This window comes from Alteripontixanthobacter maritimus (assembly GCF_003340475.1).
Classification (GTDB): Bacteria; Pseudomonadota; Alphaproteobacteria; order Sphingomonadales; family Sphingomonadaceae; genus Alteripontixanthobacter; species Alteripontixanthobacter maritimus.
This window is the reverse complement of the sequence record NZ_QBKA01000002.1, coordinates 313,536-428,878: the sequence shown is the minus strand read 5'-3', so window position 1 is coordinate 428,878 and position 115,343 is coordinate 313,536. Positions and strand designations below refer to the sequence as shown.

At 62.6% G+C, this 115,343-nt stretch carries 100 protein-coding genes, 2 tRNA genes and 1 other RNA gene (2 of these 103 cut by a window edge); 46 read left to right on the top strand and 57 right to left on the bottom strand.

What is annotated here, in order from left to right:
• Positions 1-638 carry the 5' portion of an ABC transporter ATP-binding protein gene (locus HME9302_RS02195; protein ID WP_115365650.1) on the bottom strand. The gene continues 316 nt to the left of window position 1, outside the view, so the window shows 638 of its 954 coding nt (coding positions 1-638); its start codon is at positions 636-638; the stop codon falls past the left edge of the window.
• Positions 639-643: 5 nt separating this feature from the next.
• Complete coding sequence (locus HME9302_RS02190) at positions 644-1,768, bottom strand: MlaE family ABC transporter permease (protein WP_115365649.1); 1,125 nt, start codon at positions 1,766-1,768, stop codon at positions 644-646.
• A gap of 141 nt (positions 1,769-1,909) precedes the next feature.
• Here HME9302_RS02190 and HME9302_RS02185 point away from each other — a divergent pair, with 141 nt between their 5' ends.
• Positions 1,910-4,666 carry a valine--tRNA ligase gene (locus tag HME9302_RS02185; RefSeq protein WP_115365648.1) on the top strand — a complete coding sequence of 919 codons (2,757 nt, stop codon included), beginning with the start codon at positions 1,910-1,912 and terminating at the stop codon, positions 4,664-4,666.
• Between the two features lie 7 nt (positions 4,667-4,673).
• Positions 4,674-5,420: a 7-carboxy-7-deazaguanine synthase QueE gene (locus HME9302_RS02180; RefSeq protein WP_115367407.1), complete on the top strand. Its 747-nt coding sequence runs from the start codon at positions 4,674-4,676 to the stop codon at positions 5,418-5,420.
• Between the two features lie 6 nt (positions 5,421-5,426).
• Here the strand turns inward: HME9302_RS02180 and HME9302_RS02175 are convergent, their stop codons facing one another.
• The 5 genes from HME9302_RS02175 to HME9302_RS02155 all read right to left on the bottom strand — a co-directional run bounded on the left by HME9302_RS02175 (position 5,427) and on the right by HME9302_RS02155 (position 11,759).
• Complete coding sequence (locus tag HME9302_RS02175) at positions 5,427-7,160, bottom strand: ATP-binding protein (RefSeq protein WP_181815654.1); 1,734 nt, start codon at positions 7,158-7,160, stop codon at positions 5,427-5,429.
• Between the two features lie 135 nt (positions 7,161-7,295).
• A complete protein-coding gene (locus tag HME9302_RS02170) occupies positions 7,296-8,042 on the bottom strand; it encodes a TIGR02186 family protein (protein ID WP_230080026.1) in 747 nt (248 codons plus the stop codon).
• Positions 8,043-8,077: 35 nt separating this feature from the next.
• The gene (locus tag HME9302_RS02165) at positions 8,078-8,992 is read right to left on the bottom strand and encodes a sulfite exporter TauE/SafE family protein (RefSeq protein ID WP_115365646.1); all 915 of its coding nucleotides are present in this window, start codon (positions 8,990-8,992) and stop codon (positions 8,078-8,080) included.
• 80 nt (positions 8,993-9,072) lie between these two features.
• Complete coding sequence (locus HME9302_RS02160; protein ID WP_181815653.1) at positions 9,073-9,903, bottom strand: hypothetical protein; 831 nt, start codon at positions 9,901-9,903, stop codon at positions 9,073-9,075.
• Between the two features lie 371 nt (positions 9,904-10,274).
• Entirely contained in the window at positions 10,275-11,759 is a 1,485-nt protein-coding gene (locus HME9302_RS02155) for a glycosyl transferase family protein (RefSeq protein ID WP_115365644.1), read from the bottom strand.
• 114 nt (positions 11,760-11,873) lie between these two features.
• On the opposite strand from HME9302_RS02155, the gene nhaA reads away from it, so the two are divergent.
• Positions 11,874-13,073, top strand: coding sequence for a Na+/H+ antiporter NhaA (gene nhaA, locus HME9302_RS02150; protein WP_115365643.1), 1,200 nt, complete (start codon positions 11,874-11,876; stop codon positions 13,071-13,073).
• Positions 13,074-13,132: 59 nt separating this feature from the next.
• Here the strand turns inward: nhaA and HME9302_RS02145 are convergent, their stop codons facing one another.
• Positions 13,133-13,570 carry a VOC family protein gene (locus HME9302_RS02145; protein WP_115365642.1) on the bottom strand — a complete coding sequence of 146 codons (438 nt, stop codon included), beginning with the start codon at positions 13,568-13,570 and terminating at the stop codon, positions 13,133-13,135.
• An 89-nt stretch (positions 13,571-13,659) separates the two neighbouring features.
• Entirely contained in the window at positions 13,660-14,454 is a 795-nt protein-coding gene (locus HME9302_RS02140) for a TorF family putative porin (RefSeq protein ID WP_115365641.1), read from the bottom strand.
• Positions 14,455-14,741: 287 nt separating this feature from the next.
• On the opposite strand from HME9302_RS02140, the gene HME9302_RS02135 reads away from it, so the two are divergent.
• Both HME9302_RS02135 and HME9302_RS02130 read left to right on the top strand, forming a co-directional pair.
• Positions 14,742-15,557: a metallophosphoesterase family protein gene (locus HME9302_RS02135; RefSeq protein ID WP_115365640.1), complete on the top strand. Its 816-nt coding sequence runs from the start codon at positions 14,742-14,744 to the stop codon at positions 15,555-15,557.
• A gap of 48 nt (positions 15,558-15,605) precedes the next feature.
• Positions 15,606-16,916, top strand: a complete 1,311-nt coding sequence (locus HME9302_RS02130) for a UDP-glucose dehydrogenase family protein (protein ID WP_115365639.1) — start codon at positions 15,606-15,608, stop codon at positions 16,914-16,916.
• A gap of 12 nt (positions 16,917-16,928) precedes the next feature.
• On the opposite strand, the gene HME9302_RS02125 is transcribed toward HME9302_RS02130, so the two are convergent.
• Together HME9302_RS02125 and HME9302_RS02120 are read right to left on the bottom strand one after the other, a co-directional pair.
• A complete protein-coding gene (locus HME9302_RS02125; RefSeq protein ID WP_115367405.1) occupies positions 16,929-17,717 on the bottom strand; it encodes a hypothetical protein in 789 nt (262 codons plus the stop codon).
• A gap of 74 nt (positions 17,718-17,791) precedes the next feature.
• Positions 17,792-18,175: an energy transducer TonB gene (locus HME9302_RS02120; RefSeq protein WP_115365638.1), complete on the bottom strand. Its 384-nt coding sequence runs from the start codon at positions 18,173-18,175 to the stop codon at positions 17,792-17,794.
• A gap of 95 nt (positions 18,176-18,270) precedes the next feature.
• Here HME9302_RS02120 and HME9302_RS02115 point away from each other — a divergent pair, with 95 nt between their 5' ends.
• Positions 18,271-19,701, top strand: a complete 1,431-nt coding sequence (locus HME9302_RS02115; RefSeq protein ID WP_115365637.1) for an MFS transporter — start codon at positions 18,271-18,273, stop codon at positions 19,699-19,701.
• Between the two features lie 56 nt (positions 19,702-19,757).
• Here the strand turns inward: HME9302_RS02115 and rnpB are convergent.
• From rnpB to HME9302_RS02095, 4 genes are all read right to left on the bottom strand, one after another.
• Positions 19,758-20,186, bottom strand: an RNA gene (rnpB, locus tag HME9302_RS02110) — RNase P RNA component class A.
• 9 nt (positions 20,187-20,195) lie between these two features.
• Entirely contained in the window at positions 20,196-20,978 is a 783-nt protein-coding gene (locus HME9302_RS02105; protein WP_115365636.1) for an N-acetylmuramoyl-L-alanine amidase, read from the bottom strand.
• Complete coding sequence (locus tag HME9302_RS02100; RefSeq protein WP_115365635.1) at positions 20,978-21,649, bottom strand: histidine phosphotransferase family protein; 672 nt, start codon at positions 21,647-21,649, stop codon at positions 20,978-20,980. The genes HME9302_RS02105 and HME9302_RS02100 overlap by 1 nt, the downstream gene beginning before the upstream one ends.
• Before the next feature lie 178 nt (positions 21,650-21,827).
• A complete protein-coding gene (locus HME9302_RS02095; protein ID WP_181815652.1) occupies positions 21,828-22,220 on the bottom strand; it encodes a M67 family metallopeptidase in 393 nt (130 codons plus the stop codon).
• A 63-nt stretch (positions 22,221-22,283) separates the two neighbouring features.
• Here HME9302_RS02095 and HME9302_RS02090 point away from each other — a divergent pair, with 63 nt between their 5' ends.
• The 4 genes from HME9302_RS02090 to HME9302_RS02075 all read left to right on the top strand — a co-directional run bounded on the left by HME9302_RS02090 (position 22,284) and on the right by HME9302_RS02075 (position 26,313).
• Positions 22,284-23,567, top strand: a complete 1,284-nt coding sequence (locus HME9302_RS02090; RefSeq protein ID WP_115365633.1) for an RluA family pseudouridine synthase — start codon at positions 22,284-22,286, stop codon at positions 23,565-23,567.
• 68 nt (positions 23,568-23,635) lie between these two features.
• Complete coding sequence (rpoH, locus tag HME9302_RS02085) at positions 23,636-24,592, top strand: RNA polymerase sigma factor RpoH (RefSeq protein WP_268243470.1); 957 nt, start codon at positions 23,636-23,638, stop codon at positions 24,590-24,592.
• Between the two features lie 93 nt (positions 24,593-24,685).
• The gene (mtgA, locus tag HME9302_RS02080; RefSeq protein ID WP_115365632.1) at positions 24,686-25,354 is read left to right on the top strand and encodes a monofunctional biosynthetic peptidoglycan transglycosylase; all 669 of its coding nucleotides are present in this window, start codon (positions 24,686-24,688) and stop codon (positions 25,352-25,354) included.
• A 5-nt stretch (positions 25,355-25,359) separates the two neighbouring features.
• Entirely contained in the window at positions 25,360-26,313 is a 954-nt protein-coding gene (locus HME9302_RS02075; protein WP_115365631.1) for a cation diffusion facilitator family transporter, read from the top strand.
• A 185-nt stretch (positions 26,314-26,498) separates the two neighbouring features.
• On the opposite strand, the gene clpX is transcribed toward HME9302_RS02075, so the two are convergent.
• From clpX to HME9302_RS02060, 3 genes are all read right to left on the bottom strand, one after another.
• Positions 26,499-27,776 (bottom strand): ATP-dependent Clp protease ATP-binding subunit ClpX, encoded by a 1,278-nt coding sequence (clpX, locus tag HME9302_RS02070; protein WP_115365630.1) that lies wholly within the window; start codon positions 27,774-27,776, stop codon positions 26,499-26,501.
• 208 nt (positions 27,777-27,984) lie between these two features.
• Positions 27,985-28,704, bottom strand: coding sequence for an ATP-dependent Clp protease proteolytic subunit (locus tag HME9302_RS02065; RefSeq protein WP_115365629.1), 720 nt, complete (start codon positions 28,702-28,704; stop codon positions 27,985-27,987).
• Positions 28,701-28,994: a hypothetical protein gene (locus HME9302_RS02060; RefSeq protein ID WP_147270745.1), complete on the bottom strand. Its 294-nt coding sequence runs from the start codon at positions 28,992-28,994 to the stop codon at positions 28,701-28,703. The genes HME9302_RS02065 and HME9302_RS02060 overlap by 4 nt, the downstream gene beginning before the upstream one ends.
• On the opposite strand from HME9302_RS02060, the gene HME9302_RS02055 reads away from it, so the two are divergent.
• The 3 genes from HME9302_RS02055 (at position 28,987) to HME9302_RS02045 (ending at position 34,144) form a co-directional block, all read left to right on the top strand.
• The gene (locus HME9302_RS02055; protein ID WP_230079841.1) at positions 28,987-31,140 is read left to right on the top strand and encodes a TonB-dependent receptor plug domain-containing protein; all 2,154 of its coding nucleotides are present in this window, start codon (positions 28,987-28,989) and stop codon (positions 31,138-31,140) included. The two genes, HME9302_RS02060 and HME9302_RS02055, sit on opposite strands and share 8 nt — an antisense overlap.
• A 62-nt stretch (positions 31,141-31,202) precedes the next feature.
• The gene (locus tag HME9302_RS02050; protein ID WP_230079840.1) at positions 31,203-32,807 is read left to right on the top strand and encodes an amidase; all 1,605 of its coding nucleotides are present in this window, start codon (positions 31,203-31,205) and stop codon (positions 32,805-32,807) included.
• Positions 32,807-34,144, top strand: coding sequence for a cation:proton antiporter (locus tag HME9302_RS02045; protein WP_115365627.1), 1,338 nt, complete (start codon positions 32,807-32,809; stop codon positions 34,142-34,144). The genes HME9302_RS02050 and HME9302_RS02045 overlap by 1 nt, the downstream gene beginning before the upstream one ends.
• A 164-nt stretch (positions 34,145-34,308) precedes the next feature.
• On the opposite strand, the gene tig is transcribed toward HME9302_RS02045, so the two are convergent.
• Complete coding sequence (gene tig / locus HME9302_RS02040) at positions 34,309-35,895, bottom strand: trigger factor (RefSeq protein WP_115365626.1); 1,587 nt, start codon at positions 35,893-35,895, stop codon at positions 34,309-34,311.
• A gap of 104 nt (positions 35,896-35,999) precedes the next feature.
• A tRNA-Leu gene (locus HME9302_RS02035) sits at positions 36,000-36,084 on the bottom strand.
• Positions 36,085-36,234: 150 nt separating this feature from the next.
• Between HME9302_RS02035 and HME9302_RS02030 the strand changes: the two genes are divergently transcribed.
• Positions 36,235-36,570, top strand: a complete 336-nt coding sequence (locus HME9302_RS02030) for a DUF3297 family protein (RefSeq protein WP_115365625.1) — start codon at positions 36,235-36,237, stop codon at positions 36,568-36,570.
• Between the two features lie 28 nt (positions 36,571-36,598).
• Here HME9302_RS02030 and HME9302_RS02025 read toward each other — a convergent pair whose 3' ends face one another.
• The gene (locus HME9302_RS02025; protein ID WP_115365624.1) at positions 36,599-37,417 is read right to left on the bottom strand and encodes a CHAP domain-containing protein; all 819 of its coding nucleotides are present in this window, start codon (positions 37,415-37,417) and stop codon (positions 36,599-36,601) included.
• A gap of 163 nt (positions 37,418-37,580) precedes the next feature.
• Between HME9302_RS02025 and der the strand changes: the two genes are divergently transcribed.
• Both der and HME9302_RS02015 read left to right on the top strand, forming a co-directional pair.
• The gene (gene der, locus HME9302_RS02020; protein WP_115365623.1) at positions 37,581-38,969 is read left to right on the top strand and encodes a ribosome biogenesis GTPase Der; all 1,389 of its coding nucleotides are present in this window, start codon (positions 37,581-37,583) and stop codon (positions 38,967-38,969) included.
• 12 nt (positions 38,970-38,981) lie between these two features.
• Positions 38,982-39,527: a DUF2721 domain-containing protein gene (locus HME9302_RS02015; protein WP_115365622.1), complete on the top strand. Its 546-nt coding sequence runs from the start codon at positions 38,982-38,984 to the stop codon at positions 39,525-39,527.
• Here the strand turns inward: HME9302_RS02015 and HME9302_RS02010 are convergent.
• Positions 39,524-40,720: a DUF418 domain-containing protein gene (locus tag HME9302_RS02010; RefSeq protein ID WP_230079839.1), complete on the bottom strand. Its 1,197-nt coding sequence runs from the start codon at positions 40,718-40,720 to the stop codon at positions 39,524-39,526. The genes HME9302_RS02015 and HME9302_RS02010 overlap by 4 nt on opposite strands.
• 272 nt (positions 40,721-40,992) lie before the next feature.
• On the bottom strand, positions 40,993-42,246 hold the full coding sequence (locus HME9302_RS02005) for an SPOR domain-containing protein (protein WP_115365620.1): 1,254 nt from the start codon (positions 42,244-42,246) through the stop codon (positions 40,993-40,995).
• A 305-nt stretch (positions 42,247-42,551) separates the two neighbouring features.
• Here HME9302_RS02005 and HME9302_RS02000 point away from each other — a divergent pair, with 305 nt between their 5' ends.
• The 3 genes from HME9302_RS02000 to HME9302_RS01990 are packed head-to-tail and all read left to right on the top strand — an operon-like array spanning position 42,552 to position 45,525.
• Positions 42,552-43,256 (top strand): ParA family protein, encoded by a 705-nt coding sequence (locus HME9302_RS02000; protein ID WP_456061805.1) that lies wholly within the window; start codon positions 42,552-42,554, stop codon positions 43,254-43,256.
• 24 nt (positions 43,257-43,280) lie between these two features.
• Positions 43,281-44,102, top strand: coding sequence for a hypothetical protein (locus tag HME9302_RS01995; RefSeq protein ID WP_115365618.1), 822 nt, complete (start codon positions 43,281-43,283; stop codon positions 44,100-44,102).
• A 22-nt stretch (positions 44,103-44,124) separates the two neighbouring features.
• Positions 44,125-45,525 carry an SPOR domain-containing protein gene (locus HME9302_RS01990; RefSeq protein ID WP_115365617.1) on the top strand — a complete coding sequence of 467 codons (1,401 nt, stop codon included), beginning with the start codon at positions 44,125-44,127 and terminating at the stop codon, positions 45,523-45,525.
• Between the two features lie 128 nt (positions 45,526-45,653).
• Here HME9302_RS01990 and HME9302_RS01985 read toward each other — a convergent pair whose 3' ends face one another.
• Positions 45,654-46,886 (bottom strand): dihydroorotase, encoded by a 1,233-nt coding sequence (locus HME9302_RS01985; RefSeq protein ID WP_115365616.1) that lies wholly within the window; start codon positions 46,884-46,886, stop codon positions 45,654-45,656.
• Positions 46,883-47,920, bottom strand: a complete 1,038-nt coding sequence (locus HME9302_RS01980) for an aspartate carbamoyltransferase catalytic subunit (RefSeq protein WP_230079838.1) — start codon at positions 47,918-47,920, stop codon at positions 46,883-46,885. Before HME9302_RS01980 ends, HME9302_RS01985 begins: the two co-directional genes overlap by 4 nt.
• 144 nt (positions 47,921-48,064) lie before the next feature.
• Here HME9302_RS01980 and sppA point away from each other — a divergent pair, with 144 nt between their 5' ends.
• Together sppA and HME9302_RS01970 are read left to right on the top strand one after the other, a co-directional pair.
• The gene (gene sppA / locus HME9302_RS01975) at positions 48,065-49,978 is read left to right on the top strand and encodes a signal peptide peptidase SppA (protein WP_115365614.1); all 1,914 of its coding nucleotides are present in this window, start codon (positions 48,065-48,067) and stop codon (positions 49,976-49,978) included.
• A 136-nt stretch (positions 49,979-50,114) separates the two neighbouring features.
• Positions 50,115-50,189, top strand: a tRNA-Val gene (locus HME9302_RS01970).
• A 146-nt stretch (positions 50,190-50,335) separates the two neighbouring features.
• On the opposite strand, the gene HME9302_RS01965 is transcribed toward HME9302_RS01970, so the two are convergent.
• The 3 genes from HME9302_RS01965 to HME9302_RS01955 all read right to left on the bottom strand — a co-directional run bounded on the left by HME9302_RS01965 (position 50,336) and on the right by HME9302_RS01955 (position 52,283).
• On the bottom strand, positions 50,336-50,572 hold the full coding sequence (locus tag HME9302_RS01965; protein WP_115365613.1) for a hypothetical protein: 237 nt from the start codon (positions 50,570-50,572) through the stop codon (positions 50,336-50,338).
• A 78-nt stretch (positions 50,573-50,650) separates the two neighbouring features.
• Entirely contained in the window at positions 50,651-50,908 is a 258-nt protein-coding gene (locus tag HME9302_RS01960) for a hypothetical protein (protein ID WP_230079837.1), read from the bottom strand.
• Complete coding sequence (locus HME9302_RS01955; RefSeq protein ID WP_115367401.1) at positions 50,892-52,283, bottom strand: sulfotransferase family protein; 1,392 nt, start codon at positions 52,281-52,283, stop codon at positions 50,892-50,894. Before HME9302_RS01955 ends, HME9302_RS01960 begins: the two co-directional genes overlap by 17 nt.
• Positions 52,284-52,390: 107 nt before the next feature.
• Between HME9302_RS01955 and serS the strand changes: the two genes are divergently transcribed.
• The 12 genes from serS to HME9302_RS01895 all read left to right on the top strand — a co-directional run bounded on the left by serS (position 52,391) and on the right by HME9302_RS01895 (position 67,621).
• Positions 52,391-53,671: a serine--tRNA ligase gene (gene serS / locus HME9302_RS01950; RefSeq protein WP_115365612.1), complete on the top strand. Its 1,281-nt coding sequence runs from the start codon at positions 52,391-52,393 to the stop codon at positions 53,669-53,671.
• Between the two features lie 16 nt (positions 53,672-53,687).
• Complete coding sequence (gene surE, locus HME9302_RS01945) at positions 53,688-54,464, top strand: 5'/3'-nucleotidase SurE (RefSeq protein ID WP_115365611.1); 777 nt, start codon at positions 53,688-53,690, stop codon at positions 54,462-54,464.
• Positions 54,465-54,490: 26 nt separating this feature from the next.
• The gene (locus HME9302_RS01940; RefSeq protein WP_181815651.1) at positions 54,491-55,258 is read left to right on the top strand and encodes a M23 family metallopeptidase; all 768 of its coding nucleotides are present in this window, start codon (positions 54,491-54,493) and stop codon (positions 55,256-55,258) included.
• A 15-nt stretch (positions 55,259-55,273) separates the two neighbouring features.
• Positions 55,274-56,383, top strand: a complete 1,110-nt coding sequence (locus HME9302_RS01935; RefSeq protein WP_407641329.1) for a potassium channel family protein — start codon at positions 55,274-55,276, stop codon at positions 56,381-56,383.
• A 95-nt stretch (positions 56,384-56,478) separates the two neighbouring features.
• Positions 56,479-57,876 carry a 30S ribosomal protein S12 methylthiotransferase RimO gene (gene rimO / locus HME9302_RS01930; protein ID WP_115365609.1) on the top strand — a complete coding sequence of 466 codons (1,398 nt, stop codon included), beginning with the start codon at positions 56,479-56,481 and terminating at the stop codon, positions 57,874-57,876.
• A gap of 372 nt (positions 57,877-58,248) precedes the next feature.
• The gene (locus HME9302_RS01925; RefSeq protein WP_115365608.1) at positions 58,249-59,046 is read left to right on the top strand and encodes a transglutaminase-like domain-containing protein; all 798 of its coding nucleotides are present in this window, start codon (positions 58,249-58,251) and stop codon (positions 59,044-59,046) included.
• Positions 59,047-59,142: 96 nt separating this feature from the next.
• Positions 59,143-60,582 (top strand): glucose-6-phosphate dehydrogenase, encoded by a 1,440-nt coding sequence (gene zwf / locus HME9302_RS01920; protein ID WP_115365607.1) that lies wholly within the window; start codon positions 59,143-59,145, stop codon positions 60,580-60,582.
• Positions 60,575-62,392, top strand: coding sequence for a phosphogluconate dehydratase (gene edd / locus HME9302_RS01915; RefSeq protein ID WP_115365606.1), 1,818 nt, complete (start codon positions 60,575-60,577; stop codon positions 62,390-62,392). The genes zwf and edd overlap by 8 nt, the downstream gene beginning before the upstream one ends.
• Positions 62,389-63,375, top strand: coding sequence for a glucokinase (gene glk, locus HME9302_RS01910; protein WP_115365605.1), 987 nt, complete (start codon positions 62,389-62,391; stop codon positions 63,373-63,375). The genes edd and glk overlap by 4 nt, the downstream gene beginning before the upstream one ends.
• A complete protein-coding gene (gene eda / locus HME9302_RS01905; RefSeq protein ID WP_268243469.1) occupies positions 63,372-64,001 on the top strand; it encodes a bifunctional 4-hydroxy-2-oxoglutarate aldolase/2-dehydro-3-deoxy-phosphogluconate aldolase in 630 nt (209 codons plus the stop codon). Before glk ends, eda begins: the two co-directional genes overlap by 4 nt.
• The gene (locus HME9302_RS01900; RefSeq protein WP_115365603.1) at positions 63,998-66,778 is read left to right on the top strand and encodes a phosphoenolpyruvate carboxylase; all 2,781 of its coding nucleotides are present in this window, start codon (positions 63,998-64,000) and stop codon (positions 66,776-66,778) included. The genes eda and HME9302_RS01900 overlap by 4 nt, the downstream gene beginning before the upstream one ends.
• Positions 66,779-66,868: 90 nt before the next feature.
• Positions 66,869-67,621, top strand: a complete 753-nt coding sequence (locus tag HME9302_RS01895) for a L,D-transpeptidase family protein (protein WP_115365602.1) — start codon at positions 66,869-66,871, stop codon at positions 67,619-67,621.
• 25 nt (positions 67,622-67,646) lie between these two features.
• On the opposite strand, the gene tilS is transcribed toward HME9302_RS01895, so the two are convergent.
• The 5 genes from tilS to HME9302_RS01870 form a co-directional block, all read right to left on the bottom strand.
• Complete coding sequence (tilS, locus tag HME9302_RS01890; protein WP_407641304.1) at positions 67,647-68,531, bottom strand: tRNA lysidine(34) synthetase TilS; 885 nt, start codon at positions 68,529-68,531, stop codon at positions 67,647-67,649.
• Positions 68,532-68,631: 100 nt separating this feature from the next.
• The gene (locus HME9302_RS01885; protein WP_230079835.1) at positions 68,632-69,573 is read right to left on the bottom strand and encodes a tetratricopeptide repeat protein; all 942 of its coding nucleotides are present in this window, start codon (positions 69,571-69,573) and stop codon (positions 68,632-68,634) included.
• Between the two features lie 232 nt (positions 69,574-69,805).
• Positions 69,806-70,747, bottom strand: a complete 942-nt coding sequence (locus HME9302_RS01880; protein ID WP_230079834.1) for a helix-turn-helix domain-containing protein — start codon at positions 70,745-70,747, stop codon at positions 69,806-69,808.
• A gap of 131 nt (positions 70,748-70,878) precedes the next feature.
• Positions 70,879-73,146, bottom strand: a complete 2,268-nt coding sequence (gene ptsP, locus HME9302_RS01875) for a phosphoenolpyruvate--protein phosphotransferase (RefSeq protein ID WP_115365601.1) — start codon at positions 73,144-73,146, stop codon at positions 70,879-70,881.
• Between the two features lie 132 nt (positions 73,147-73,278).
• Positions 73,279-73,458, bottom strand: coding sequence for a DUF465 domain-containing protein (locus tag HME9302_RS01870; protein WP_115365600.1), 180 nt, complete (start codon positions 73,456-73,458; stop codon positions 73,279-73,281).
• A 229-nt stretch (positions 73,459-73,687) separates the two neighbouring features.
• Here HME9302_RS01870 and HME9302_RS01865 point away from each other — a divergent pair, with 229 nt between their 5' ends.
• Together HME9302_RS01865 and HME9302_RS01860 are read left to right on the top strand one after the other, a co-directional pair.
• On the top strand, positions 73,688-73,885 hold the full coding sequence (locus HME9302_RS01865) for a YdcH family protein (protein ID WP_115365599.1): 198 nt from the start codon (positions 73,688-73,690) through the stop codon (positions 73,883-73,885).
• 172 nt (positions 73,886-74,057) lie between these two features.
• Positions 74,058-74,531 (top strand): DUF1465 family protein, encoded by a 474-nt coding sequence (locus HME9302_RS01860; protein ID WP_115365598.1) that lies wholly within the window; start codon positions 74,058-74,060, stop codon positions 74,529-74,531.
• A 30-nt stretch (positions 74,532-74,561) separates the two neighbouring features.
• Here HME9302_RS01860 and HME9302_RS01855 read toward each other — a convergent pair whose 3' ends face one another.
• On the bottom strand, positions 74,562-76,034 hold the full coding sequence (locus HME9302_RS01855; protein WP_115365597.1) for a glycerol kinase: 1,473 nt from the start codon (positions 76,032-76,034) through the stop codon (positions 74,562-74,564).
• Between the two features lie 96 nt (positions 76,035-76,130).
• Between HME9302_RS01855 and HME9302_RS01850 the strand changes: the two genes are divergently transcribed.
• From HME9302_RS01850 to HME9302_RS01830, 5 genes are all read left to right on the top strand, one after another.
• On the top strand, positions 76,131-77,015 hold the full coding sequence (locus tag HME9302_RS01850; protein ID WP_115365596.1) for an MBL fold metallo-hydrolase: 885 nt from the start codon (positions 76,131-76,133) through the stop codon (positions 77,013-77,015).
• On the top strand, positions 76,997-77,695 hold the full coding sequence (locus HME9302_RS01845; protein ID WP_115365595.1) for a DUF4230 domain-containing protein: 699 nt from the start codon (positions 76,997-76,999) through the stop codon (positions 77,693-77,695). The genes HME9302_RS01850 and HME9302_RS01845 overlap by 19 nt, the downstream gene beginning before the upstream one ends.
• A complete protein-coding gene (nadA, locus tag HME9302_RS01840; RefSeq protein ID WP_115365594.1) occupies positions 77,692-78,678 on the top strand; it encodes a quinolinate synthase NadA in 987 nt (328 codons plus the stop codon). Before HME9302_RS01845 ends, nadA begins: the two co-directional genes overlap by 4 nt.
• A 95-nt stretch (positions 78,679-78,773) precedes the next feature.
• Complete coding sequence (locus HME9302_RS01835) at positions 78,774-80,081, top strand: DUF2254 family protein (protein WP_181815650.1); 1,308 nt, start codon at positions 78,774-78,776, stop codon at positions 80,079-80,081.
• A complete protein-coding gene (locus tag HME9302_RS01830; protein WP_115365592.1) occupies positions 80,078-81,400 on the top strand; it encodes a DUF2254 domain-containing protein in 1,323 nt (440 codons plus the stop codon). The genes HME9302_RS01835 and HME9302_RS01830 overlap by 4 nt, the downstream gene beginning before the upstream one ends.
• Here the strand turns inward: HME9302_RS01830 and HME9302_RS01825 are convergent.
• Positions 81,397-82,368 (bottom strand): DMT family transporter, encoded by a 972-nt coding sequence (locus HME9302_RS01825; RefSeq protein ID WP_115365591.1) that lies wholly within the window; start codon positions 82,366-82,368, stop codon positions 81,397-81,399. The genes HME9302_RS01830 and HME9302_RS01825 overlap by 4 nt on opposite strands.
• Positions 82,369-82,435: 67 nt before the next feature.
• Between HME9302_RS01825 and HME9302_RS01820 the strand changes: the two genes are divergently transcribed.
• The gene (locus HME9302_RS01820) at positions 82,436-83,560 is read left to right on the top strand and encodes an alkene reductase (protein ID WP_115365590.1); all 1,125 of its coding nucleotides are present in this window, start codon (positions 82,436-82,438) and stop codon (positions 83,558-83,560) included.
• A gap of 57 nt (positions 83,561-83,617) precedes the next feature.
• On the opposite strand, the gene HME9302_RS01815 is transcribed toward HME9302_RS01820, so the two are convergent.
• Positions 83,618-83,908, bottom strand: a complete 291-nt coding sequence (locus HME9302_RS01815) for a hypothetical protein (RefSeq protein ID WP_115365589.1) — start codon at positions 83,906-83,908, stop codon at positions 83,618-83,620.
• Positions 83,905-84,579, bottom strand: coding sequence for a lipoyl(octanoyl) transferase LipB (gene lipB / locus HME9302_RS01810; RefSeq protein WP_115367396.1), 675 nt, complete (start codon positions 84,577-84,579; stop codon positions 83,905-83,907). Before lipB ends, HME9302_RS01815 begins: the two co-directional genes overlap by 4 nt.
• Before the next feature lie 116 nt (positions 84,580-84,695).
• Here lipB and HME9302_RS01805 point away from each other — a divergent pair, with 116 nt between their 5' ends.
• Positions 84,696-85,511, top strand: coding sequence for a glycerophosphoryl diester phosphodiesterase membrane domain-containing protein (locus tag HME9302_RS01805; protein ID WP_181815649.1), 816 nt, complete (start codon positions 84,696-84,698; stop codon positions 85,509-85,511).
• A gap of 58 nt (positions 85,512-85,569) precedes the next feature.
• On the opposite strand, the gene HME9302_RS01800 is transcribed toward HME9302_RS01805, so the two are convergent.
• Entirely contained in the window at positions 85,570-86,205 is a 636-nt protein-coding gene (locus HME9302_RS01800) for a class I SAM-dependent methyltransferase (protein WP_115365587.1), read from the bottom strand.
• A gap of 326 nt (positions 86,206-86,531) precedes the next feature.
• On the opposite strand from HME9302_RS01800, the gene HME9302_RS01795 reads away from it, so the two are divergent.
• The gene (locus tag HME9302_RS01795) at positions 86,532-87,914 is read left to right on the top strand and encodes an MFS transporter (protein ID WP_230080021.1); all 1,383 of its coding nucleotides are present in this window, start codon (positions 86,532-86,534) and stop codon (positions 87,912-87,914) included.
• A gap of 10 nt (positions 87,915-87,924) precedes the next feature.
• On the opposite strand, the gene HME9302_RS01790 is transcribed toward HME9302_RS01795, so the two are convergent.
• Entirely contained in the window at positions 87,925-88,269 is a 345-nt protein-coding gene (locus tag HME9302_RS01790; protein WP_115365586.1) for an arsenate reductase family protein, read from the bottom strand.
• Between the two features lie 161 nt (positions 88,270-88,430).
• On the opposite strand from HME9302_RS01790, the gene HME9302_RS01785 reads away from it, so the two are divergent.
• Entirely contained in the window at positions 88,431-90,557 is a 2,127-nt protein-coding gene (locus HME9302_RS01785) for a TonB-dependent receptor (protein WP_115365585.1), read from the top strand.
• A 274-nt stretch (positions 90,558-90,831) separates the two neighbouring features.
• Here the strand turns inward: HME9302_RS01785 and HME9302_RS01780 are convergent, their stop codons facing one another.
• From HME9302_RS01780 to HME9302_RS01775, 3 genes are read right to left on the bottom strand one after another with little or no spacing between them, the layout of a single operon-like run.
• Positions 90,832-91,410, bottom strand: a complete 579-nt coding sequence (locus tag HME9302_RS01780; RefSeq protein WP_115365584.1) for a (2Fe-2S)-binding protein — start codon at positions 91,408-91,410, stop codon at positions 90,832-90,834.
• Between the two features lie 13 nt (positions 91,411-91,423).
• Positions 91,424-91,636: a hypothetical protein gene (locus tag HME9302_RS13090; RefSeq protein WP_147270744.1), complete on the bottom strand. Its 213-nt coding sequence runs from the start codon at positions 91,634-91,636 to the stop codon at positions 91,424-91,426.
• Between the two features lies 1 nt (position 91,637).
• Positions 91,638-92,399: a class II aldolase/adducin family protein gene (locus tag HME9302_RS01775; RefSeq protein WP_115365583.1), complete on the bottom strand. Its 762-nt coding sequence runs from the start codon at positions 92,397-92,399 to the stop codon at positions 91,638-91,640.
• Between the two features lie 131 nt (positions 92,400-92,530).
• On the opposite strand from HME9302_RS01775, the gene HME9302_RS01770 reads away from it, so the two are divergent.
• Positions 92,531-93,985: an MATE family efflux transporter gene (locus HME9302_RS01770; protein WP_326833145.1), complete on the top strand. Its 1,455-nt coding sequence runs from the start codon at positions 92,531-92,533 to the stop codon at positions 93,983-93,985.
• Here HME9302_RS01770 and HME9302_RS01765 read toward each other — a convergent pair.
• The 10 genes from HME9302_RS01765 to HME9302_RS01720 form a co-directional block, all read right to left on the bottom strand.
• The gene (locus HME9302_RS01765; RefSeq protein WP_115365582.1) at positions 93,982-96,219 is read right to left on the bottom strand and encodes a xanthine dehydrogenase family protein molybdopterin-binding subunit; all 2,238 of its coding nucleotides are present in this window, start codon (positions 96,217-96,219) and stop codon (positions 93,982-93,984) included. The genes HME9302_RS01770 and HME9302_RS01765 overlap by 4 nt on opposite strands.
• Positions 96,216-97,196, bottom strand: a complete 981-nt coding sequence (locus HME9302_RS01760; RefSeq protein ID WP_115365581.1) for an FAD binding domain-containing protein — start codon at positions 97,194-97,196, stop codon at positions 96,216-96,218. The genes HME9302_RS01765 and HME9302_RS01760 overlap by 4 nt, the downstream gene beginning before the upstream one ends.
• Positions 97,193-97,705, bottom strand: a complete 513-nt coding sequence (locus HME9302_RS01755; protein WP_115365580.1) for a 2Fe-2S iron-sulfur cluster-binding protein — start codon at positions 97,703-97,705, stop codon at positions 97,193-97,195. Before HME9302_RS01755 ends, HME9302_RS01760 begins: the two co-directional genes overlap by 4 nt.
• A 95-nt stretch (positions 97,706-97,800) precedes the next feature.
• Complete coding sequence (locus HME9302_RS01750; protein ID WP_115365579.1) at positions 97,801-98,859, bottom strand: acyl-CoA dehydrogenase family protein; 1,059 nt, start codon at positions 98,857-98,859, stop codon at positions 97,801-97,803.
• Between the two features lie 14 nt (positions 98,860-98,873).
• Positions 98,874-100,085, bottom strand: coding sequence for an acyl-CoA dehydrogenase family protein (locus HME9302_RS01745; RefSeq protein WP_115365578.1), 1,212 nt, complete (start codon positions 100,083-100,085; stop codon positions 98,874-98,876).
• A gap of 69 nt (positions 100,086-100,154) precedes the next feature.
• Positions 100,155-101,513: a spinster family MFS transporter gene (locus HME9302_RS01740; protein WP_230079832.1), complete on the bottom strand. Its 1,359-nt coding sequence runs from the start codon at positions 101,511-101,513 to the stop codon at positions 100,155-100,157.
• A gap of 67 nt (positions 101,514-101,580) precedes the next feature.
• Positions 101,581-104,526: a TonB-dependent receptor domain-containing protein gene (locus tag HME9302_RS01735; RefSeq protein WP_115365577.1), complete on the bottom strand. Its 2,946-nt coding sequence runs from the start codon at positions 104,524-104,526 to the stop codon at positions 101,581-101,583.
• A gap of 261 nt (positions 104,527-104,787) precedes the next feature.
• On the bottom strand, positions 104,788-105,555 hold the full coding sequence (locus HME9302_RS01730) for an enoyl-CoA hydratase/isomerase family protein (RefSeq protein ID WP_115365576.1): 768 nt from the start codon (positions 105,553-105,555) through the stop codon (positions 104,788-104,790).
• A 3-nt stretch (positions 105,556-105,558) separates the two neighbouring features.
• Complete coding sequence (locus HME9302_RS01725) at positions 105,559-106,830, bottom strand: acetyl-CoA hydrolase/transferase family protein (protein ID WP_115365575.1); 1,272 nt, start codon at positions 106,828-106,830, stop codon at positions 105,559-105,561.
• On the bottom strand, positions 106,830-107,720 hold the full coding sequence (locus HME9302_RS01720) for an HpcH/HpaI aldolase/citrate lyase family protein (RefSeq protein WP_115365574.1): 891 nt from the start codon (positions 107,718-107,720) through the stop codon (positions 106,830-106,832). Before HME9302_RS01720 ends, HME9302_RS01725 begins: the two co-directional genes overlap by 1 nt.
• A 167-nt stretch (positions 107,721-107,887) precedes the next feature.
• Between HME9302_RS01720 and HME9302_RS01715 the strand changes: the two genes are divergently transcribed.
• A complete protein-coding gene (locus HME9302_RS01715) occupies positions 107,888-109,144 on the top strand; it encodes an acetyl-CoA C-acetyltransferase (protein WP_115365573.1) in 1,257 nt (418 codons plus the stop codon).
• Here HME9302_RS01715 and HME9302_RS01710 read toward each other — a convergent pair whose 3' ends face one another.
• The 5 genes from HME9302_RS01710 to HME9302_RS01690 all read right to left on the bottom strand — a co-directional run.
• A complete protein-coding gene (locus tag HME9302_RS01710) occupies positions 109,145-109,909 on the bottom strand; it encodes a 3'(2'),5'-bisphosphate nucleotidase CysQ (RefSeq protein ID WP_115365572.1) in 765 nt (254 codons plus the stop codon).
• Complete coding sequence (cysN, locus tag HME9302_RS01705) at positions 109,906-111,822, bottom strand: sulfate adenylyltransferase subunit CysN (protein WP_115365571.1); 1,917 nt, start codon at positions 111,820-111,822, stop codon at positions 109,906-109,908. Before cysN ends, HME9302_RS01710 begins: the two co-directional genes overlap by 4 nt.
• A complete protein-coding gene (gene cysD, locus HME9302_RS01700; RefSeq protein ID WP_115365570.1) occupies positions 111,822-112,751 on the bottom strand; it encodes a sulfate adenylyltransferase subunit CysD in 930 nt (309 codons plus the stop codon). Before cysD ends, cysN begins: the two co-directional genes overlap by 1 nt.
• Before the next feature lie 73 nt (positions 112,752-112,824).
• On the bottom strand, positions 112,825-113,583 hold the full coding sequence (locus HME9302_RS01695; RefSeq protein ID WP_230079831.1) for a sigma-70 family RNA polymerase sigma factor: 759 nt from the start codon (positions 113,581-113,583) through the stop codon (positions 112,825-112,827).
• Positions 113,580-115,343, bottom strand: partial view of a flagellar biosynthesis protein FlhA gene (locus HME9302_RS01690; RefSeq protein WP_115367391.1) — the 3' portion only. The gene runs 297 nt beyond the window's last position; 1,764 of the gene's 2,061 nt are visible here — the last part of the coding sequence; the start codon falls outside the window, past its right edge — the gene reads right to left on this strand; the stop codon is at positions 113,580-113,582. The genes HME9302_RS01695 and HME9302_RS01690 overlap by 4 nt, the downstream gene beginning before the upstream one ends.

Here is a 115,343-nt window from a genome sequence, read left to right as displayed (position 1 = left end):
GTCGGTTCGTCCAGAAACAGCAGTTCAGGATCCAGCGCCAGCGCGCGGGCGAGGCCGGCACGCTTCTTCATCCCGCCGGACAGTTCCGAGGGATATTTCGCCGCCGCCTCGGGAGGCAGCCCGCTCATCACGACCTTGTATTGCGCGATCTGACGCAGCGTGTCCGGCTCCAGCTCGGGATAGAACTGCTTCAGTGGAACCTGCACGTTCTCGCCCACCGTCAGCGTGGAAAACAGCGCCCCGCCCTGGAACAATACGCCCCAGCGGTTGCGGACGCCGATATCCTCGTCCGGTTCTGCCGATGTAATGGACCGGCCAAACACCTCGACACTGCCGGCTTCCGGTTGCTGGAGGCCGATGACCGAACGCATCAGAACCGACTTGCCGGTGCCGGACCCGCCCACCACGCCAAGAATCTCCCCGCGATTGACCTTAAGGTCCAACCCTTCATGGACCGCAAAGTCACCGAAGCGATTCACCAGTCCCTCGACCACTACCGGATGCTTGCCGCGAAACCGTTCATGACGTCCGGGATTTTCCGGATCATACTGGTATTCCTCAACACCAGCCTGGACGATGCCGTTCTGGTCGTTGCCGTTCTGATCTATGTCGGTCTGGGTGATGTCCGCCTTGTCCATGGCCCCTATTCCCAGCCCACATTCGTGAAGAACACTGCGAAAAACGCATCCAGCACGATGACGGTGAAGATGGCCTGCACCACCGCTTTGGTCGTGCGCGCGCCGACCTGTTCGGAATCGCCTTCCACCTGCATCCCCTGATAGCAACCGGCGATGGCCACGATCAGCCCGAACACCGGTGCCTTGATCAATCCGACCCACAGATCGTAAGTCGGTACAACCTCCTGAATACGCTGGAGGAAGTTCAAAAACGGGATGCCCAGCGACAGGTCGGCCACCACTGCGCCGCCGACGATTGCCATGCAGGCGGCGTAGAAGCCCAGCAGCGGCATCATCAATACCGACGCCATGATACGCGGGATAATCAATGCCTCGGTCGGGGAAATGCCGATGGTTCGCATTGCGTCGACTTCCTCGGTCAGCTTCATCGTGCCGATCTGCGCGGCGAAAGCGGAACCAGACCGGCCCGCGACCATGATCGCGGTCATTAGCACGCCCAGTTCGCGTAACGTTATACGGCCCACCAGATTAACGGTGAGGGTTTCCGCACCGAAAGCCGCAAGCTGTGTCGCCCCTTGTTGTGCGATGACGATACCGATCAGGAAGCTCATTAGCCCGACAATAGGTAGTGCGCTGACGCCGACCAGTTCCATCTGCCGCACGAACGCCTTGACGCGGAACCGGCGGGGATGACGGATGATGCTGAGTGTCGCGAGCAGCAACTGCCCTAGGAACCCGACGATCTGCCGGAGCCCGACGCGGAAATCTGCCATAATTTCGCCGGTCGTATGCGCAACGCGGGTGAAAACCATTGGCCGATCAGGGCGGAGATCGGCATCGTTTTCGCTCTGCCCGACCGCGTGGAGCAGCCGGTCTGCCCGCTCGTTCGCGCCGACGATCGCGGCATCGTGTTCGCTTGCCAGACGGCTGGCCGCCCATGCGCCGACCGTGTCGATTTCCGTAATCTTAGAAAGGTCCACGCGGGAAATGCCGCCGCCGGACCCGTGGTCGAGCTCGCGCAAATCATGATCGACTGCGCCGATTGTGGACACCAGATACGGGCCCGACAGATGTACTGCGGAGCCGCCCTCGCCGTCTTCGACAACCGTGAAACTTGCTGCACCCGCCATATCCGCCTGCCTATGCCGCGAATTCATCGGCTTGCCAAGCGGCGACGCCCTTATGCGCGCCGATGGATAACGGCTGAAGGATAGGGCGCAGCAGCGCGCTTTCGCGTTGCGAAGCGGCGGCGCGGCTGGCATGGCGCGGCCATGACAACCGAGCTTTCCACCACATTCAATCCCTCCGCCATCGAGGCGCACTGGTACCAGCATTGGGAAGCGAACGGCCTGTTCCGCCCCGACCGCACCGATGCGGAGCCATACACTATCGTCAATCCGCCGCCCAACGTAACGGGCAGCCTGCATATCGGCCACGCGCTCGACAACACGTTGCAGGATATCATGATCCGGTACGAGCGGCTACGCGGCAAGGATGCGCTGTGGGTCGTCGGCACCGATCATGCCGGTATCGCTACGCAAATGGTGGTGGAGCGCCAACTGGAGGAAAAGCAGGACAAGCGCACCAATTACAGCCGCGAGGATTTCGTGGCCAAGGTGTGGGAATGGAAGGAGGAAAGCGGCGGCACGATTACGCAGCAGCTGCGGCGGCTGGGCTGTTCGATGGACTGGTCCAGGGAACAGTTCACCATGGACCCGCACTTCTCCGCCGCAGTCACCCAAGTGTTTGTGCGCCTGCACAAGGACGGCCTGATCTACCGCGACAAACGGCTGGTAAACTGGGACCCGAAGCTGAAAACCGCTATTTCCGATCTCGAGGTCGAGACTCAGGACGTCAAGGGCAGCTTCTGGCATTTTCGCTACCCACTGGCGGACGGAGCCACGCTGGATTCCGGCGAGGACTTCATCGAAGTTGCCACGACGCGGCCCGAAACCATGCTGGCCGATATGGCCGTGGCGGTGCACCCGTCGGACGAACGCTATGCCAGTGTTGTCGGCAAACACGTAGTGCTGCCCATAACCGGCAGGCGCGTACCTATCGTGGCGGATGAGCATGCCGATCCGGAACTGGGTTCGGGGGCGGTCAAGATTACGCCGGGCCATGATTTCAACGATTTCGACGTCGGCAAGCGAGCGGGGTTTGCACCAGCCGACATGCTCAACATGCTGGATGGCGAAGCAAACGTCACGCAAGTAGCGGACGGGCTGATCCCGCAGGAATTCATCGGCCTCCACCGGTTCAGGCGGGACGGCATGGATGGCGCGCGCGAAGCGGTTGTCGCGCGGTTGAAAGCCGACGGTTTCCTCATCCCGCACAGGACGAAAAACAAGGATGGCGAGGAGGTCGAACATGACGCCGAACCGCGTACCATCGCCACTCCTTTCGGCGACCGCGGCGGTGTGGTCATCGAACCATGGCTGACCGATCAATGGTATGTCGACGCAGAGACGCTGGCCAAGGCACCAATCGAGGCGGTGAAGTCCGGCGAAGTCGAGATCGTGCCCAAGAGCTGGGAAAAGACGTTCTTCAACTGGATGGACAACATCCAGCCATGGTGCGTGTCGCGTCAGTTATGGTGGGGCCACCGGATTCCCGCCTGGTTCGACGCTGACGGTAATGTCTTCGTGGCTGAAACCGAGGCCGAAGCGCAGGCTCTGGCGGGCGAAGGAATATCGCTGTCGCAGGACGAAGACGTGCTCGACACATGGTTCTCCAGCGCTTTGTGGCCCTTTGCCACGCTTGGCTGGCCGGAAAGCACCGACCTTGTGCAGAAACATTATCCCAACGACCTTTTGATTTCCGGCTTCGACATCCTGTTCTTCTGGGATGCGCGGATGATGATGATGGGTCGGCACCTGACCGGGCAGAACCCTTGGCCGAAGCTGTATCTGCACGGGCTGGTGCGCGCTGCCGATGGCCAGAAAATGTCCAAGTCCAAAGGCAATGTCGTGAACCCGCTGGGCCTGATCGACCAATACGGTGCCGATGCGCTTCGCTTCTTCATGGCATCGATGGAAAGCCAGGGCCGCGACATCAAGATGGACGAAAAGCGGGTGGAGGGGTATCGCAACTTCGCCACGAAGTTGTGGAATGCCGCCCGCTTCTGCCAATCAAACGGCATTGGCGCGAGCACGCAGATTGCGGCTCCTGCGGCAAAACTGGCAGTCAACAGCTGGATCATTGGGGAGGTCGCCAAAACCGTCACCGCGCTGGAACAGGCGCTGGCCGACCTGCGCTTCGATGCGGCGGCAAGTCTGATTTACCATTTCACCTGGGATCGGTTCTGCGACTGGTATCTGGAACTGATCAAGCCTGTCCTGAGCCCAGTCGAAGGGCCGGTGTTGCAAGGCGAAGGCGACAATCCTGTCGCGCAGGAAACCCGCGCGGTGGCTGGTTGGGCGCTCGACCAGATTTTGGTCATGCTGCACCCGTTCATGCCGTTCGTGACGGAAGAACTCTGGTCGAAGCAGGGCGACCGCGGCGACTATCCGATCATCACCGCCAAGTGGCCTGAGCCGCAGGCCGAGGTGGATGCCGAGGCGGTCGAGTCCATCGATTGGGTGATCGCACTGACGACGGCGGTGCGCGGCGCGAAAAACGAACTTGGGATATCGCCCGGAGCCAAGCTGGCAGCGTTCATCCCGGCCCCTTCGGCGACAGCCCAGCGTGTGATCGATCGCAGCGCCGCCGCCATCGAACGGCTCGCCCGGTTGACGCCGATGACGGTCGGCGACGCTCCGGACGGACCCGCCATGCAGATCGGTGCAGCAGGCGATGTCGTGATCGTACCGCTGGAAGGCGTCATCGATATCGACGCTGAAAAAGCGCGGCTTGAAAAGGCGCTGGCTGTTTCGGAAAAGGAAGTAAAGTCGCTCGACGGCAGGCTTTCCAACGCGAATTTTGTCGACCGCGCCAAACCCGAAGCGGTGGAGAAGGCGCACGCCGACCGGGCGCATCATGCCGCGGAAATGGACCGGCTGCAAAACGCGCTGGCCCGGTTGGGCTAAGCAGGCGATGCCGCTGGTCCTTGCCACACAGGCCCCCGGCGAACCAGAAATCTTCGCCTCGGTGCAGGGTGAAGGGCCAAGCGCGGGCAGCCCCTGCACATTCGTGCGGCTGTCGCGCTGCAACCTCGCCTGCGTCTGGTGCGATACCGCTTATACATGGCATTTTGCCGGCGACGATCGCCCTCACCGCAGCGGAGAAACCTTTGCGCGCAAGGCAAACCAGCTGACGTTGGATGAGGCTGACGTCGCGGCGCGTATTGCCGGACTGGGACAGGACCGCCTTATTGTCACCGGCGGCGAACCGTTGCTGCAAGCGTCCGCGTTGAGCCGAATGCTGGAACGTCTGGCTTGCCTGCTTCCCAATTTGACCGTGGAAGTGGAAACCAATGGTACCACCACGGCACCGCCTGCACTGGATGCGCGCATTGACCAGTACAACGTCAGCCCGAAACTTGCCCATAGCGGCAACGACCCGGCGGCTGCGATCTTGCCGGATCGGATGGCCGCCTATGCCGCCGAACCGCGGGCGTTCTTCAAGTTCGTATGCGCCAGCCCCGCAGATGTGGACGAGGCAGCCGCATTGGTCCGCCGGTTCGGTATACCCCCGGCGCGCGTGTTTCTGATGCCCGAGGGTACGGCCAGCGAGACGCTCCGCGCGCGCGAGGAGTGGCTGGTGCCACTATGTCTCGAACACGGTTTCCGTCTGAGCGACCGCCTGCACATCCACCTGTTCGGGGATACACGCGGCACCTGATGGAGCTTACTTGTTCTGGCTGCGCCAGCGCTGAACGATCCGCTCCACCGCGTCTTCCTCGCCGCCCGATTGCTGCCACAGCTCGGTAAAGCTGGGATCTTCGGAAGCGGGACGCTTGATCTCTTCAAGATTGTCGAAACTGACCCTGATCGGGATAGCCACACCTTCACCGCAAATGATGCATTCCCGATTGCGCAGCGCAGGGATGGAATCGAGAAACCCGCGCGCGCCTTCCGGCATGGCGGCCTTCACAAAGGCCTGGTCGCGGTCGTTGTTCAGGCGCATCGAGATGATGGTGCCGCATTGCGACAGCACCCCTTCGGCCAGATCGGAAGGGCGCTGGGTGATGAGGCCCAGCGAAATGCCATATTTCCGGCCTTCCTTGGCGATCTTGGACAGGATATCGCCAACGCTGCTGCCATCGGCCTTGGCCTCGCTTGGCACATACCGATGGGCTTCCTCGCACACGAGCAGGATCGGCGTGGTCTTTTCCTCACGCCCCCAAATGGCGAAGTCGAACACCAACCGGCTGAGCACGGCCACCACGGTCGACGTAATGTCGGACGGCACGCCCGACACATCGATGATTGAAATCGGTTTGCCGGCGCTGGGCATCCGAAATATTCTGGAAAGGAAATCGGCCATAGTGTCACCCACCAGCATGCCGGAAAACATGAACTGGTAGCGCGGATCGTTTTTCACTTCCTCGAGTTTGTTTTTCACCCGCATATAGGGCGCGCTGGACGTAGCCTTGTCGAGCTGACCCATCTCGTTCTGGATTTCGTTCGACAGATCGCTGAGCAGATAAGGGATCGGCGCGTCGACCGTGATCTGGCCGATGCTTTCCGCCAGCCGATTTTTCGAACGGGCACGCAGCAAACACTTGGCGAGAATATCGGCGTCCACCTGCCGCTCGTTCCCCGTCGAGGTCAGCAAGACTTCGCAATGTTCCTGAAAGTTCATCAACCAGTACGGCATGTTGAGGTTCGACACGTCGAGCAGCTGGCCATTAGTCTTGAACGCGGCCGAATATTCGCCATGCGGATCGATCATTACGATGTGACCCTGCGGCGCTGCTTCGCAAATGCGGTGCAGGATCAAGGCGGCACTGGTGGATTTACCGGTACCGGTCGACCCAAGCAGCGCGAAATGTTTGCCCAGCATGGCATCGATATACAATCCGGCGCGAATGTCCTTCGTCGGGTAGACCTTGCCAATCTGGATGTTGGACCGGCCGTCGCTAGCGTAGATTTGTTTCAGATCGGCAGTAGTGGCCGGATAGATCAATGCCCCCGGCACCGGATAGCGGGTGACACCGCGCCGGAAGGAATGGATACGGCCCGTCAGCTTTTCCTCCGCACCCTCACCCAGGAAATCGATATTGGCAATAATGCCGCCGCCCTGCCGCCGGTCCTGACGCTGGTTGCGGACATTGGCGAGCAGCCAGCTATCGCCAACGCGGATCTTGATCTGGCTACCGACCTGCCCGGCCAGGGCGATCGATGGATCTTCGTCAGCCATGCATTCGTTCAGGCGCTCAAGGTCGATGGCGATTTGCGATCCGGCCCCGCTGATCTCCAGCACGACACCGATCGGCTGGCTGGCGTTGTCTGCTGGAGCCGTTACGGCTTGCGGCTCTGCAGGTGTTTGTATCTGCGGTTGCGCCGGTGCCGGTCGCGGTTCGGTCCCGGCATGGGCCTGACCCGCTGCGGCAAAATTCTGGTTGCTCATATCGTTCATGCTTACGCCCCATACGCATAAAATCGCTGGGACGATCGCTACGATGCGAAGGTTAACTTCGCGTCAATAGTAGGAAAAACTGCGCGCATTACCGGGCACGCCCGTGCGACGCCTGACCGACGCCTGTCGTCCGCATCATACCATCGCAAACAGACGACCCGCGATCCAGCCCATGGCGATGGACAGCATGACCGCAATCAGACCGTACCAGAAGCCGCGCGTTTGGGCATTCACCTCGACGAAGCGTTCGAATCCCACCTTCTTCACTTCCACATCGGCAACCGCGCTGGCGATTACCTGTCCGCCCGATACTGCAAAGGTTTCTGCCGTATACAGGCCTGTCGTGACATTGGATGGCAACTGGATGCGCGCCTGATACAGAACCCGTTCCTTGATGGTCACGCCGTCCATATCTTCCTTGAACAGGCCCTGCCGCCGGCGAAGATCGACCAGGCCTTCGGTGAATTTCGCCTGAGCTTCCGGATCGATCAGACCACTGGGCGAAAGCTGCAGGTAATCGAGGCCCAGCTCGAAAATTGCCGCCGTGCGTTCATCCACGATCTGGTCCAACGGCCGCGACGAAGCGACTGCGAAGAATGACGGCGCGCTGCGGAAATCGGTGCTTTCGGCATTGATCCAGATACCGCCGATCTGTTCCTTTTCGCGAATGCGGATCGCCTCGGTCGGGCCTTTCAGCACGACTACGATATCGTAATCGCTACCTCGCTGCCCGCGTGGGTCGAGCACAGCCCCGAACAACAACAATTCCGTACCCGTGAAACCCTGCCGCACGCGCACTTCGGGCTGCGAGACCTGCGGCACCAGCACGGGATCACGATCCGGGCGCGGCGGCGCGGTTTGAGCGTTGGCAGGCTGAATCAGCGTCAGCAGCAGCGCGAGGATGACCAGCAGTCCCTTCACAGGCCGACCACCGTAAAGATTTCATCGGGTTGATAACTCAGACCGATCAGCATTCGGACGGCCACGGCCAGCACGATCGCTGCCAGAATGAAGCGCAGAATTTCAGGTTTGGCTTTCTGCGCGATCTGCGTACCGAATTGCGCGCCTATGACCGATCCCAGCAACAAATAACCAGCCAGAACGATATCGACCGATTTGGTGGTCAGCGCGTGAACCATCGTCGTCGCCATGGTGACGAACAGAATATTGAACAGCGATGTACCCACCACGACCTTGGCGCTCATGCCGAGGATATAGAGCATGGCGGGAATAAGAATAAACCCGCCGCCCACGCCCATCAGCAAGGTCAGCGTGCCTACGATCACGCCCAGCAGCAGGGGGGCGAGAGGGGAAATGTAAAGGCCGGATTTGTAGAATCGCCAGCGCAGCGGCAGGACCGCGACCAGCGGGTGGTGCCGGCGCTTGGCCACGCGTGGTTTTTCTCCATCGCGCGGTCCGCGGATGGCCTGCCAAGCCTCGCGCATCATCAGTGATCCGATCGTACCCAACATCACGACATACAGGATGTTGATGACCACGTCGATCTGGCCGATTGCGGTAAAAAACCGGAATAACAGTGCACCGAAAACCGCGCCGACAATGCCGCCTGCGACAAGTACTCCGCCCATCTGGTAATCGACCCCGCCGCGCCGATTGTGAGCCAGCACACCCGAAACGCTCGCGCCGGTCACCTGGGTCGATGCACTGGCGGCAGCCACGGTCGGCGGCACGCCATAGAAGATCAACAACGGAGTGGTCAGGAACCCCCCACCCACGCCAAACAGTCCGGACAGAACCCCCGTCAGCGCACCCAGAGCGACAATGAAGAGGCCGTTTACGGACAAGTTCGCAATGGGAAGATAAACGTCCATCACCGCGCCCTAACGGACGGCGGGTAATCGGGGAAGCGGCATAGCGAGCGCGGACAAAATTGAACGCTCAACTATGACTGTCAGAAGCTTGTAGAAAGCGTAATCGCGGCCCCTGTATCGGGAACGGCATCTCCCGCCACTCGCACCCGGTAGCTGGCGGCGATCCGCGCGGCGGCCCCGCCCAAACGCATATCGAGATGCGCGGTAGGGCCGATATCGATGCGATATGCGCCCTTCTGCGCGCCGCCCCATGCGCCCGCGCCTGCGCGTAGCTTGCCCAGATCGAAGCTGGCGGCATCGCCGGTCACGCGGACCTGTCCATCGGCGAACGCCGTCGCGAACGCACCGCCAACATAGCCCGCCTGCCCGTAAGTTTCCGCAGTCATACCAAGAGGGAGCGATTGCGGCGCTAATTCGGTTACGACGAAGGCTGCAGGGCGAAGCTCGGTTTGCCCGGCGATCCGGCTGACGCGCGCTTCGGCATAAGCTGCCAGAGGGAGCGAAGGTAGCGGACGCAAGGACAGGCCACCTGCCGCTTCGATCCGATCATCAAAATCCGCAGCCGTACCCAGCGCTGATGTGGCACGCGCATAGAATGCAGGCCGGAACCGGCTATTAGGCCTCAGCCGGTATCTTAACACCGCCCCCGCCTGACTTCCGCCATAGGCCCCCATACCGGGTCCCGCTTGGGCCGATCCAACGCCGCCGCTTCCCTGCCGCACGAACAACCAGCTATCCAGCGACCACCGGTCCTGAGCCTGACCCGGCTGCGCGTTCTGTATGGTAGAGGCGAGCCAGCCTGCCGGTCCAGCCGGGTTACTCTTGCCAAATCTGACAGGCGCTGCGGACAGTCCCGAGGGCTGACGGCCATTCATTCCGGCTGCCATCAGCGCGGTTTGTGCGTTTAGCATCTGTCCCATACCCGGGAAATCAGCGGCTGGAACACCGGCGAAACTGAAGGGTCCTCCAGGCGTCTGGCTGTGATCTGCCTTAAGCAAGCGCCATACTTCAAGCAGTTGCTGCCCGGCTTTAGGATTTGGCAATAGCGTTTCTTGAACGGCCCCACCGCCGGCTCGGGACACTATCGTGGACCGCACAGGGGAAGCAGCGCGTAAGGCTGGGCGATCCACCTGCGCCTCGGCAAAGACTACAGGGGCTACCCAATCGATTGCTGTTGCCGGAAAGGGTGAGTTCCACACGGCCGCGCGAACCATGATCCAACCACCAAGAAGCACACCGAGCACGAGAATCGGCTGACCGCGGCTGTTCTTTCTTCCAAGTATCATTGCGCTGCGCTCACCCCGACAGGCGCATCGAGGATGGCGGCCGGATGCGCGGTGTGCGTGGTCTTGTCCCAGCGCACGGCATGACCGCGCAGACTGCGGAGGTATGCAGCAAACGCCCGTCTGCCTGCCATAATGGCGATAATGTTGGCCACCGGAATACGCAGCACCGCACGTATGCCTTCGCCAAAACCGTATTGACGGGCGGCAAAGGCAAAGCGCCAAGCCGTACGCCATGCAAAGCTGGCCGTGTTGACCCAAAGCAGCAGCACGACCGTATCGGGCACGGGCGGCGCTTCTCCCACGCCCGCCAGTACCAGTACCCACCCGATGGCAGACAGCACGAGCAGCAGGTAAGCGGAACATAATGTCAGTGCAGCAAGTGGCCCGCGCCGGTCGCGCAGCCTCATCCATGTTTCGACCGCGCTGCCGCTCCATCCCAAACGGTCCCAGCCCTGAAACGCAATTCCGTGTATCCAGCGGGTCTTTTGCCGCACTGCGCTGGTCAGGTCACCGGGGAAACAGGCGCGCGTACCGATCAGCGCGCCCTCGGCGGTGCGAGCGCGCACAAACGTTGTCGGCACGCCCATTGCAGCAATATTGAGGCCGAGTTCGTAATCCTCCGTCAGGCATTCGGCTGCGAACGGGCCGGGGCTCGATAAAACCCCGCCATGAGCTTCGCGGCTGCGTTCGCGTTGCAAGCGGTCCAGCAGTGGACGCGCTATTCCGCAGCCGACACCTGCCGCAGGTACGCCGGCACCCAGTGCGTCACGCACAACCATGGCCTTGCCATGTGCTTCGGCAAATTCTTCGCAATAATGGCCCGCAATCCAGGGGGAGTTTGCCTGCGGTATGGGGATCACCGGCAATTGCGCCAGGCCTGCCCCGCCAGCCAGTCCAGCTTTGTTTTGCGTGTCAGGCGCGGCAACACCAAGCGCAGCGTCGAGAAGGGCCAGTCCCGCTGGGTCGACCATGTCTTCGGCATCTTGCAACACCACCATATGTGCCTGCTCGCCCCAGCGGGTCTCGTCCATCGTCAGCGCGCCAAACAACCGGTTCAGGCAGTCGGCCTTGGTGCTGGGACCGTCGCGGTCATGGATTACCAGCCGCAGGCGCGGATCGCCGGCAGCCGCTGCTACAATCGCCTCGATCGTATCGGCATCGTTGCGGTAGCACCCGATATAAAGCCGCAATTGAGAATGTTGCCAGACTGTCAGAGCATGGCGAATCGTGGTCCCGATGACGGCGGCTTCATCCCAAGCAGGAATGAATACGGCCGCCTTGCCCGACAATTCGCGACGGTTGATATCCGTCGTATCGATAACCGGGCTTCGGGCCCGCCCGGTCAGTCTCAGCCATAGCCAGGCGAGGTCCACGCCAAATTCGTCGATAGCGCCAATCAGGAAAAAAACCGAGGCGAAGAACAGCAGTTCGTGGCCGAACAGAACGAACCATTCCCAGGCGCCAAATGTGCCGATCCCCAATTGATACGCCCCCGAACCGTGCAACCCCGGAAGCCGTTCCTTCCGCTTTTGTGGGGGTATCGATTGTCCGCAAGGCTTGCAACGCAATTACATTTGCGAAAAGGACGCGGGGATATGGCCAAGCCTGTAAAAATAATCCGTTCCGCCTTCGCACCGGTCAAGGCGCTGTTCGTCAGCGACTCGTCGGCGGGCGTGTTGCTCATCCTCGTGGCGGCGGCCGCCATGCTGGCAGCCAATTCACCGTTCTACGGTGAATATCGCGATTTGTTCTACGGCTCGCTGGCCTGGACGCCGATTGCCAAGCTCGACAATCTGCATCTCTGGATCAATGACGGCTTGATGGCGATCTTCTTTTTCGTCGTCGGGCTCGAAGTGAAACGCGAACTGATTGCCGGCCAGCTTTCCACCCCGGAACAGCGGCGTCTCCCGGCCATCGCTGCGGTCGCCGGCATGGCGGCGCCCGCAATCGTCTATCTGATGGTTACCGGCGGCAACCCCGAATACACGCGTGGCTGGGCCATTCCCGCGGCCACCGACATCGCCTTCGCAATGGGCGTGCTGGGTCTGTTGGGCACCCGCGTTCCAGCCTCGCTCCGGCTGTTTTTGCTCACTGTTGCGATCGTGGACGATATCGGCGCCGTGGTAATTATCGCGTTGTTCTATACCGCCAATATCAAAATGATGTGGATCGTCGTCTCGCTGGTCGTGCTGGGCGTGATGATCGGCATGAACCGGATGAAGGTTTCCAGCATATGGCCCTACATCCTGATGGCGCTGGTCCTTTGGTTCACTGTGCTGAACAGCGGCGTACATGCCACTATCGCAGGCGTCGTCGCCGCGCTTACGGTGCCGATGCGGCGCCGCGACGGGAACAGCTTGCTGGAGAAACTGGAACACCAGCTTGCCCCGTGGAGCGCCTATCTGATCGTGCCTGTCTTCGGCTTCGCAAATGCCGGTGTCAGCCTTGCCGGTGTCGGGCTGGACGGCGTGTTTGCAGCCTTGCCACTGGGCATCGCGGCAGGTCTGGTCGTGGGCAAACAGGTCGGGATCTTTTCGATCATCTGGATCGTGGACAAGATCGGCTTCGCCAAACGACCCCCCAATGCAAACTGGACGGAAATCTGGGGCATATCGATCCTGTGCGGGATCGGCTTCACTATGTCGCTATTCATCGGCGAGCTGGCCTTCGAGGGGCAGCGCGAACTGATCGAGCGGGCGAAGATCGGAATTCTGCTTGGCTCGGCGATTTCGGCAGTAATGGGTTACGTCATCCTTCGCCTCACGACAGACCGGCCCAACGCGCAAGTCGGGTAGGCTGCGTTTGACTGGCGGGGTTTACTGCCCATTTGGCCGACAACCCGGCCATCGGAACCCTACCAGCTGCCGCTACTTTCCATACTTGCCCAAGGTTCCTTAGGTGGCAGATTGCCTTCCTGCAGCAATTCGATGGAAATGCCGTCCGGCGATTTGATGAATGCCATGTGCCCATCGCGCGGAGGGCGGTGGATCGTGTGACCGGCTGCCATGATCTGCTCGCATGTGGCGTAGATGTCGTCCACGCGGAACGCCAGATGACCGAAATTGCGCCCCCCATCGTAGGTTTCGGGCGGGCTTCCGTCCTCGGGTGGCCAATTATAGGTCAGTTCGATTTCGGCCACGTCCTCCTGCCCCTGCGCAGCGAGAAAGATCAGGGTGAAGCGCCCCTGCTCGACTTCGAACCGGCGCACTTCTTCCACCCCGAACAAGGCGAAGAAATCCAGCGCGGCCCGAGGATCGGAAACACGCAGCATCGTATGGAGGAACTGTGTCATGTGTGCCTTCTACCGCGCACCTGTCCAAAGCAAAAGGGGCTCGCGGTTCACGCCGCCAGCCCCATCAACTATAGCTCGAAACGAAGTGTCTAAAACTCGTACCCCAGCGAAAAAACCAGCGCGTCTTCGGTGAAGTCGTTCTTCAGGATGTTCGGCACCCCGCCATCCTCCACGCCGACATAAGACACGCCAACGGCCAGACCGCCCAGAACCGTTGCGGAAGCCCCCACCGAATAGTCCCAGCTGGTATCGTCCTCATCGACCGAGAACACGCCGTCGGTGTAACCAAGATGCGCGGTCAGCGTGATCGGCGTGGTCGGAATGCCTGCTTCGAAGTCGGTATAGAGATAGAGGTTGTCGCTATTGCCCAGCGCGTTCTGGCCGTCCCAGGCATAGGCCACCCCGAACGTGGCACCGACAGGGCCCAGCGTAGTACCGATGGAGGCATAAGGTTCGAAATAGTCGGTGTCGGTTGCGGTGTCGTTGGCCGGATAGAGGTAATATAGCAGCCCGACATCGATATCGACGCCTTCGGAAATGCTGGTGGAATAACCGCCATAGACGTCCAGCTCCAACTCTCCGATGCCGGCATTTGCGTCGATGGTGGAACCCCAGGTGCCGACATAGAAACCGCTTTCGTGGGTTACGTCGATCCCGCCCTGCAGCGCGAAATCGCCGCCGCTGAACGATATCCCGCGGAATCGGTAGTCGGAAACCACGGCAACGTTGCCGGACACTTCGACCGGGCCCGGCGGCGACGTTTCCGCGCCTGCATCGGAAAATGGTGTATTCTTGTCGGACGCTTCCTGCGCCATCGCGGGCGTAGCGATCAGTGCAGCGGAAAGGAGTGTGGCAGCGGTCAGGCTGCGGTTGGACGTGAGCATGGCAAATTCCTCTTTGCTAGGTTCTCGTCCCGCCTGCGTACTCGCCGGCCGCATGGTATCCTGCGATCTCTGACGAATTCACAGTATGTGTGCAGCGTTATGTTGCGCTGCACAAGAGTGGATCGTAACAATAATTCGGTGAGCATTGCGAGTGTGGACTTTTTGCATCGCCTAAGAACGCTACCAACCAAACTGATTATGAACGGTATGACTCCGCGCCTTGCCCGGCACCGCTCGACCCCCTAAATGCGTCGCTCCGGAGCGTGAAGTCGCGCCGGATCATAACCATGCTCGATACCATCCGCTCCTTCTTCTCCCGCGCCGAACCGGCACCTTTGCCTGCCATGCCAGCAGGGGAGCGCGCCTATGTCATCGGCGATATTCACGGCTGCCTCGATCTGTTCGACGCGCTTATCGGTGCAATCGAGGCCGATGATCGCGAACAAACCCCCGCAGAAACAACCTTCATCCTGCTGGGGGACCTGGTCGATCGCGGACCCGACAGCGCCGGCGTGGTCGCGCGTGCCCGGCAATGGCAACAGGACCGCAATGTCCGCATCCTTGCCGGCAATCACGAAGAAATGTTCCTCGACGGGTTCGAGAATAAAGAGACCTTGCGTCATTTCCTGAAACATGGCGGACGCGAAACTGTGCTGAGCTACGGGATCGACCGCAAGGATTACAACAAGCTGTCCATGGGTGAGTTGCAGAAACGCATGGATGCCCTGGTCCCGGTGCAGGATCGCGATTTCCTCCGTTCGTTCGAGGATTTCGTCCAGCTTGGCGATTATCTGTTCGTCCATGCCGGGATCGCACCGGGCAAAAAGCTGACGGAACAGCGGCGTCAGGACATGTTGTGGATTCGTGAACCCTTCCTGCGCTACGCGGCACCGCATGATCATATGGTCGTCCATGGCCATACGATCTTCGAGGATGTTGACGAACAACCCAACCGGATCGGTATCGATACAGGGGCCTTCCGTTTCGGTCGTCTGACCGCGCTGGTGTTGGAGGGAACCGAACGGCGCTATATCCAGGCGGCGCAGCGGGACGGTAGCGTTGTCATTGAAAAGGCACGGACATTGGCGTCCACTACCGCATGATTTCATAACGGGCCGCGCAGGTCGCTTGTAACAAACAGGGAAACGCCGATGAAAATCGCAATGGTGGGTTCGGGATATGTAGGTCTGGTTTCAGGGGCCTGCTTTGCCGATTTCGGGCACGATGTGGTCTGCATCGACAAGGACCAGTCCAAGATCGACCGCCTGCACGAAGGTGTGATGCCAATTTACGAGCCTGGCCTGGACGCGCTGGTTGCCAGCAATGTCGCGTCGGGCCGCCTGACCTTCACGACCGATCTGGCCGAAGGGATCGACGGGGCCAAGGCCATCTTCATCGCAGTCGGCACACCCAGCCGCCGCGGCGATGGCCATGCCGATCTGTCCTATGTCCATGCCGTTGCGCGCGAAGTGGCCGAGCATGTGAGCGGCGATGCGGTAGTGGTCACCAAATCGACGGTACCGGTAGGTACGGGAGATGAGGTCGAGCGGATTCTGGCGGACAGTAACACACCCTTTCAGGTCGCAGTCGTATCCAACCCCGAATTCCTGCGCGAAGGTGCGGCCATCGGCGATTTCAAGCGGCCCGACCGCATCGTGATCGGCGCGGAAACCGACTTCGGTCGCGAGATCATGAACGAGGTCTATCGCCCGCTCTTCCTCAATGAATCGCCCATCATGTTCACCAGCCGCCGCAGCGCGGAACTGATCAAATACGCCGCCAACGCCTTCCTCGCCACCAAGATCACTTTTATCAACGAGATGGCCGATCTGTGCGAAAAAGTGGGGGCAGACGTGCAGGATGTAAGCCGCGGCATCGGCAGCGACGGGCGCATTGGGCCGAAGTTCCTGCACGCCGGGCCGGGCTATGGCGGGTCGTGTTTCCCCAAGGATACGCTGGCTCTTCTTAAAACCGCCGAGGATTACGACAGCCCCGTTCGCATCGTGGAAGCAGTGGTCAAGGTGAACGACAGCCGCAAGCGTGCCATGGGCCGCAAGGTGCTCGACGCCATCGGCGGCATGGACAATGCGCGCGGGAAAAAGGTCGCGCTGCTCGGCCTTACCTTCAAGCCGGATACCGACGATATGCGGGACAGCCCGGCGATTGCCGTGGCCCAGACGCTGATTGATGCCGGGGTAGAGGTTTCCGCCTACGATCCCGAAGGCATGGAACTGGCCCGGCCGCTGCTACCCAAAGTGCACATGGCGGACGATCCCTACGCTGCTATCGAAAACGCGGATGCGGTGACGATCGTAACCGAATGGGACGCCTTCCGCGCGCTCGATCTTGCGCGGGTCAAGGAACTGGCGAAGGCGCCGGTGCTGGTGGATTTGCGTAACATTTACAACCCGGACGAAGTACGCGCACGCGGGTTCGATTACCATAGTATCGGCCGCGCCTGAGCCAGCGGCGGTCTAACCGAACCAGTGCGCCCGGTTGGCCGGATTTCGCAATCGTGCGAGCGCGGCCAGCATCACCAGCAGGCCCGACCCGAACGCCGCAAGCGCCACAGGCTGCGCCTCTTGCCCGCCCTTGAGATAGATTGCCAGCAGCGCCCATAGGAATACCAGCGTATACCAGGGGTTGCCCTCGCTTCGCAGAATCGCAAACGCAGCAATTACCCCGCCGACCACAATAATCGCAGCCGTGATCGAGGCAGCCGCATCGCCCGCGTCCACGCCGTGATACTTCAGGCTTGCGGAGATATTTACGATCGTTGCAGCTGTCAGCCATGCCGCGAGCGCGCTCAACGGCAGAACAGCGCACCATCGCTCGCCCGTCGTGAAACGGTCTGCCCAACGCACGAATACGCGCAGCACAATCAAAAAACACACCAGCGTCGCTGCAATGATTACAGCCGAAGGCGCGGAAATTTCGTTCAACGTTGTCCAGGTAGCCCACACCCCGTTCCCGGCAAGAGCGGCGGCAGCGAACCATCCTATGCGTTTGAGGAGGGCGTTGTGATGCTGCTTCGGTAACGCTTGGTAGATTGCGAACACGATGGAACCGAAAAACAGCGGCCCCCAGATCGCAAATGCCCAGCCGGCAGGGGTAATCAAAGTGCGAACATCATCCGAGCGGTCCCCGATAGGCTCGCCAAAGCCGAGATTCGGCAAAAAAGTGCTGCCGATCTGGAAGAATACAGCCAGCACGATGGCGGCGCGCTGCGCGGTGCTGCGATATGTTTGTAAGGTTTGTGTCATGCGGTTCCAACCCTTGCCATAGGCGTGCATTCCACCCCGCCTAGCCCCATCGCATTGCCGCGTTGCCGCGTCGATCAGTCAGGTAACACGTACCGTATCGATTGTCCCAACGAGTAAACCACCGGCGCCCCCTGCTCGTTACGCGCCGGTTCGAACCTGGCGAAGCGCAACATTCCCGCACAAGCTGCCCTGTCGAGCGTCGCCGATCCGCTGGATCCAGTGACCCGGCACTCCGTCACCCGGCCGCCGATGCCCAGATCGACCTGCATCCGAACCACGCCTTGTTCTTCGGCAAGCAGAGCGGCAGCGGGGTAGTTCATCTGTATGTCCCGTGCCCACTCCGACATCTCGATGGGTTTCGGCGGTACGATGTAAGCTTCTGACTGGTCGCTGGTACTGCAACCGCTAAACCCCATGCTGACGGCGACCATCGCGGCGCCTGCTTTGCGTCCAATCATTGTGTGCCCCTCTCACGGCCCGCGCTTGGGCCCATGGCATTACAGCCCCCATTCGCTCCTAGCGGACTTGTATCCTCTCTTATAGGGTTCCGGTGATGGCCACAGCACTCCTTCCCCCTTGTGACGAGATACCGGCGGGCCGCAAGACAAGCCAACCCTGCCCGTCGCAGCGCGGAACCCTGATTGCTACCGTGCTCGGCTCATCGCTTGCATTCGTAATCGGGTCGATCGTCAATGTCGCGCTGCCTTCGATGCAAGCTGAGTTCGCCACCGATGCCGCCGGGCTGCAATGGATCGTCAACGCTTACCTGCTGCCGCTGGGCGCGTTCGTCCTGGTAGGTGGAGCGCTGGGAGATCATTACGGACGCAAGCGGGTTTTCATGATCGGGCTGTTGCTGTTTACCGCCGGCTGCCTTGCCTGCGCCGCTGCACCCACTCTGCCGATCTTGCTGGCCACACGGTTCTTGCAAGGCATTGGCGCGGCACTGCTCGCTCCAAACAGTCTGGCGATCCTGGCGGACAGTTTTTCGGGTGAAGAACAGGGCAAGGCTATCGGAACTTGGGCTGCGGCTGGTGCGATCGCAGGCGCGGTGGCACCGCTGCTGGGCGGGCTGGTTGTGGATTATCTGGACTGGCGCTGGGCTTTCGCCATCGTCGCCCCACCAGCGGTCATGGCTTGGATCATCGGCCGCCGCGCCATGGCGGAATCAAAGGAAAGCGATGACGATCGTAAACCGCTCGACTTTACAGGTGCAGGGTTTGCCACTCTGGCGCTGGCCGGGCTGGTCTACGCCTTGATTGCTGCGCCGGAACAGGGCGTCGCTGCTCCACAGATACTGATCCCGGGCATTGGCGGGATTGCTCTGACGGCGGCGTTCCTGTGGACCGAACACTCGCGTGCGGGCGAGGCAATGATGCCGCTGGTTATATTCGCCTCGCGCACATTCACGGGTATCTCGCTGCTTACGCTGGCGCTGTATGCGGCATTGGGCGGAATGCTGGTGGTGCTGCCGTTCATGCTGATCCGCGATTTTGGATACAGCGCCACGATGGCGGGGGCCGCGATGATGCCCTTCCCCCTGATTATGGGCGTCTTGTCGCGCAGCATCGGTGGCGTGGCGAGCCGGATCGGCACACGCATAACGCTGACAGCAGGACCGCTGATGGTGGCGGCGGGCTTCGTCCTGTTCGCGCTGCTTGTTGGCCCACAGATGGATTACTGGACCGGCATCCTGCCCGGCTTGGTCGTGATGGCGCTTGGCATGGCGATCAGTGTCGCGCCTTTGACAACTGCCGTCATGAACGCGGTGGAAGCGCGCTATGTCGGTGTGGCGTCGGGGGTCAACAACGCCATTTCCCGCGTCGCCGGATTAGTGGCAACCGCACTGCTCGGCCCGGTGCTGGCGGCGCAGGCTATTGCTGATACACTATCTATTGCGGCATGGGCCGGGGCCGCGCTGGCCATCGCGGGTGCCGCAGCGGCAGTTCTGCTGATTCGAGATCAACCGGCCGATAGCGTTTCGTAAAGGGAGCTGCGTTCGGCGCACACCTTTCTTCATCTGAACCTGTCATGCGCCAAAAGAATACCAGGGGGCCTGTAAGCCGGGTTCTGTATCACAGACGGTATCCGAAACCGGACCGTATCTGCAATGGCAGCCATTCATCTAGGCGGCGGATTGCTCCGCCGCTCCAGCAGCCAACCCGGACGGTCGCCGTTTGCACGAGGGGCGAAACACCCCTGCGAGCCCGAAGGCCCCCGCGCCGTCCCTATTCGGCCTTGCTCCGGGTGGGGTTTGCCGTGCGGGATACGTTGCCGCATCCCCGGTGCGCTCTTACCGCACCCTTTCACCCTTACCCTTGGATCGAAACCCGCAGGCGGTCTGCTCTCTGTGGCACTGTCCCTGAACGCCTCTTGCGAAGCGCCCGGCGGGCGTTACCCGCCACCCTTGTTTCGTGGAGCCCGGACTTTCCTCGGTGGAGCGAACTCCAACGCGGCTGCCCGGCCCCCTGGCACGCCTCGCTATCTAGTGCGTCCCTCGTCCCGGTCCAACAATAATTGGAACAGGATGGCGCGCACCTGCCCGTCGATCTCGCCATCGATGCGTTCGGGACGCCAGCGCCGCTGGAACGCCTCCACCGCCTTGCGGCCATCGGCGATATCGTAACCGAACCGCTCCAGCGCCAGATAGAACGCCCCGTCATTGTCGAACGGATCGCCCAGCTCCAGTTTTGCCGGGCGCGGAAGGCACAGGCCGTATTCCGCCAGCCGGTCCCACGGAAACAGCTCGCCCGGATCGATCTTGCGCTGCGGAGCGACATCGGAATGCCCGACGACATTGGCGCGCGGAATGCCATGTTCCTTCACGATCCGCGCCACCAGCGGCACCAGCGCGAGGAACTGCGTTTCGGAAAACTCGCGGTAGCCATGGCGATGGCCGGGGTGGTCCAGCTCGATCCCGATACTGGTATTGTTTACATCGGTATTGCCACGCCAACAGGACACGCCTGCGTGCCAGGCGCGCTTGTCTTCCTGCACCAGGCGGAACACTTCGCCGGCCTCGCTGATAAGATAATGGGCGGACACTCCCGCCTCGGGATCGCACATCCGGGTCAGGGCCAGGTCGGGACCGTCCATTTCGGTGTAATGGATTACCAGCGTATCGATCGGCGCGGTACGCTCGTCGAAATTGGGCGATGGCCGTTCCTGATGCACCAGCTCTGCCAGACCGGTATCTGCGCCGGTATGCGTGGGCACTACCAGAGCCGCCGGTTCAGGAATGTCGTCGCCTGGACGGGTGGTCATCAGCCGATCATCCCTTCGGGCTGGGGCAGCACTGCGCCCAGCACCAGCGCGCGGGTATCGTCATCCTGCTCGGTCAGCGCATATTGCAAGCCGCCGCCAACCTGCCGCGCCATCAGCGCAAGCATGTGGGCTGGCGCCGTGCGGCCGGACATTTCCGTTGCCGGCAGATCGCCTTGCAGCGCCTTACCGATCACTTCGTCGAAGGCGACTTTCGGGCCGGTGGCACGCACCACCAGCTCGGTCGCGCCCCCGGTATTCTCTGCGCCGATATCCAGCGTGCCCCCGCGTACAAGCGCATCGAGTGCCATCTGGCTAAAGTTCAAAAGGACCTTCACCGCCGCCTTGGGCAATTTATCGTCCGCCAGTGCCCAACGCGCCTCGACCCGCTTGTTCTCGCCAATCAGTGCCTCGACCAGAGCTTTCGGTTCGGCCACATCCACCATCTCGCCAAACCCGCCCGCCGCACCGAAAGCGAGACGGAAGAATTTTAACTTGTCCGCGCTGGTCCTGGCGCTTTGCTCCAGCAATTCGAAGCACCGGGCGCGCATGTCCGGGTCCTTCTCGTCGGCGAGCAGTTCCAGCCCGTTATTCAGCGCGCCGACAGGCGACAGCAGGTCGTGGCACAGCCGCGAACACAGCTGGCTGGCGAGTTCGAGAGACGTATCGTTCATGGCGGGGGGCGCGAAGTCCTGTAAGAGAGTTACGAATGTGACATATCCGTTACGAGAAAACCGGCCTAGCGCAAACTACGTCTGGAGCCACGCAGCTTTCGGCAGGTGGGCCCAACCTTTACGCTGGAAGGCGCGGCTAGTGCGGCGGATGGAAGGGCGGGCGTGATCGGTCCTTCGTCTAATCATCCGCTATGCGATACGAAAGCGGGACGAAACCGGCGGGGGTGTCATGCCACAGCCCAATTTTGCCGCGGGCAATGATGGCCCAGACTTTGCCATCACGGGCCGCTTGCGCCGCATCGGTGGCAGATGGCTCGGCAAGGCCGTTGGGGTGCGAATGGTAATACCCTACGATTTCCATCCCGCCATCCCGCTCCGCGCGAATAGCTTCGAAGAGGGTTTGCGGGTCTATTTCGAAGTGTCGTGCAGGGTCCGCCGCCACGTTGCGTGCGGGCTGGATGGCGGTAATGTGTTCGGAGGCCGGGCCGAGGAGCAGGCCACAGCATTCGCGCGGATGGGCGGTGGCGGCGTGGCTCGCAATGGCCGCGATTATCGCCTTGTCGATCTGCAAACCAAAACCCTTCCCGTTCGCCCTGAGCTTGTCGAAGGGCTGCCCTTCACTTAGCAGCGCAGGATGCCATTCTGGACTTATATGCTACACTGCCGGGGCGGACGTATCTACACAGGTCACACGGATGATTTGGAGCGCCGAATTGCACAGCATCAATCTGGTTCGGTATCTGGTTTCACAAGAGATTTCGCGCCCGTGGAATTGGTATGGTCGCAGGAAATGGTGTCGCGTGTGGAAGCGCTTGAGGCCGAACGCAGGATCAAGGGTTGGTCGCGGGCGAAAAAGCTGGCTTTGATACGCGGCGATTGGGAGGCGATTTCAGTTCTGGCTGAAAGTAAGGGCAGCCCTTCGACAAGCTTAGGGCGAACGGAGGTAAGTCATACAAATCCACGAGTTACTGGTACGACCTTGAATGGAACGCTTGCCACATCAGGCCGCCTGGACAAGGCTCTGGCCGAGGTCACAGGCCTTTCGCGTGAACGCGTGAAATCGCTGATCGCCGCCGGTGCCATTACCATCGATAACAAGCCCGCCACTTCGCCAGCCGCAAAAGCGCGCGAAGGGATGTCCTACATCGTTACCCTCCCCCCGCCCGTCGATCCGGTCGCGCAGCCGGAAGAGATCCCGCTTGCCATCGTTTACGAGGACGAACATCTCCTGGTGGTCGACAAGCCTGCGGGACTGGTGGTGCACCCCGCAGCCGGGAACCGCACCGGCACGCTGGTGAATGCTTTGCTTTACCACTGCAAAGGAGAATTGTCGGGTATCAACGGAGTGGCCCGCCCCGGTATTGTCCACCGGATCGACAAGGACACGTCGGGCCTGCTGGTCGTAGCAAAAACGGATGCCGCGCATGAAGGATTGGCAGCCCAGTTTGCCGATCATTCCATCCATCGCCGCTACCTCGCCGTGTGCGCCGGGCACCCCGATCCGGCTGCCGGAACGATCGCCGGCAGGCTCGGGCGAAGTGAGCGGAACCGCAAGAAAATGGCGGTGCTCGCACCCGGCGTAACGCGCGGAAAACATGCCGTAACTCATTATAAGACGCTGCAAACCATGCCGGGCTGCGCGTTGCTCGAATGCCGGCTCGAAACAGGGCGCACACACCAGGTCCGCGTTCACTGTTCGTCAATCGGCAATCCGCTATTAGGGGATCAAGTCTACGGCATGGCACCTGCACGATTGGCGCATGGGCTCGGCCGGATCATCGAACGGTTGGATTTTACCCGACAGGCGCTGCACGCGGCGGAGCTCGGCTTCATCCACCCTGCCAGCGGCGAAACGGTCAGCTTTTCGGCCGACCTGCCGCCCGATATGCAGGAACTTATCGACGAAACCGCTCGTTGAAATCGACGAAAAGCAGGCGAAATGTTCGCCGGATGTAACTATACATACCCCGTAGCCTGAAAGCACAGATGCCCATCAGGGGTCTTGCGAGCGAGGCTGACACTGGAAAGGTTAGGGAAAACGTGAGTAACGCAAAAAAAACGATCCCCGCTTTGAGCGGTGAACAGAGCCTCAACCGGTATCTGTCCGAGATCAAGAAATATCCCGTGCTGACGGCAGAGCAGGAATACATGCTTGCCAAGCGCTATGCCGAACATGAAGACCCTGAGGCTGCGGCCCAGCTGGTTTCCAGCCACCTGCGGCTCGTGGCCAAGATTGCCATGGGCTATCGCGGATACGGCCTGCCCGTTTCAGACCTTATTTCCGAAGGGAATGTCGGGCTAATGCAGGGCGTCAAGAAATTCGAACCCGATCGCGGTTTCCGCCTGGCGACCTATGCCATGTGGTGGATCAAGGCGAGTATGCAGGAATTCATCCTGCGCAGCTGGTCGCTCGTCAAAATGGGCACCACTGCGGCGCAGAAGAAGCTGTTTTTCAACCTGCGCCGGATGAAAAAGCAGCTGGAGGCTTTCGAAGATACCGACCTGCACCCCGATGACGTGACCAAGATCGCAACCGATCTGGGCGTCCCGGAACAGGAAGTCATCAACATGAACCGCCGCATGATGATGGGCGGCGATGCCTCCCTCAACGTGCAGATGCGCGGCGATGAAGATGGCGGCGGATCTTGGCAGGACTGGCTGACGGACGACCGTCCGCTGCAGGACACGATCGTGGGCGAGGCACAGGAGGCGGCCTATCGCCATGATATGCTGAACGAAGCGATGGATGCGCTGAACGACCGCGAACAGCACATCCTGACGGAACGCCGCCTGACGGAAGATCCGCAAACGCTGGAAGAACTGTCCAAGGTTTACGACGTCAGCCGCGAACGCATTCGCCAGATCGAGGTGCGCGCATTCGAGAAGCTGCAGAAGGCGATGCAGCGAATTGCGGGTGAGCGGTTGCTGCCCAGCGCTGCGTAAACAGGTACCCGATCAGCAAACAGGCCCCCGCCCTCCACTACGGAGTGCGGGGGCTTGTTGCATCCAGCTCCCGATATCGGGTAGCCCCTCGCCATGGGCTGGCTTCTGAAATTCCTTGTAAAACTTGTGATCTATTTCATCGGGTTCAGCCTGCTGGCCGTAATCCTGTTCCGCTTTGTACCAGTGCCATACACCGCGACCATGGCGATGGACGAGAATGGTGCGACGAAGGATTGGGAATCGCTCGCCAGCACCGATCGCGATATGGTCCGCGCGGTAATTGCCGCCGAGGACGGCAAATTCTGTTCGCATGACGGGTTCGACCGTGAAGCCATCATGAAGGCCGCAGCCGAAAACGCCCGGGGCGGGCGCATTCGCGGCGGCTCCACCATCAGTCAGCAAACCGCCAAGAATGTGTTTCTATGGCAAGGTGGCGGTTATGTTCGCAAGGGGCTGGAGGCCTGGTTCACCTTCCTCATCGAAAATATCTGGGGCAAGCGGCGCATCATGGAAGTTTATCTCAACGTGGCGGAAACCGGCATTGGTACATACGGCGTGGAAGCCGGTGCGCAGCGCTACTTCAATCACTCCGCCGATAATCTTTCTCCGACCGAGGCCGCCCGCATGGCCGCCGCCCTGCCGCAGCCGAAACAGCGTAGTGTGGCAAATCCATCGGGCTGGTTGCGCCGCCACGGCAATACGATCGCCGCTCGCATCGGCGTGGTCCAGCGCGACGCCCTCGACGCCTGCGTTTACGAGTAGAAACGATGGGGGCAGGTCACGCACATAGCCACGACCATGGCGGACACGCGGTTCAAAGGGATGGACGCGGGCACGGGCACGGACATGGTCACAGCCATGCGCCGGCGGATTTCGGGCGCGCATTTGCCATCGGGATCGTGCTCAACACGGTGTTCGTCATTATCGAGGCGACTTATGGGTTCCTCTCCGGCTCAATGGCACTGGTCGCGGATGCCGGGCACAATCTGTCGGACGTGTTGGCGCTGATCCTGGCGTGGGGCGCAAGCATCGCGGCGAAGAAACCGCCGACCGCGCGCTTCACCTATGGTTACAAGAGCTCCACCATTCTGGCCGCCCTCGTCAATGCGGCGCTGCTGTTCGTGGCGATGGGCGCAATCTTGTACGAGACGCTGCACCGGCTGGCTGAACCACCGCCGGTTCAGGGCATGACCATGATTATCGTTGCGGGCATCGGAATCGTCATCAATCTGGGTACAGCCCTGCTGTTCCTGCGCGGACGCGAAGACGATCTCAATATTCGCGGGGCGTTTCTGCACATGGCAGCCGACGCGCTGGTTTCGGTCGGGGTGGTGCTGGCCGGCATACTGATTCTCTACACCGATGCGCGGTGGATCGATCCGATGGTCAGTCTGATTATCGTGGCCGTCATTGGCTGGGGTACGTGGGGGCTGGCGAAAGATAGCCTCAAGCTGGGCCTGCTCGGCGTACCGGCGGGTATAGAACAGCCGCAAGTGGAACGCTGGCTGGCTGGGCTCGACGGGGTGGAGGCGGTTCACGACCTGCATATCTGGCCGATGAGCACGACGGAAACCGCGCTGACGGCGCATCTCGTGATGCCCGCCGGCCATCCCGGCGATACGTTCTTGCGCACCCTGTCCGACGAATTGCGCGCCCACCACCGTATCGGCCATGCAACGATCCAGATCGAACAGGAGCGAGATTGCCGGACGGGGTGTTAGCTAGGGTTCCCAGACTAAATCCCGCGCGCACACCCTTCTCGTGCCGAGCGGAATAGGTAATGCAGTACTAATAATTGCCAGGAATGGTTCGAGCCTGCGCAGGCTCGCAAGGCCGAACGGCCGCCCGAGCTTATGCGAGGAGGCGAGGGGGCCGGATGGCCCCCGCCCGCAGGGTCCCAAACAAATTAGGCAGCTTCGTCCTTGGTCTTTCCGCCATCATCGTCGTTGGAATGAACGCGAACGGGTTCCTTGCGGCCCTCGACCACATCTTCGTCCACGACCACTTCGGTGACACCTTCCATGCTCGGGAGGTCGAACATAGTGTCGAGCAGCATGCCTTCCACGATCGAACGCAGCCCGCGTGCGCCGGTCTTGCGCTTGATGGCACGTTCGGCGATTGCCTTCAGAGCATCGTCGGTGAAAGTCAGGTCCACGTCTTCCAGTTCGAACAGCTTGGCATATTGTTTTGCCAGCGCGTTTTTCGGTTCGGTCAGAATGGTGACGAGCGCGTCCACATCGAGATCGCGCAAGGTGGCGATTACCGGCAAACGGCCGACAAATTCGGGGATCAGCCCGAATTTCAGCAGATCTTCCGGCTCGCCCTTTTCGAGGAGCTCGCCCACCTGGCGCTTGTCAGGGTCGGCGACATGCGCGCCAAAACCGATGGAGCGTTTCTGTAAACGGTCGGCAATGATCTTTTCCAGACCCGAGAACGCGCCGCCGCAGATGAACAGGATGTTGGTCGTGTCCACCTGCAGGAATTCCTGTTGCGGATGCTTGCGCCCGCCCTGTGGAGGCACCGAAGCCGTGGTACCCTCCATCAGCTTGAGCAACGCCTGCTGCACGCCCTCACCCGAAACATCGCGGGTGATCGAGGGATTTTCGGCCTTGCGCGTAATCTTGTCGATCTCGTCGATATAGACGATACCGTGCTGCGCCTTCTCGACGTTGTAATCGCTTGCCTGCAGCAACTTAAGGATGATGTTCTCCACATCCTCGCCCACATAACCGGCCTCGGTCAAAGTGGTCGCGTCGGCCATCGTGAACGGCACGTCGAAGGTGCGCGCCAGCGTCTGCGCCAGCAACGTCTTGCCGCAGCCGGTCGGGCCGACGAGCAGGATGTTGGACTTCGCCAGTTCCACATCGCCCGACTTTCCGGCGTGCTTCAGGCGCTTGTAATGGTTGTGGACGGCCACCGACAACACGCGTTTCGCGCGGTCCTGCCCGATGACATAATCGTTCAGTGTTTCGAAGATTTCACGCGGCGCGGGAACGTCGCCTTCCTTGCGCCCGGACAGGCCGGCCTTCGTTTCTTCCCGGATGATGTCGTTGCACAGTTCGACGCATTCATCGCAAATGAACACGGTCGGCCCGGCGATCAGCTTGCGCACTTCGTGCTGGGACTTCCCGCAGAAGCTGCAATACAGCGTACTTTTACTGTCCGATCCGGTGAGTTTCGTCATATATCGTTCCCGTTCCCCCGCAGCCGCGATCCCTGGTGGCTGCGTGCTGGAGATTCGCCCGGTTTTAAAGCGGACAGTTCAGATTGCAATCGAACCGGCATAGCCGGCCCGCCTTGATACAGGCTGAAGGGGCATGGTTTCGAAAAGATCCATGCCCCTCGGGGCCCCCTGCCGGCAAAAAGTTGTCGGCAGTAAGAATTCAGGATGTTTATTCGGGCGCCCCGCCCGCGCCCTTATCCGCATCCTTGGTCGGGGGATTGGGATCTTCTTCCTCGTTTTCCGGCCGTGTCTCGTAGACCTTGTCCACGATGCCGAATTTCTTGGCTTCGTCGGCTTCGAGGAACGTGTCGCGATCCATCGCCTTTTCGATCTCGGTCAAGCTGCGGCCGGTATATTCGACGTAAAGGTCGTTCATGCGCTTGCGGATCCGCAGGATCTCGCGCGCCTGAATTTCAATGTCGGACGCCATGCCGCGGGCACCGCCAGACGGCTGGTGCACCATGATACGGGCATTGGGCAGCGCCACGCGCATGCCGGGCTCACCCGCAGCCAGCAGGAAGCTACCCATGGATGCGGCCTGACCCATGCAGACGGTGCTGACGCGCGGCTTGATGTATTGCATCGTGTCATGGATCGCCATGCCAGCCGTCACAACGCCGCCGGGCGAATTGATGTACATCGAAATCGGCTTCGACGGATTTTCGCTTTCCAGATAAAGCAACTGCGCCGTGATGAGCGAAGCCATGCCGTCTTCGACCTGGCCGGTGACAAAGACGATGCGCTCGCGCAGCAGGCGGCTGAAAATGTCGAAGCTGCGTTCGCCCCGGCTGGTCTGTTCGACCACCATCGGCACCAGCGCGCCGGTTACGGGGTCGCGTTCAAACTGGCCCTGAGAAGCATGGGCGTTACCGCCGAAAAGATCGATCATAAAGGGAATGGTCCTTGGCTGGAAGCGCGCAGGTGTACGCGCGCTGGAAGTGCGGTCATATCGCGTTGAATGCCTATGTTGCCCTTGGGCTTGTCTTGTTCAAGGGCCTTAACCAATTGCACCCGTCGCGGCGCACAAGCAGCAAGATGCAGCAACCCGACCAGCCGCCATTCGTCGCACGCGAAATGTCGCACGTCGATGGCCACTTCGCGGCCGGATGCGTATGGGTGCAATGCCCACGCGTAGAAGGACCGCATTATTTCATTACCGCCGAAAGATTGGGTGACCATAAAGGTTTCCGCGTGGCCGCGTCATGCCTGTTGGCTGGCGCTGGGCGGCGCGTTGCTTGCAGCACCAGCGTCTGCGCAGGACACCGCAGCAATCGGCAGCGAGGCCGAACCGGTCGACGAGGCCGCTGGTGTCGGCGACGGCGCTCCGGGAGCCAATGTCGCAGATGCGGCGGGCGATATATACGAACCAGGGTTCTTTGAACGTTTTGCGCCGCGCAATGCGCTCGATATGCTTCGCGAAATACCCGGTTTCAGCATCTCCGGCGGCGGCGGCGGTGGCGGAGACAGCCAGCGTGGTCTCGGTCAGGCTGACACCAATGTGCTGGTCAATGGAGAGCGGCTGTCGAGCAAGTCCGACGATATCACCGCCCAGCTTGGCCGCATTCCCGCAGACAGGGTTGCGCGGATCGAGATTGTCGATGGCACCAGGCTGGATATTCCCGGCCTGACGGGCCAGGTCGCCAATGTCATCGTGGTCGGCGGCGGGCTGTCCGGCCAATTCGAATATCGCACGCAATACCGGCCGCGCACCGATCGCTTCGCATGGTATGGCGGCGAGGTTTCATTGACCGGGTCGACCGGACCGCTCGACTTTACGCTTGCGCTGGACAATCCGAACCGGCGGTTCGGCGCAATCGGCCCTACCTTCGTGTCCGATGCGGATGGCGTGCTGCTCGAAACGCAGCAGCGCGAATCGTTCGGTGCATTCGACAAGCCGGTTGGCACGGTGAACCTGACTTACGATTTGCCAGGCAGCGCGGTCGCCAATCTCAATCTGCGATATGCGCAGGCGTGGTTCGGCATTGACGGGCAGGAGAAGCAATTCGGCCCGGGTTTCGCCGATCGTGTGGAGATCCGCGACCTCAAAGAAACGGGTTACGAATACGAAATCGGCGCGGATGTGGAGTTTGCGCTGGCCGGCGGGCGACTGAAGCTGATCGGGTTGGAGCGGTTCGACAAGGAAGATTTCGGCGAAACCGTGATCACCAGCTTTGCGGACGGCAGTACGGCGACGGGTGGCCGTTTTGCCCAACTGACGAAGGAAGGCGAACGCATCGGCCGCGCCGAGTATGGCTTCAACGTGCTGGACACGGATTGGCAGTTGTCGGGCGAAGCGGCGTTCAACCGGCTCGATAACGTGGCCAGCCTGTTTACGCTCGACGCGGCGGGTGAGTTGCAACCTGTCGATTTCCCGCAAGGGTCGGGCGGCGTAACCGAAGATCGCTACGATATTGCGTTGAGCGGTAGCCACCAGATTGCCGAACGGCTGGCCCTGCAGGCAACGCTAGGGATGGAGTTCTCCACGATCAGTCAGACCGGTTCCGCTGCCAATCAGCGATCCGACAGACGCCCCAAAGGGTCCGCCAGCCTTGCATGGAAACCTAGCAATACGCTCGATATCTCCGGTGAGATACGCCGCCGCGTCGGGCAGTTGTCCTTCGGGGATTTCCTGGCCCGCGTATCGCTCGACGATGATAACGGGCGCGACGGCAATAACGAACTGCGCCCCTTTCAGGCGTGGCAATATTCGGTTGAGGCACGCAAGACATTAGGGCCGTGGGGATCGCTGACCTTGCGAGCGGAACATCAGCAATTCGAGGACTTCGTCGACCTGGTGCCCCTGCCCGGTGGCGGCGAAGGACGCGGTAATGTGGACGGGGCCACGTCCAGCGAAATCGAGCTGGAAGCCACCATCAACCTCAAACCGCTGGGCATCGACGGGGCGCAGATCGATGTGGAAGCGGAAGCCGATTTCAGCAGCATCGAAGATCCGTCCACCGGCTTGATACGTGAATTTTCGGGCGCCCGGACAAGGCAGTTCAGCCTGCGGTACCGTCACGATATTCCCGCATCCGACTGGGCCTATGGCTGGGATGCGTCCTACACCAAGAGGTTACCGCGATTTCGCCAGCTGGAAATCGGCCTGCAGGACGAAGGGCCGGTCTTTGCCGGGTTATTCGTAGAGAACAAGGATGTGCTGGGCACCACCGTCCGTTTCAACGCCAATAATCTGTTGGGTGCAACCGAACGCATCGACCGCACCGTGTTCCTAACCCCGCGTCCCGATGGCGACATCGCTTTCATCGAGCGCGGCGATCGGGAGTTCGGGCAGATCATATCCTTGAGCATCAACGGCAATTTCTGACTTTCAGGCTAGCGGACGCGGGTCATGCTTGCATCGCCGGGGCGGCCTGCCATGGTGCATCGATGACCTTCCAGACGCCCGCCCGCTTCACCAAGACAATCGCAACCGCAATCGCTCTGACAATGGGCGGCTGCGTCAGCTTTACGACGATCGACAATCCTGCCCCTTCCGCCGCGCGGCAGGTCGCCAGTTACGAACGGTTCAACGAACCGGTGATGCTGGACCGCAATGCCTATGACGAAGCGACCCGCTATATGCGCCGCATTGCCCTGCTGGACGATGCCGGCCCGCAACTGAATGCAGTCATCGCGGTCAATCCTAACGCAGCGCAGGATGCCAACATGGCTCAGATGGCGGGCCTCCCGCTCGCCGGGCGGACGGTGCTGGTGAAAGACAACATCGAAACGCGCGAGCTGCCCACGACCGCCGGCAGTCTGGCGCTGGCAGGCAATATGACCGGCCGCGACGCGCCGCTGATCGCCAACATGCGCCGCGCAGGTGCTGTTGTTCTGGGCAAGACAAACTTGAGCGAATGGGCCAATATCCGCGACAATGACTCCACCAGCGGGTGGAGCGCAGTGGGTGGGCTGGTGAAGAACCCCCACGCCACCGATCGCAATTCCTGCGGATCGTCTTCGGGCAGCGGGGCGGCGGTTGCGGCGGGCTTCGCCTGGGCCGCAATCGGCACCGAGACCAACGGATCCATCACCTGCCCCGCCAGCATGAACGGTGTGGTAGGCTTCAAGCCCAGCGTCGGCGTTATCAGCCGCCGCCACATCGTACCGATCTCCAGCACGCAGGATACTGCCGGTCCGATGGCGCGCAGCGTCAAGGACGCCGCCATGCTGCTGGGCGCCATGGCCGGGCCGGACGAGGAGGATAGCATCACCCTCTCGCCGCGCATCGACCGGAACACGGACTACGCCTCCGGGCTCGACACCGCATCGCTTGGCGGCATGCGCATCGGCGTGATGCGCAGACAGACCGGCGACGATCCGCGCGTGGCTGCGGTGTTCGAAACCGCATTGGCCGATATGGAGCGTGCAGGCGCGGTGCTGGTGGATATCGAGTTCGAACCGGATGCGGCCATGTATGGCGCCAGCTACGGCGTGTTATTGTACGAATTGCGGGAGGAGATGGGCAAATATCTACGCTCCATCCCGGATATCGAAGGCCGCGACACACCGCGTAGCCTGGCCGACCTGATCGCCTTCAACACAGCCAATGCGGATCGCGAACTGCGCTGGTTCGGGCAAAGCATATTCATCGATGCCGACGCGAAGACGGACGCCGATCAATACCGCAAGGATCGCGCCACGGCCTTACGCCTTGCCGGCCCTGAAACGACCGAGACACTGATGGAGCAGCACAATGTCGCGCTGCTGGTGGCTCCCACCCGGGGTCCGGCATGGGTCAGCGACCTCGTAAACGGGGATGCTTTCAACGGCAGCATCGGATTCGGATCGCCCGCCGCCATCGCTGGCTCACCGCATCTGACGGTGCCCATGGGCCACGTGGAGGGCCTGCCCGTCGGCCTCAGCCTGCTGGGCGCGAAGTGGGACGATCATACCGTGTTGAAAGCAGGTGCGGCTTACGAGCGCGCGCGTTCCGCTGATCTTCCAGAACCGACCTATCAGCCCTGGCGCTCCGACGCGGGGTCTAACTGATGCCACTGGATTTCGATCCGCGCATCCTGCTGTTCATCCTGTTTGGGGTGGGACTGGTGCTTGCCGTAGGCCTGGAACGGAAGCTGGCGAAATACTGGCTGTCCCTGCCGCTGGTCTATGTGGCTGCAGGATTTCTCGTTTTCTCGCTTCCGATAGGCTTGCCGGTACTCAATCCGGCCATGGACGGGTTCGATGCCATTGCGCTGGAATATGTGACGGAGTTTATCGTGATCGCTTCGCTGATGGCAGCGGGGATTGCGATCGACCGGCCGGTCAGCTGGAAAAACTGGAGCCAGATCTGGCCGCTGCTGGCAATCGCCATGCCGCTGACCATCGCGCTGGTGGCGTTGCTTGGCTGGTGGGCATTGGGCCTTGCTCCTGCTTCCGCCGTGTTGCTTGGTGCGGCCCTGGCCCCGACCGATCCAGTGCTCGCCCGCAGCGTGCAGGTTGGCCCGCCTGGTGAGAACAAGCGCCACGACGTGCGATTTTCGCTGACGGTGGAGGCCGGTGTGAATGACGGACTGGCCTTTCCTTTCACCTATCTCGCCATCGCGCTGGTCGGGATTACCGCATTGGGCAGCGACCTCAATTACACCCTACTGCAATGGACCGCGTTCGACGTAATCTGGCGTATCGCGGTAGGCTGCATCGTGGGCTACGCAGTAGGCCGCTGGGGCGCATGGTACGTGTTCGAACGCGAAGCCGACGCACCGATGGAGGATGTGGAAAGCGACGCACCTAAATACTCGACCAGCGAAGGGCTGGTGGTGCTCGGCACGCTGTTGCTCGCCTATGGATTGGCCGAAGTGGTCGAAGGATACGGCTTCCTCGCCGTGTTCGTCGGCGCGGTTACGGCCCGCCAGCGGGAGGCGCGCAGCCGTTATCACAAGATCACCCACCACTTCATCGACCAGATCGAACAGATCGTGCTGGTGGCGGTTCTCTTCGGGTTCGGCGCAATGCTGGCAAGCGGGGTACTCAGCGCGCTGACCTGGCCTGCCGCGCTGGTCGGCCTGACGCTGATCTTCGTCATCCGCCCGCTTTCCGGCTTACTCGCTGAGCTGAACTGCCGGTCCCAATGGCCCGGTAAATTGGCAATCGCGTTCCTCGGCGTGCGCGGCATGGGGTCGATCTATTACCTCGCTTACGGCCAGACCCATGCCACCTTTCCGCAATTGCCAGTCCTGTGGGCAACGGTATCTTTTACCATCCTCGCCTCCATAGTGATCCACGGCATGAGCGCTGGGCCGATCATCCGTTGGGTCGAACGGCGCAAGGCCCATATCCATCATGGGCAGGAAGAGGACATGATGGGCCATTCGCCCGACGCGCGATAGGGTACGGGAATGCCGACGAGATGCTTTCCTGACAGGTATCTGGGCTGACATTCGAGAAACGACAGCCAGATAGCAGTCCATCCAACCCGTCCACGTGCAAAATAAGAACGGCCCGCTATTCCGAAAGGGAATAGCGGGCCGCTCGGCAACGCCGGAACGCTGCGCTATTTTTTGGTAGCCGCCTTCTTCGCGGCAGGCTTCTTGACGGGAGCCTTTTTGGCCGCAGGCTTTTTCACGGAGGCCTCGCCATCAGCTTTTTTCGCCGGCGATTTCTTGGCTGCCGGCTTCTTGGCAGGCGCCTTCTTGTCGTCGCCCGATTTGGCCGCACCCTTTTCTGGCGCTTCTTTCTTGCCATCGGCCTTCTTCGCCGCGGCCTTCTTCTTTGGCGCAGCCTTCTTCTTGGCAGGCTTGGCGTCTTCCGCCTCGTCCGCTTCGATGGCGGCTTCCAGCTCCTCGCGCGTCACTTCGCGGTCTGTGATGTCAGCCTTGTCGAACAGGAAATCGACGACCTTGTCTTCATAAAGCGGCGCGCGCAGCTGGGCGGCGGCCATTTCGTTCGTGCGGATGATTTCCAGGAAGCGTTCGCGCTGGTCTTCCGGGTACTGCTGCACAGCCTGCTGGATCAGCGTCTGCATTTCCTGCTGGGTGACCTGTACGCCGTTTTTCTGGCCAATCTCGGATAGCAGCAGGCCGAGGCGCACACGGCGTTCGGCGATGGAGCGATACTCGTCCTTCTCGCTCTCGATTTCCTTCATGGTTTCTTCCGGGTTCTCGTCCCGTGCGGCTTCCTGCTGAAGCTGCTGCCAGATCTGTTCGAACTCGGCATCGACCATGCCCTGCGGCACCTCGAAGTCATGCCCCGAAGCCAGCTTGTCGAGCAACTGCCGCTTCATCTGTGTGCGGGTGAGGCCGGCAGTTTCCTGCTCCAGCTGGCCGCGCAGCAATTCCTTCAGCTTGTCGATACCGTCGAGGCCGAGTTGCTTGGCGAATTCGTCGTCGAGCTTGGTTTCGTCCTCGACCTTTACCTGCTGCACCACGATGGCGAACTGGGCTTCCTTGCCCTTCAGATTCTCGGCCGGATAATCTTCGGGGAAGGTTACGGTGATGGTTTTCTCATCGCCGGTTTTCGCACCCGTAAGCTGTTCTTCGAAGCCGGGGATGAACTGCCCGGACCCGATAACGAGCGGAGCCGCTTCGGCCTTGCCGCCTTCGAATTCAACACCGTCCACGCTGCCGGTGAAATCGATGATCAGCTGATCGCCGTCGCCAGCCTTTTTCGATTTCGGCGCGTCCTTGTAGCTTTTTTGCTGCGCGGCGATGTTCTGGAGCGATTCGTCCACCTGCTCGTCCGTCACCGGCACATTCAGTTTTTCAAGCTTCATCCCATCGGTATCGGGAGCAGAAATGTCGGGCAGTGTTTCCAGATCCACGGTCAGCGTGGCATCCTTGCCCTGCTCATACCCGTCACCGAACTGCACATTGGGCTGCATCGCGGGGCGCAGCTTCTTGTCCTTGATCAGACCGTCGACCGAATCGCGGATCATGTCGTTCACGACCTGACCATGCAGCTGTTCGCCGTGCATCTTGCGCACCAGATTTGCCGGCACCTTGCCGGGACGGAAGCCGGGCATCTGCACCTGCGGCGCGATCTTCTTCACTTCGGCATCGATCTTGGCTTCGATATCCTTGGCGGGAATGGTCACTTCGTAGGAGTGCTTGAGGCCTTCGCTGGCGGTCTCTTTGATCTGCATGGCGCGGTTTGGAACCTTTGTGAAATGCTGTGAACTGCAATGAACTGCGATTGTCCCAGCCAGATTGACGGCCGGGCGCGGAACGGGCCAGCGGAAGCTGAAACTGGTGCGGGCGAAGGGACTCGAACCCCCACATCTTGCGATACTGGTACCTAAAACCAGCGCGTCTACCAATTCCGCCACGCCCGCGAGCTTGAACGAAACAAAACGCGAGGGCAAACGCCCCCGCGGTGAAGTCGCCGCCTCTATAATGGCGGGCGCAAAAGGGCAAGCGATCCTTGGCGCACCCTGCCCCATAAGTCTTGCCCAACACGGCAGGCGGGATTAGGTGCGCGCCCTATGACCGAGAACAATTCCGAAACCGCTTCCGAAACCAATGCGACAGACAGCGTCACAGAAGGCGCGAACACACCCGACGTTCCGCCCATGCAGCTGTCGGTCAATCCGCGCAGCAAGCATTTCAACGAACCTGCCCTGCAGCGCGGCGTCGGCATCCGGTTCAAGGATCGTGTCCGCACCGATATCGAAGAATACGATATTGCCGAAGGTTGGGTGCGCGTGCAGGCCGGCAAGACGATGGACCGCAAAGGTCAGCCGCTGACACTGAAGCTGAACGGCTCCGTCGAAGCTTGGTTCGAGGATCTGGGCGACAGTCCGCCTGTCGCAAAAGCCTGAACTGGTGCGGCTTTGGTGCCGCGCACGGTCAGTCGTAGCGAGAAATGGCAGCTGCCACGCGGTCCTGCTGCGACTGGCTCTTCGGCTTCAGCATGGCTTTGACAATGCGCGCCGGAGGAGCCGTATGCGGTGCCGTACGCACATTGCGAACGGCGGAACGTGTGGCCGGTTTCTTCACCGCGTCGAGATTGCCGAACGCGCTTAAAAAAGCGCGGCTGGATTGTGCGCGGGCCGGATGCAACGCGGCAGGCTTGAAGGGCGCCACCCGGGCGATGCGCTTGCTGTCGAACTGCCGGCCGGGTTTCGCACCCCCTTTGTGATTGCCGTTGTATATGAACCCGTGAACCGGCCACGCGGTTTTGCCCAGCGCCTGTAGCGGGTGATACCACACCCGAACCTGGCTCCAATCATTGTTCGGCGACACGTCGATTGCGCGTACATCGTCCTCGATCTGACCGCGCCTGCCGTTAATGGGCGACCAGTTGGAATGTTTGAGCAGTACGGTGCGCGAATCGATCACTCGGCTAACCGCAGCGACATGGCCGAGCCGCATCTTGCGGTGCGGCTGGAACGCCATAACGGCACCGATACGCGGACGCGTGCCTCGTTCGAACCGCCCCGCGGCCTGGCTCCACCAGGTATGCGCGTCGCCGAAAATTCGAATGCCGGAAATCTGGCGCGCATAAGGCACGCATTGGAGATAGGGCGGCAGCTCCCCAGACCGGATCGCGCCAGCATTGCGCCGGTTATCCGAAGCTTCCGCAGCTTGCGGCGCAACCCCTGAAATGGTGATTGCGACAGCGCTGATTAAAAGCGCGGGAACGAATTTGAGGACCGGCAGTTTCATTCCGGCAGTTATTTGCCGCATGGGGTTTAAACCATCCCCCCAAAAGTGGTTAACCCGAATTCACCATGCGGGACGATTGGCCATCTTGGCCCTCGTCAATTCCCTTGGCTCACCGACCACTAAGCTTGCCAATTCGCACCATAGCGCCCACTTGGCGCGCATTATGCGTCCCCAAGTTATTATCATCGGCCGTCCGAATGTCGGCAAGTCCACGCTTTTCAACAGGCTGGTAGGCAAGCGGCTTGCGCTCGTCGACGACCAGCCGGGCGTCACGCGTGACCGCCGCGTTGGGCAGGCCTCTATCGCGAATATGGAATTCGACGTCATCGATACCGCCGGGTGGGAGGACGAGGACGCGGCCAGCCTGCCGGGCCGAATGCGCAAGCAGACGGAAGCCAGCCTGGAAGGCGCGGATGCGGTGTTGTTCGTAATCGATTCGCGCGCCGGGGTGACCCCGCTCGACGAGGAAATTGCGCGTTACCTGCGGACAAACGACGTGCCGGTGGTGATGGTTGCCAACAAGGCGGAGGGCAAGGAAGGCGATAGCGGCATTCTGGAAACCTACGCCCTTGGTTTTGGAGAGCCTGCCCCCATTTCCGCCGAACATGGTGAGGGCATCGCCGAATTGTTCGAAGGGCTGTGGCCCGTCATCGGTGCTAAGGCCGAAGAAGCCGCGCACACCCCGCCGACCACCGAAGAACTGTCCGACGAGGAACTGCTCGCACAGCCGTTAAAGCTTGCCATTGTCGGCCGTCCGAACGCCGGGAAATCCACGCTCATCAACCGGATGCTGGGCGAAGATCGCCTGCTGACCGGGCCGGAAGCGGGCATTACCCGCGATTCGATTGCGGTCGATTGGGAATGGAAAGACCCGGCCACCGGTGATGTGCGCGAAATCCGCCTGATCGACACCGCTGGAATGCGCAAGAAACGCAACGTGACCGAGAAGCTGGAAAAGATGTCGGTTGCCGATGCGAAGCGGGCGGTCGATTTTGCCGAAGTGGTTGTGCTGCTGCTCGATGCGACGCAGGGGCTGGAACATCAGGATTTGAAGATCGCCAGCATGGCGATCGAGGAAGGCCGCGCATTGATCGTGGCCATCAACAAATGGGACATTGCGGAGGACGCCAGCTCACTGTTCAATGGTATCCGTTTTGCCTTGGAAGAGGGCTTGTCGCAGGTCCACGGTATGCCGTTATTTGCGGTCAGCGCGCTGACCGGAAAGGGCATCGACCAGATGCTGGGTGCGGCGTTCGAAATCCGCGAAACCTGGTCGAAGCGTGTGCCGACCGGCGCTCTCAATCGTTGGTTCGACGATGCGCTGATTGCCAATCCTCCGCCTGCACCAAAGGGCCGCCGGATCAAGCTGCGCTACATTACCCAGGCCGGCACCCGGCCCCCGCGCTTCGTGGTATTCGGCACGCGCCTGGATGCGCTTCCGACCAGTTACGAGCGCTATCTGGTGAACGGCATCCGCCGCGAGCTCGGCTTTCAGGCGGTTCCGGTGCGCGTCGTTCTCAAAAGTCCGAAGAACCCGTTCAAGAAAAACTGATCGGCAATTCCCATGCTTGAACTGCTTCTCGCGACTGACATCAATCCTTCCGACATTCTCGAACGCACTTCCAGCACCTTGCGGGTGCAATCCGTGGTGCAGCTGTCGCTGGCCCCGGCTTTCCTGTTGGCCGCTATCGGTGCAATCATGAACGTGATGACCAACCGGCTGATCTGGGTGGCGGACAGGATCGAACGGATCACCCGGATGGACGAGGAAGGGCGCGCCGGCAGTCTGGTCGGTGACCTTCCCTCGCTTGAGCAGCGCCGCAATTTTGCGCAGAGCGCGGTGCTGTTCAGTACGCTGGCGGCGCTGACTATCAGCGTGGTCATCGCGCTGTTGTTCATATCGGCTTTCATCACTCCGCAAATCGGCCAGCTTACAGCGCTGGCCTGGATCGTCACGATGGCGTTCCTGGTTACCGGCCTGGGATTGTTCGCCATGGAAACGCGGGTAGCCGCGCATCGCAACCGTGAACGTCTGAAAGAAGCGAAGGCGCGCCGCCGCATGGAACGCGCGGAGGACGAAGTGGAGCGCGAACTGGACGCTGCGGATTAATCTGCGGCGCGCTCAAGCCGCATCGGTACCAGCGTCCAATAGGTCAGACAGCGCCAGAGCCATTCCAGCGGGCCATAGCGAAATACTTCCAGCCATGGCTTCGACCACAGCAGCATCAACGCCCACACCGCCAGCACGATGCCCAGCAGTTCAAGCCGTGAAAGCTCGCCAAACAGGCCAAGGCCCCAACTACCGAACACCGGCAGCATGAGCGCCGAGGTGCCGATGTAGTTCGAAAACGCCATACGCCCTGCGGCCACGAACCGTTGACCCAGCGCGCCTTTGGCAAGCTGGGGTCCATATACGCCAAGCAGGCAGACGAGACCCAACACTACCGGCAGGCGCGGCAGGCCGGATGCGCCGAAGAACACGAAGCTGGTGGTCCAGAACGGGAAGTCCCGGCTCATCACCCACAGCCCCAAGCCAAGCGTGATGGCAGAGCCGACAAGCACCCCTGCCCAGCCCAGTCTGACCAATTTCGCCCGCGGCGCGCGGCCATCGAACACGCCCCAGCGATAGAATGCCACTCCAATCAGGATGAGCGGCAGCGTTTCGGTAAAGCCAAATCCTGCTCCTTTCGCCAGAAGCGACCATTGCTCCGTCGCGCGGTAGGAGAGCATATCGGCGTAAGAACCCGCTCCGTAGGCCGACTGCTGCGCCGCCATGTCGGATATCATCCGCCCACGTTCGATATCCAACTGGTCGCACATCTCTGCGGCCTGGACACAGAATTGCGGCATGAGCTCGGGCAATGCCTGCCCCGATGATGCCAACATCAAAATTAGGCCGAACAAGATGTACAGGATTATGCCGGTCCAGAATTGCGTCTTGGCCTCGAGCTTCAGCATGGACAGCGCCACTAGCCCCCAGATGGCGTAGGCTGTCAGGATGTCGCCGAAGAACAGCAGGAAGAAATGCGCCAGTCCGAACGCGAGCAACCAGCCAAGCCGCCGTGCCTGCAGCCAGCGTGAGCCGCCTTTGGCCCAGACCCGCTCCATGAACAAAAACAACCCGGCCCCGAACAGGACGGTGAATATCCCGCGAAACTTGCCGTCCACTGCGACGAACTGGAACAGCCAGACCCAGCTATCCGCAGCGGTGCCACCATCGGGCAGCGCCGCAGGCCAAGTGTATGCAAGAAAAGGGTGTCCAAAAGCCGTAATGTTCGCAAACAGGATGCCGAGTACCGCCACACCGCGGATAAAATCGAGCCCGATCAGCCGCTCGCCCTGACTGGCAGGCGATTGCGCAGGCAGATCCGGCGTAGCGGGCGCATCATACAGTGCGGCGACTATCGGACTGTCGGGTTTCGCTTCGTTGGTAATCGCTATGCCCCCGCTTGAACCGTGTGCGGCCTATGTGGTCCGGCGCGGTAGCGCAAGCATCCGCAGTTCGAGGAGCTCGTTTCGTTCAAAAGCCGATTGCAGCCGACCGGTGAGACACCGGCAGACGGAGCGAAGTTCGGTTACTTCGTCACGATACAGGGTTGTCCGCTGCGCTTCAGAGTGTTGCACGTGGCTTGTGCGCTGGACCTGGTGGTAAAGCCGCCAGCCTGCAATTTGGTCAGGCGACCTGCCGGCACGAGGAACCTGGTTTTGCCGGAAAGTTCGGCCCGGCGGGACACTTTGGTCCATAGCCGGTCCGCATTACCGGCCACCCCGAACGCCCCCAATTGTACGCGCCAAGGCCCGGCGGCGCTGGCCACGCTTGTTACAGGGGCTGGTGCGGGCCGGACAGCAGCCTGGCGCGTCGGGGCCGTTGTCGGAGTAGCGGCGGGGGACGCTGCTGCCACCACAGAAGGACGGGATGCAATACGGGTACTGCTTCGGGCATAGTCCGCGCCGGCATTTGCCGGTGTGCTGGTACCTGTTACGCGGACCGCCTCTTCAACTGCAGCCTGCGCTGCGGCCACCGACGGCGATACCGCCATGCTGGCAATCTGACGCGGGACATTTGCCCCGCTGGCAGTGGGCTGGCGCGGCAAGTCGGCCTGAGTGGTAGCGGCCGGTCCGCCGGGTGCAGGCGTGTTTGCTGCGATACGCGCGGGCGTGGCAGCCGTAACAGCAGTTCCATTGCCTAGGTCGGCAGCGGCAAGCTGGCTCGCGCGGTTGCGCTTGGATTTGGCTTCCAGAGTGCGAGCGAGCGTCTGTGCTTCGCTTCGTTGATCCAGCGGGATGAAATCGTCCATCTGCCTGATGGCGGGTCCGGCCTGTGGCAGGCCGGTCTGGTTGGCGAGCGTCAGAAGTGCATAGGCGCGGACCCAATCCTTCTCCACCAGATCGCCGTTGAAATGCGCTATGCCGAGCAGATATTGCGCGCGTGGATCACCCCTGTCCGATGCGGCGCGCACATAGGGTATGGCCTCTTCGCGGCGACCATCCTGAAACAGGAGCAGCCCGTAATTATCCGCCGCCTTGATATGTCCCTGCTTTGCTGCGGCGGCATATAGCGCCTCCGCCTTGGCGGTGCTCTGTTCGACCCCGCGCCCAAGCCGGTATGCCTGGGCCATATTGAATTGCGCGTCGGCGTCGCCCGCAACAGCCAAGGTTTGCCATTGAGCCACGGCCGCATTCCAGTCGCCCCGCGCCCACGCATCTACGCCGGCCTTCACGTCGGCCTGCGCCGCGCCGGGCGTCATGAAGGCCCCTGCCACTAACGCTCCTGCCAACAAGCTTCTTGTCAGCATCGATCGGCGAATTCCGCGCGCCCAAATAGTCATCACGGCCCCTATTCTGTTCGGCAAACCCTGCCCTGGGGCGGATCCTCGAATGACCCGCAAATGCAGTTTGCTATAGTGAACGATGCGTTAGCAAAGAGTTTCCTGCGAAAATATATACAGGCTGCCATCATACAGCCCCACCTGCACACGGGCAAATTGTACCCGGGCAATGGCTGAAAAGCCCATCTTGTCCTGTCGTTATTAACCCAAAATTAGGGGTATGCTGCGAATTCACCCTTCGAACTTCGCAATGGGCGGAGACACTCAGCGGACGAACCGGGGGATATCCTTTGCGTGTATTGGCAATGGCTTCGCAAAAAGGCGGATCGGGCAAGACTACCTTGTCGGGGCATCTGGCCGTGCAGGCACAAAGGGCGGGCGCAGGGCCAGTCGTCCTGATCGACATCGATCCGCAAGGGTCGCTGGCCGATTGGTGGAACGAACGCGAGGCGGAATATCCCGCTTTCGCCCAGACTACCGTACAACGTTTGGCAAACGATCTGCAGGTATTGCGCCAGCAGGGCTTCAAACTGGCGGTCATCGACACCCCGCCGGCCATCACCCTCGCTATCCAGAGTGTGATCAGTGTGGCCGAACTGATCGTCGTCCCCACCCGCCCCAGTCCGCACGATCTGCGCGCCGTGGGCGCCACGGTCGACCTTTGCGAGCGGGCCGGCAAACCGCTGGTGTTCGTGGTCAACGCCGCAACGCCCAAGGCCAAGATCACGTCCGAGGCCGCCGTTGCGCTCAGCCAGCATGGCACGGTCGCACCCATTACTCTCCACCACCGCACGGATTTTGCTGCATCGATGATCGATGGCCGCACCGTGATGGAAGTCGATCCGGAAAGCCGTAGCGCCGCCGAAGTGACCGCGCTGTGGAACTACGTTTCCGACCGGCTGGAGAAGAACTTCCGCCGCACTGTCTTCGCAGCGCCCGGAACGGCGCCGCAGGCACAGGGTAATTACCGTCCCGCAGGCGGAGGTTTCGGCCGCCGCGTCGCGCAGTAAGCGCGAATAGAAGGGATCGCCCCATTGTCCGAAAGTTCATTTGCCTCGCTCAGCCCGACGCTGCTTGCCCGCAAGGGCGGCGCGAAACCGGCCATGCGCCCGCAACTCGCTCCGCTGTCAGCAATGAACGGCTCGGGCAATGCCGCGCACGACATGGACGCCCATGACAGGAACGAAGCGCTGGAAGATCTTGGCTGGAACGACATGGGCGAAGACGAGGCCCCCACGGTCGATCAGGCCCATCTCAGTATTCTGACACCCGCGCCTGTCAATCCCGAAGCGGAAGCCGAGGCCCGGGCGCACGACCGCGAGGCGGAAGCGCAGCTGGCGCGTAAAGACAGCCCTCAGGTACGCCAGCAGCTGGAAAGCCTGGCCCACCGCATGGCGGCGAACGAGCCGGTAGCAAAAGAAGCGCTTATTCAGGAAACGCCCGTACGGGAAGCACCTACGAAAGTAGAACCTGCGCCCGCAAATGATCTGTCCGTCGAGCCGGATCCGGGCACCGCCGCTCCGTTCGGCCGGATCAAGTCCATACCCGTATCATCGGATGATCGCCCGCAGGAAAGCACCGTAAAGTCGGCAAGCATTCCGGACATAGAGACAGCCGATGGTCCGATAGAACGGATCGTACCGCAGCGCGACGCGCCTGCCCGTCGCACTGCTTTCAGCCGCGGCAAACGGGCCGCCTTCACACTTCGTCTTGACGCGGACCGTCATCTGAAGCTGCGCCTTGCCAGCACGCTGCACAATCGCAGCGCGCAGGCCTTATTGACCGAAGCACTCGATGCACTGCTGGGCGACATGCCCGACATCGACAAATTCGCTTCGCAGATGACCAAATCATGATTTTGCAACGGGGAATAATTCAATGAACCGCCAGCCACACTCAAGTTCGAAAAGCCGGATGATCGCGCTTGTCGCATCGACCGCACTCGCCTCGATCGCTCTGGCAGGGTGCGCCACCAAGGCAGCACCGCGCGCCGATCTGTCGGCCAGCAAGGCACAGCAGGCACTGGCCAAGGGCAAATCGGAAAAAGCGCTCGAGTTTGCCGAGGCCGCAGTGCTCGCCGAACCGCGCAATGCCGCTTACCGGACCATGCTCGGCGCGGTCTACATGGATCAGGGCCGCTTTGTTTCCGCAGCGCAGACATTCGACGATGCAATGGCGCTTGGTGACACTACCTCGCGCACCGCACTGAGTTTTGCACTGGCTTCCATCGCAGCAGGCCAGAACGCCGCAGCGATCGCCGTGCTAGATGATTGGAGCGAGCAGATCGCGCCCGCCGACCTCGGCCTCGCTTACGCTCTGGCCGGCAATCCCGATCGCGGTGTCCACATTCTGGGCAATGCGATCCGCCAGCAATCCGACGCAAAGACCCGCCAGAACCTTGCCTATGCTTACGCCTTGCAAGGCAACTGGCGCGGGGCACGGATCATGGCCGCAGAAGACGTGGCAGGCGACAAGCTGGACGCACGGATCGCGGAGTGGGCGCATCAGGCGCATCCCGATAAATCGCGCGAACGTGTGGCGGCCTTGCTATCCGTTCCGATCGCGGCCGATAGTGGGCAACCTGCGCAGCTCGCGCTCGCCAACAATCCCGGGCTGGAACAGATGGTAGCGCAAGCTGCCGCCACCCTGCCCGAACAGGCTTCCGCATCAGTGATGGCTCCGCCTGAAGGCGGCGAGCTACCACCGACAGCTGCAATGAATGCTCCCGCTTTGCCGCCGCTGCGCGCAATGCCCGTTGCCAAGGCTGCCCCGGTCGCGACCGCAACGCCCGATACCGCACGTCCGGCCACTTTCCGCGATGCCTTCAAGGCTCCGGCACCGACCGGCAGGAACTTCGTGGAAGTCGCCGCAGCTGCGGCCGATTTCGTATCCAAGCCAGTCGTGCAAGCCATGCCGGTACGCTATGGCGCAGCGCCTAAGCCAGCGCGCAAACGTACCGCCAGCCGCGCCATTCCTGCGTCCGCCAGCGGCACGCATCTTGTGCAGTTAGGCAGTTTCCGCAGCGAACAGGGTGCTAAGCGCGCTTGGGGTATCTACACCGCCCGCGACGCAAGCTTGGCGAATTATGAGATGGTCATCACCAAGGCACGTGTGCGCGGGAAGACTTATTACCGCGTGAATGCGGGCGGCCTGGCACCGCGGGCGGCCGCATCGATGTGCTCCAGCGTGAAGGCCAAGGGCCATGGCTGCATCACGTGGGCGGAAGGTAAACCACTGCCCGGCGCAATAGATACTGGAATTCGGGTGGCAAAACGCTAAAGCCCGCAACGCTCCACCGAGTGGAAAGCCCCTTCCGAACATTGCTCGCAAGAGTTCTGGCCGGGAGGGGTTTTTCTTTGCCCGCTTGCAATTACGCTCGGACCGGCGTGCCGCCCGTCAGTCTGACGTCAATCACCCACTTGCACACCGCCTTTGAACAGGGCGGTTACGCGCCCCTGCATTGGCTGCCCGTCGAACGGCGTGTTGCCCGCGCTCGCCGCCATCCGGTCGGTGTCCACGATCCACGGCTTGTCGGGATCGATGATGGCAACGTCCGCTTCCATTCCGGTTGCCAGCACGCCGGCTTCCACGCCCAGCAAGGCGGCCGGGGCCGAAGTCAGCAAGGCAATGGCGCGAGCGTGGTCCACCACCTCGTCACGCACCAGTGACAACGTGCTGGCGAGCAAAGTCTCCGCCCCGGCCATGCCGGGCTCTGCATCGGCGAAGGGCAGGCGTTTGTCTTCGGGACCGCGCGGATCATGGCCGGATGCGATGAGGTCGATGGTGCCGTCTGCGATGCCTTCGCGCACCGCCTGCCGATCATCTTCGCTGCGCAAGGGTGGGGAAAGGCGCATGAAGGTGCGGAAGCCCTGCGTCTCGAGGTCGGACAGCATGAAGTGCGCCGGGGTAACACCCGCCGTTACCGCAGCACCGCGCGACTTGGCCGCACGCACAAGATCGAGAGCCGCGCGGGTAGTCACCTGCCGGATATGCAATCGTGCGCCGGACATCTCGGCCAGTGCAATGTCACGCGCAACCGCCAGCGCCTCGGCCTCTGCCGGTGCTCCCGGCAGGCCGAGCCGGGTGGCCATCTCCCCGGAAGTCGCTGCAGCGTCGCCGACCAGACCGCCATCTTCGGCATGGGTCACGACCACCATATCCAGCATCGCGGCGTAACGCAGCAGCCGCAACATTATCCCGCTATCGGCAATCCACCGCCGCCCGGTTGCGATGCCGCGCGCGCCCGCTTCCCGCATCAATCCGATTTCGGCCAGTTCCGCGCCTTCCAGTCCGCGCGTAGCGGCGGCCAGCGGATGCACCCACAGGTCGGGTTTACCGCTTTTGGCAATATAGCTCACGCGGCTCGGCAGATCGAGCATTGGCGATTGGTCCGGCATCAGGGCTGCACGGGTGATGCCGCCGAAATGCAGCGCGGGCTTGTCTATCGCGAAGACGCCGAAATCAATGAGGCCGGGCGTGACAAGCTTCCCGCGCGCATCATGTGCGTGGTCCCCCGGTGCTGCCGATACCGCGCCCAAGGCAGCTATGCGCCCTTCCGCAAGCCGGATCGCACCATATTCGATCCCGTTCGGCGTAACGAGCTGCGCGTTGGTAATCGTCAGCGGTGCTGCCTGTTTCATTGCGATGCCCACCCCTCGATACCGCGCGCCTTTCTAGTCAGCACGTCGAGGCAAGCCATCCGCAGCGCCACGCCCATTTCAACCTGCCGGGTGATGATCGACCGGTCGAGCAAGTCCGCCACTTCGCTGTCGATTTCCACGCCCCGGTTCATCGGCCCGGGATGCATTATCAGTGCGTCGCTTGCCGCCAGCGCCAGCCGCGCCTTGGTAAGGCCGAACAGATAATGGTATTCGCGCGGGCTCGGAATGAACTGTCCGTTCATTCGCTCGGTCTGCAGGCGCAGCATCATCACGACATCCGCCCCGTCCAGCGCGGTTTCGAAATTGTGAAAGACGCTCGCGCCCATCGCTTCCACACCGTCGGGCATCAGGGCGGGCGGAGCGCATAGCCGGACATCGGCCCCCAGCGCAGTAAGACACAATATGTTGGAACGCGCGACCCGGCTGTGCAGGATATCGCCGCAGATGAGTACTTTGAGGCCAGTGAAATCGTCCGCTGGCTCGCCCCGCTCGCGCAAGGCATGGCGAAGCGCCAGAGCATCGAGCAGCGCCTGTGTGGGGTGTTCGTGACTGCCGTCACCTGCATTCAGTACCGGGCAGTCCACCGCTTGCGCGATCAGGTCCACCGCCCCGCTGCTGCCGTGACGGATGACGATGGCATCGGCGCGCATGGCGTTCAACGTGATCGCGGTATCGATCAGCGTCTCCCCCTTCTTCACGCTGGAGGTGGCAGCGTGCATATTGACGACGTCCGCCCCCAACCGTTTGCCGGCAATTTCGAAACTGAGCAGCGTTCGCGTGGAGTTTTCGAAGAACGCATTGATGACCGTCAGGCCTGCCAGCGCATCGCTATGCTTGGCGCTCGATCGGTTGAGGTCCACCCATTGTTGTGCCTCATCCAGCAGGAACAGGATTTCATGGCGTTCCAGCCGCCCGATGCCGAGCAGGTCGCGATGCGGAAAGGCCTGCCGTCCGGCGGGGTATTTCCCGGCATAATGCGAACCGGCGGGCGGCATGTTGTCCGATGATGTCATTAAAGCGAAGTCCCTAGTCGAGCGAGGTAGGCCGCTCAAGCGGTTTCGGGTGGAAAGGCGCGGCGGGTGCGCTTATGTCCACTGCACAAACAGGAATAGCGGCCGCGCGAAAGCTGCGCGGCTCGGCAGGGGACATCGGCTTCAATGGCATTCGCGCGCAAGATCTGGCACCTGATGGTGGCTGTGAAGGACGGGCTTTCCCTGTTGTTCCTGCTGTTGTTCTTCCTCCTCCTTTATGCCGTCCTGACCGCTCGGCCCAGCCCGGCTCAGGTGCGCGAAGGCGCGCTGTATCTCGATCTGGCAGGCAGCATTGTCGAGGAGAAGTCCGAAATCGATCCGCTCAGCGCGCTTCTCGCGAGCGAAGCGCCGGTGCGCGAATTCCAGGCCCGCGATCTCGTGCGCGCGATCGATGCCGCTGCTGGCGACGACCGGATCAAGGCCGTCGTCCTTGACCTCGACGGGTTCATGGGCGGCGGGCAGGTACATCTGCAAGCCATCGGCGCCGCGATGGACCGTGTGCGCAAGGCCGAAAAGCCCGTGCTCGCCTACGCCATGGCCTATGGCGACAGCGCGATCATGCTGTCCTCCCACGCCAGCGAGGTCTGGCTCGATCCGCTGGGCGGCGCAGCGGTAGTCGGTCCGGGCGGTGGGCGGCTGTATTACGGCGAGCTGCTGGACAACCTCAAAGTCAACGCGCGTGTCTACCGTGTGGGTACCTACAAGTCGGCCGTCGAACCGTTTGAACGCAATTCCATGTCCGATGCCGCGCGCGAGAACTATCGCTCGCTCTATGGCGCATTGTGGGAGGAATGGCAGGCCAATGTGAAGAAGGCGCGGCCCAAGATCGCGCTCGACCGCATTACCTCCGATCCAGCTCAATGGGTGCTGGCAGCCGATGGCAATCTGGCTGCAGCTGCACTGGAAGGCGGGCTGGTGGACAAGCTCGGCACCCGTACTGAATTCGGCGAACGTGTGGCGAAGCTGGCGGGCGAAGACCCGATCGACGATACGCCCGGCGCTTACGCCTACACCGATTACAGCGCCTGGCTTTCCGACAATCCTATTGAAACCACAGGCTCCGCAATCGGTGTCGTGACTATCGCAGGCACGATCGAGGATGGCGATGCCGGCCCCGGCACCGCCGGCGGTGCACGCATTGCCCGAATTCTGGACGAGGCGCTTGACGATGATCTTGCAGCGCTGGTCGTGCGGGTGGATTCCCCCGGCGGTTCGGTCACGGCGAGCGAGCAGATCCGCCTTGCCATCCTGCGCCACAAACAGGCCGGCACTCCCATTGCGATTTCCATGGGCAACGTCGCGGCCAGTGGCGGTTACTGGGTGGCGACGCCCGGCGACCGGATTTTTGCCGAGCCTGAAACGATAACCGGCTCCATTGGCGTGTTCGCCGTCCTGCCAACGTTCGAACGTGCGGCAGAATATTGGGGTGTCACGTCCGACGGGGTGAAGACCACGCCCCTATCGGGCGAACCCGATTTTGTCGGTGGCTTCGCACCCGAAGTCGAGACCATTCTCCAATCGGGGGTTGAGCATCAATATGGCGAATTTATCAAGCTGGTGGCGAAAGCGCGCAAACTGACGCCTGAAGCTGTTGACCGCATCGGTCAGGGCCGCGTTTGGGATGGCGGCGCGGCACGCCAAATCGGCCTCGTCGACCAGTATGGCGACCTGCCGCAAGCGCTCGAATGGGCGGCACAGAAGGCTGATCTCGGCGACGACTGGCACGTTACCTATCTTGGCGAGGAAGCCAGCAGCGCCGATGCGCTCATCCGGCAATTGCTGATCGGCGACGACGTCGAAGCGCGCGCTCCCATGGCGAAAGTGCGAGGCGGCGATATGTTCGCGATGATCGGACGCAGCGAACGCATGCGTCTCGGGCGCATTGCCGGTGATCTCGAACTGCTGCTGGGGGCAAAAGGCGCGCAGGCCTATTGCCTCGCATGCCCGCCGCAGGCCACTTCCCCGACTGCGAACATGACCGCAGCAGCACGTGAATTGGGGTGGATGCGGAAACTGGCGCTGGTATTCGCGGGCCGATAGGCGGCCTAATGCGAATACGGTCGAGTTTGTGGCTGCATCGCCAACCCAAGCGCGATCACCGCTTGTCACATGCCGACGCCCATGCCATTGGCGCGCCCCTGCCCTGCAGCCAATACCGATGGCTTTGCGAAAGGGCGGGCGCGTAGCTCAGTGGTAGAGCACACCCTTCACACGGGTGGGGTCGCAAGTTCAATCCTTGCCGCGCCCACCATCTTCGCGTCAGCACAATGGCCTCGCTAAGTTGGGCTCGGCTTGTCAAACGCGCGGGCTTGTTTCGCCTGGAGAGCTTTGCTGCTTTACCAGCGTAAAAAAAGGGCCGCTTCCGCGACCCTTTTTTTAATTTCTTGGTGAGCTTGGTTACACTGTAGAAAGCGTGCTCGCGTTCTTGTCGGCTGGAACAGGCTGGTCCTTCTTGTCGGCCAGCTTTTTCACCAGATAGCCACCGGCACCGATTGCGAGCATCCCGGGAATGCTCATCCGCCGGAGGATCGTGGGTGCGAGCACACCCAGCACTGCGCCGGTCGATCCGCCGATTGCGCTGGTCTGTTTTGCAGCTTTCGAGCCTACGAATGCGCCAATAAGTCTACCGATCATATTCTATTCTCCTTTTGTCATAACAATGGTTCGGCCCGCTTCCGGTTCCGCCCACACGCACGGACACGGGCCGCACCGTCAGTCGGTCGGTTGCTGACGCCTGCGCCGTTTCCGGCGGTTCGCTTCGGCTTCGCTGGAGAAGCTGCGCGGCAGGCGATCGGCCTCGCCTGTCGCATGAACTACAACATCGCCCGGCGCGATATCGTTAGAGGTGTAAACGTCCCAATTGCGGTGGATCATGTCGGGAATGCCGAATACGCGCACGGCGTTCCAGTAACGGTCGTCGCGAAAGCCGACGAAGTGCAGCAACCGGGAAGGTTCAACCGTGGTCGACAAGGCGGGCAGCAAGCAGTTCGCTGCGAAGGTCGAACGCATCGATATAACCCTCCATACGGTCAGCCACTTCGCCGTCGGTCAGGCCATATTGTGCCAGGCTGTAGCGGTGGGGCGTACGTTTCAATCCCCGTGACCGATCGAGAAAATCTTCCATCGCCGGCACCGCAGGATCGATTTCGAGGCCGAGAAAATTATACACCCGGTCCATCGTACCACGCCAATCGCGGTCCATGTCGTCATAATGCACGTCGATCATGCGGTCGGCCGGAATACCGCGCCGTGCCGCCATCATGCGATCCACCTGTAGCCCCGTCTTACGCAGCCATTCGCGCCCGATATCTTCCGGCCGCACATCATCGGAATAGATGATCGTCTGGTTCCAGGCGAGGCTGGCGGCGCTACCTACCACGGCCTTGGGATCGCGGTGGGTGAAGATCAGCCGCGCGTCGGGAAATACCGTCAGCAGCGCGGGCAGGTCCAGCATGTGCTGCGGCGTTTTCAGGATCCATGGCTTGATGCTGCTTTCCTGCTGCGACCAGCCGATCAGGCGCAGCATGTCTGCCATGGCGCGGTAGGCAGGGGTGGCATCGACCCCCTCGCACCAGCGGCCATAAGTGGGCACTTGCCACTGCGCCTCGTGCTTCATGCCGTACATGCTGGAAACCAGCAGGCCGAGCTCTTCTTCCGGTTCATAGGGTCCGGTGGGATGGATCGAAAGCGTGCGCGGATTGGCCAGCCGGGCGACCTTCATGATCCGTGCGGCCAGGATCGGGCGGAAGTCCTCTTTCTCGCCCGCCAGAACGTCCTCGAAATCGGGGCGCGGAACCGGGCTGATGGTTTCGAAACTGCGCATGTGCGAAAACCGATGATCGCTGGCGAGCAGGCGGTGCATCCTGGTCGTGCCGGAACGCATCGGCCCGACGATGACCACCGGACGCGGAATTGAGCGTTCGAGAATTTCAGGATGGCGGCGGAACCAGTCCTGCGCCCACAGTCTGTCGACCAGCACCTTGTGAAATTGCTGGCGGGCCGCAAACACCCCTGCCGCATTCAGCTTAGCCTCGGCAGCGATGGCTTCGAGCAGCGCGTCCAGCGGCCTTTCGAACCAGGGATCGCCGAAATCATCCATACCTGCGCTTTTGCGCGCAGCGTCCAGCAGCCGGTCTTTCTCGAGCGGTGTCCCGTCGGCAAGACCTGTGCGGACGCCGATCTGCAGGGCGGCGTTGAGCAAGGAAATGAACGGCGTCCGCTTCGGCGGAAGTTCGTCAGCAGTCGGCAAAAACGCCCCCTCTTCAATGTCCTGACCCGGCAACACCGTATTAAAATACGACCGCCGCAGGGCCTGTGTTCCCACCGATGTCTGTTTGTCATCCATTGCGGCATCCACCTGCCGCGAAGCTGAACGCGCCGTCATAAGCGTAACCGGCCTTACCCTGCCAAGCCACTGGAAATACGCGGCGCAGTTGGGCATAGCCCGCGCCCATGCATGACATTCGCCTGATCCGTGACGACCCCGCCACCTTCGACGCCGCGATGCAGCGGCGCGGACTGGAGTCGGTGGCGGACCGGCTGCTGGAGCTCGACCGGCAGAAGCGCGAAGTCGCCACCCGGATGCAGCAGGCGCAAAGCCGCCGCAACGAAGCGTCCAAGGCGATCGGCCAGGCCATGGGCAAAGGCGACAGCGAAACCGCAGATGCCCTCAAGGCCGAAGTCGGACAATTGAAGAAAGAGCTGCCGGCTCTCGAAGAGGCCGACCGCGAACTTGGTGAAAAACTGCAGGACGCGCTTGCTGGCTTGCCCAACGCCCCGGCCGCCGATGTACCCGATGGTGCCAGCGAGGAAGACAACACCGAACTGTCCCGCTGGGGCGAGCGCCGTGAATTCGCGTTCGAACCGAGGGAACACGCGGACCTCGGCCCGGCACTGGGAATGGACTTCGAAACCGGGGCGAAGCTTTCGGGTGCGCGCTTTACCTTCCTGCGCGGCGACATGGCGCGGCTGCACCGTGCGCTCGGGCAGTTCATGCTGGACCGGCAGACGCAGGCCAACGGTTACACCGAATGTGCGCCGCCTGTGCTGGTGAATGACGCTGCGATGTACGGCACGGACAAACTGCCGAAGTTTGCCGAAGATTCGTTCCGCACGACCGACGATCGTTGGCTGATCCCTACTGCCGAAGTCAGCCTTACAGCGTCGGTGCAGGGAGAGATTGTGGACGATGCCGCCCTGCCCATGCGGATGGCGGCGCTGACATTATGCTTCCGGAGCGAGGCCGGGTCCGCCGGCCGCGACACGCGCGGTTTCATTCGCCAGCATCAGTTCGAAAAATGCGAGCTAGTCAGCATCGTGCGGCCGGAAGACAGCGAGGCGGAGCACGAGCGGATGACAGGCGATGCGGAAGGCATATTGCAGGCCCTGAACCTGCCCTACCGCAAGCTGCTGCTGTGCACCGGCGACATGGGCTTCGGCGCGCAAAAGACATACGACCTGGAAGTCTGGCTGCCGGGTCAGGATGCCTATCGCGAAATATCCTCTTGCTCCAACACCGGCGATTTTCAGGCGCGGCGGATGAATACGCGCTATCGGCCCGAAGGCAGCAAGAAGACTGAATTCGTCCACACATTGAACGGTTCCGGGCTTGCTGTCGGTCGCACGCTGGTGGCTGTGGTGGAGAACTACCAGAACGAGGATGGCAGCGTGGACGTGCCGGAAGCGCTGCATGGCTATATGGGCGATTGCCGGCGGTTGGAGCCGAGCGCGTGAGCGGCGGGCTCGCCACATGAGGATCCTCCTCACCAATGACGACGGCATTCATGCCCCCGGCCTCGACGTGCTGGAAATGATTGCCCGCCAGTTTTCGGACGATATTTGGGTTTGCGCACCGGATGAGGAACAGTCCGGCATGGGACATGCCCTTACGCTTACCCGCCCGGTCCGTCTGATCCAGCATGGCGAACGCCGTTTCTCGGTCACCGGCACTCCGACAGACTCCGTCACGATGGGCCTGCGGCAGGTCTTGCCCGAACCACCCGACCTGATCCTGTCCGGCGTCAATCGCGGTGCCAATCTTGGCGACGATGTGACGTATTCGGGGACCGTATCGGCCGCCATCGAGGGCGCGCTCGCCGGCATCCGCTCGATCAGCATGAGCCAGGTTTACGCCCGCAACGGCGAAGCGGACGCCAGCACCTTCGACGCTGCGCGTGAATGGGGCGCAGAAGTGCTGGCGCCGCTGCTCGATACACCGCTGCCCGCACGCACGCTGGTCAATGTGAATTTCCCGGCCTTGCCTGCATCCGAAGTGAAGGGCATTCGTGCAGTCCGGCAGGGATTTCATGACTATGCGCGGGGCAATGTCGTGGAAGGGCGTGACCCGCGCGGATTTAAATACTATTGGTTCGGTCTGGAGCCGATCGAGCACACGCTGGATCATGGCACCGACCTGGAGGCCATCGAGGAGGGTTTTGTGTCCGTCACTCCGTTGCAGCTCGATCTGACGCATCACGCCTCGCTCGGCGAGTTGGGCGAACGGTATGCCGGGAAACATCCATCGTGATCATGTCATCGCGCGCCGCGTTTTTGATGCCTTTCGTCGCCTTCGCGCTGCTTGCGGCAGGCAACCCCGCTACCGAAAACCATCACGTGGTGGAGGAAGGCGAAACGCTGGGCGGTATTGCCAACCGCGCCGGTGTGGAAGCAGCGGTGATTGCAGCCGCCAACGGTCTGGTCGAACCTTACGACGTACAGAAAGGCGAACGCCTGTTCATCCCGCGCCAGCGCAGCCACCGGGTGAAAGCAGGCGAGACGCAGGGCGGCATCGCCAACCGTGCAGGCGTACCGCTTTCTACGATCGCCATCGCCAACGGTATCGATCCTCCATATGCCGTTCGCAGCGGACAACGGCTGATCATCCCGTCGGTCATGGGCGAACCCACTGCTCGCCGCCGCGTGCCGCGCGACCGACCGTTTTTTCGCCGCCCGCATGACGGCAAAGTGCTTGCAGGCTTTGCCAAGCGTGCCGACGGCGGCGGGCATGATGGGCTGGATATCGCCGTGATACCGGGCGACATGGTCCGCGCTGCCGCCACCGGTAGTGTAAGGCTTACTGAGACCGACAACCGCCGTTTTGGCCACATGGTTGTCATCGATCACGGCAATGGCTGGAATACCACATATGGCCACCTTGCACGTCTTACCGTTGCCGAAGGCGAAACGGTAAAGGCTGGCGAGCGTATCGGGATTGGCGGTCAGGGGGGTGTGGCCACCCGGCCCGAACTCCATTTCGAAATTACCCGCAATGGCCGCGACGTAGATCCCGGTCGCTACCTCCCCAAGCGGCGCAACAGGTAACGGCGCGCAGTGAGCATACTCGATTCGAACAGCCCGGCCCGGCGTGACGGGCGCGTTATCAAGGGTCCGAAGTACCGACCGCTGCGGCGCGCGGTCTCGCTGCCGGTATGGGGCGATCTTGGCATCCGCCTCGGCCTCGCGATCTTCCTGCTGGCTATCGTGGTGTTGATCCACTGGTGGGATCGCGGCGGGCTGGTCGATAATCTGGACGGCGAAGTCAGCTTCTCCGACGTGGTCTATTTCACCATGATTTCCGTCACCACGACGGGGTTCGGCGATATCGCGCCAATCAGCGACCGGGCGCGTATGGTCGAGGCAATCATTGTCACACCAATTCGTTTCGCCGTGTTCTTTATCTTCGTGGGCACGGCCTATAATTTCATCATCAAGAGAAGCTGGGAGCAGTGGCGCATGGCGCGAATACAGGAACAGCTGAGCGGACATGTCGTAGTGCTGGGTTACGGCATCAGCGGATCGCAGGCCGTGGAAGAGCTTATCGAGCGGGGCACCGAACCGAGCGATATCGTGGTGGTCGACCCCAGTGAAGACCGGCTAGCCATTGCAGAAGCGATGGGCTGCAATGTCATGGCTGCCGACTCGACGCGCGACGATACGCTGCGGGCTGTGCGCATCAGTGAAGCGCAATCCGTGCTGGTATCGGCGGGACGCGACGATACCTCTATCCTTATCGTGCTGACCGTGCGGCACATGGCGCCAAACGTGCCGATCAGCGTGGTGGTGCGGGCCGACGACAACGAATTGCTGGCGCGGCAGGCCGGCGCAAACAACGTCATCAACCCGGTACGCTTTACCGGACTGTTGCTGGCAGGCAGCGCGAAGGGTGCGCATATCTCCGAATATCTGGCCGACCTAGCCAGCGTGACAGGACGCGTGCAGCTGGTGGAGCGCAAGGTTACGGATGAGGAATGCGGCTCCTCCATTTCCGCTCTGGCGACCGGGGGTCGCGGACTGCGCGTCTACCGCAAGGGTAAAGCGCTGGGTTTCTGGGAGGATGAGTGCCAGAACCTGCAGCCGGGCGATATCATCGTCGAAATCGTGCCAACCGAAAACGGCGCCCAGAACGGCGACAGCCCTTCCTCCGCCGCGACACCCGCCCCGGCCTGACGCCCTGACCTCTGCTCCCACCCCCAGCCCTGTCGCTCCGGCAAATGCCGACAAAAGTGGCGCGCTTGGCCGCTTGGGTGTAGGGGCGCGGCACCATGACCGAGACCGACCTCAAACCGCGCCCCACCACCATCGATGCTGCCCCGCGCATCGGCATGGTCAGCCTCGGCTGCCCCAAGGCGCTGGTCGATAGCGAGCGAATCCTCACCCGCCTGCGTGCCGACGGTTACGCCATGAGCCCCGATTACGCCGGCGCCGACGTGGTGCTGGTCAACACCTGCGGCTTTCTCGACAGCGCCAAGGAAGAAAGCCTGGCCGCCATCGGCGAGGCCATCGCCGAAAACGGCCGCGTCATCGTGACCGGCTGTCTGGGCGAGGAAGCCGACGCCATCCGCGCCGCGCACCCGGCCGTTCTGGCCGTGACCGGCGCGCACCAATACGAGCAGGTCGTGGAGCAGGTGCATATCCACGCGCCGCCCAGCCAGGGCCCGTTCGTCGATCTTATTCCGCAACCCTCCGAACACGATATCAAGCTCACCCCTCGCCATTACAGCTACCTCAAGATTTCCGAAGGCTGCAATCACTCCTGCGCCTTCTGCATCATTCCCGACATTCGCGGCAAGCTGGCCAGCCGCCGGATCGATGCCGTTTTGCGCGAGGCGGAGAAGCTGGTCGCCGCCGGCACGCAGGAACTGCTCGTCATCAGCCAGGACACGTCCGCTTACGGGGTCGATACCCGCCACGAGACGCGGGACTGGAAGGGCCGCCAGCCGCGCGCCCATATAACCGACCTCGCCCGCGAACTCGGCACCCTGCGCACCGCCGGCGGCGTCCCGCCTTGGGTGCGGCTGCATTATGTCTACCCCTACCCCCATGTGGACCAGGTGATCCCGCTGATGGCGGACGGCCTGCTGACGCCGTATCTCGACATCCCGTTCCAGCACGCCAGCCCCAAAATCCTGCGCTCCATGCGCCGCCCGGCGAACGAAGCGAAGGTGCTGGAACGCCTGAAGGGCTGGCGCGAAATCTGCCCCGACATCGCCATCCGCTCGAGCTTCGTGGTCGGCTTCCCCGGCGAGACGGAGGAAGACTTCCGCTATCTGTGCGATTGGCTGGAGGAAGCCCAGCTCGACCGGGTGGGCGCGTTCCGTTTCGAACCGGTGGAGGGCGCAGCGGCCAACGCCCTGCCCAATCCGGTGGCGGAGGAGGTGAAGGAAGAACGCTTCGCCCGCATCATGGACCTCACCGCAAGGATCTCGGCCGAAAAACTGCGCGCCAAGGTAGGCCGCACGTTGCCGGTAATCATCGACGAAGTCGGCGCGCCGGATGAAGACGGCGACATCGGAGCCACCGGCCGCAGCCAGGCCGACGCCCCGGAAATCGACGGAGCCGTCTACCTGCGCAACGTACCCGCCCATCTGGCCGCGGGTGCAATCGTGGACGTAAAGGTCGAGGACGCCGACGAACACGATCTGTTCGGCGTGGTGGCTTAAGTCAGCCACGACAGGTGAGGCCGCGAGGGTGACACAAGCGACATAGGCGTTACCGCGTGTCACCATCTGAAAACTGGAAAAATCGGCCGAAACGCCGCGGTTCACGCACCCGCAGCGGCACCCGCGCGACAAAACGAAAAACAAAATAATCATTCTCCACGCGGCAACATAATTACGCAGGCGCGCGCGTAAAGATCGACAGTAGGAAAGAGCCGGGGAGAGGCTACCAACCTTAATCCTTGTAGGAAAATCAATCCAACTGTTTTGGCTAGTTAGCTCAAGGACGTGAGGTTTGGACATCAGGCTCAGGTAAAAAGGGTGCTTTTGCCATTAGACCCCGGACACATCCGCGCTTCCGCACGTTCACCCGTCATGTCCATCCAGATAGAAACCAGCTTTGCCTTTCAGGCGGAGCAGCCCACCGATGTGCTCCTCCAGTTCGAGGCGGCGATGATTCCCGAGCAATATGTGGCGAAGGTGAACACCACCCTCTCTGACAGCCCGCATATCGCGCGGGTTGCGGCGCAGGACGGGATCGGGGAGCGGATGTGGGTGCGGGCCGAGGGGCGCTTCGACGTGCATTACACCGCCACGGTCGAGGTCAACCGGCTGCTGACCGAGGTGGCGCCTTTGAAGCAGCTCGATCCGCATGATCTGCCGGGCGAAACGATCAAATATCTGTTCGACAGCCGCTATTGCCCCGCGGGCCGGTTGCAAAGCTTCGCGCAGGAGGAGTTCGGCGACCTTCGCGGCGGGGAACGCATGATGGCGATGCATGACTGGATCGCCAGCCATTTCCGCTATGTCCCCGGCTCCAGCGGGCCAACCACCACGGCGGAGGACAGCTTCATCGAAAGGCGCGGGATCTGCCGCGATTACGCCCATGTAATGGTCACGCTGGCGCGCGCATCGGGCGTGCCCGCGCGCTTCGTCAGTTGCTTCGCGCCGGGTGTGACGCCGCCGGATTTCCACGCGGTGGCGGAAGTGTTTCTGGAGGATACCACCACGCCGGGCGGCGGGGCGTGGTACCTGCTCGACGCGACGGAAATGGCCAAGCCGGGTGAGATCGTGAAGATCGGCGTGGGGCGCGATGCCGCCGATGTCAGCTTCATGACCAGTTTCGGCCTGACGGACTTCATGGAAAAAACCGTCAACGTCTCCGCCTCCTGAATATGTATGCGCTGCTCTGGCGCGGGCGGCGGCGCGCTGGTAGCCCGTAATCCGGCTTTCCCGTAATCCGGGACAAGCGCAGGAGACGCGCCCGATATGAGTTTTACCGCAGACCGGCTGATACTGTTCGGCGCGACCGGCGATCTGGCGCAGCGCATGTTGCTACCCAGCCTGTGTGCGCTGGACGCGGACCAGCTGATCGCGCCCGACCTTAAGATCATCGGTACCGCGCGGTCCGACATGGACGACGCCGCGTTCCGCAACTTCGCGCGCGAGGCGCTGGAGAAGTACCTCCCCGCAGACCGGCGCGGCAGCATGGCGGGGTTCCTCAACCGCCTGTCCTACCAGCCCTTGGATGCGACCACGTTGGAGGGGTATGAGGAGCTGGCGGCCAAAGTGGACCGCACCGGGAAAGGCATCGCCATTTTCCTGTCCACCGCGCCCAATCTGTTCGAGCCGACGATAGCGGGGCTGAAACACGCCGGGCTGGCAGATGGCGACGTGCGGATCGCGCTGGAAAAGCCGCTCGGCACCGATCTTGCTTCCAGCCGCGACATCATGGACGCGGTGGCAAGTGCCTTCGACGAGGATCGGACCTACCGGATCGACCATTATCTGGGCAAGGAGACGGTGCAGAACCTGCTCGCCTTGCGCTTCGCCAACATCCTGTTCGAGCCTGTCTGGAACGCGCAATATGTCGATCATGTGCAGATCACGGTGGGCGAAACCGTGGGGCTGGAAGGCCGCGTGGCGTTCTATGACGATGCCGGGGCGCTGCGCGACATGGTGCAGAACCACATGCTGCAATTGCTGGCGCTGGTGGCGATGGAGCCACCCACCAGCTTCGATGCAACCGCCGTGCGCGACGAGAAAGTCAAGGTGCTGCGCGCGCTGCGCCAGGTCGAGGCGGCGGAAACCGTCACCGGCCAGTACCGCACCGGCGCAATCACCGGGCGGTCCGTGCCGGGATACGATGAAGAGCTTGGCAAGGAATCGAACACCGAAACCTTTGTCGCGATCAAGGCGCATGTCGACAATTGGCGCTGGAAGGGAGTGCCTTTCTACCTTCGCACGGGGAAACGGCTGCCGAAACGCGTGACCGAAATCGTGGTGCAGTTCCGCTGCCTGCCACACAGCATCTTTGCCGATAAGGGCGCCAAGACCCAGCCCAACCGCCTGGTAATCGGCATCCAGCCGGAAGAAAACATTCACCTTTCCATGATGGCCAAAATGCCCGGGCTGGACCGCGAGGGCATTCGCCTTCGCAGCGTACCGCTCGACATCACGCTGCCCGATGCGTTTACCGGCACCCACCGCCGGATTGCGTATGAACGCCTGCTGCTCGATCTGATCGAGGGCGATCAGACGCTGTTCGTCCGCCGGGACGAGGTGGAGGCGCAGTGGCAATGGGTGGATGGGATCCGCGAGGCCTGGGACGAAAGCGCAGAAGCGCCCAAGAATTACGCAGCCGGAACCTGGGGGCCTAGCGCCGCTATCGCCCTGGCCGAACGCGACGGAGTGAGCTGGCATGACTGACACCAGACCGGGGCTGCAGGACCCGATCCACCGCGTAACGCAGCGCATTATCGACAAGTCGAAGGACACGCGCCGCGCCTATCTCGATCTGATGGACCGTTACGCCGGCGAGCAGCCGGACCGTGCGTCGGTGTCCTGTTCCAACCTCGCCCATGCTTATGCCGGGGCGGTGGAGGATCAGGACGCGCTGAAGCAGCATCGCGGCCCCAATATCGGCATCGTCACCAGCTATAACGACATGCTGTCCGCGCATCAGCCCTATGGCCGGTACCCCGAACGGATGAAGATCTATGCCCGCGAGAAAGGCGCCACCGCGCAGGTTGCGGGCGCGACCCCGGCGATGTGCGACGGCGTTACGCAGGGGCAGGACGGGATGGAGCTGTCGCTGTTCAGCCGCGATGTCATCGCGATGAGTACCGGCGTCGCGCTTTCCCACGCCATGTATGACGGCGTGGCGATGCTGGGCATTTGCGACAAGATCGTGCCCGGCCTGCTGATGGGGGCGTTGCGGTATGGCCACATGCCGGCGCTGTTCGTGCCCAGCGGCCCGATGCCGACCGGTATTCCGAACAAGGAAAAGCAGCGTGTCCGCCAGCTGTTCGCAGAAGGCAAGGTGGGCCGCGATGCGCTGCTGGAAAGCGAAAGCGCCAGCTATCACTCGCCCGGCACCTGCACGTTCTACGGCACGGCGAATTCCAACCAGATGATGATGGAGCTGATGGGGCTGCATATTCCGGGCAGCGCATTTGTCCAGCCGGGCACGAAATTGCGGCAGGCGCTCGACCGCGCGGCGGTGCACCGGTTGGCGGAGCTGTCCGGCACGGCAGAACGCACGCTGGCCAAATGCGTCGATGAAAAGGCGATCGTCAACGCTGCCATCGGTCTGCTCGCCACCGGCGGATCGACCAATCACGCGATCCATTTGCCCGCTATCGCCCGCTGTGCGGGTATCCAGTTCGACTGGACCGATATGGCGGAACTCTCCCACGCCGTGCCCTTGATAGCGCGGGTCTATCCCAATGGCTCGGGCGACGTGAACCAGTTCCACGATGCGGGCGGGATCGCCTATGTCGTGGCGCAATTGCTGGAAGCCGGGCTGATCCACCGAGATATCGTGACGGTCGGGACGGGCGATTTGGGCGAGTATGCCAAAGAGCCGTGGCTGGACGATGAGATGCTTGCATGGCGCGATGCGGGCGACACCACCGACGATACCATGCTGCGCCCGGCCAGCGATCCGTTCCAGGCCGATGGCGGGATGCGGCTGCTGCAGGGAAATCTGGGCCGCGCATGCTTCAAATCCAGCGCCGTGGACAAGGAACGCTGGACCATCGAGGCACCCGCCCGCGTGTTCCAAACGCAGCACGATGTGGCCGAGGCGTTTGCGAAGGGCGAGCTCGACCGTGATGTGGTCGTCGTCGTCCGTTTTCAGGGCCCGCGCGCAAACGGAATGCCCGAATTGCATAAGCTGACGCCTGCGCTCGGCGTGTTGCAGGACCGCGGCTATCGCGTGGCACTGGTCACTGATGGCCGGATGTCGGGCGCCAGCGGTAAGGTCCCCGCCGCCATTCATTGCAGCCCCGAAGCATTGGGCGGCGGGCCGTTATCGTTGTTGCGGGACGGAGACATGGTGCGCGTCTGCGCGGATGGCGGCGAACTATCGACCACCGCCGATCTCTCCGCCCGCACGCCCGCTCCCGATCCCGCCCCGGCGCACGGACTAGGCCGCGAGCTGTTCGCCATGCTGCGGCTCCACGCGGACGAGGCCGAGCGCGGCGGATCGGCCATGTTGGCGGAGGCAGGTCTATGAGCAACGCAGCGCACCAGATCGTCACCGTCGATATCGGCGGCACCCACGCACGTTTCGCCATTGCCACCATCGCGGCGGATGGCGCCATCACGATGGACGAGCCCGAAACGCTCCATACCGAGGATCACACCAGCTTCCAGACCGCGTGGGAGGATTACCGCGCACGCAAGGGCGGCACGCTGCCCGATGGCGTAACGATGGCGATTGCCGGGCCGGTTACCGGCGAGGTCATCCGCTTCACCAACAACCCCTGGATCATTCGCCCGGCGCTGGTGAAATCGAAGCTTGGCGTAAAGCGCTTCACCATCGTCAACGATTTCGAGGCTGTGGGCCATGCAGTCGCGCGCGCGCCCGAAGACCAGTTCGTCCATCTGACCGGTCCGGACCAGCCGCTCGCACCGACCGGCCGCCTCAGTGTGCTTGGCCCCGGAACGGGCCTTGGCGTGGCGCATCTCTACCGCGAACCAACCGGCGAATACCGCGTCTCCGCAACCGAGGGCGGGCACATAGATTTTGCGCCGTTGGACCAGATCGAAGATGCGATCCTTGCCCGCCTGCGCAAGCGCCATAACCGCGTTTCCGTGGAGCGTGTGGTCGCAGGCCCGGCCATTTCCGACATCTACCAGACGCTCGCTGCGCTGGAAGGCAAGCCCGTCACCGATGAGGACGACATTGCCATCTGGACGCGCGGCCAGGATGGCAGTGACAGCCTCGCCGCCGCCGCCGTGGACCGGTTCTGCCTGTCGCTCGGCAGCGTGGCAGGCGATATCGCGCTGGCGCAAGGCGGCTTCGGCGGCGTGGTGATCGCAGGCGGCCTAGGCTACAGATTGCGCGACACGTTGCTGACCAGCGGCTTTGCCGAACGGTTCCGCGCCAAGGGGCGGTTTGCCGAATTGATGGGGACCATTCCCGTGAAGCTCATCGTCCATCCCCAGCCCGGCCTGTTCGGCGCAGCGGCTGCCTATGCGAGAGAACATCTGTGACCACGACCTCCTCCCTAACCATCCAATCCATCATGCTCGCTGCGCCGGTCGTTCCCGTAATCGTGGTGGAAGATGTGGCGCACGCCCGCCCATTGGCGGAGGCATTGGTGGAAGGGGGACTGACCGCGCTGGAAGTGACCTTGCGCACGCCCGCCGCGTTGGAAGCGATCCGGGTGATGAGCGAAGTGGACGGCGCGATTGTCGGCGCAGGAACTGTGACCAACCCTGACGAAATGGCGGCGGCAATCGACGCGGGCGCGCGGTTCATCGTCTCGCCTGGTCTGACCGAACCGCTGGGACAGGCCGCGATGCGGGACGACGTGCCGTTCCTGCCCGGCATTGCGACGGCGGGTGACATCATGCGCGGGCTCGACCTCGGCCTTGTGCATTTCAAGTTTTTCCCAGCCATGGCGGCAGGCGGGTTGCCTGCATTGAAGGCGCTGGCCGGCCCGTTCGGTCAGTGCAAATTCTGTCCCACCGGGGGTATCAGTCTGGACAATGCGCGCGACTGGCTGGCCTATGATCCGGTGCTGTGCGTCGGCGGAAGCTGGGTCGCGCCAAAGGGGCCGGTGGACCATCAAACGGTCGTTGCTGCGGCCCGCGAAGCGGCGGATCTGCCGCGATGACCGGCACGTTCCGCACCGTCGGCGATCTTTCGGCCAAGCTGCAGGAACATCACGTCCGCACGCAGGAAACGCCGCTGTTTAATCCGGTGTTCCAGCTTTCACTCGACCTTTCGCGGCAGTTGGAAAGCGGCGCGCTCGATCTGGACGGGATCGAGGCGATGGTGGCCGAGCTGGAATGCACCGGGCTGGAAGCGCGCGCCAAACGCCTCCATCGCCTGCTCGCGCCAACCGGCACAGCAGAAAACGAAAAAGCGCTGGCTGACACCTTTACGGTCGATGATTTCGACGCATTTCGCGAACGGTGGGAGCATCCGCAACTGCACGCCGTGTTCACCGCGCACCCCACTTTCCTGCTCAACCCGGCACAGACCGATAGCGTTGCCACTGCGGCGATGGGCGGCGATGCGCCAGCCTGCGACGTTGCAGCGGACCGGCCCGAGATCACGTTGTCCTACGAACATGGCCGCGCGATGCGGGCGATTGCCCATGCGCAGGATGCGCGCGATGCGATGGTGGCCCAAGCGCTCGACCATGCGACCGATTACTGGCCGCGCCAATGGCTGGACCTGCGCCCTCTGCCGTTCCGTTTCGCCAGTTGGGTCGGGTACGACATGGATGGCCGCACCGACATCAAGTGGTACGATTCCATCGGCTTCCGCCTCGCTGAGAAGGCGCAGCGGCTGGCGCGCTACACCGCGCAACTGGAAGCCATCGATGCAAGACACGATCTGCTGGAAACACTGCGGCCCGCGACATCCTATGCCCAGGACCGCGCCGCCGACTTCGCTGCCGATCTGTCCGCGCCCGAGGCGCTGTCGGCTGCCGCCAACCGCCTGACGCGGGACGATCCGGCCAAGCTGTTGTCGCTGACACCGCTGGCTGATGCGCTGGAAGCCGAAGCGGTGAATGCCGCCAAGTCGCGCGCCATTGCGCTCAAAACGCTGGCTGCCGCCATGCGGGCGGATGGGCTTGGGATGGGCTGGATTCACTTCCGGGTGAATGCGAAACAGCTGCATAACGCGATCCGCCGCCGGATCGATGATGGCAATACGCTCGATATTGCCAGCCAGGGCGCGATGGCGACCTTGCGCGATCTGCTGGCGGACGCGCAGCCGCTGCGCTCCAATTTCGCCGCGCTCGCGATCGAGGCGAGCACCGCGATCCGCCAGTTCCTGGCCATGGCGCAAATCCTGCACCACGTGGATGCCGACGCGCCGATCCGGATGCTGGTGGCGGAATGCGAACAGCCCGCCACGGTGCTTGCCGCATTGTATTTCGCGCGGCTGTTCGGGATCGAGGAGAAGGTGGACGTGTCTCCGCTGTTCGAGACCGAACAGGCGCTGGAACATGGCGGGCGGTTCGTGGACTCGTTGCTGGCGGAACCCGCCTATCGCGATTACGCGCAGAAGCGTGGGCGCGTCTGTATCCAGACCGGCTTCTCGGACGCCGGACGGTTCGTCGGACAAATCCCCGCCAGCCTCGCCATCGAACGGCTGCAGGGCCGGTTGGCGGAGGCGATGGCGGCGCAGGGGATGACGGGCACCGCTGCGCTTATTTTCAACACGCACGGCGAAAGCATGGGCCGCGGCGCGCACCCGTCTTCCTTCGCGGACCGTCTGGCATGGCCGCTCAGCCCATGGGCGCGCCGGCGTTTCAAGCGCGGCGGCATTCGCCTGGAGCCCGAAGTCAGTTTTCAGGGCGGTGACGGATACCTGCATTTCAGCACGCCCGAACTCGCCCGTGCCACGCTGACGCGCATCATGGAGCATCCACCCGCCGATACCGATGCCGACGCGCCGACGGATGAATTCTACCGCCGCACCGATCTCAGCCTCGATTTCTACCGCGCGATCCGCCACCACCAGCGTGAACATCTGGAAAGCCGGACCTACGCCCGCGCCATCACCGCCTTCGGCTTGGGCATGCTCAACAACACCGGCAGCCGGGTTTCGCGGCGGCAGAGTGATGTAAACGCCGACCGCGAGATGAGCCTGCGGCAGATCCGCGCCATTCCGCACAATGCGGTTCTCCAGCAATTGGGCTATCCGGTGAACGTCATCGCCGGGGTCGGCACTGCGGCGCAAAGCGATTACGAAGGGATCGCGCAGCTGCTTTCGGATAGCGAGCGCGGCCGGCAATTGATGCGGCTGGTGCGCGAATCCAATGCGCTCGCCAGCATTAAGACGGTCGCCGCCTATGGCGAGCTGTTCAACAGCGCTTACTGGGCGAGCCGGCCCTATCGTGGGACCGAGGACCATTTGAGCGATGCGTGCGAGGCCCTTGCGGAGTATCTTACCACCGATGACCGCAACGGCGTGTTCCGCCGTCTTGCCAGCCGATTGCGGGTCGATGCGCTAAAGCTCCATCGTTTGTTCGGCCATTTGCCCAATGAAAACCTGCCGGACGACCGCGAAACCACGCGGCGTTCCATCGGCGCGCTGCAGGGATTGCGGCTGGCGCTGATGCAGCATCTGTTTCTGAAAGCGGTATCGGTACCTGCTTTCAGCCGCGCCAATGATATTAGCCGCGAAGACGTACTGGAAATGGTCTTCACCCTGCGGATCGACGATGCGCTGGCGCAACTGAACCGCGCCTTCCCCACCAGCTTCCCTTCGCCCAAGGACTTCGCGGTGGATTGCCCGAGCGATTATCCCGATGGCGAGGGCGAAGGTTACAATGCAATCCGCCGCGATTTCATCGATCCGATAGCGCGGGCCAACGCGCTGATGCTGCGCATTTCCACGGCGATTGCCAATATCTTCGGCGCGCATGGCTGAGCGTTAACTTCTGTGGCCGCCCCGTCTCGCGTCGGGACGCCCCGGTTGCGCTACTGGCATTCAGCAACCGGACGCGGCATATCAGGCTGCATGGAACCGATATTCAAATGGATCGCCGGCGCGACAGGCGCGATTGTCCTCATAATTGGCGCGGCGAGCATCGCCGGTGCGAGCATGGACGACGACACAGTCACCCAGGACATTGCAGATGTGATACCGGCCAAAAACACCGGCCCAACAGCCGCGCCCATGGAAGTGGACCCCGCTGCGATTGGCGAAGCCGATGTCGGTGATGACGGTGCTAGAGCCACAATCCAGCCAGCCGTCGCCTCTGACAACGGATCGCCGACCCTTCGGCAGGCCGCGGAAAAGAAGCCCGACGAACGTTTCGTCGTGAAACGGATCCTGCCGATCAAGGGCCCCATCAAATATGGCGAATGGCATTGGGACGAAGAAGGCGTGCCCCCCGGCCCGATCGTGATGACCGTGGATCTGGACGCGCGTGTGCTTTCGATCTTCCGTGGCGGCTATGAAATTGGCGCGACCGCCGTGCTGCTCGGCACGCAAGACCATCCCACCCCCACCGGCACATTTCCAATTCTGCAGAAAAAGCGCCACAATATCAGCAGCATCTACAACGTTCCGATGCCCTATACCATGCGATTGACCTGGGACGGGATCAGCATCCATTCCAGCGATTCCATCGAAAACGGCTTTGCCAGCCATGGCTGCATCGCCACCCCCGATGCCTTCGCCGCCAAGCTGTTTGCCGCCGCCAAGAAGGGCGACAAGGTCATCATCACGCGCGGGGAAACCATGGGTGTGGGCGACGCAATTCTGTAACGCGGTCGGCAATCAGGAAAGCGCGTCAGACGCGGCGCTGTGGCTCCGCGCCCATGGTCCAGACCCCGTCCGCCACCTTGATCAATACACCGCCGATATTGCCGCCCTCGCCGCTCTCCAGCCGGTCGAGAAACTGCGCCAGCTCCCCGCCGCGCGGCGTAGCGCGGTCGGCACCGGCGAGATGGGCGACAGCCCTTGCCAGCACCCGCATGCGAACCGCGCGGGGTGCTGCCGGGCGGTAGGATAGCGCGTTTTCGCCTGCAACGACCTGCGCGTCCCATTCCTGCGTCGTGGCCCATTCCAGCGCCTCGTCCGCCTCTCCAAGATGCCGGGCGCTGATTGCCAGTGCAGCCGGATCGAGCCAAGCCGCCTGCCCCAACGCCTCCCGCAGCCGCACCCGGTCATAGGCCGCGTCCCTGTTCGAGGGATCGTGCGCCGTCTCGATCCCCGCACTTTCGCACAGCACGCCGAGCTCGCTCTTGCGCCAGCCAAGCAACGGGCGGACCACGCGCATCGCTCCGACGGGAAGGCCATCTTCGCGCAAGCTTGCCCGGCGGATACCAGCCAGCCCGGCCACCCCGCTTCCGCGGTTGAGGCGCATCAGCAAGGTTTCGGCCTGATCGTCGGCGTGATGCGCAGTGGCGAGGTCGCGCAGGCCCTTTTCAGCCATCCATTGCGCCATAGCGGCATAGCGGGCGCTGCGGGCATTAGCCTGCAAATTGCCGGGCGCGACGTCCACCGCCAGCGTGGCGTGAGGAATGCCCAACGCGGCGCAGAGATCGGCCACGAGCGCACATTCCTGCGCGCTTTCGGGTCGCAATCGGTGATCGACCGAAAGCGCGCTTAGGTTTTGCGGAAACGCTGCAGCTGTAAGCAATAGCAGCGCCATGCTGTCCGGCCCGCCGGACACCGCCGCCGCAAACGGGCGCGCGCCCAGATCGAGCGCGGCACAATCTGCGCGAAACCGTACCAGCGTCCCGTGCGGGATTGCGCCTGTCAGGGGTGCGCTGTCAATTGCAGGTAACCCGCTTGCGCGCCGCCTCGTACTGGCTCTGCAAGCGGCCCGTGGCGAGCGCCGGATATGTGTCGCCAAACTCCGCCAGCGCGATGCAGGCGCGGCTGGTATCGTCCATCGCAATCATCGTTTCGCCAAGGAACAGCAGGCTGTCACCCGAACGCGCGGCGGACTTGTCTGCCTGATAATTGCGCAGGAACCACGGTGCGGCTTCGCCCGGCTTGCCATCGTCGAGATAGGCGCGGCCCAGCAAATTGCGGCCATAGGTCGCGCGCCAGTGGCTGGGGTATTTCTCCACGAACATCGTCAGCTGCTGTTGCGCCTCGGGATAGAATTTCGCTTCCCATAAACGGAAGCCGTAGGAGTATTCATCATCTGCCGGATCGTCGGTCTGCGGTTTGGCAATGGTTTGCACGGCGGCAAGGCGGGTGGCCGACGGGCCAGTTGCCGCAGCCGCCGGAGCGCTGGCTGCCGGGGTGCTGCTCGCGCCGCCGGTCATGGCGGACATATTGTTCTGGGTGGCAGCCGGTGTGCCTGCGCCGACGCCGGTCTCGGCGCCTGCAGCAACGGTGGTGACTTCCAGTGCGGCCAGCCGCGTGTCCAGCAGAGACAGCGCGTTGGTGTTGACTTCGGTCTGCGATGTCAGGCGCTGGATTTGCCCTTCCAAGGCATCCAGCCGCGCCAGGATGTCGGTGACGGCGGTGGTGGAAGCCGCGCCGGTCGTGCGCGTGGCAGCTTCTCCGGGCGTAATTTCGGGTTCGAAGAAACGGCCGTCGCTGCCCGGGAACACCCGGCGTTGCAGCGCGCGAACTTCGGATTCCAGCTTGCGGATGCGCGCGTCGGAATTGTCCTGCGCGGAAACGGGAATGCTGGTCAGTGCCAGTCCGCCCATGGCGAATACCGCCACCAGCCGCGTAAGCGCGCGGCGCGGGTTCATGGTTAATGGCTGCCGGTAAAAACTGACTGGACTTGGGCTGGTCATAAGGCGATCGGCTCCTGAAAAATGCGGTCCGTTAGAACAAGCGACCTTGCTGGCGGGCCTGCTCCGAACGGACAATGAACGGCGTTATCGCGATTCTGGCGAATCGCGGGCCTGCTGTCGAGGGTCTTGCCGCGAGTTTACGCAGGAATACGCAGTGGCGCGCACGCCAGATTGCTGTGCCGGATGCTCAGCCTGCTGCCGGCTGAGCATCCGCAGCGACAGGCTCGGCTTCCAGTTCGGGCTCCGGTGCATCGCGCGCCAGTAAAGCCTCCGCGGTAACCGGAATATCCTTCATGATCTGGTCTTCCTGCGCCAGCTTGGGCACCGAACGGCCGCCGATAGTGATCGACAGCGCATCCGGCCGGCCGGTCCATACCTGCGGACCAGCGGCTTCGGCAGGCACCGTGTAGGTTTCGCCCTTGGCCATCTGTTTCTGCATCAGCTGGCTGCCGGACCCGTCGTAGAACTTGACCCAGATACCCTCCTCCAGTGCGGTGAAGACCACCGCGCCATCGGGGTCGACGACTTCATCACCGCCGCGCGCATCGCGCAGGGCATCGCTGCTGGCGGCGGCGCGTTCCGCCGCATCCTCCGCCTGTTGCTGCGCAACCAGCGACCCCGGACCGGAGCCGGGTGCTAGGTAGGTGCGATAGAAGGCAAATCCGCCCGCCACCAGCAACACAATCGCAAAGATGCTGAACCACATGAGCCCGCGCGAGGGGACGCGTGCCGGATCGCCGGGTTCGAAATTGTTGGCGCGCATGGCGGCACCGGCTTCGCTGTCGGCCAGTTCGGCGCGCACCGCATCACCGATTTCCCGTTCGTCCAGCCCCAGATGCCGGGCATAGGTGCGCGAAAATCCCAGTGCGTAAGTGCGCGAAGGCAGTGCGGCAAAATCGCCGGCTTCGATCGATTCCAGCTGGTGAAGCGGAATGCGGGTCTTGGCGGTGACCTGGTCGAGATCGAGGCCCTTGGCCTCCCGCGCTTCGCGCAGGCGCGTACCGGGCCCCTTGTCGAGCAGCGGTTGCTCCTCGGCAATCACGTCTTCGCCGCTGGCATTCATTTCGTTCCCAGCCTCGTCATCGGCCGTGCCGAGCGTATCCGGGTCCTGGTTGTCGTCGTTTTGCATATGCTATGCGAACCCCTATCCGTCAGCCCGTCTGAAACAGCAGCCGCGCGCCTCCTGTCAAGCAGCATCGGTTTTCCGCCATGCTGCAGGAGACGAAGCGCGCCTGACGAACGACAGCGCGAGACGGGTTTTCAATCCACGTCGATATCGCGGGCCGCAGCCCATGCCGACAGCGCAACCCGGATATCGGAGGGCGGACGGGCGAGCCAGCCGGTCATCGCCTCGGTCAGTTCGGCAAGGTCGATCTGCCGGACCAGTTCCTTGATCGGGCCGATCGCAGCTGGCGTAATGCTAAGGCGCCGATAGCCCAGACCCAGTAGCGCGAGCGCCTCCAGTCGCCGCCCGCCCATCTCGCCGCACACGCCGATATCCACCTGGCTGCCGATGGTGGCCTGGTGAATGCGCCGCAGCGGCCGCAGGATCGCGGGGCTGAGCCAGTCGTACCGCTCGGCCAGCTTCGGGTTCGCGCGGTCCGCCGCGAACAGGAACTGCGTCAGATCGTTCGTGCCGACCGACAGGAATTCCAGCTTCGGGATCAGCAGGTCGAGCACTTCGACAATCGACGGCACTTCCAGCATCGCGCCATACCGGACCGCGGACGGCATCGGCTTGCCCCGCCCCGTCAGGAAGGCGCGCTGATCCTCGAACACGGTTTTGGCAGCATCGAATTCCCACGGTTCCGACACCATCGGGAACATCACGTTAAGCTCGCGCCCGGCGGCCGCTTCGAACAGGGCCCGCGCCTGCGATTTGAGCAACGCCTCCCGCTCCAGCGCAAGGCGCAGGGCGCGCCAGCCCATCGCCGGGTTTTCGTCATCCTGTGCCAGCGAGGTGCGTAAATACGGCACCGCCTTGTCCCCGCCGATATCCACCGTGCGGAAGATAACCGGCTTGCCGCGCGCGGAATCCAGCACGTCACGATAGAGCCGCATCTGCCGTTCGCGCGCAGGCAGCGTAGCCGAAACCAGGAACTGGAATTCGGTGCGGAACAGTCCGACGCCGTCCGCCCCGACCAGCTTGAGCGCGGCAATATCGTCCCGCAGCCCGGCATTCATCAGGATGTGGATGCGTGTGCCGCAACGGGTGAAGGGTTCGACATCGCGCAGATCGGCATAGGCCGCCTGTTTCTCGCGCCTTTTCGCAAACCGGGAATCGAACACATCGCCCATTGCCGCGGTCGGGCGAAACGTGACGCGCGATTCGCTGGCATCGAGCAGTATCTCGTCACCTTCGCGCACCCGGGACATCACGCCGCGCACGCGGCCCAGCACGGGAATGTTCATCGCCCGCGCCACAATCACGACATGGGCGGTGAGCGAGCCTTCTTCCAGCACCACGCCCTTCAGCCGCCGCCGGTCATATTCCAGCAGCTCCGCCGGGCCCAGATTGCGGGCGATCAGGATGGTATCGTAACGCAGGCCCTGAGTGGCGGCCGTGCCGAGCTGGCCCGATACTATGCGGAGCAGGCGGTTCGCCAGATCTTCCAGATCGTGCATCCGTTCGGCGAGCAGCGGGTCCTCAATCTCCCGCATCCTGAGGCGCGTGTGCTGCTGCACCCGCTCGATTGCGGCTTCTGCCGTGAGGCCGGTGTCGATCGCCTCATTGATGCGGCGCGACCAGCCTTCGTCATAGGCGAACATCTTGTAGGTTTCGAGCACCGCCTCCTGCTCCCCGCCAATGCCGAATTCGCTCTGGCTGGTGAGGCTGTCGATCTGTTCGCGCATCCGCCCGAATGCGCGGTAGACGCGGTCCCGTTCGACTTCCACGTCGTCCGCCATGACCTGATGGATGGTCACGCGCGGCTGGTGGAATACGGCCCGCCCGCTGGCCAGCCCTTTGACGAGCGGCAACCCCTCCACCACTTCGGCATCGCGGGTGGCGACGGATTGGTCGAAATCTTCCTCGTCAACCAGTTCGGCATGGGCAATCAGTTCGGACAGGACCATGGCGGTGGTCTGCAGCGCCTCGATCTCGACCACATCGTATTTACGCGGATCGACATGCTGGACGCAGAGCACGCCCACCGCACGCTCGCGGTAGACGATCGGGACACCGGCGAAAGAGTGGAACTTCTCCTCCCCGGTTTCGGGGCGATACTGGAAGTCCGGATGCGACTTCGCCTCGTCAAGGTTCAGGATTTCGTTCGTTTGCGCGATCACGCCGGTCAGGCCTTCACCCACCGCCATCCGGGTGACGTGGACCGCACTGGTATTCAGACCGCGCGTGGCGAACAATTCCAGCATTCCCTGCCGGAGCAGGTAGATCGAACATACCTCGCTATCCAGCGCTTCCCCGATCACATCCACAACCCGGTCGAGCTTGCCCTGCGGATGGATGCGCGATGCCATCACATCGTGAAGCTGGGTGAGGATCGACCGGGCTGATGCGACTGCGGACATGGCGAGGGGTTACATCATCGCACGGCGGTTGCCAAAGCGACTTATGTTTGACTGGTCAGAGGTTTGCTATGGTGCGCAGACGCAATGCGGGCCGGATCAGACCCGCACTGCACCGCGAAACAGCACGAAAGTTCAGCCGGTGGACAATTGCTGTTTGATCTTCAGCTTCTGCTTCTTGATCTCACGCATCATGGCTTCGTCCGGGGCAGGCCTGCTCAATTCGCGCGCCAGTTTCGTTTCGAGGCCGGCGTGCCTGGAACGCAGCGTTTCTGAATGAGCGTTGGAGTAAGCATTGCCTTGGGACGATACCATGGGTCTCTCCTGATTTTTGGGCCACGCAATTTACGGGGCCGCTGGAACGACTCGGGTCCGGTGCGAACCGGCCGCTCTTCATCAATGCACCACAATTCGGTTTGCTCCGAAAGGGCTGACGAATAGTGTATCGACGGCTAAGGGCTGGCATACGTTAAACCGAATATTTGGCGGGGTTTCGCCCCGAAGCCGGAACCACACCGCATATAGCAGCAAGGATGCCAAGGCCGTGACCGAACCGGAACTGCGCAAGCTGCTCGCCGCATTGATGACCGAACACCGCGACCTGGATGCTGCGATCAACGCGCTGACGCAAAGTGGATCGACCGACCAGTTGCAGATCGCCCGGCTTAAGAAACGCAAGCTGGCACTGCGCGACCAGATAGCGTTTGTCGAAGACGAACTGGTGCCCGATATCATCGCCTGACAACGCTTTTTTCGCGGCCCTCCGGCAGGTCGGCAGGGGCCACACGCGTAAATATCCTCAACCCTATGCGCGGGGCTCACGCCTGTACCGTAATGGTACGCGAGACAGGCTGTGCACGACACGCGATGTGCAGGTCTGGACGCGTGCCCTCACGTGCGGCTACCGAACATCCATGGCAAATCCTGCGAACATCAGCGGTTCGATCATAGAAACCCTTTATTGCGAGGCGCTTGTGCTCGCTGACGAGGTGCGCACGACCTTCGATCTTCAGCCCATAGAAAGCGCTGGACCGTGCGGCGATCCGCTGCGTGCGGCGCTGTCGGAAGAGGGGCTGCGGACCACCACACGGATGATGCATGTACTAGCCTGGCTGCTCAATCACCGGGCCTATTTCGCAGGCGAGATGACCGAGGCGCAATTGCAGCGTCACGGCAAATTGCCGCATGACCGGATGTCGGACGCAGCCAATCTGGCGCGCTTCGACAAATCCATTCAGCGTTTGATCGAAGACACGCACCGCCTGCACGCCCGGGCGATGCGGATCGACGAGGGCTGGCGGCGCGAGTTCTCCCTGCATACGGCGGAAATTCACCAATTGCGGGAGCGATTGGGCAGAGCCCTTGCGAATGCGCGCCAATCGGGCTGAAGTTCTGGCTTGTGGGGCGCACTGCCAGGATCAGGCCGCGCCCAGCGCCTTGTGATACCGTGCCAGCCGCTCCTCGCGCACCGCGGCGGTCATATCCGGATCGAAGCGAGTAACCTTCCCCCGCATCGCGTCGGCGGCTGTAGCAAGATCGTCAAATAGCCCCGCACCCACTGCCGCCAGCATCGCCGCGCCCAGCGCGGTCGTTTCGACATCTGCGGGCCGTTCGACGGGCACACCCAGCACATCGGCAATATCCTGCGCCATCCAGTCGTTCGCGCTCATCCCGCCATCGATTTTAAGGATCTCCCACGACGCACCGTCAGCGGCGAAGGCAGCCGCAAGATCGTAGGTCTGGTGCGCCATGGACTCCAGCGCGGCACGGGCGATCTCAGCCTTGCCGCTGGCGAAGCTCAATCCCGCGATCACCCCGCGCGCATCGCTGCGCCAATGCGGCGCGCCCAGCCCTGCCAGTGCCGGCACGATCGTCACCCCGCCGCTATCGTCGACGGAGCGGGCCAGCGCTTCCGTTTCCGCCGACTTGTCAATCAGGCCCAGCGTATCGCGCAACCATTGCACAAGGCTGCCCGCGACAAACATCGACCCTTCCAGGGCATAGGTCCGCGTGCCGTCCTGCTGCATCAGCACCGTGCCGAGCAGGCGGTGATCCGACCGTGGAACCTCGCTGCCCATATTGGTCAGCACGAACGCGCCGGTACCGTAAGTCGACTTGCTTTCGCCCGGCGTCAGGCAGGCTTGCCCGATCGTGGCGGCTTGCTGGTCGCCCGCGAGGCCGGTGATGGGTATTTTCCTGCCCGTAATCTCCGCACCGCTCGTCGCCAGCGCGCCGTGATTGTCAGTCACTTGCGGGAGGGTACCGTGCGGCACACCGAATAGGTCGCATAGCCCATTATCGAAGCCCGCGCCGGCAAGCGGTAGCAGCAGGGTACGGCTGGCATTGCTTGCATCGGTAATATGCGCGCCGCCCTGGATACCTCCTGAAAGCTTGAAAACAAGCCAGCTTTCCACCGTGCCGAATGCCAGCGTCCCGGTATCCGCCGCACTGCGCACGGCGGGTTCGTTGTCCAGCATCCAACGCATTTTGGTGGCCGAGAAATAGGGATCGAGCAGAAGGCCGGTCTGCGCTTGCACCTCGGCCTCGTGGCCCGCCGCTTTCAGCTCTTCGCACAATGCCGCCGTACGCCGGTCCTGCCACACAATCGCGCGGGCGAGTGGTTTGCCGGTGCCGGTATCCCACGCCACCACGGTTTCGCGCTGGTTGGTGATACCGATCGCGGCGATTTCGGCATTGTCGGCTGCCACCTCCCGCAAGCATTCCAGTGTCAGCGCCCAGATCTCCGCCGCATCGTGTTCGACCCAGCCGGGCCGGGGATAATGCTGTGTGATCGGGCGGCTGGCGGATTTGCGGACTGTGCCATCAAGCGCGAACAGCATGGCGCGAGTGGACGTGGTTCCGGCGTCGAGAACGAGGATGGTTTCGGTCATGGTAATTGTCTGGCGAAGAGCGGCGGCGCCCGCAAGGCTGTCTGCCAAGCACCGCACCGCTCGACAAGCTTCGCGATGCTCCCCATATGACAGGCGATGAACGCACCGGAGAAACCCTGGCCGACAGGCACCAGCGAAATGCTGGAACCGCTGGTGCGCCGGGTGCTGGCGCCCAACCCCTCGCCGTACACCTATACCGGCACGCAGACCTATATAGTTGGGGCGGGTGCGAGTGTGGCGGTGATTGATCCCGGACCCGCCGATACCCGCCATATCGAGGCGCTGATGCTGGCGCTGGGTGACAGCCGGATCGAGGCGATCATGTGCACCCATACGCACCGCGACCACTCGCCCGCCGCAAAGCCGCTGGCCGAACGGACCGGCGCGCCCGTGATCGGCTGCGCTCCGCTCGTGATCGAGGATGATAAACCCGATGGCAGGAGGCGCGCCGACGCGCCGTTCGACCGAACCTACGCGCCCGACACCGTGCTGGCCGATGGCGAAAGCGTGACGGGCCCGGATTTCACTATCACCGCAGTCGCCACGCCGGGTCACACGTCCAACCATTTGTGTTTCGCGCTGGAGCAATCGGGCGCGCTGTTTACCGGCGATCACGTGATGGGCTGGTCCACCAGCGTAATCGTGCCGCCCGATGGCGATATGTCGGATTACATGGCCAGCTTGCAGAAACTGCAGGACCGTGCCGACACAGTCTATTACCCGGCCCATGGTCCGCAAGTGGACAAGCCGCAGCAGCTGGTGCGCGGTATGATGGGCCACCGCCGCCAGCGCGAGCGCCAGATCTTGCGCCTGATCGAAGCTGAACCACAGGCAATCCCGGCGATGGTGCCGCAAATGTACAAGGGCCTCGACCCGCGACTGACCGGAGCTGCGGAAATGAGCGTCGAGGCGCATCTTATCGATCTGGAACAGCGCGGCGTTGTCAGCCGTTCGGGGGGCATATGGCAAACGATACCCTGACCCGCGACGATCCGGCCGCTACGCATTCGATACCCGAACCGGCGCAGGAAAAGCCGCTCGCCCGTGTGCAGGGCGTGCCGTGGCTGATCGTGATCGTATTGCTTGCGGCTGTCGCATGGCTCGGCTGGCGAGCGTTCTTCTACGAGGAAGAAGGCGATCCGGTCGGCAGCGCAATGCTGGCATTCGAGAAACAGAACTCGCTGATCGTGTTCTCGTCCCGCTTCGAAGTCGTGGCGGAAAGCACCAACACCACCTCGCTTGCCGGGTTCGACTTAATGAAATCGCGGCAGGCCAGCATCATCCCCGCGACCGTCGAATACCGCGTCAACCTCGCCAGTGTCGGACGCGACCGGATCGCCTGGGACGAGGCGACCGAGACGCTGGACGTCACCATTCCGCAGCTGAAAATTTCGCGCCCCAACCTCGACGAGGGCGCGGCGCGGGTGTTCACCGAAGGCACTTATGTCAGCCGCAACGCAGCGCAGAGTTTAAGCCAGTCCAATTCGCGCCAGGCCGAACGCCGCGCGGTGGAATTCGCCAAGAACCCGGAAGTCCTTGCTTTGGCCCGCACGGCGGCGAAGGACGCTATCCGGCAGAATCTCGCCATCCCCATGCAGGTCGCGGGCTATGGTGATGTGAAGGTCAATGTCCGTTTCGACGGTGAGGAGAAGACACGATGAGCGCCGAAACGAAGCCGCGCGCAGGCACCGACCTGCTGGATGAGATCAACCGCCTCCGCAAGGAGAAGAACGCGATCATCCTGGCGCATTACTACCAGACGGCGGACATCCAGGACCTTGCCGATTTTGTAGGCGATTCGCTTCAGCTAAGCCAGATGGCGGCGGAAACCGACGCCGATGTGATCGTATTCTGCGGCGTTAAGTTCATGGCCGATACGGCCAAGATTCTTTCCCCCGACAAGATCGTGGTGTTGCCCGACATGGACGCGGGCTGTTCGCTTGAAGACAGCTGCCCGCCAGACAAGTTCCGGGCGTTCCGCGAAAAGCACCCCGACCACATTGCGCTGACCTACATCAATTGCTCGACCGAAGTGAAGGCGCTGTCGGACGTAATCGTCACCAGTTCCAGCGCGGAAACCATCCTGCAGCAAATTCCCAAGGACCAGAAGATCATCTTCGGTCCCGACCGGCATCTGGGCGGCTATCTCAGCCGCAAGTTCGACCGCGAGATGCTGCTATGGCCGGGCGTCTGCATCGTGCACGAGGCGTTTTCGGAAACCGAGCTGCTCAAGCTGAAGCAGCAGCATCCCGACGCGCCGGTCGCAGCGCATCCCGAATGCCCGCCGACCATCCTCGATCACGCGGATTACGTCGGTAGCACCAGCGGCATCCTGCAATTTGCCGAGACTTTCACCGGCGATACGCTGATCGTGGCGACCGAGCCGCATATCATTCACCAGATGGAAAAGGCGCTGCCGGACAAGACTTTCATCGGCGCGCCGGGCGCAGACGGCAATTGCGCCTGCAATATCTGCCCGTACATGGCGCTTAACACGATGGAGAAGCTTTACACCTGCCTGCGCGACCTGGAACCGCGCATCGAGATCGAGGAGGGCCTGCGCCTGCGCGCCAAGAAAAGCCTCGACGCGATGCTGGAAATGGCCGCCGGCACCATTGGCCAGGGCGATCTGGGCAAGGTTTGATTTTACGCATATGACGCGGCTTATGGCCCTTGCGGCACCGGCACGGGGTTCGTGCGTTTTAGCTCGTATTCGAGATAGCAGGAACACGGGGCAAGTTGGCTCAGAACACACCGCTTAACGGGCTGAATGCGTGGCTCAAACACCGGCTGGTAGCCAATTACTGGTCCCTGCCATTGGTCGCGGTTGTGGCTGCGCCTTTGGTCGCGGCTATTGCGCTGTGGATGGACCAGTCCTTTGCTGCCGCCTGGCTGGACCAGCGGGGGTGGAGCCCTGTCGCGACAGCCGATACGGCGCAGGAAATTGCCGGAATTTCGGTCGGTATTTCGGCTGCTTTCATTTCGCTCTATTTCTCGATCACGCTGATCGTCCTGACTCTGGCAACGGGCAATCTCGGGGTCAGACTGATCGACCGCTGGCTGGATAAGGGGCTGGTGCGGTTGTCGATGTCGGGCCTTGCTTTCAGCCTCGTCTATTCGCTGGTGGTGCTCGCCCGCATCGATGGCGATGCGGCACTGGCCGATACGCCGTTGCTTGCGCTGTCGGGCATCATCCTCGTGCAGATCGTCAACGTCGCCATGCTAGGCGCGGCGCTGCACGATCTGGGGCGGACGATGTTCGTGGACCGCTCCATCGCGCATATCGGTAAGGAAGCGGGTTCGATCGCGCTGCCGATAGTGGGACGCGATGCGTTCACCGGCGAATTCGGGTTCACCCTGACCGCACCGCGCGAAGGGTATGTCGAGGGGATCGATCTCGACCGGATCCGCCACTTGCTGGGCGATGACGGAATGCACGTGCGGTTTTGTGCGCCGCCTGGCGAGCATGTGCTCGAAGGCGAGACGCTTGCCATGTTCGAGCGCGAGCCGAAGAATGTCGCAAAGATACAGCGGGCTATCGCCATCGGCGATTACCGGTCCAGCGCGCAGTCAACTGTCTTCCAAGTGCGCCTGCTTGTGGAAGTCGCGACCCGCGCGATGTCGCCCGGTATCAACGATTTCTACACCGCGCTCGCCTGTGTGGACCGAATTACCTGCGCCATGGCGGGCCAAAGCGAAAGCTGGGTCGATGACAGCGCGATGCCTGCCTACGCTACGCACCACAGGTTCGAAGTACCGGAACAGGATTTCAAGGGGCTGTTCGATCATCCGCTGGACGCGTTGCGCCAGTCGGCCGCAGGCTATCCCGCCGTCACGATCCGTATGATCGAAAAGGTGGATCGCCTGCTCGTCAGGCTGGACGCGCATGACCGCCCGGTCCAGCTTTCTGCCTACTTGCGCAGAAAAATGCGCGAATTGGCAGAACACGCCACGGCGCGGGCCGAGTTCCCGCGCGATGCCGACGATATCCGCGCCGCATTTGCGCGGCTTGACGATCACCACCCTCATCTGGAAGCTGCCGCATGATCAACCGCATCCGTAGTGCGTTTCAGGCTATCAATGCCAGCTACTGGTTCTTTCCTGCGTTGTTCGCCGTGCTCGCAGTAGCGCTGGCGCTGATAACAATCGAACTCGATCGCAATGGCTGGGCGTCGATGCTGGACGAAATCCCGTGGCTGGAGCGCGCTCGTCCCGACGGGGCCAGCAACATGCTGACGGTGATCGCAGGCTCCATGATCGGGGTTGCTTCCACCGTCTTTTCCATCACGATTGCGGCCGTGGCCTATGCCAGCGGCAATTACGGCCCGCGCCTGCTGACCAATTTCATGGAAAACCGCGGCAACCAGTTGAGCCTGGCCACGTTCATCGGCACGTTCGTTTACGCCATTACAGTACTGCGCGTCGTGCGGGCAGAGGACGAGGCGACCCTGTTTGCCGTGGAAAGCGATTCTCTGCCCGGTTTCGTGCCGCAATTGTCGCTGCTGGTGGCGTATGTCCTGATGGCCATTTCCATCATGGTCCTGGTCTATTTCCTCAATCATATTCCGGCCTCGATTCGCATCAATTCCGTGCTGGAGGGGATCGGAGACCGCCTGATCCGCGATATTAAGACCAATTACGACCGCCCTTCGCACGGGCATGTGGAAATGCGCGAGCCAAGTGGACGTGCGGTGGCAGCGACGGAAACGGGTTACATCCAGTTCATCGATTACGAGGCGCTGGAAAGCATCGCACAGGATGCGGGCGGCCATCTCAGCCTGAATGTCAGGCCGGGCGACTTCGTGCACCCCAAGGTCCCCATGGCGATGTGGGACGACGAGGATGATCTAGACGATCTGCACGATCAGGATGTGCGAGCAGCCTTCACCCTTGGCGGGATGCGCACCCCTGCGCAGGATCTGCATTTCCTGCTCGACGAACTGGTAGAAATCGGTCTGCGCGCATTAAGTCCTGGTATCAACGACCCCTTCACCGCAATCACGGCGATCCATTGGCTGGGCGCGGCAACGGCCGAGCTCGGACGGCGGGATCTTACCCGCAGCTTCGGCGGGGCGGACGATGCCAGCGACGACCGCTTGGTGCTGTCCAACGACGATTTCGCGCATTACGTTCGCCGCGGCTTTGGCGCGATGCGACCGGGTACGGCGACCAGTCCGGCGGCGGCCTTGGTGACGTTCGACACGATCATCGCGGCCTCCTCCACGCTGAACGACGAAACGCGCCACGCGGTACTGGTGCGCGAAGGCGACCAGTTGATGCGGCAGGCGGAAACGCATCTGAAAGGCCCCGATCTGGAAGTGGTTGAGGCCCGCTATCAGAAGTTCAAAATCACGATGGCCGATTAGGGGCGCGGTGGCAGGGCGGATTTGCGTTCGGTCCCCTTGGCCAATACCAGCGCACCGCCCAGCAAGACCATGCCCACGATGTCGACTACGCTCAGCCCTTCGCCGAACACGCCATATCCATAAAGCGCCGCGACAGCCGGCTGGGTCAGCAGCGCCAGCCCGATGACGAGCGGCGGGAAATGCCGCATGGCGAACACCAGCAGACCCTGTCCAATCAGCTGGCTCAGCACGAATAATGCGACGAGCGGAGTCCATGCCTCCAACGTATTGCCCGGCCACACTGGCTCGCCAGCGATCAGGGCCACCGTCAGCAGCACCGGCGAACCGAAAATGCACACCCATACCAGCAGGCTCCACCCGCCAATGCTGGCGCGCGCGTCCTGCAAAGTCACAAGATAGACGGCATAGAGCAGCCCCGCTGTCAGACAGAACAGATCGCCCACCAGCGTATCGGTCGAAATTTCTGCCGATCGGCCCATCAGGATGCCCGCCCCGGCCAGCGCGCAACCAATCGCCAGCCACTCGCCGCCGCGCGGCAGGCTGCGGGCGAGGATGAAGCCCCAAAACAGCAACACGATGCTGCCTGCATTGCCGAACAACGTGGCGTTGCCCAGCCTGGTGCGCTCGATCCCGATGTGCCAGCTCGCCAGATCGAGCGCAAAGGCCACGCTACCCAATGCCACCAGTGCCAGTGTGCGGCGCGGGATTCCGCTCAGCTTTTGCCCCGATGCGCGGGCGATCAACGCCAGGAACGGCAGGGCCAGGAACAATCGCCAGAACCCTGCCGAAACCGGGCCGCTTTCCGCCAACCGGACCGACCATGGCCCCAGCGCCAGCGCGATGTTCCCGCCCAGCAAGGCGGCCAGCAGCAGCCAGCCGCGAAGCTTTGGTTGTGACGTGGAAGGCCCTTCATTCTTGGCAGAGGTGATTGCATTGCCCACATACCGGCCATAACCGCCGTAAAACATTTGCCAATCGCTGTGCGCGTATTTTCCGTAAGAATCGCGCTGCCCCCATTATCGGAGCCTACCCCCTATGCACGACATTCTGTTCAAGCCAGTCACCGCTGGTGCGCTCGAGGCGAAGAACCGTATCTGGATGGCTCCGCTGACGCGCGGCCGCGCAACCATGCCGGGCTTCGTCCCGAACGCAATGAACGCGAAGTATTACCGCCAGCGCGCCAATGCCGGAGTTATCATCAGCGAGGCGACCGGTATCTCCGTGGAAGGGCTCGGCTGGCCGTCCGCGCCGGGTATCTGGAGCGACGAACAGGTCGAAGGCTGGAAGCCGGTCGTCGACGCGGTGCATGATGAAGGCGGGCTGATTGTCCTGCAGATGTGGCATATGGGGCGGCTGGTGCATCCGGATTTTCTGGGCGGCGAGGCGCCGGTTTCCGCCAGCGCCACTACCGCGGCGGGCCATGCCCACACGCCCGATGGCCGCAAGGATTACGAAGCTGCGCGCGAATTGACCGTGGAAGAGGTCGCCCGCGTGGTTGAGGATTACCGCCATGCCGCCGAAAACGCCAAGAAGGCAGGGTTCGACGGGGTGCAGCTGCACGGCGCGAATGGCTATCTGATCGACCAGTTCCTGCGCGAGACGACCAATCAGCGGACCGATGAATATGGTGGCAGCGTGGAAAACCGCACCCGCTTCCTGCGCGAAGTGCTGACCGCGCTGGTTGATGTCTGGGGCGCGGACCGCGTCGGCGTGCGCTTCTCCCCCAATGGCGAAACGCAAGGGTGCGACGATAGCAATCCGGCGGCCATCTTCGGCGCGGCAGCGGACGTGGCGCAGGACCTTGGCATCGCGTTCGTGGAACTGCGCGAACCCGGACCCGACGGCACGTTCGGCCAGACCGACGTGCCCAAACAGCACGATGTCATTCGGGAGAAATACACCGGCACGCTGGTGCTCAACAGCGACTATACCGCCGAAGAAGCGGTGCGCGATGTCAGCGCGGGCACATGCGATGCGGTGGCGTTCGGGCGGCCCTATATCTCCAATCCCGATCTCGCCGCGCGCATCGAAGCGGGCGCGGACTGGGCACCCAATGTCAATGTTCCGCAAAGCTGGTATCTGCCCGGCCCAGCCGGTTATATCGATTACCCCACGATGGACGAAGAGGACACGGCTTCGGTGGGAGTTGCCGCCGAATAAAGCTTGCTAAGTGGCAATTGCGAGGAACTGCCGGTAGCGATACGCGGCGCGCGAAATTTACTCGCCGCCGCTATCGTCTTCGGCAGGCTCCTCGTCCTCGGCAGCTTCCGCGTCGTCGGATGATTCCCGGGTATCGACCTCGTCCGCCGGCGGCAAATTGCCGAGCGGGATCATCGCGTCGCTGATCGTTCCGCCTTCGACCTGTCCCTGCGCACCAGCAGCTTCAGCTGCGGGCGGCGGCGCAGTTTCGTCCGGCTCGTCACCGCAGCCTGCGAGCAGCAGCGCAGCAGCAGCCGCCGAAACGGGTCCGGCGCGCATTCCAGCGCGCATTCCAGCAGGGCGGTTCATGTCGGGCAGTGCCCATCGATACGGTCGAGAAAAGTGTCCATCCCGGCGAGCAATGCCTCATCCCACGCCTCCGGCGCAAGCGTCATGCCGAGCCGTTCCAGGCTGGTCACGCCGAACTGATCGATTCCGCACGGTACGATGCCGGTAAAATGGTCGAGGTCGGGCGCAAGGTTGACCGAGAAACCGTGCATCGTCACCCATTTGCGCACCCGCACGCCGATCGCGCCGATCTTGGCTTCGGTCCCGTCGATGTCGCGCGTCCAGATCCCGATCCGGCCCTCGGCGCGCCAGCTTTCGACGCCGAGTTCGCCCAGCGTATCGATCACCCAGCCTTCCAGCGAATGGACGAAGCGGCGCACATCGCGACCACGCACAGCAAGGTTGGCCAGCACATAGCCGATCCGCTGCCCTGGCCCGTGATAAGTGTAGCGCCCGCCGCGCCCCGCCTCGACCACTTCGAAGCGCGGATCGAGCATCTCGTCCGCCGCCGCGCTGGTCCCGGCGGTGTAGACGGGCGGGTGTTCCAACAGCCAGACAAGCTCGCGCGCATCCCCCGCCGCTATTGCGCGGTTGCGCTCGTCCATCGCCGCCAGCGCCTCGCGATAGGGCACGCGGACCTGCTCCCGCAGCACTTCGGGCGCGGGGTGCCGCTGCGTGTCCGTGCGCGGCATCCGGGGATCGTTGGCGGGCGATTGCGTCATGACGATTGCCTGCCCCGCCCCGCTGCGCTTATCAAGGGGCACGACAACCTTCGGACGGCACTACGGGAAACGATACGATGTTCAGCATGGAAAAAACCTGGAGCCGCGCGCTGGAGCTGGTGGGCGCGAATTTCGGTACGCTGGCGACCATTGCCGGGCTGTTTCTGTTCATCCCCTCGCTCGCCTCCGTCGTGTTCCTGCCCGGCATGGCCGAGCTGATGGCCATGGAACCGGGCATGACGCCCGAACAGATTACCAAGGCGATGGAGGGCAAAGTCGGTCCGCTTCTCGCAACAGGCGCCGTGATGCTGGTCATCCAGCTATTCGCCTATTCCGCCATGACGCGCCTGATGGGCGGCGGCAGGCCGACGGTGAAGGACGCGCTGCTGGCGGGCGTTGCTGCAACACTTCCGATGGTCGGCGTGCTCATCCTGTTCGTGATCGCCGTGTTCTCCGTCATCATGGTCCTGTCGCTGATTGCCGCGGCACTGGGCGCTGGCGCAGCAGCGGGCTTTCTCGCCTCGGTCGTGATGCTTGCCGTGATGGTCTGGCTGGCTGCCAGACTGTTCGTGACGATGCCGGTGATGGTGCTGGAAAACCGGCTCAATCCGGTCGCCGCGATCCGCCGGTCGTGGCGCCTGACAAAGCCGAAACAGGGCCGCATCGCCGCGTTCCTGTTCATGCTGGCCGCGGCCTATATCGTTATCTCCATCGTGCTGTTGATGGTGGTTGGGCTGATGGCCGCGATTGCGGGTGATGCGATATTCTTGGTCGCGGCGATCCAGGGCTTGCTGGGCGCGCTGATCGGGATGGTAGTCTGCGGGCTTGGCGTGGCAGCGCATGAGCAGCTGACCGGCGGCACCTCGCGGCCGGCCGATACTTCGGCGGACGTTTTCGGCTAAGACGGTTGGCTAAAGCGTTTGGCTTAGGTGGCGCAGCTGCCGCTGCCCAACGAAGGCCTTACTCGGCGTCTTTCCAGCCCCAGAACAATTTGCACGGCAGGATATTGAGCGGTTCGAAACCGCTGTCGATCCGTGTGAACCGCGCGCGCATCAGATCGCGCGATACCGCAGTGAATTGATAGACAAGGAACGCGCCGCCAACGCGCAGAACATCGTGGGTCGCGCGGATGATCTGCGGGCCGACCCCATCGGGCAGGGTGGAAAACGGCAGGCCGGACAATACGTAATCCGCATGTTCGTGCCCGTGTTCGCGAACAATCCGCTCCACATCGGCAGCAGACCCAAGCACCGCAGTGAAGCGCGGATCGTCGATACTGTCCTTCAGGTAATCGACATACAGCCCGTTGGTATCGATGGCGATATAATGCGCATCGGGCCGCATCTTCGCCAGCACCGCATCGCCGAACGTACCCACACCGGGGCCGTATTCCACGAACAGGCGGCAATTATCCCAATCGACAGGGGCCAGCATCCGGTTGATGGTGAAGCGCGATGAAGGAATGATCGAGCCGACCATCCCGGGTTCTTCCATGAAGCCGCGGAAGAATACGCCGAACTTGCCGAAGGTCCGGCTTGCACGGTCGGCAAGGCTACGTCGCGAGCGGGTGAGCGTGGTGTTCAAGTGCGACTCCATCGCGGAAAGGCGGCGCTTATCCGACAGGGCTGGGCAAGCCTCATGCGGCCACGTTCCAGCAAGATATCAAGCCCGTGCGCAGCCTCGTGCCGCCACATGGCAGCGTGCTGCGTTGCAGATGCCGGTTGCCTTTGCAAGGTGGTACGCCCCCGGTGCCATGCAAACGCCTGCCATGTTCGCGGCTTGCCGTCCGCGCTTCGGCGGCCTAGCCGGTCCGGGTCATGGAAGACCCGCCCGCCCCACCTGTGCCCGCCCCACCTGTGCCCGCCCACCGGGATCCCGGCCCGGTCCGTAGAGCGCCCGATGCGCATCTGACCGCGCCGGTGATGGCGGACGCCGGACTTGCTCCTGCGATGGGCGACACGCGCGCGATCTCGCAAGGCCGCATGATATTGCTGTTCATGGTCATGCTGGTGACGGCAGCGGGCAACACCGCGATGCAATCGGTTATGCCCTCCATCGGGACCGAGCTGGGCGTGGCCGATGTGTGGATCAGCGCAGCCTATACCTGGTCGGCATTGCTGTGGGTCATCTGCGCGCCGATCTGGGCACGGCGAAGCGACCGGCGGGGACGCAAGGCGATGATGGCATTGGGTCTCATCGGTTTTATCGTCAGCATGGCGCTGTGCGGTATCGTCCTTCTGTTCGGCCTATCCGGCGCGCTGTCCGCTACGATGACGCTAATCTTCTTTGCCGCTGCGCGCAGCCTGTATGGCGGCTTCGGTTCCGCCGCCCCGCCCGCCGTGCAGGCCTATGTCGCCAGCCGCACCCCGCGCAGCGAACGGACCAAGGCACTGTCGCTGATCGCATCGAGCTTCGGCCTCGGCACGGTGATCGGCCCGGCGCTCGCCCCGCTGCTGGTGTTTGACAGGCCGGGGCCGTTCGCGCTCGGGTTGGTGGGACCGTTCGTCATTTTCGCCGCCATCGGCGTGGCGGTGCTGGTGGCTTTGCGGATGCGGCTGCCGGATGACGACCCTGCGTTCCAGGCGCGCGGAGAAATCGTGACCGCGCCTTTCAGCGCAAACGCGTCAACCCGCTATCTCGCATCGGACGAACCCGATATCGCCGCCGGTTCCGCGCCTGCGAAAGTGGCCAAGGCGGACGACATTCCCGACCTCCGCTGGACCGACAAGCGGCTGCGATCCTGGCTGGTGGCGGGGCTGCTGGGCGGACACGCGCAGGCGGCGCTGTTCGGGGTGGTTGGCTTTCTCATTCTCGACCGGCTGGGACTGCGAGCAACGCCGGACGAGGCAACCGGCCCTATCGGCATCGTGCTGATGGCGGGTGCCATCGCCACGCTGCTGTCGCAATGGGGGCTGATCCCGATGCTCAACCTGGGTCCGCGCAACGCGACCTTGTGGGGCAGCGCGCTGGCGTTCATTGGCACGATCGTGGTGGGTGCGGGCAGCCAGCTTCACACCATCGCGCTGGGCATGTCGATCGCCGCGCTGGGCTTCGGCCTGTTCCGTCCCGGCTTCACGTCGGGCGCGTCGCTTTCGGTCACGCGCAAGGAGCAAGGCCAGGTTAGCGGAATCGTCGCCTCGATCAACGGTGCGGCCTATATTCTCGCGCCCAGTCTGGGTGTGCTGGTATACGGGTTCGACGCTTGGCTGGGCTTCGGATTGATCGCGGTGCTGGCGCTATCGGTGTTTGTCATGGGTTGGCGCAGCCTTGCCAGCGATAGTGAGCTGGCGATCCAGCCGGATTAAGCTAGCTGCTTTAAAGGATTTCTTCGACCAGTTCCGGCGGACGGCATAGCCGCGCTCCCTTGGCCGTTTCCACCAAAGGTCGCTGGATCAGCTTGGGCTCTTCCATCATCGCATCCAGAACTTCGTCCGCATCTGCCTCGGTCAGGCCGCGCTCCTTCGCGTCCGTTCCATACGTCCGCACGCCTTCGCGCGGCTCCAGCCCGGCGTCCTTGTAAAGTTGCTGCAGCTTGCCGCGCGTGGGCGGATTTTTCAGGTACAGCACCACATTGAGATCGAGATCCGGCTCCTGCTCGAGCCGCTCCAACACCTTGCGCGAAGTTCCGCATCCCGGATTGTGCCAGATGGTCGCTTTCATACTGTCTCTTTCGCGTCACATTGATCCTGTTGCGCTGCATAAAGCGGAGGAAAGATCAGGCAAACATCAAACTATCATTGCAAATGAGAATAATTCGCAATAGGTGCCGCCAAACCGAATGCGAATGATTCGCAAAACACACTGCCCAGACTGGATTTCCGATGCCGTTCCGCCCCCAACACCGCGCCGCCTTGCTGATCGCTTCAGCGCTCGTCCTGCCGTCATTCCCTGCTCTGGCCAATACCGCCGAGACCGCCGATACGGCTATCGATCCCGATCGCGACTACCTGCCGTCTGACATCGTGGTGTCGGGTACGCGCGGCGGCTATGGATCGGATGACGGGGCCAGCGCGACCAAGACCGATACGCCGCTGATCGACGTGCCGCAGACCGTTGCGGTCATCACCGAAGACCAGCTTGACGATCAGTCCATCCGCCAGCTTGTGGATGCGCTGCGCTATGTCCCCGGTATTTCCATCGAAACCGGCGAAGGCCACCGCGACGAGATCTTCATTCGCGGCCAGGAAACCACGGCCGATTTCTACCTCGACGGATTGCGCGACGATGCGCAATATTACCGCTCGCTCTACAATATCGAACGGGTCGAGGTGCTGAAGGGCGCGAACGCGCTGATCTTCGGACGCGGCGGCGGTGGCGGGGTTGTCAACCGCGTGTCGAAACGGGCCAGCCTGGGTACGCCGGTCGCGGCATTCGATGGTTCGGTGGACAGTTTCGGCGCCTTCGCGCTGACCGGCGATGTCGGCACGCCGGTCAGCGATACGCTTGCCGTGCGTTTGAATGCGACATATGAGGAATTCGACAACCACCGCGATGTGTATGAAGGCCGCTTCATCGGCATTTCGCCCACGCTGACCGCACAATTGGGTGACGCCACGCGCCTGACCGCAACCTACAGCTATGACGACGATGCGCGCGTGACCGATCGCGGCGTGCCGTCCTTGGATGGCGAACCGCTGCGCGGGTTCGACAAGACGTTCTTCGGCGTGGAAGGCTTTAACGATACGCAGGCCGAAGTGCACATCGCACGCAGCCGGATCGACCACGAATTTTCGCCAAACCTGCGCGCCAACGCGTCTGTCCAATACGCCAGTTACGACAAGATCTACGCCAACATCCTGCCGCGCGGGACCAACGGGCAGACCGTGGAATTTTCCGGCTATCAGGATTTCACGGATCGCGAAAACCTGATCGGGCAGGCCAATCTGGTGGCCGATGTCATGACCGGAAGCATAGAGCACACGATCCTGGCCGGTGTCGAGTTCAGCCGGCAGGACACGCAGAACGGCCGCAGCAACGCACAGTTTGCAAGCGGCACCGGCTTTGCCAGCCGTGCCACCGCGCCCCTTTCGCGCAATATCGTTTTGCCGGCCGTGTCGCTCACCGCACCGGTGCGCGCGCGCGACAGCAATCTCGACGTGTTCTCCGCCTATCTGCAGGACCAGATCAGCATTGGCGAACAGATCGAGGTAATCGCCGGCTTACGTTTCGACCGGTTCGATCTCGATACCGTGAACCTGCTGAATGGCGACCGCGGCGCGCGCGTGGACGAAAAGGTTTCGCCCCGGCTCGGCCTAGTGTTCAAGCCGGAGGAGACGTTGTCCTTCTATGCCAGCTATGCCACCAGCTTCCTGCCCCAATCGGGCGACCAGTTCCTGCTGCTCAGTCCGGGCAACGCCGCCTTCGCGCCGGAGAAGTTCACCAATTACGAAATTGGCGCAAAATGGTTGCCGCGCAATGATGTGTTCGTCACCGCGGCATTGTTCCGCCTCGACCGGACCAACACCCGCGCCGCCGATCCGAACAATACCGGCCTGACCGTGCTGACCGGGGCGAGCCGGACGGAAGGCTTCGAATTCAACGTAGTGGGCGAAATCGCGCCCGGTTGGGAAGCCAATATCGGCTACACCTATCTCGACGGCGAAATCACCACCGACAGCAATTTTGCCGACGCCGGAACGCGTTTGCAGCAATTGCCCGAACACCAGATCGCGGCGTGGAACCATGTCGACCTGACCGACGCGTTCGGTGTCGGTCTCGGCCTCATCCACCGCGGCGAGCAGTTCGCCAGCTTCAGCAACGATGTTGTGCTGCCCGATTACTGGCGGGTGGACGTGGCCGCATTCTACGAGATCAGCCCGAATGTCTCGGTGCAGCTGAACATCGAAAACCTGTTCGACACCAATTACTACCCCAGCGCCCATGGCGACAACAACATCCAGCCAGGCGAGCCCTTCAACGTACGCATCGGGGTGAAGTTCGCGCTTTGATTTTTTAGCCTCAAGCGCCGGCGGTCGCATGCGTTATTTGTTTGGACCCTGCGGGCGCAGGCCATCCGGCCTGCTTGCTTCCTCGCATAAGCTCGGGCGGCCGTTCGGCCTTTGGTTTGCTGGTCGCAAACGGGATTAGCGCAAAGCTGCCTGTCTCGAACCCGGTTCCTGGTCACGGCAGTCATAGGCCCAAAGGGCCGCCCGCAGCGAAGCGAGGATAGCCTAAGGGGCCGGATGGCCCCGCCGGCGCTTGAGGCTTAAAAAACACATATCCTTACTCACGCCGACCCAGCGCAGGCACTTCGCGCGCGGCATCTTCGGCGCTGATGCCGGGCGCGGGTGCGGCGCTGATGGTTTCGCGGCGGGCGGCTACGCGGCCCGCACGCTGGACCGCTTCCACCAGCCGGGGATAGACCCCGCAGCGGCACAGGTTCGGGATGGCCGCCTCGATATCGGCTTTCGAAGGCGCTTCGTTCTTCGCCAGCAAGGCCGCGGCGGCCATGGCGATACCCGGTGTGCAGAACCCGCACTGGATCGCCTGCTCCGCTACCAGCGCCTGCTGCACGGGGTGCGATCGGTCGCGGCTGAGGCCCTCGATCGTGGTGATGAAACGTCCCTCGGCTTCCGCGATGGTGATGAGGCAACTGCGCAACGCCTCACCATCGACGATCACCATGCAGGCCCCGCAATCGCCCGCACCCAGCCCGCTGTCATCGGACCCGCCCGCGCCACCTGCACCGCAACCATTCTTCGTGCCGGTCAAATTCGCCGCCTCGCGAAGCGCGAACAGCAGGGGCGTTTCGGGGTCGAGCGTGAATTCGACCGGCCGCTCGTTCACGGTCATTCTGGGCATGGCTTGCGCTCGCTCAGGTCAGATAATGTTCGAGGAAGCCGCATTTATCGCAGGCGTGGCTGACGATCGGACGCAACTCCTTCTTGCGAACCTTCAATGCGCCGAAAAAGTTCTTTGCGACAGCGCCCGGCTGCCAGTGCGGGCCGACATAGCCGCCATAGGTTGCATCGATCACGTGACCCGCCGTCATCCGGCCACCGCATTTCGGGCAGGTCTTGCTTGCCACCTCAGTCGCGCCAGCTGCTGTCGATCTTGTCGATCCGGCGCTTCCATGCTTCGAAATCCGCATGCCCGGGACCGCCGGGTGCGGCCGTCTGGCTGATGTCGCGCTGATGCACGCCGATCACTTCCTCGGACACTTCCAGATCGCGGCCCATGCTGGCAGTGGCGACCTGGATTTCGCAGGCCCGCTGCAACGCCCAGGTCTGGATAAACATTTCGGGAATTGTCCGCCCCATCACCACCGGGCCGTGATTGCGCAGCATCAGGATGCGCTTGTCGCCGAGGTTCTTGAGCAGCCGCTCGCCTTCCTCGCTACGGACCGTGACGCCTTCGAAATCGTGATAGCCGATCTGCCCGATGAAGTTGCAGGCGTAGAAATTGGTCGGCCGCAAACCGCCTTCGCTGGCGCAGACGGCCATCGTTTCGGTGGTGTGCGTGTGGCAGATGGCGTGCGCATGATCGAGGTGTTTGTGGAACTGGCTGTGCTGGGTAAAGCCGGCCTTGTTGACCGGATACGGGCTGCCATCCAGATTGTTGCCCTCGATATCGATCTTCACCAGATTGCTGGCCGTCACCTCGTCATATAGCAGCCCGAACGGGTTGATGAGGAACGCGCCCTCCTCCCCCGGCACGCGGGCGCTGATGTGGTTGTAGATCGATTCCGACCAGCCGAGATGGTCGAAGATGCGATAACATGCGGCCAGTTCCTGACGCGCGGCCCATTCTTCTGCGCTGCATCGGGTGCCGGATTTAAGTTGCGTGGCCATGGGGCGGATCCTCTCTTCGCGTATGTCCGTAAATCTCGCTGCCGAGTATCGCATGCCATCCCGCGATCGCCAAGGGTGCTGCGCAAACCCGTCCTATGCAGCATGGGCGCCGCCGCGTAGGGACGCGAACGATGACTTCCCCGCAAGACCTGACTGCCGCCGGGACCGGCGCTTCCCAAGCAGAGGCGTCAGAGGCAGATGCGCCCAACAACGCCGCCCTGACACGCGGCAGCATTCGCGGGCATCTGATCGGCCAGACCGCACCGATGATCATCGGAGTGGCCGCGTTGATGAGCGTGGGACTGATCGACGCCTACTTCATCGGCCAGCTGGGCGCTGAGCAACTGGCCGCCATCGCCTTCATCTTCCCGATCACCGTTGCGTTGAGCAGTCTGGGCGTGGGGGTGATGGTGGGCATCAATTCGGTGATTGCGCGGGCCCTGGGTGTGGGCGACGATCAGCGTGCAGCGCGGCGGGGCAATTTCGGCATCGTGTTTGCCATCACGCTGGGCGCGGTGCTGGCGTTGGCGCTGTTCGCTTTGCTCGATCCGATGTTTACGCTGATGCAGGCCCCTGCCGAGCTCCTGCCATATATCCGCGCATACATGCTGCCTTACGCGTTCGGGTTCCCCCTGCTGCTGACGATCATGGGGATCAACGGCACCTTGCGCGGGCAAGGCGCAGCCAAGCGAACGCTGGTCGTCTCGCTCGCTTACTCCATGACCAACTGGGTGCTCGACCCGTTGCTAATTACCGGCGCGTTTGGCTTTGCAGGCTTCGGGATTGCAGGCGCGGCTTATGCCTCGCTTGGCGGATGGATTGTCGGTATCGTTGTTGGGTTCTTCGTCCTGTCGCAGACCGCCATTCCGTTTAAACCGCAGCTGATTGCGCAGACGGACTGGATGGAAAGCGCGCGCTCCATTGCCAAAGTGGCGGGGCCGGCCAGCTTTTCCAACGCCATCAACCCGATCGGCCTGTCGGTGCTGACTGCTCTGGTGGCGAGCGAAGGCACCGCTGCCGTGGCCGGGTTCGGTGCGGCGGGACGTTTGCAAAGCTTTGCCGTGGTGCCGCTGCTGGCGCTGTCAGGCTCCATCGGCGCAATCGTGGGCCAGAACTGGGGCGCTGGGCAGTATGCCCGCGCGCGTCTCGCCATGCTGGAAGCAGCCGGGTTTTGCCTGGTATACGGTCTGGTGCTGGCAGTGACGCTGTATTTCGCGGGCGACTGGTTCGCGCAGCTGTTTTCCGACGATTCAGCCGTGGTGGCAGAGTTTACGTCTTACCTTGCAATCGCCGCCTGGGGGTTCGCCGGGTTCGGCCTGCTGATTGTGGCCAATGGCGCGTTGAACGCAGTCGACCGCGCTGGGGTGGCCCTCACCCAGAGCTTCGCACGCGTATTCTTGGTGATGCTGCCCTTTGCATGGTTCCTGCGAGGGAGCTGGGGATCGGAAGCGATATACGCTGCCGAACTGGCTGCCAATGTACTGGGCGGAACCCTTGCCTCGCTATTGGTCTGGCGGGTGCTGCGAAGCCGCGGCCGCCGGGACGATAGCCCCGGCAGCGCCGCGCCCGCCTCGGCCCGAAGCTAACTTTCGAGTTTCTCGAGGCCGGCCATCACCCGGTCGGGCGTCATCGGGAAATCGTGCATCCGCACACCGCAGGCGTTGTAGATCGCATTGGCAATCGCGCCTGCGCCCCCGCACAGGCCAAGCTCGCCCGCGCCCTTGGCCTGGATCGGGCTGCCATGCGCATCCCGCTCTTCCACCAGTAGCACGTCCATATGCGGCACGTCGCGGTGCACCGGCACATGATATTCCGCCAGATCGCAATTGACCAGATGGCCATCGACGGGATCGAAATGCAGTGCCTCGGTCAACGCCGAGCCGATGCACCAGACCATGCCGCCGATACATTGCGAGCGGGCGGTTTTCGGGTTGAGCACCCGGCCAAAACCGAACGCACCAGTCATACGCCTCACGCGGGTTTCGCCGGTCCAGCGGTTCACGGCCACTTCGGCAAAGAACGCGCCATAGCTAGCGGTGGCATAATCTTCGAACGCCTTGCCCGGCTTGAAGCGGACCTGGTGCACGATATCTTCGCCGCCCATAATATCGACCAGCGATTTCTCGCCTTCCGGCCAGCGGACCATACCATCCTTGAATTCCAGGGTGGCGGCATCCGCATTGACCTTGCGCGCAATGTCGTCGCGGATCATGTCACAGGTCTGGTACACCGCGGAGCCGGACGAGGATGCGCCCCAACTGCCGCCGGAACCGGGCCCATATGGGTGGTCGGTGTCGCCCAGATCGACCAGCACCTTTTCAGCCGGCAGGCCCAGCATTTCGCCCGCCATCTGATTGAGGATTGCGTAAGTACCGGTGCCGATATCCGTCATGTCGGTTTCTACCAGCGCCGTTCCGTCAGCCTTCAGCGTGACGCGTGCTTCCGCCCGGCCGACGAGGTGGATGCGCGTTGCGCCCGCCATGCCGGTGCCGATCCACCAGTCGCCTTCACGCTGCTGGCGGGGTTTGCGCGGACCGTCCGTCCAGACGCCGCTAGTGTTGCCGGAATCCCATCCGAACGCCTTGGCGCCTTCCCTCATACATTCGGCATAGCGGCGTGAGCTGTAGGGCTTGCCATCGCCGGGATGTTCGTCAGGGATGTTGCGCAGGCGCAGTTCGATGGGGTCGATATCCATCGCTTCGGCCAGTTCGTCCATCGCGGCTTCGAGGCATTGCATCCCCACCGCCTCGCCCGGAGCGCGGACCGAGCCCGCCGTCATCCGGTGGACCGTTGCGTTCTCGACCGCGAGCACGCGGTTTTCGCCCGGATACAGATAGGCGGTCGCCTGCACCACCGGTTCGGCCGAGCCTTCGCCCGGGAGGTTTGATGTGCGCGCTTCATGCCCAAGGCCGATTAAGCGGCCATCGGCACCGGCGGCGAGGCGCAGGCGCTGTTTCGTTTCCGACCGGCGCACCACGTCCTGGAACACCTGCTGGCGGCTCATCACCACCCGCACCGTGCGGCCAAGTTCCATCGCGGCGAGCGACGCTGCGACGGTTTCGGGACTGACGCCAAGCTTGGACCCGAAGCCCCCGCCGACGTAGCGGGCGAGAATGCGTACCTGTTCGGTGGGCAGGCCGACAGCATCCGCCAGTTCGCCGTGGTTGTAATTGAGCATCTGCAACGCGGCATGGACAGTCAGCTTTTGCCCGTCCCATTCAGCCATCGCGGCATGGGGTTCCATCGCGGCCGAGTTGTGCCCTTCGGTAGTGAAAATCAGGTCCACGCTATGCGCGGCATCGGACATTGCCTTGGCAAGATCGCCCTTGCGGGTCGCGCCGTCGCTTTCCTCCGTCTCGGCCGTGGCTGGATCGAACGGAATTTCGGAATTGTCATCCGCATCATATTCGAATGCCAGATGCTTGGCCGCATCGCGCGCCTGTTCGAATGTTTCCGCTACCACCAGCGCGATGGGCTGGCCGAAATAGTCGACCTGGCCCGGTTTCTGTTTCGGGGCCTCGCCCGCAGTACCTTGCGCCGGGCGGGTGATCATGCGCGGATCGTCGAGCACGGCGATAACGCCGGGCATATCCAGCACCGAAGCCTTGTCGATCGCGGTGATCTGCCCGCGCGCGAATGGTGCCGTTACCAGCACGCCTTCGACGCATTCACCTAGATCGTATTCTGCCGCATAGGGCGCAGCGCCTGCGACTTTCACCGGACCATCGGGCCGGTCGAGCGGTTTGCCCAGCACGCCCTGTTTCATATCGTCGAGGCGGTTGTCGGTCGCCGGTTCGTCGAACACTCTTACATCGCTCATGCGTCCACTCCCGTCACTTCACAAAGCACGGATTTCAGCGTCCGGCGCGCAAGCGGTATCTTGAAATCGTTTTCGCCATAACCTTGCGCATCTTCCAGAAGCAGGTCGGCGGCCTTGTCGAACAGAGCGAGCGATGGCTCGCTGCCCACCAGCAATTCTGTAATTCGCGGGTCGTGCCACGGTTTGTGGGCGAGGCCGCCAAACGCCAGATCGGCATGGGCAAACCGCCCCTCCTCCATCCGGATAATCGCCGCCACCGAACACAGGGCAAAGGCGTAGGAGGACCGTTCGCGCACCTTGCGATAGATATGCTGTCCTTGGGTGGGAGCCGGCAGACGCACGGCGGTGATGATCTCGCCCGGTTCCAGCGCATTGTCCTTCTGCGGCATATCACCCGGCAGGCGGTGAAATTCGCGCACCGGAATGCTGCGTTCGCCAGCAGGGCCAGTCACTTCGACGGTCGCGCCGAGCGCGGCCATCGCCACCGCCATATCACCGGGATAGGTGGCGATGCATTCGCTGCTGGTGCCCAGAATTGCATGCAGCCGGGCGATGCCCTTCAATGCGCCGCAACCGCTTCCGGGTTCGCGCTTGTTGCAGGGCTGGTCGAGATGGGTGAAGTAATAGCACCGCGTGCGCTGGCAGAGATTGCCGCCGGTGGTCGCCTTGTTGCGCAGTTGCTGCGTCGCGCCAGCCAGTATCGCGCGAGCCAGGACGGCATAATCGCGGCGCACGGCATCATACGCGGCGGTTGCGGTATTGGTCACCAGCGCACCGATCCGGAGCCCGTCCCCGTCGGCGTCGATCGTGTTCATGCCGACCGAGTTCACATCGACCAGCGTGCCGGGCGTCTCGACCTGCAGTTTCATCAGGTCGAGCAAGTTGGTCCCGCCCGCAATCGCCATCGCACCGTCTGCGCGCGCAAGTTGCCCGGCGTGGTCCAGGCCGTCGGGCCGCTGATAATCGAACGGCCTCATGCGCTGGTTCCCTTGCTGTTGGACGCGACTTCCTGGATCGCTTCGACGATGTTGGAATAGGCGCCGCAGCGGCATAGATTGCCGCTCATCCGTTCACGGATTTCCTCGCCGGACAATTCAGGTTTGGCAGTCAGGTCGCCAGTCGCATCGCTTGGCAAACCGGCGGCGATTTCGTCCAGCATCGCTGTGGCGGAGCATATCTGGCCCGGCGTGCAATAACCACACTGGTACCCATCATGCTTCACGAAAGCGCGTTGCATGGGGGACAGATCGTCCGCTGTACCCATGCCCTCGATCGTCGTCACGTCGTCGCCGTCATGCATCACTGCCAGCGTCAGGCAGCTGTTGATGCGCTGGCCGTTCACGATGACCGTGCAGGCCCCGCACTGGCCATGGTCGCAGCCCTTTTTCGTGCCGGTCAGCCCGCAATCGTGGCGAAGCATATCAAGCAGGCTGGTGCGGGGGTCGGCGGACAACTGATGCGCCTCGCCATTTATCGTGATCGGCATGGGATTATTCCTTCGGACGCTTATGCAGGACCAATGCACGGCTCGCTGCATCGGTCCTGCATCCGTGCCCGAACATGGTATCTTAGGTAAACCGCTCAGTAATTACCCAGCGTTGCGAACCGATCACGCAAGGTGGCGCTTTTGCCCCAGCTTGCTTCCAGTACCCGGGCGCGCTTGATGTAAAACCCGACATCATATTCATCGGTCATGCCGATCCCGCCATGCAGCTGGATCGCCTCGCGGCTCATCGTGTTGAGCACGTCGTTGGCCTGCGCTTTCGCGATACAGGCGGCGCGCGGAACGTCGAAACCCGAATCCAGCGCCTGCAAGCCGGCTTCCACCGCGCTGCGCATCATGGCAAGGTCGCTGAACAGGTCAGCCATCCGGTGCTGCAGCGCCTGAAACGTCGCCAGCACCTGGTTGAACTGCACGCGCTGCTTCAGATAATCGAGCGTGCTGTCGAACAGATGCTGCGCCATACCCAGCATTTCGGCGGCCGTCAGAATACGCGCACGGTCGAGCACCTGCTCGGCCAGATCGTCCGGTCCGCTGGCGAGCTTGTCCGCCGCCGCATTGTCGAAAGTGACCTGGGCATGGCTGCGCATGTCGGCCAGCTTGCGGTCCGACAGGGTCAAGCCATCACCCTTCTCGACCAAATACACCCCATCATCGGCGAACACGACGAACAGGTCCGCCCCATGCGCCTCATGGACGAATTGGTTCGTACCCGTCAGCTTGCCGCCGGACACGGTAAGCGGATCGGAACCGCGTCCCTCGTCCACCGCCAGCGTGCCGATTGCCTCACCCGCAGCCAGTTTTGGCAGCCATTTCGATTTCTGTTCGTCGCTACCACCCATGGTGATCGCAGCGGCCGCCAGCGTGTTGGCGACGATCGGGCTGGCGGTAAGGGTTTTGCCCAGCTCCTCAACCACCAAGCCTGCGGATAGCCAGCCAAAATCGCTGCCGCCATGCTCTTCGGGAATGATGATGCCGGCCCAGCCCATTTCCGCCATGGTGCCCCATGCCGCCGGATCGAACGCCTTGGGATCGCCGGAGGCGCGCACCTTGCGCCATTCGGTCACCGGGCTCTCATTGGTGGTCCATTCGCGCGCCATGTCGCGCAGCATCGTCTGTTCTTCGTTCAAGACTGCCATGATCCGCGCTCCTCTTACTGGTGGTCCAACATGCCGAGCACCCGCTTGGCGATGATGTTGTTCTGAATTTCGGTGGAGCCGCCGTAGATCGTGGTGGCCTTGCCAAACAGCCAGCCCCGGGTTTCCTTCAATTCCTTCTCGGAAAAGCCCTCGCCTTCCCAGCCCAGACCCTGCATCCCAGCAATCTCGATCATCAATTCACTGCGCTCCTGCCCAAGCTTCGTGCCCAGCTTCTTTAGCGCGCTGCTGATTTCGGACACGCCGCCTTCTGCCTTGGATTCTTCGACGGCGCGGCGGGCGGTCAGCATGAACGCGTTCCAGCGCATTTCGAAACTGGCGATCTTGTCGCGGATGATTGGATCGGCGACGCGGCCCTGCTCGTCCTCGCCGAGATAGGTTTTCGCTACATCGGCCAGGCTCGCACCCATCAGCCGCGCCATCGCGCCGCCGCCCGAGATATTCGTGCGTTCGTGCTGCAGCAGCCGCTTGCCGATGGTCCAACCCTGCCCTTCTTCGCCGACAAGGTTTTCCTTCGGCACTTTGACATCATCGAAGAACGTTTCGCAAAACGGACTGGAGCCGCTGATCATCTGAATCGGGCGCACGTCCACGCCGGGGCTGTCCATATCGATCAGGATGAAACTGATGCCCTTATGCTTGTCGCTACGATCGGTGCGCACGATGGCGAAACATTTGTCCGCCCACTGCCCGCCGCTGGTCCAGGTTTTCTGGCCGTTGACGAGGTAATGGTCGCCCTTGTCCTCCGCCATGGTCTGGAGGTTGGCGAGATCGGACCCGGCATTGGGTTCGCTGTAACCCTGGCACCAGCGTACTTCGCCGCGGCAGATCGGAGGGATGTGTTCCTTCTTCTGCGCTTCGTTGCCGAATTCCAGCAATGTCGGCCCGAACATCATCACGCCCATGCCGCCGATGGGATTGTACGCGCCGGCCTTGCCCAATTCCTGCTGCAGGACCTTGTTCTGCGCTTTCGACAAACCGCCACCGCCATATTCGGCCGGCCAGGTGGGCGTGCCCCACCCCTTCGCGCCCATCGCCTCGCGCCATTTGGCCTGCGCGGCGTTTTCCTCCGTTGGGCCTTCGACGGCCGAAAGCGCACTGTATGTGCCTTTCAGCGCCGGGTCGAAATTGTCGGCGATGAACTGCTGCACTTCTGCGCGGAAGTCGTCGAGTTCGGTCGCTTGGGTGTCAGCAAGTTGCGTGGCCATGCGAAGGGTCCTTTCGGGTGGATGCGTTCGGTTATGCAACGGATGTGGCGGCGCTTGGGTCCGGAAATATCAGGCCCGAGCGGTTTCTGCGCGCTTCAGATGCACATAGGCGCGCCAGTAGAAGAAAATTGCGACCGGCGTGAAACAGGCGACCACCAGCAAAGCCTGCCGCAGCGATTCCGTGCCATAGGTCGGCTCGAACCAGTCGGACAGCAGGCCGATCATGGTCGGGCCGAGCCCCAGGCCGATCAGATTGATGACCAGCAGCGTCACCGCCGCCCATACGGCGCGCATCTTCAGCGGCGCGAGCGTCTGGATCATGGCGAAAGTCGGGCCGAGATAGCAGGTCTGGAACAGCAGCGCGATGAAGTACCCGCCCACGGCCCATGTCACGTCCTCCACCACGTAGAAGAAAATGAGGAATGGCAGCGCGATCAGTTTCAGGCCTGCGATCATCAGCGGCTGGGCTTTCATGCCGTATCGGTCCGACAGCTTGTTCGCCAGCCACCCGCTACCCAACGTCCCTCCAACGCCCGCAATCGCCAGCAGCGGCGCGATGATATTGCCGATCTGCAAGGTGTTCAGGCCGAAGCTGCGGATCATGTAAGGCGGGCTCCATCCCGTCAGCGCGTAGCCGATCATGGATGTGAGCGTGACTCCTGCGATCAGGTGCACCGCGGCGCGGTTGGCCATGATGGTGCGGAAACCATCCGCTATACTGGGCCGGTCGGCCATCTGTTTCGCGCCCGGTTCCGCCAGCCGCGCGGGCTCGCGCACGAAAGCGAGCACGATCCCGGCCAGGATCACTCCCGGCAGGCCGATCGCGATGAAGGCGGTGCGCCAGTCGAAGAAATAGGTGAGATTGCCGCCGAACATCTGCCCCGCCGCCGCGCCCAGCGTGACACCCAGCGAATAGATCGCAAGCGCGCCCGCCCGCTTGTTGGCCGGGTACAGGTCGGCGATCATGGAATGCGATGGCGGGCTGGACCCTGCCTCCCCTACGCCCACACCGATGCGCGCCAGCAGCAATTGCAGGAAGTTCTGCGCCAATCCGCAGACCGCTGTCATCGCGCTCCACAAGGCGAGCGCGGTAGCGATGATGTTGCGGCGGTTGGACCGGTCGGCAAACGCCGCCACCGGAATACCCAGCGTGGCGTAGAACAGGGCGAAGGCGAGGCCCGACAGCAGCCCGAGCTGCGTATCGGACAACAGCAGGTCGGCCTTGATATCCTCCAGCAGGATCGAAAGGATCTGCCGGTCCATGTAACTGAAGAAATAGACCGCCGTCAGCAGGCCCAGCGTCCAGCGCCGCGCCTTTGCGGAAATCGGCTTGCCCGTGGAATCGAGCAGCGGCGCGGTACCGGGCGTCGTGCCCGGCACGACAGGAGCACTGGCCGCGGCGGTGCGCGCGCCGCTTATGTCGTCCACTCTGCACCCCCTCGATCAGCGAGGGGAGCCGGACGCGCAACCTGCGCGCCCGGCATATCCCGCATCGTCAGAACCGTGCCCTGAGGCCGAGGCGGTAGTTCCGCCCGATCGCGCTACCGATGAACGGGTTGTAGCTCAGCGGAAGCTGCGCATCGCCCGGTTCCTCGTCGGTGAAGTTCTTGATCGCGGCCTGCAATTGCAGGTCCAGCGGACCGGCCACGAAATCATACGACGCAGCCAGATCGTGCTGGAGGTAGGACCCGCTATCGACACCGAAATTGGATGTGCCGAAGCATGGATCGCGGTCCACGCAGCGATCGTCAGTCACGCCGTCGATATACGTCGCGCCGTACCGCACGTTGAACACGTCGCCGGCAAGGTTCACATAAGCATTGGCGCGCCATTCCGGCACGGTGTTCGGATCGCGCAGGTAATTGCCGAAGCCGACCGCGTCATACCCTTCTTCCACGACCACACCCTGCAATTCGAAATCGTCGAATTCGTAGGACAGCGCCCAAGTGGCGTTACCCCCGGCCGACAGGACGGCGAACTGGCCGAGCGGCAGGTCGTAATTAAGCGCGAAATCGATGCCTGTGACTTTCACATCCGGTCCGTTCACGAAGTCCGTGCGGACGCGCGCAATGTCGAGGCCGGTCGTGGTGCCCTGCACACACTGATTGCCGCTGAAGGTGACCAGATTGGCCAGCGGGCTGGCGCAATTGACAGGCTCGCTTCCGGTCACCTGATTGTTGGCCACAAAACTGGCGATGGCATCGCCCGGCGTGGTGGTGATCCGGTCTTCCAGGTCGATGCTGAAATAGTCGGCGCTGAAAGTCAGCCCGCCGATATCCAGGATTGCACCGACGTTGTAGGTGAACGCGGTTTCCGGTCCCAGATCGTTTGGGTTGCCGAAGATATCCTTCGATTTGAAATTGCCGCCAGCTGCGGTGAAGCCTTCCAGCGCCACCACGGAATTCGGCGCGACATTGGATGCCAGCGGCCCGCGGAAGGTCGTGCCGACGCTGCCGCGCAGGGTCAGGAAATCGGTCGCCTCGAACCGGGCCGAACCCTTGGGGTTCACCGTCGAGCCAACCGAGCCTCCATAATCCTCGAACCGGATCGCACCATCGATCTGCAATGTGTCGAGTACGGGCAGGCTGACTTCGGCGAACAGGGCGTAAACGCTCTGACTGACGTTGAACGGCCGGTTGCCGCCAAGGAAGATGAACGGGCCGGACCCTTCGGTCGCGGTGCCGACGCAGCTGATATCGCCTTCGATGAAACAGGGGTTCACATCGAGATTGGATTCCCGGTTGATCGGGCGCGTATCAAATTCGTTCTTCCGGTATTGCGCGCCGACGGCGAAAGCCAGCGGTCCGCCGCCCAGTTCAATACCTGTCGGGCCGGAAACGACCGCGTCGAAGATGTACTGAGTCTCCTCCTCGATCACGCCGTTCGGGACCTGGAGGAAGGTCGCCAGTTCCGCGCTGTTTTCATTGCCCGGAACGTAGAACGGATTGTCGAGGCCGAGCGTGGGATTGCCCGGACCGGCATTTGAAAACGGGTTGAAGAACTCGCAGCCGCCCTGTCCTGGAGTGCCTGTGGCCACATTGCAATTCGCGCCGCCCAAACCGTTCAGCGCGTTCTGCAAACGCGAACCGATAATGCCGGGCGCGGCGCGGCGACGGTCGGCCTCCCAGAAGGTGGCATCCAGATCGAGCACGAGATTGTCGTTCAGTTCGATATCGAACCCGCCGGATACGCGGTAGCCACGGCTTTTCGCAAAACCGGTGCCGGAACCGCGATCGGGATCAAGCGGGTTGCCGAGAAAGCCGAAGGGGCGGAACAACACGTTGGTGACCGCCACCACCGGACTTGCGGCCGTGCTGGGCGGCAGGCCCTGCTGTGCCAGGAACACCGCAACGCCGGGATTGGCTGGGGAGGTGGTGAACGCGCTTTGAAAACCGGAACCGCGCGGGCCCTGTGTTGGCGGGAAGGCCGGCGAATAGTTGATCGATTCCAGATCGCTGCGTGCATACAGCGCTTCGGCGGTGAAATCGACGCGGTCCGACAGGTCTAGCGAGAGCTGGGCGTATGCCTGATACCGGTCCTCGTCCTCCACGATGTTGTCGAACGGTACATAGGTGAACCGGCAAAGCGCGCCGGTTTGCGTGCCGCCAAGATCGTTACAACCCCGGTCGGGCCGAACCGTCGTCTCCAGTCCGGTCGCGCCGATGCGCGTGATGGCGAACAGGCCGGGGGTCGACAGGGCCGAGAATGCCGACGGGTTTTCCTCGAACGAACGGTTGGCGAAATCGCGGTCCGTGGTCGCCAGTTCGGACCGGTGCTGCCAGCCGCCGCCGATCATCAGATTGGCGCGATCGCCGAAGTCGAAGCCAGCCAGCGCGCTGAGCGTGTAATTGCCATCCGAACCGTCGATAAAGGTGTAGTCGCCCTGCAGTTCCAAGCCCGTGAAGTTGCGGCGCGTCACGAAGTTGGCCACGCCCGCAACGGCATCGGAGCCGTAGGTGGCAGCCGCGCCGTCCTTCAGCAGCTCGATCCGGTCGAGCGCGAACAGCGGCATGAAATTGGTATCGGCAAAGCCCGAACCCGGCGATTGCAGCGTGCGCTTGCCGTTCAGCAGCACCAGCGTGCGCTGCGCACCGAGGCCGCGCAAATTGATCGAGCCGACGCCCTGAAACGCCTGCGCGTCGGTGGAAAACTGGTTGGTATCGCCCAGCACGGCGCCGACGGACGGCAGTTCCTTGATAAATTCCAGTGGACTGTCGATGCCCGCCTTGGTCAGGTCTTCATTGCTGAACACATCCACCGGCAATGCTGCATCTTCGGGCGTGCCGCGAATGAGCGAGCCCGTAACCACGATCTCGACTTCGGGATCGTCGTCCGTCGATCCAGCCTGCGCTGCCTCGGCCTGCGCATAGGCGGCCATGGGCAGGGTCGTCGCCACGGCGATGGCGCCCAGCGAAACGGCTTTCAACGATGTCTTGATCATGTCTCTCTCCCAATGCGGCCCCGATCGTGCGGAGGCCGCGCCCATGCGAATTAAACGTCTTATGCGGAGCGCGCCTGTGCCGACGCTTCGTCCTGGACGCAATAGTGCGGCCAAAATCTGTCGCTGACAAGCGGACGGACTGGCGCAATATGGTCACAGGCCCCGGAGCTCAGGCGGATTACGTTACGGCATCGCTGTTTGACAGGCTCCGGCAGCCAAGCGGAAAAAAGCTTTTCGTGGCTTGGTCCGCCAAGGGCAGACTTACTGCCCGCGGAATTCGGGCGTGCGTTTCTGGGAAAAGGCGCGCGGACCCTCCTGCGCGTCTTCGCTGTTGTAGGCTTTTTCATGCGCAGCGCGGGCAGCTTTCAATGCGGCGGAGCGGCCCATTTCGGTGGCGAGCATCACGGTTTCGCGCCCGGCTGCCAAGGACAGCGGCGCGCCGGCCGCCACTTCACGCGCCAGCTTTAGTGCCTCGTCCATAAGCTGCGCCGGTTCGGCCAGCCGGTTGACCAGCCCGATTTCGTAAGCGCGCTGGGCCGTGATCGGATTGCCGGTCAGGATGATCTCCATCATGATGCGCTGCGGGATCATGTGAATGAGCGGCGCGGCCCAGGGCGACCCGCGCCCCACCTTCACCTCGGTAATGGCGAAGCGAGCGGACGTGCTCGCCACGCACAGGTCGCACCCCTGCGCGATCATCCACCCGCCTGCATAGGCGACGCCGTTGACTGCCGCGATGGTGGGTTTGGTCAAATGCACCGTCTCATGTCCGACCGGGAACATGCCCGGCGGCGGCACCTTGAGGCCGGTTTCCACCATCTCCTTCAGGTCGCCGCCAGCGCAGAAGGCCTTCTCTCCGCTGCCGGTCAGGATGGCAACCTTGAGCGTGTCATCCTTTTCAAACCGGTCCCAAGCGGCGAACAGACCGTCGCGGACTTCCTTCGACAAGGCATTGCGCTGTTCCGGCCGGTCGATGGTCAGGATGGCGATGCCGTCCTCGGTCGTTTCGAAGCGGATTGCCTCAGTCATGCGTCAGTACCCCTGTTTGCGGATGGTGTGCGCGGTGCGGTCAAGCTCTTCGCGGAAATCGGGATGCGCGATGGCGACCAGCGCTTGCGCCCGGTCCGCCAGACTGCGCCCGCGAAGCTGCGCCGCGCCATATTCGGTGGCAATGATATCGACCTCGCTGCGGGCGGTGGTGACCGGGCCGGATAGCTGCGCCACGATCCGGCTGAGCGAGCCGCCGCGCGCCGTCGAGGGCAGCGCGATGATGGAATGTCCGCCCTTGCTGCGCGCGCCGGCGCGGACGTAATCGACCTGCCCACCGGTGCCGCCGACATAGCTGCCGCCCGCCATTTCGGCATTGGCCTGGCCCGTCACATCGACTTCCACGGCGGAGTTCAGCGACACCAGCCGCGAAAGCTGCGCCAGGACTCCTGCGTCATGGGTGTAAGTCGCCGCGCGCATGGCGATGGCAGGGTTGTCATGCGCCCAGTCATACAGACGCTGCGTCCCGATCAGCGCGCCATTGACTGACACGCCCGCATCGATTTCCTTGCGCGCATTGGTAATGACGCCCGCTTCGACCAGATCGACCAGAGCGTCCCCCAACATGCCCGAATGCACCCCCAGATCGCGCCGGTCGCCCAGCAATTGCAGGATCGCATCGGGCACGCTGCCTACGCCGGTCTGGATAACGCAACCATCACCGATAAACTCGGCACAATGCCGGGCGATGGCGCGGTCGGTATCGCCGATGGTGACGGGCTGCACTTCCACTGGCTCGCGGTTGGTTGGCACCAGCACGTCGAACGCGTCGGCAGGAACGGTCTCACCATGGCTGAACGGCACGCGTTCGTTCACCTCGGCAATCACCACCCGCGCCTTGGCGATGGCGGCAGCGGTATGATCGGCAATCAGACCGAGGCTGTGGTGGCCCGAAGCGTCTGCGGGGCTCACCTGCACCATGGCGACGTCGCAGCCGATTAGCCCTTCATCTATGAAGCTGTTTATCTGCCCAACATGGCATGGAATGACGGACAGCGCCTGCGCCTTGGCCATGCTCCGCAGCGCGCCGATTGCGCCCATGCTGGAGAGACGGAACGCATCCGCCTGCTCCGGCTTGAACGCGCCAGAAAAACTGGTGGCGATGAATGCGCTGAGATCGCCGATAGCCGCGCCTTGCTCCGCCAGCGCCTCCACCAAAGTCACCGGTTCGCCGCAGGCCTGTCCGAACACGATAGCATCGCCGCGTTTGAGGTAGCGCGACAGGTCGAGCGCTTCTGCAGGGATGATTTCGGGCATTATTCGCCCGCCTGCGCCAGCAATCGCTGCGCGCGCGACAGATAGGGCCGGTCGAGCATGCCGCCCTTGTAACCGATTGTGCCCACCCCTGGATTGGCATCGAACAGCGCCACAATCTCGCGCGCATCGGCCAGTTCATCGGCGCTAGGCGTGAAAGCTGCGTTAATGACCGGTACTTGCGCCGGATGGATGGCAAGCATCCCGGAATAGCCATCGCGCCGCACCTTTTCTGCGCGCTCTTTCAGGCCATCCAGATCGCGGAAATCGCCTTGGATCGTTTCGATGGCGGCCACACCCGCACTTGCTGCGCCCAGGAGGCACAGGCTGCGCGCCATTTCATAGGTAAAGCCGTAACTGCCATCATCGTTCGTGTTGGCGTTGGCGCCAATGGAATCGGCCAGATCTTCCGCCCCCCACGTCATCGCCACCACCCGCGGCGCGCCGCCATAGCTGCCGGTCTGGAACATCGAAGCGGCGGTTTCGGTGACCAGCGGAATGACCGGGGTGGACCCTTGCGGAATGCCGTTCGCGACTTCCAGCGCGCTCAAATATTTATCCAGCACCTCCACATCCTCGCGGCCTTGCGCCTTGGGCAGCATGATGCCGCCGGGTTTTGCAGGCATGATCGCCGCAAGGTCCGCCAGCGTGTGCGGCCCGTCAAGCGGATTGACCCGCACCCACAAGCGGCGGCGCTGCGCGTCATTGGCGCTGGAAAGCTGCGCCGCAACCAGAAGCCGCGCATCGGGCTTGGCTTTTTCCGCCACCGCATCTTCCAGATCGAACAGCGCAATATCCGCATCGGACGCCGCCGCCTTGCCCATTTTCTTTTCGCTGTCTCCGGGGGCGAACAGCCAGCTGCGCATCGGCGGGAGGTCGGGCGTGATGGTCATGGACGGATACTCGTGTCGCGGTAGCGCTGAATGCGTGTTGTTTCGCAAGCGCCTAACAATCGCGCAGGGCAAGGGCAATTCGCGCCCTTACGGGTTGCATCCTGAAACCGAACCGGCTTCAACCCGTTCCAGCATCGACACACATCATTCTTGCAGGAGCTAACCCCATGGCCGAAGCCTATATCATTGACGCCGTCCGCACCCCTCGCGCCGTGGGCAAGCCCGGCAAGGGCGCGTATTCCGGCGTCCACCCGCAGCATCTGGCCAAGGCCGTCCTGGCCGCGATCCGCGACCGCAACGATCTCGACACGAAGGACGTGGACGACATCATTTGGGGCACGTCCAGCCAAGTAGGCGAGCAGGCGGGCGATCTGGGCCGCATGGCGGCGCTGGATGCCGGATACGACATTACAGCGAGCGGGGTCACGTTGGACCGCTATTGCGGCAGCGGCATCACTGCCACCGCACTGGCAGCGGCGCAGGTCATGTCGGGCATGGAAGACCTCGTCATTGCAGGCGGCACCGAGAGCATGAGCAAGGTTGCCGAGTTCCACGGCGGCGCGCAGCAGGCGGGCTTCAAGATGCCGTTCGGGATCGGGGCTGGCAACGAGACGCTGGATGCGGTCCACCCGCAAACTAACCAAGGCGTTGCCGCCGATGCCATCGCCGCGATGGAAGGCATCGACCGCAAGGCGCTGGAGGAACTGGGCGCAACCAGCCAGCAGCGCGCCGGGCGGGCGATCGAGGAAGGCCGGTTCGACAAGTCGCTGGTGACCGTGAAAAACGCGGACGGCGAAATTCTGCTCGACCGCGAGGAATACCCCCGCCCTGAAACCACGGTGGAAACGCTGGGCGAAATGAAGCCCGCATTCGGCAAGTTCTACGATTACCCCATCGCCGCCGACGGAACGACGTTTGCTGGCCAGATCAAGAAGAAATACCCCGATCTCGAATTCGAACCCGTACACCATGTCGGTACGTCGTCGGGTGTGGTCGATGGCGCGGCGGCGATCCTCCTCGCGTCGAAGGAATATGCCGACGCCCACGGCCTCAAACCACGCGCGCGCATCGTCGCCACTGCCAATGTCGGGGACGATCCCACGCTGATGCTGAACGCGCCGGTTCCGGCAGCGAAAAAGGTGCTGGCCAAGGCCGGCCTGACGAAAGACGATATCGACGTCTGGGAAATCAACGAGGCGTTTGCCGTGGTGGCGGAAAAGTTCATCCGCGATCTGGATCTCGACCGCGCGAAAGTGAACATCAATGGCGGCTCCATCGCGTTGGGCCATCCGATCGGCGCGACCGGCGCAATCCTGATCGGCACTGCGCTCGACGAGCTGGAACGCAGCGAAGGGCGCTATGCGCTGATCACCATGTGCGCAGCGGGTGGCATGGCGCCGGCCATCATTATCGAACGCGTGTAACTACTCAGATACGGGCAGGTCGCTGACGAGTTTCAGCACCTGCCCTGCCAGTTCGGGGCGGCAGATCAGCAGATCGGGCAGCCACGTTTCGCGGTGATTGTAGGTCAGCGGCGCGCCATCGATCCGGCTCGCATGCAGGCCATGGGCGAGCGCCACGGCGGCGGGCGCGCAATTGTCCCATTCGTACTGCCCGCCGGAATGCAGATAGATTTCCGCTTCGCCGCGAACGACCGCCATTGCCTTTGCCCCGGCGGAGCCCATGGGGATCAGGTCGCCGCCCATCGCTTCTGCAACCGCAACCGCTTCCTTTGCGGGACGGCTGCGGCTGACAAGAAAGCGCGGCGCGGCGTCGTATGGCTCCAGCGGTCGAACCTCGTCTGAACGCAAGACCGTACCGCCCGCCAGACCGGGTAGCGCAACCGCGCCAATCGTCGGCGCACCGTCCACGCTGAGCGCAACATGCACCGCCCAGTCGGACCGACCCTCGCCATATTCGCGGGTGCCATCCACCGGATCGACAATCCACACGCGCGACTTGGACAGGCGCGCTTCTGTATCCTTGCTTTCTTCGGACAGTATCCCGTCATCGGGCCGAGCCTCCCGCAATGCAGCGACGAGATACTCGTTCGCTCGCCGGTCCCCCTCATCCCCCAGCCCCCTGCCTTCCAGCCCGCTTTCCGCCCGAACACGCAGGGCGATCCGGCCCGCCTCATGCGCGAGATGCGCGGCCAGCGCCGCGTCGGACAGGTTGCCGAGCTTGCTCATTTCAGCGGGAGTATCTGCCGGATGATGTGCTCAGCGGCCTCGACGGGCGTCATCTCGACCGTGTTCACCCGGATTTCAGGCGTTTCGGGTGCTTCATACGGACTGTCGATGCCGGTGAAGTTTTTCAACTCACCCGCGCGTGCCTTCTTGTACAACCCCTTCACATCGCGCGCTTCGGCCACGTCCAGCGGGGTATCAACGAAGATTTCCACGAACTCGCCCTCCGGCAGCATGGCGCGCACCATATCGCGTTCGGCGCGGAAGGGGCTGATGAAGGCGGTAAGCACCACCAGCCCTGCATCGGTCATCAGCTTGGCGACTTCCCCGATGCGGCGAATGTTCTCGATCCTGTCGGCTTCGGTAAAGCCCAGATCCTTGTTCAGCCCGTGGCGCACATTATCGCCGTCGAGCAGGAAGGTATGCCGGTTCATCTGCGCCAGCAGCTTTTCCACCTCGTTGGCAATAGTCGATTTGCCGCTGCCCGAAAGGCCGGTGAACCATAGCAGGCGCGGCGTTTGGCTCTTCAGCGCGGCGTGATCCTCGCGGCCGATCGTGGTCGGCTGCCAATGGACGTTGTCCGCCCGGCGCAGGCTGAAATTCAGCATTCCGGCGGCGACCGTGCGGTTAGTGATCTTGTCCACCAGGATGAAGCCGCCCAACGTCTTCGAATGCACATAGGGCGCAAACACCAGCGGCTTGTCGGTATAGACTTCGGCCACGCCGATCGCGTTCAGGGCTAGCGTCTTGGCGGCAATGTGCTGCTCGTGCTCGATATCGATTTCGTATTTCGGTTCCTGCACCGTGGCGGTCACGGTCTGCGTCGCTAGCTTGAGCCAGTATCCGCGCCCCGGTTTCAGCGCCTCGTCATCCATCCAGACCAGCGTGGCCTCGAACTGGTCGGCGGTTTCGGGTGGAGCGTCGGCGGCGGCAATCACATCGCCTCGCGAACAATCGATCTCGTCCGCCATCGTCAGCGTGACGGACTGGCCCGCCACTGCCTCGTCCAGATCGCCATCCGCAGTCACGATGCGCGCCACCGTGCTAGTCTTGCCCGAGGGTACCACGCGCACCGTATCGCCGGGTTTCACCGATCCGCCAGCGATCAATCCCGCGAACCCGCGAAAATCCAAATCGGGTCGGTTCACCCACTGCACCGGCATGGCGAAAGGCTGCTGCTGCAAGGCAGAGGACGCCAGCTCCACGCTTTCCAGATGCCCGATCAGCGACGGCCCGTCATACCACGGCATGTTCGGCGAGGGCGTGGCGGTGATGTGGTCTCCGCGAAAACCCGACAGCGGGATGGCGGTCACGCCCTCCATACCCAGCTCATGCGCGAAGGTCCGGTATTGCGCCACGATATCGTCGAACACCGCGCGGTCGTATCCGACCAGATCCATCTTGTTCACTGCCAGCACCATGTGGCGAATGCCCAATAGCTGACACAGGAAGGTATGACGGCGCGTCTGTTTCAAAACACCCTTGCGCGCATCGATCAGGATCACCGCCAGATCGGCGGTCGATGCGCCGGTGACCATGTTGCGCGTATATTGTTCGTGCCCCGGCGTATCTGCCACGATGAACTTGCGCTTTTCGGTGGCGAAGAACCGGTAGGCGACGTCGATGGTGATGCCCTGTTCGCGCTCCGCCGCCAGCCCGTCCACTAAGAGCGCAAAGTCGATCTCCTGCCCTTGCGTACCGACCTTTTTGCTGTCGGATTCCAGCGCGGCGAGCTGGTCCTCGAACACCATCTTGCTGTCATATAGCAGCCGCCCGATCAGGGTGGACTTGCCGTCATCCACGCTGCCGCAGGTGATGAAGCGCAGCAGGCCCTTGTTCTGGTGTGCGTCGAGATAGGCGTCGATATCATCCGCAATCAGCGCATCTGTTTCGTAAGCGGAAGGGGCGTCGGCCATCAGAAATACCCCTCCTGCTTCTTCTTCTCCATGCCCGCCCCGCCTTCGTCCTTGTCGATGACGCGGCCCTGCCGTTCGCTGGTGGTGGTGAGCAGCATTTCCTGCACCACTTCGGAAAGATCGGAGGCCTCGCTTTCCACAGCGCCCGTCAGCGGGAAGCAGCCCAGCGTGCGGAAACGGATGGAGCGTTCGGTTATCTCGGGCCGGTAACCCAGCACCTGCTCCAGACGTTCCACATCGTCGGCCATGAACAGTCCGCCATCATGTTCAAACGTCGGGCGCGGCGCGGCGAAATACAGCGGCACGATGTCGATCCCTTCCGCCATGATGTATTGCCACACATCCAGTTCGGTCCAGTTGCTGATCGGGAACACGCGGATACTCTCGCCCCCACCCTTGCCGTTTCGGGGTGCCTTGCGCGCATTGTAGAGGTTCCACAGCTCCGGGCGCTGCGCTTTGGGGTCCCAGCCGTGACTGGCGGTGCGGAAGCTGAACACGCGTTCCTTGGCGCGGCTCTTTTCCTCGTCGCGCCGGGCCCCGCCGAATGCCGCATCGAAGCCATGGTGGTCGAGCGCCTGTTTCAACCCTTGCGTTTTCCACATGTCGGTATGCACCGCGCCATGATCGAACGGGTTGATGCCTTGCGCCGCCGCTTCGGGGTTCTGCCACACGAGCAACTCCATCCCCGCATCCGATGCGGCTTTCTCGCGCAGTGCATACATGTCGCGGAACTTCCACGTGGTATCGACATGCAGCAGCGGAAATGGGGGCGGTGCGGGGTAGAACGCCTTTTTCGCGAGGTGCAGCATGACCGCGCTGTCCTTGCCGACGGAATACATCATCACCGGATTGGCGGCCTCGGCCACCACCTCGCGCATGATGTGGATGGCTTCCGCTTCGAGGCGTTGGAGGTGGGTCAGCGCTAACATGGGCTGCCATGTAGCGGGGACGCCCTCGAAATATCACTTAGAAATTGTTGTCGCCATGAAGGCCAGCTTCGCCCTACCCGTCTTCCAGCAGATCGCGCGCGGCTTTCAGCGCCTGCGCCTTGATCTGGTGAACGCGCGGCACGCTCACTTCCAGCACTTCGGCGATTTCGGCAAGATTCAATTCTTCCACGAAATACAGTTGCAGCACCAGTTTCAGCCGGTCCGGCAAGGCGGCGATGGCCCCGGCCAGCCGGCTCGAATCCTCGATCTCGGCCAGCAGCGCGAAGGGGTCTGGCGTGTCATCGGCAAAGGCTTCGCTGCTGTCATCATAGGCTCCGTCCAGCTGTACGAGATGGGTTGCGGCACCATCATGCAGGATCACATCCGCCTCGCTCAATCCGCTTTGCGCGGCGAGTTCGGCCACATCCGGTGCCCGCCCGAGCTGCAATTCGAGCCTTGCGCGAGCATCGGCGATAATACGGCGGCGGCGCGCAGCGGTCCGGCCATCGGGCAGCAACTTTCGAACGATATCGAACATCGCCCCGCGCACGCGAATTTTGGCGTAGGCAGCAAAGCCATCTTCCGTAGGCGCATCATGACGGCGCGCGCATTCAGTGAGCGCAATCAGGCCTGCCTGGACCAGATCCTCCACTTCCAGCCCATCGCGGCCATTTCCGTAGATATGCCAGGCCGCGCGGCGTACCATGGGGAGGAACCTTCGCACGCGGTCCTCGACCAATGCGGCGTCGGCGCTGCTTGCGGTGTAGGCGGCCTTGGCAGGGGTGGGCCGGTCCGATGGGGGCCGGATGAATTGTGATTGTTCGTGCTTCAAGCCAAGGCCTCCAGCGGTTCTGATGTCCCGGTATTGGGCGGGGTCAATTCAGGCGTGCCGATGATTGCCGCCACTTCCACCGGCTGCGCGGCGGGCAATTCGGTGATGCTGAGCACCAGACAGCCGGGCGCGCGCTGGCGCAGCAGGCGGGCGACCGGGCGGCGCACGGGCGGCTGAACGATCATGGCCAGCGGGCCGCCCGCGCTCGCTTCAACCATTTCGGCAACGCGGTCCCCGATCATGCGCGCGCAATCGGGTTCGATCAGCGGCTGTCCGGTGGTGGGATCGATCATGCCGCCGAGGATCGCCGCTTCCAGCGATGCATCGAGCGTGACCACGGGTAACGGGGTGTCCGGCGGGCAGACCTGCGCCACCAGAAGCGCGCCCAGATCGGCGCGGACCCGGTCCACCAGCGCGTCGAAGTCCTGCGTCTGTTGCAGGCCCAGCGCAATGCTCGACAGGATCGGGAGCGGATGGCCGAGCGGTATGCCATCGGCCAGCATTCCGCGCAGCAGCCGTGTCAGCGCGGCAAGCGACAGCGGATCGGGATGAACCGCCTCGACCAGGCCCGGCGCTCGGTCCTTCACCGCGTCCAGGATGCCGCGCACTTCCTCCGGCCCCAACATCGCCTCGCCGCGGGTCGACAGAAGCTGGTTGAGATGCGTGGCGACAATGGTGCTGGGATCGACCACCAGATAGCCTTCCGCCACCGCCGTTTCGCGCTGTTCGGGCGGGATCCACAGGCCGGGACAGCCGAAGCTGGGATCGACTGCGGCTTGGCCATGCAAACTCGTCCGTCCGCCCACCTCGCCGGTGTCGATGGCCAGCACCTGCGCGGGTTTCAGCGACGCGCCGCCGACTGTCACACCGCCCAGCACGATGCGGTAGTCATTGGCCGGCAGGTCGAGCGAATCGCGCACGCGGAAACGCGGCACCACGAAGCCAAAGCCTTGGGAAAGCTGCTTGCGCACCCCTGTAATCCGAGCAACCAGCGGAGCGCTTTTCGCCTTGTCCACCAGATGGACGAGGCCGTAGCCCAGTTCGATAGTTACGAGCGTGTGGTCGCATACATCCTCGATGGCGATCTTTTCCGCGTCCACCGGCTCCGGCGCGGCTTCGACCTCCGCCGGCGTATTGGCCTTGCGGCGGAGATGCCAGACCAGCCAGAACACCAGGCCTGCGGCGGGCAGGAACACGGTTTGCGGCATGGCCGGGATCAGGCCCAGCGCGCCGAGCACCACGCCGACCGGCAACCAGGCGCGTGGATCGGAAAACTGTCCGCCGATCTGCCCTACCAGATTGCGGGTGTCGGATACGCGAGTGACGATGGCGGCTGCCGCGATTGACAACAGCAGCGCGGGAACCTGCGCCACCAGCGCGTCGCCCACGGCCAGCGTAACGTAAAATTCCGCCGCTTCGCCCGCGGTCAGATCGTGGCTGAGCATCCCCAGCGCGAAGCCCGCAATCAGGTTCACGCCCAGGATCAGCATGGCGGCAATCGCATCGCCCTTCACGAATTTGGACGTACCATCCATCGCGCCGTAGAAATCGGCTTCGGTGGATACTTCGATGCGGCGGGCGCGCGCTTCTTCCGCCGTCATCAGCCCAGCGGCAATATCAGCGTCGATTGCCATTTGCTTGCCCGGCAACGCATCGAGCGTGAAGCGGGCGGAGACTTCCGAAACGCGCCCTGCACCCTTCGTCACCACCACGAGGTTGATGATGAGGAGGATGATGAAGACGAACAGGCCGACCGCGAA

Bases quoted from the DNA above. Each gene is read 5' to 3' on its own strand.
- HME9302_RS02120 (WP_115365638.1), bottom strand. From the start codon at position 18,175: ATGATTGGACGCAAAGCAGGCGCCGCGATGGTCGCCGTCAGCATGGGG.
- HME9302_RS01925 (WP_115365608.1), top strand. From the start codon at position 58,249: ATGTCCATCCAGATAGAAACCAGCTTTGCCTTTCAGGCGGAGCAGCCC.
- serS (WP_115365612.1), top strand. From the start codon at position 52,391: ATGCATGACATTCGCCTGATCCGTGACGACCCCGCCACCTTCGACGCC.
- HME9302_RS01745 (WP_115365578.1), bottom strand. From the start codon at position 100,085: ATGGCCACGCAACTTGCTGACACCCAAGCGACCGAACTCGACGACTTC.
- nadA (WP_115365594.1), top strand. From the start codon at position 77,692: ATGAGCGCCGAAACGAAGCCGCGCGCAGGCACCGACCTGCTGGATGAG.
- HME9302_RS01880 (WP_230079834.1), bottom strand. From the start codon at position 70,747: ATGCAAAACGACGACAACCAGGACCCGGATACGCTCGGCACGGCCGAT.
- HME9302_RS01820 (WP_115365590.1), top strand. From the start codon at position 82,436: ATGCACGACATTCTGTTCAAGCCAGTCACCGCTGGTGCGCTCGAGGCG.
- HME9302_RS01775 (WP_115365583.1), bottom strand. From the start codon at position 92,399: ATGGCCACGCAACTTAAATCCGGCACCCGATGCAGCGCAGAAGAATGG.
- HME9302_RS01885 (WP_230079835.1), bottom strand. From the start codon at position 69,573: ATGAACCCGCGCCGCGCGCTTACGCGGCTGGTGGCGGTATTCGCCATG.
- HME9302_RS01770 (WP_326833145.1), top strand. From the start codon at position 92,531: ATGACTTCCCCGCAAGACCTGACTGCCGCCGGGACCGGCGCTTCCCAA.
- HME9302_RS01795 (WP_230080021.1), top strand. From the start codon at position 86,532: ATGGCGGACGCCGGACTTGCTCCTGCGATGGGCGACACGCGCGCGATC.
- HME9302_RS02060 (WP_147270745.1), bottom strand. From the start codon at position 28,994: ATGGTCACCCAATCTTTCGGCGGTAATGAAATAATGCGGTCCTTCTAC.
- HME9302_RS01845 (WP_115365595.1), top strand. From the start codon at position 76,997: ATGGCAAACGATACCCTGACCCGCGACGATCCGGCCGCTACGCATTCG.
- HME9302_RS02165 (WP_115365646.1), bottom strand. From the start codon at position 8,992: ATGGACGTTTATCTTCCCATTGCGAACTTGTCCGTAAACGGCCTCTTC.
- HME9302_RS01825 (WP_115365591.1), bottom strand. From the start codon at position 82,368: ATGTTTTACGGCGGTTATGGCCGGTATGTGGGCAATGCAATCACCTCT.
- HME9302_RS02145 (WP_115365642.1), bottom strand. From the start codon at position 13,570: ATGACACAGTTCCTCCATACGATGCTGCGTGTTTCCGATCCTCGGGCC.
- HME9302_RS01940 (WP_181815651.1), top strand. From the start codon at position 54,491: ATGCCTTTCGTCGCCTTCGCGCTGCTTGCGGCAGGCAACCCCGCTACC.
- HME9302_RS01750 (WP_115365579.1), bottom strand. From the start codon at position 98,859: ATGGCAGTCTTGAACGAAGAACAGACGATGCTGCGCGACATGGCGCGC.
- HME9302_RS01800 (WP_115365587.1), bottom strand. From the start codon at position 86,205: ATGGAGTCGCACTTGAACACCACGCTCACCCGCTCGCGACGTAGCCTT.
- HME9302_RS01710 (WP_115365572.1), bottom strand. From the start codon at position 109,909: ATGAGCAAGCTCGGCAACCTGTCCGACGCGGCGCTGGCCGCGCATCTC.
- HME9302_RS01955 (WP_115367401.1), bottom strand. From the start codon at position 52,283: ATGGATGACAAACAGACATCGGTGGGAACACAGGCCCTGCGGCGGTCG.
- HME9302_RS02140 (WP_115365641.1), bottom strand. From the start codon at position 14,454: ATGCTCACGTCCAACCGCAGCCTGACCGCTGCCACACTCCTTTCCGCT.
- rpoH (WP_268243470.1), top strand. From the start codon at position 23,636: ATGCCCATCAGGGGTCTTGCGAGCGAGGCTGACACTGGAAAGGTTAGG.
- HME9302_RS01760 (WP_115365581.1), bottom strand. From the start codon at position 97,196: ATGAGGCCGTTCGATTATCAGCGGCCCGACGGCCTGGACCACGCCGGG.
- HME9302_RS02125 (WP_115367405.1), bottom strand. From the start codon at position 17,717: ATGACACAAACCTTACAAACATATCGCAGCACCGCGCAGCGCGCCGCC.
- HME9302_RS01755 (WP_115365580.1), bottom strand. From the start codon at position 97,705: ATGCCGATCACGATAAATGGCGAGGCGCATCAGTTGTCCGCCGACCCC.
- HME9302_RS02005 (WP_115365620.1), bottom strand. From the start codon at position 42,246: ATGACTATTTGGGCGCGCGGAATTCGCCGATCGATGCTGACAAGAAGC.
- HME9302_RS02090 (WP_115365633.1), top strand. From the start codon at position 22,284: ATGCCATTCTGGACTTATATGCTACACTGCCGGGGCGGACGTATCTAC.
- HME9302_RS02105 (WP_115365636.1), bottom strand. From the start codon at position 20,978: ATGACCACCCGTCCAGGCGACGACATTCCTGAACCGGCGGCTCTGGTA.
- HME9302_RS01805 (WP_181815649.1), top strand. From the start codon at position 84,696: ATGGAAAAAACCTGGAGCCGCGCGCTGGAGCTGGTGGGCGCGAATTTC.
- HME9302_RS01990 (WP_115365617.1), top strand. From the start codon at position 44,125: ATGAACCGCCAGCCACACTCAAGTTCGAAAAGCCGGATGATCGCGCTT.
- HME9302_RS01735 (WP_115365577.1), bottom strand. From the start codon at position 104,526: ATGATCAAGACATCGTTGAAAGCCGTTTCGCTGGGCGCCATCGCCGTG.
- HME9302_RS01790 (WP_115365586.1), bottom strand. From the start codon at position 88,269: ATGAAAGCGACCATCTGGCACAATCCGGGATGCGGAACTTCGCGCAAG.
- sppA (WP_115365614.1), top strand. From the start codon at position 48,065: ATGGCATTCGCGCGCAAGATCTGGCACCTGATGGTGGCTGTGAAGGAC.
- HME9302_RS01730 (WP_115365576.1), bottom strand. From the start codon at position 105,555: ATGACTGAGGCAATCCGCTTCGAAACGACCGAGGACGGCATCGCCATC.
- HME9302_RS02065 (WP_115365629.1), bottom strand. From the start codon at position 28,704: ATGATCGATCTTTTCGGCGGTAACGCCCATGCTTCTCAGGGCCAGTTT.
- mtgA (WP_115365632.1), top strand. From the start codon at position 24,686: ATGGGCTGGCTTCTGAAATTCCTTGTAAAACTTGTGATCTATTTCATC.
- HME9302_RS01985 (WP_115365616.1), bottom strand. From the start codon at position 46,886: ATGAAACAGGCAGCACCGCTGACGATTACCAACGCGCAGCTCGTTACG.
- HME9302_RS02180 (WP_115367407.1), top strand. From the start codon at position 4,674: ATGCCGCTGGTCCTTGCCACACAGGCCCCCGGCGAACCAGAAATCTTC.
- cysD (WP_115365570.1), bottom strand. From the start codon at position 112,751: ATGTTAGCGCTGACCCACCTCCAACGCCTCGAAGCGGAAGCCATCCAC.
- HME9302_RS01725 (WP_115365575.1), bottom strand. From the start codon at position 106,830: ATGCCCGAAATCATCCCTGCAGAAGCGCTCGACCTGTCGCGCTACCTC.
- glk (WP_115365605.1), top strand. From the start codon at position 62,389: ATGAGCAACGCAGCGCACCAGATCGTCACCGTCGATATCGGCGGCACC.
- der (WP_115365623.1), top strand. From the start codon at position 37,581: ATGCGTCCCCAAGTTATTATCATCGGCCGTCCGAATGTCGGCAAGTCC.
- HME9302_RS01785 (WP_115365585.1), top strand. From the start codon at position 88,431: ATGCCGTTCCGCCCCCAACACCGCGCCGCCTTGCTGATCGCTTCAGCG.
- HME9302_RS02075 (WP_115365631.1), top strand. From the start codon at position 25,360: ATGGGGGCAGGTCACGCACATAGCCACGACCATGGCGGACACGCGGTT.
- HME9302_RS02160 (WP_181815653.1), bottom strand. From the start codon at position 9,903: ATGCTAAACGCACAAACCGCGCTGATGGCAGCCGGAATGAATGGCCGT.
- rimO (WP_115365609.1), top strand. From the start codon at position 56,479: ATGACCGAGACCGACCTCAAACCGCGCCCCACCACCATCGATGCTGCC.
- HME9302_RS01895 (WP_115365602.1), top strand. From the start codon at position 66,869: ATGGAACCGATATTCAAATGGATCGCCGGCGCGACAGGCGCGATTGTC.
- HME9302_RS01870 (WP_115365600.1), bottom strand. From the start codon at position 73,458: ATGGTATCGTCCCAAGGCAATGCTTACTCCAACGCTCATTCAGAAACG.
- HME9302_RS02135 (WP_115365640.1), top strand. From the start codon at position 14,742: ATGCTCGATACCATCCGCTCCTTCTTCTCCCGCGCCGAACCGGCACCT.
- HME9302_RS02185 (WP_115365648.1), top strand. From the start codon at position 1,910: ATGACAACCGAGCTTTCCACCACATTCAATCCCTCCGCCATCGAGGCG.
- HME9302_RS01765 (WP_115365582.1), bottom strand. From the start codon at position 96,219: ATGAGCGATGTAAGAGTGTTCGACGAACCGGCGACCGACAACCGCCTC.
- HME9302_RS01830 (WP_115365592.1), top strand. From the start codon at position 80,078: ATGATCAACCGCATCCGTAGTGCGTTTCAGGCTATCAATGCCAGCTAC.
- HME9302_RS02050 (WP_230079840.1), top strand. From the start codon at position 31,203: ATGACCTTCCAGACGCCCGCCCGCTTCACCAAGACAATCGCAACCGCA.
- ptsP (WP_115365601.1), bottom strand. From the start codon at position 73,146: ATGTCCGCAGTCGCATCAGCCCGGTCGATCCTCACCCAGCTTCACGAT.
- tig (WP_115365626.1), bottom strand. From the start codon at position 35,895: ATGCAGATCAAAGAGACCGCCAGCGAAGGCCTCAAGCACTCCTACGAA.
- HME9302_RS01965 (WP_115365613.1), bottom strand. From the start codon at position 50,572: ATGATCGGTAGACTTATTGGCGCATTCGTAGGCTCGAAAGCTGCAAAA.
- HME9302_RS01850 (WP_115365596.1), top strand. From the start codon at position 76,131: ATGAACGCACCGGAGAAACCCTGGCCGACAGGCACCAGCGAAATGCTG.
- HME9302_RS02045 (WP_115365627.1), top strand. From the start codon at position 32,807: ATGCCACTGGATTTCGATCCGCGCATCCTGCTGTTCATCCTGTTTGGG.
- HME9302_RS01815 (WP_115365589.1), bottom strand. From the start codon at position 83,908: ATGAACCGCCCTGCTGGAATGCGCGCTGGAATGCGCGCCGGACCCGTT.
- HME9302_RS02000 (WP_456061805.1), top strand. From the start codon at position 42,552: ATGGCTTCGCAAAAAGGCGGATCGGGCAAGACTACCTTGTCGGGGCAT.
- nhaA (WP_115365643.1), top strand. From the start codon at position 11,874: ATGGCCAAGCCTGTAAAAATAATCCGTTCCGCCTTCGCACCGGTCAAG.
- zwf (WP_115365607.1), top strand. From the start codon at position 59,143: ATGAGTTTTACCGCAGACCGGCTGATACTGTTCGGCGCGACCGGCGAT.
- HME9302_RS01855 (WP_115365597.1), bottom strand. From the start codon at position 76,034: ATGACCGAAACCATCCTCGTTCTCGACGCCGGAACCACGTCCACTCGC.
- HME9302_RS01860 (WP_115365598.1), top strand. From the start codon at position 74,058: ATGGCAAATCCTGCGAACATCAGCGGTTCGATCATAGAAACCCTTTAT.
- edd (WP_115365606.1), top strand. From the start codon at position 60,575: ATGACTGACACCAGACCGGGGCTGCAGGACCCGATCCACCGCGTAACG.
- HME9302_RS02115 (WP_115365637.1), top strand. From the start codon at position 18,271: ATGGCCACAGCACTCCTTCCCCCTTGTGACGAGATACCGGCGGGCCGC.
- HME9302_RS01720 (WP_115365574.1), bottom strand. From the start codon at position 107,720: ATGACCATCACGCCCGACCTCCCGCCGATGCGCAGCTGGCTGTTCGCC.
- surE (WP_115365611.1), top strand. From the start codon at position 53,688: ATGAGGATCCTCCTCACCAATGACGACGGCATTCATGCCCCCGGCCTC.
- HME9302_RS01715 (WP_115365573.1), top strand. From the start codon at position 107,888: ATGGCCGAAGCCTATATCATTGACGCCGTCCGCACCCCTCGCGCCGTG.
- HME9302_RS02130 (WP_115365639.1), top strand. From the start codon at position 15,606: ATGAAAATCGCAATGGTGGGTTCGGGATATGTAGGTCTGGTTTCAGGG.
- HME9302_RS02015 (WP_115365622.1), top strand. From the start codon at position 38,982: ATGCTTGAACTGCTTCTCGCGACTGACATCAATCCTTCCGACATTCTC.
- HME9302_RS02190 (WP_115365649.1), bottom strand. From the start codon at position 1,768: ATGGCGGGTGCAGCAAGTTTCACGGTTGTCGAAGACGGCGAGGGCGGC.
- HME9302_RS01780 (WP_115365584.1), bottom strand. From the start codon at position 91,410: ATGCCCAGAATGACCGTGAACGAGCGGCCGGTCGAATTCACGCTCGAC.
- HME9302_RS02175 (WP_181815654.1), bottom strand. From the start codon at position 7,160: ATGAACGATATGAGCAACCAGAATTTTGCCGCAGCGGGTCAGGCCCAT.
- HME9302_RS02100 (WP_115365635.1), bottom strand. From the start codon at position 21,649: ATGAACGATACGTCTCTCGAACTCGCCAGCCAGCTGTGTTCGCGGCTG.
- clpX (WP_115365630.1), bottom strand. From the start codon at position 27,776: ATGACGAAACTCACCGGATCGGACAGTAAAAGTACGCTGTATTGCAGC.
- lipB (WP_115367396.1), bottom strand. From the start codon at position 84,579: ATGCCGCGCACGGACACGCAGCGGCACCCCGCGCCCGAAGTGCTGCGG.
- HME9302_RS01980 (WP_230079838.1), bottom strand. From the start codon at position 47,920: ATGACATCATCGGACAACATGCCGCCCGCCGGTTCGCATTATGCCGGG.
- HME9302_RS01900 (WP_115365603.1), top strand. From the start codon at position 63,998: ATGACCGGCACGTTCCGCACCGTCGGCGATCTTTCGGCCAAGCTGCAG.
- cysN (WP_115365571.1), bottom strand. From the start codon at position 111,822: ATGGCCGACGCCCCTTCCGCTTACGAAACAGATGCGCTGATTGCGGAT.
- HME9302_RS02025 (WP_115365624.1), bottom strand. From the start codon at position 37,417: ATGAAACTGCCGGTCCTCAAATTCGTTCCCGCGCTTTTAATCAGCGCT.
- HME9302_RS02030 (WP_115365625.1), top strand. From the start codon at position 36,235: ATGACCGAGAACAATTCCGAAACCGCTTCCGAAACCAATGCGACAGAC.